Source organism: Xanthomonas prunicola (assembly GCF_002846205.1).
Lineage (GTDB): Bacteria > Pseudomonadota > Gammaproteobacteria > Xanthomonadales > Xanthomonadaceae > Xanthomonas > Xanthomonas prunicola.
The window spans coordinates 114098-228746 of sequence record NZ_PHKV01000001.1 but is presented as its reverse complement, the minus strand read 5'-3'; the positions used below and the strand labels follow the sequence as shown (position 1 = coordinate 228746).

Genomic DNA, 114649 nt, shown 5'->3' with positions numbered 1-114649 from the left:
GGGTGCGGTGGGCTGGTCGTTGACCGACGACCAGCGCGCCCGCCTGGATCAGGTCAGCGCAGTAGAACCGCCGTATCCCTATTACCCCTATTGGCGCGGGCAGTTTGCAGAGCGCAGCCCGCTGCCGCTGTAAGGCGGGCTGCGCCAACCTGCCGCGCTGCAACCCAATGCAGCGTGGCAAGCATGACTGCCGAGGTTCTAGCGCAGTCGCGTCACAGCGGTCGTGCCGCCGGAACGATCACTTCCGGCTTGATCGTTCCCACACCGTTGCTGCCTTGCAGCTGTCGGCAATTGTCCAATGCCGTCATCGCCGAGGCGTAGCCGATCATCGCGCTGCCGTCGATGGCGGATGCATAGAGCACCCTGCCGCCTGTACGCGTGGCCAGTGCACGCGCGATGGCGGGAGTGGTATCGAACAATTTGATCGACGCACCCAGCAATGCCAGCTGGCCGCTACGCGTTTCCAGCGCGGCTACGACGGTCGCCGATGGTTCGCTGCGCGTGGTGCGCGCAACCACGTCCACGGCGCTGGTGTTGTCGAGATAGATCGCGTAGTGATCGACGCGGCCAACGGGCGCGTTCGCGCTGGTCTGTGTGCTTCTTAGCGATTGCGTGGCGGCAGTGCTGCGCGTGGCGTCGGCCAGCCGCACCACTGCTCCTGGAATCAGCCGGAACTTGGCACGGCCCACCACAACGGTTTGCCCGGTTGCGGCGGCATGCACACGTGCGCGATCGAACACCTGTGCCGAGGCGGGCGCGGAAAGGCTGGCGGCAACGACGCACAGCAGTGTGATCAGAGCGGTCTTCATGTCAGTGGCCCACCACGCGCATTTCGAATTCCTGCAGTTGTTCCTTGCCGTTGTCGGCGAGCATGTCGTCCACCTCCAATGTCCAGCGACCGGCTGACGGTTCGTCCAGGAAAGCATTGCTGGAGGTCAGGAACACCACGAAGCCATCACCCGGATCGAGCGTGGAAAACGGCGTCATCACGGTGCTACGGGTGCCGCTGGGCGATACCAGCACCGCGCGCAGGTCACGAGGATTCTTGTGTGTCCCCGCGAAGTACAGCTGTACGCCTTCCACCTTGAAGGACTGCTTGATGTCGATCGCCAAGTGCGCTGGCGACCCGATACCGCCGATGGTGCTGCTGGTTCCGTCATAGACGGTCCACCCGGTGTCCTGCATTGCAGGCAGCGGAGTGAAATGCACGGCGCGTTCCACCGCCGCGGCTGCATCCACCAGGCCGAAGCCGTACCAGTTGCTGAAACGGTGGCCCGCCGCGTTGGTGATCCAGGCGGGCTCGATCACGGCGTCCTTGTAGAACACCTTGGCCTGATTGGGATCGACCTGCACCGCCGTCGCGGCCAGGATGTATTTCACGTCGCGCAGTGTCAGTTGCGGGTTGGCGCTCAGCATCAGCGCGGCGACGCCTGCCACCGTTGGTGCGGAGGCAGAGGTGCCGTTCATGCGTGCGCTGTAGTTGCACGATGCGTCAATTTTCGAGTGGCTGGTATCCAGCGCATTCTGTGGCGCGCGCGTGCGATCGCGATTGTTGCCTGCAGCGCATCCGCTCAGATCGGTCGTGACGATCGCCGGCGAGAAGAATCGCTGCGGGCCCTGCGCGGCGAGCAGTGTATAGAGCGCCTTGAATGTCTCCGGATGCGGGTCGAAGCGACGTTGGAAGCCATACTCGCCAGACAGCCCCGAGACCCATAATGCTGATCCGGGCGATGAGTAACTCGCGCGCACCCCATCGGCATTGACTGCACCCACCACAATCATGGTGGTCAGGCTATTGAGATTGTCGATATTTGCACTGCTGCAGGCGACGCCAAGCTGCCGGGTCTGGTCGCTGCAGCGATCGATCAGCCTGCCCTGTGCATCCACATCGATCAGCGTATTGAAATCATTGCCAGCTGACTTGACGTAGATGCCGCCCTTGCCGCCGCGCTGAGCACGCATCAGTTTTTCCAGAGAGCGCTGCTCGTCGAGATCGCTGAATGGATAGACCGTTGTCGAGATGCCGAAGCTATTATTGAACACGTCCATCGCACGGGCTTGTGGACCATCGCCCCAGGAGTAACGGATGTCGACGTACTGCTTGCTTCCATCGCTCACGGAAAGTGCGTTGAAGCCAGCCAGATTTGCCTCCGGTGCAACACCGCGTCCACCCAAGCCATTCCATCCACGCGCCGCGATGATGCCGGCGACCGCGGTGCCGTGGTCGGTATCGATGTCATCCGCAGGCGGTGTCGGATCGTTGGAGCCATTCAAAAAGTTATGCGAGCCGCCGGCAACGATGTTGTCGACAAGATCCTCATGCGCAATCTCAAGCCCATCATCGATGACCGCCACCTTGACTCCGGCGCCGCGGATGCCGAGCGTGTGCAGGATGTCCACATCCAGATCGACGCCGGGCCGTGGACGTTGGTCGCCGAACACCGGCTGGCCTTGATTGAGCAGATGCCATTGGTAGCGAAACAACGGATCGGTGCCGGTGGCTTTCGCGGTGGCGCTGTGTGTGGCGTCGATGTGTGCAAGGGTGGCAGCATCGGCCAGCGGTGTTGCAGCCAGCACCGAATGCAGCGCGCTTGCGATCAGCAGTGCGCCGATCAACGACGCGAGCGGGCGCCTGCGAAAAGAGTTCATGAATGCGAAAGAGCGAGCAGCAGGCGTCATGTCCGTTTATCCCGGGACGGCTAAAGAAGCGCATTTCCATGAATGGAGTAAATGCGGTCAGGTCGTGCCTCGGCTCCCCTGAGCGTGTCGACGCAGCCGATGTTGGCGGTGCGTGTGCACCGGCAGCCGTCAGAGTAAAGAGCGGGAACGCACGGACCTGCAATGCCTGCGATCGACGATGCCTGCGTGATACATTGCACAATTTGTGACGTGTTTGACCAGTTACGTCTTGCGCGCGAAGTTTTCTATCGAAAATTCTCTGCGAAATTCGGCAAGACAGGTCGTATCGATTGAAATAACCCATCACGATGCGCCGCGCGTCTTCGCATGTGGTCTTGCTTTCAGCCCGGGCGTCTGGCGATGTCCATCGCATGCCGCGCATGGGGAAGGCGCCTGCGCCGTTGTCAGGCAGCGTTCTGCAATGGCGGTCGCCAATCAGGGCATGCGCCGGCGCCGCGATGCGGTGAAACGGTGCGCGCTGTCCGCAAGGGTCCGCGCAGCAGTCTCCGCTGCTGCGCGGACCCTTGCGGCGCCGATCTACCAGCGGTACGCCACCGACATCTGGTACTGCCGCCCGGCAATCGGCCGGCCCATGAAGACACCCCCGGTGGCCACACCAGGCACGCGCACGTTGCCTTCGGTCAGCCCCAGCGTGTCGGTGACGTTGCTGCCGCTGGCGGTCACTTCCCAGTGTTCGCCCACATGCAGGTTGGCGCCGATATCCAGCATGTCGTACGAGGGCAGGCGCTGGCTGTTGGCCAGATCCGCAAAGCGCTCGCCGATGTACGAATAGGTGGCAAACACCTTGAGGTCGCCGAACGGTAGCATCCAGTAATAGCTGGGCGTGATGCGGAACTGGCGCTTGGGTTGGCGCATCACCTGGTTGCCGGTGAACTCGCGATAGTTGCGGTATTTCGCATCCAGCCACACCCCGGTACCAGCCAGTTCAAACCCGCCGAACGGCCGGATCGCACCTTCCACTTCCAGACCGCGTGCGCGCGAATCGCCCACCGCAGTGAAATTCTGGCCATTGGCCAGAAAAGCCTGGAACGGCGAGTTCTTGAAAGTGTTGTAGATCGCGGTGAGATACAGGTCGTACGCGCTGGTGCCGGACTTCAAGCCCAACTCGTATTGATCCACATCCTGCACGCGGTTCTGGCCATCGCGCAGATTGTCGAAACCGGGAAACTTCACTCCGGAGTTGACCCGTGCAAACAGGCTGTTGTTCTGATCGAGCGTGAAGTTCAAGCCGGCCGTCCACGAGAACGCTTCATCGTCTTGATCGATGCGCCGCGTGGTGGCCAGTGCCAGCGAAGTGGCGTTGTCGTACAGCGTGGCCGGGTTGCCATCCAGATCCACGGTGGCGGTGTCGTGCACATCGCCGGTGACGCTCTGGCGCTCGTAGCGCGCCCCCAGGTCCAGGCGCAGGCGCTGACTCAGCTCCCATTCGTCGGCGACGAAGGCGGCGATGTTTTCGCCGTTGTACTTGGCGCGCAGGTTGAGGAAGGCGGTGCTGGTAAAACCCTGGCGCGTGGGCTGGCGGCCATCGTCCAATGCCACATCGATGCGGCGCGCGTTGTTTTGCGCGGTGAGCAGCATGGTGTTGCCCAGGTACCAGGTGTCGGCAGAGGAATACTTGGCGTAATACGCGCCGACGGTCAGCGTGTTGCCGGCAAACAACGCGCGACTCAGACGCAGGTCGTTGGTGAATGAATTCAGGCGCTTGTCCACCGACCACCAGCCGGCTTCGAGCACCTGCTGGTTCGGATCCACCGCGCCGCCGCCGTTGGTGTAACTGGCGCTACCGCTGTTGCCGTAACCGGCAATGAAATCGCCTAGACGTTGCGGCGCATCGCCGGTGAACAGGGCGTAGGTCGGCGCGCTGCCGCTCATCACGTTGAAGCGGTCGGCCACGGTCCAGCCGCCGCGCTCCCAGTTCCATTCGCCGCCGAACACATCGATGTTGACGCCGCGCCCGTCGGCCAGATCGCGTCGTAGCGTCTGGCCATTCGGGCCGACCAGCAGATCCACGTTGCGGAAATCGCGTCCGAGCAGGGTGCCGGTTTGCGCGTTCAGGCCGGGAAAGCTGGAAAGATCGTTGCCGTTGTTGCGCGAGAGCAACGGAATCGGGGTGTAGAACGCGTTGTTATCGTCGGTGTGGCGCGCATAGAGCGACAGCTCGCCGCTGTCCCAGCGCTTGCTCAAGGTGGCGCTGAATTGACCGCCCTTGTCGGCGGAGAACTGCGGGTCGCGCACGCCATCGGTGTCGCGAAAGAATCCACCCACGCTGTAGTACCAGCCATTGCCCATCGGCCCGCTGTTGAACACATCGATGCGGCGCAATGCGTTGTTGCCACCGGTCAGGCGCACACTGCCTTCGGGTTCGTCCTGGCCTTTTTTCTGGATGAAATTGACGGTCAATCCGGGCTGGCCGTTGGAGAAGATGGGACTGGAGCCACCGCGCAGCACTTCCATGCGCTCGACCGTATCGTCGACGCGGAACAGCGTGGAATTTTCCAGGAACGACAAGGTCGGTGGTGGGAACAGCGGTGAGCCATCGAGTTGCATGGTGACGAACGGTGCATCGCCTTCAGAAGGCATGCCGCGCACGAAGATATTGGCGCCGGTCCCACCGCCGCTCGGCTCGGCCCAGACCCCGGGCACGATTTTGAGCAAGTCGGCAGTGCTCTGCGGGACCGCTTGTTGGATCTGTTCCGGGCTGGCCGTGGTGATCGAAAAACTGGCGTCGCGCTTGGCCAGGCCCTTGAAGCGCGCGGTACCGCTGACGATGACGGCATCCAGCGTGGTGGCGTCCTGATTGCCCGCTGCAGGCGTGACGGTCTGCGTGCGGCCGTCCGGTGCCAGCAGCACGGCAGCGACGGCGAGCGAGAGGGTGTAGCGGGGTGATGAAAAACGCATGCGCAAGGCTCCTTGTCTCAAGTGCAAGAACGCTGTCGAGCCATGCAGTGGGTGTGCATGCATCGGCAGCTAGTGCACGCGCGCGCCCGCGCTATCGCGTCGCTTGCGCCCCCTGTCAGCGCAGTGCTAATGAAGTTTTAACCCTAGATGCACCACAGCCTGTTGTGCGACGCAGCAGTTGCGGTCTGCACTTCTACGTGAACGGTGCGGCCGTGTTTGCCTGTGGTGTGGCGGCGATCACATCGTGTGCGCCGGGCTGACGCACACGGCGACGCATGCGGCTGCAGACCGCATGCAGCGGCGATGCTGCACACACTGCAACGTCCGCAACGCGCATAAAAAGGCCGCCCGAAGGCGGCCTCGCTTCCAGTCAGCGGAGGAGAGAGTCCGCTGTCAGAAGAACAAGCGCACGCCGAACGACGCGCTGCGGCCAGGAAGCATCACGTCATCCTTGAGGAAGGAGGTGTGCACGCGTGCGTCCTGATTGGTCAGGTTATTGCCGTCCAGGAACACTTCCCAGGCAGTGCTGCCGCGATCCACGTGATACGCCAGATGCGCATCGACGAAGGTATAGCCGTCTGTCGGGGTTTCGTTCACCGCCACCTTGTCCTGCGTCATGGTGCGGGTGGCGCCGAGCGAGGCGCGCCACTGCTCCGCATTCCAACGCAGCTGCGCGCCGAAACGTCCCGGTGCGATACGCGGTAGGTTGCCGCCATCCTTCAGGCGCGCACGCACGGTGTCGCCGAACACGCGCAGATCCCACGCGCCGGTGTCGTTGTCGGCCAGATGGAAGGTGGCCTCGCCCTCGAAACCGTGGAACACCGCATCGTTCTGCGTCCACTGGCGGATCGGCAGGAAGTCGTTGTCTTCTTCGTTGAACCATTGGCCGCCGGTATCGACGATGTAGACGAAGTCGTTGTAGCGGTTGTAGTACGCGGCGATCTTGGCATCCACCCATGCGTTCTGGAAGTTCAAGCCCAGTTCGGCCTGGTTGGCCTTTTCGGTCTTCAGATCCGCATCGCCGATCTCATAGGCGAGGGTGGCGATATGCGGGCCGTTGGCGAACAGCTCTTCCTCGGCCGGCGCGCGCTCGGCGTGGTCGAGATTTGCGGTCAGACGCCATTGCTCGTTGAAGCGGAAACCGCCGCTGGCCGAGAAGCTGGTCGGGGTGAAATCGCGGTCCACGCCGATGTCGGTGCGGTACTTGACCTTGTCCACGCGCGCGCCGACTTCCGCGCTGATGCGCTCCCAGTTGTTGCGCGCCACGGCGAATGCGCCGAGCGAGCGCGTATCGGTCTTGGGCACGAAGGATTCTTCGCCCACCGCCTGGAATGTTGTATCGCTGCCCTGCAGGCCGAACGCGGTCTGCCAACCGCCGCCGAAGGTGAACGATGCTTCCACGCGACCTTCGTTGGCGCGCTTGGTGAACACCGTGCCGACTTCTTCACCTTCGAACTCGGTGTGTGCGTAATCGGTGTGGCCGAAGCTGTAACGCAGCGCGCTGCCTTCGCCCCACGGATCGGTCAGCCCGCCCTTGAGGTCGTAGCGGTCCTGCTGCAGCTTCAACGACACGCCGCGCTCGCCGATGGACGGGTCACCTGGCTCGCCGGGGTTGCCGTAGTTGTCGCGGAAGCGCGATGCCGACAGGCCGACAAAACCCCAGTCGCCAGACAGCGACGCGCCGATCGAGCCCACCTTGGAATCGACCCAGCTGTTGAGCTGACGACCCTGCGGCGTGTCGTAGTCGTTCTGGTTGCGGTACACGCCATCGGCATGGATCGACAGCCCGCTGCCGTTGCCGGCATCGACGCGGAACATGTCGGTGTTGCCGTCCTTGTCGCCGCCGTCGAAGCGCACTTCGGCGCGGCCGCTGAAACCGTCCACCGGGGTTTCGGCGATGCGCCCGTCGACCACGTTGACCACGCCGCCGATCGCACCGGAGCCGTACAGCAGCGTGGACGGGCCCTTCAGCACTTCGATCTGGTTGGCCAGAAACGGCTCGATGGCCGGCGAATGGTCCTGGCTGACGGTGGACACGTCTTGTGTAGAGAGGCCATCGCGCAACACTGCCACGCGCGGACCGTCCAGGCCGCGGATGATCGGCCGGCCGACGCCGGGGCCGAAGTTGGAACTCTGCACGCCGGGCAGGCTTGCCACGGTTTCGCCCAGGCTCGAACTGCGCACCTCGTCCAGACGCTCGCCGGCCAGCACCTCGACCGGGCGGCTCAACTCGCCTGCCGCGTCGCGCAGCGGGCTGGCGGTGACCACGACCTTGTCCAGGTCCTTGATATGCCGGCCGCTGGAACGGCTGGCATCGTGGCGCGTGTCCGAGCTGGGCGGGGTCTGTCCGTCGGCAATGACAGGTACGTCCTCGGCCATGGCCAGGGCGGGGGTCAGCAGACTGGTCAGGGCCAGCGAGAGCGCGGAGCGGCGGAACGAGGGAGCGGAACGTGCAGGCATGGTGGGCAGGACTCTGTAGTTGTTACTGTGTATCAGTGGTAAGGCGCAGCTTGCCTGCTACGCCGGCGGCAATGACCTGCACCGCTGCGCGATGCAGTGATGCGGGGCTGGAACAGTAAGATGTTATATTATTCCACATCGCCGCGAGCACCTGTTGGACCTCATGCCCCTACCGACCCTTCGTCATCTTCTCGACCGCTTCGGCGCAACCGGGTCGCTGCTATGCGCCGTGCACTGCGCGGTATTGCCGCTGGTGCTGGCCCTGGCGCCTTCGCTGGGCCTGTCGTTCTGGCTGGGCGATGGGGTGGAACTGGCCATCGTGGTGTTCGTGACCCTGCTGGGCCTTTTCAGCCTGGTGCTCGGGTATCGCCGGCACAAAGCGCTGCACGCGCTGGCACTGCTGCTGCCGGGCCTGGTGCTGTTATGGGTGGGCCTGTTGTACGACCCGCTGCATCATTCGGTGGTGCCGCATGCGGTGGTGATGACGCTGGGCGGCGCCCTGGTCGGCATCGCGCACTTGGTCAATCTGCGCCTGAATCACGGGCACGGCCATGTCCACGACGCCAGCTGCGCGCACTAGGAATCTGGAGCAAGGCGGTTGCGTGGCCGCCGGGCCGACGCGGAAGGCGGGCGGAATGGACATCAGCCACTCGCACCTTCAGATTGCTCGGCGGCGTCCACGCTCACCCGATGGCGGCTCGCCACCGCGCGCACTGCGTCCCAGTCAGATAGCTCCGTGAGGCGGCCGGCGCTGCCCGGCTACGCTGGCCGGGACCGCCGTGGTAGGCTTGTCGGCCTTGCGCGAGGGCGCCGCCGGTGAAACCTCGCCAGACCCGTGCCAGCACGGGAATTTGTATTCACATTCAGGAGTTGACGAAATGGGTAAGGGTGACCGTAAAACCGCCAAGGGCAAGCGCTACAACGCCAGCTACGGCAATTCGCGTTCGCACGCGGTGAGCAAGGTTGTCGTGGGTGCAGCTGCCCCGGTTGCCAAGAAGGGCGTGGTCAAGGCCCCGGCCAAGAAGGCCGTCGCCAAGAAGACCGTCGCCAAAGCCGGCTGATCCCAGCCGCTTGGCGACACCAAAACGCGGCGCTTGCGCCGCGTTTTTTTATGTCTAGGCCCGATGTTGCCTGGACCGCACGGGCAAGACGTTGGGCAAGAAGGAGATGGCCTGGAAGGCCGCTTTTTCCTCACCGCCTTGGCAAGGGCAGAGCCTGGCTTGCATCGCGTTGCTGTCAGGCGCCGGGCGACAAACGTTGGTGCGCGCGGCCGATCAATGAACAACCCCGCATCGGATCGGCCCTGTCGCAGCGCCTGACGCTCAGCACTGCGGGCCGGCCATACCCATCATCAATGCGGCGGCGTGGCAGTCGTCGGCTTCGCCACGGCGCCAGGTGGCGACAGCAACTGCTCGGCCAGTCCGCGGTAGATCGGCGTCTTGCACACCAGCCCGGACACCGCCCGCGCAATCAGCACAGTGGCCAGGATCGGCAGCAGCATCTGGCCGGTGTCGGTGAGCTCCAGCGAGATGACCGCCGAGGTCAGCGGCGCCTGGGTTACGCCGGTGAGATAGGCGCACATGCCCAGCAGCACGAAGGTGCGCGGGTCCACGCTGGGCATCAGTACCGACAGGTTGTGGCCGATGCCGGCTCCCACTGCCAGCGCCGGTGAAAACAGACCGCCCGGGATGCCGGCCAAATACGACACCAGATTGGCGATGAGCTTCATCATGCCGAACTCGTGGCCGACGACCGCGTGGCCCTGCACCAGGCTGCGCGCCTGCTCGTAGCCGGTGCCGAAGGCGCCTTGCCCGAACACCACCGCAAGCCCGACCAGGGCGAGGCCGCACGACGCAGCCAGCAGCACCGGATGCCGTTGGCGCAGCGCGCCTAACCAACGCGGTTTACCGCTGACGCTAGCCAGCACCAACCGCGCAAATACCCCGCCCAGCAATCCGGCCACGCTGCCGCATAGCGCAATCGCCAGCCACGCCTGACCCAATGGCAAGGCCACTGCCACTTTGCCGAAATAGGTGTAGCTGCCCAGCAGGCCCAGCGACACCACGCCACCGACGATCACGGCGGTGAGCAAGGTGCCGGAGAAGCGGTGCTCGAAGCGACCGCTCAGTTCTTCGATCGCAAACACCACGCCTGCGAGCGGCGTATTGAACGCCGCTGCAATGCCTGCAGCGCCACCGGCGAGCAGAAAATGCGAAAGCTCGCGCGGTTCGCGAAAACCGAACCAGCGCCCGAACACATGCATCAGGCTGGCACCGACATGCACGGTGGGTCCTTCGCGCCCCACCGATGCGCCACCGAGCAGCGACAAGGTGGTTAGCGCGAGCTTGCCGACCGAGACACGCAACGAGAGGTTGCTGTCGCGAAACGCGGGGTCGGGGTGCTCCAGCGCGGCAATCACTTGCGGGATGCCGCTGCCGCGCGTTGGCCGCAGCGCACCGGAGGTGAGCCAGGCGAGCAAAGCAAAGATGCCCGGCGTCAGCAGCAATGCCCACCAGATCGAATGTGCGGTAATGCGCTGGAACAGGTGGAAGGCTGCGTCGCTGGCCTTGGCGAACACGATCGCCACCAGCGCCACCGCAATTGCGCCACCCCACAGAGCAGCGCGACGACGCCAGCCTTCGCTGGACAACAGTGGCCGCAAGCGACGCGGCGGGGGATTGGAACCAGACATTTGGCTATTGTCGCACTGCCTGGCGGTAGCCGTGTCTTCAAGGCTCGCATTCCTGTGCGGTTGCCAGGATTTGGTACCTGGGGACGCCATGGGGTGGCGTCTTCTTACGTCTACATTGCCGTTGACGCTGCACGCGCCTGCAAGTTCGTCAGCGCTACCGCAGATGCCTGACGCGTCTACAGCGGGCTGGCTGCCAGCGGCACGCGCAAGGCCGGCAGCAAGGTCGCCGGATTGCCGTCGTTGGGCGCGGCCGGGATGCCCAGCAGCCGGGTCATCAGCGCGTAGACATCCACGTTGTCGAAGCCCGGCAGTGTCTTGCCCCGCGCCAGGTCCGGACCTTGCGCCAGGAACACCGCGCGCATCGATGGCAACCCCGGATCGAAGCCATGCGAGCCCCGCGTGTCTTGCTGCGCGCGTTTGGCGAGCCTGTCCGGAAACAGCGCATCCCAGCCTTCCTGCATCTGGCACACGATCGGCGGAATCCGTGGGTGGCTGCCGTAATGCCAACGCGCTGGCAGTTCCGTCTTGCGCCAGCAATCGTAGTGCGTGTGCGTGCCAAGCACGCTGGCCTCGGCTGCGGCCTGCTGGCCGGGCATTGGCTCGAAACCGATCACCTGGCCGTCGGTGACAGCCGTGGCGATCTGCGGCGGCGCGATGTCTTCCACGCTGATCGCATGTCCCGGCGCAACCTCGGCCATGCCGTGATCGGAGACAACGATGATGTTGGTGCGCGCACGGGTACCGTCGCGCTGCATGCCTGCCAGTAGCTTGCCGATGGCCGCATCCACCGCGCGCACGGCGGATGCGTATTCGCGCGATTCCGGGCCATGGTCGTGGCCTGCTTCGTCCACCTGTTCGAAGTACAACGTGACCAGGCGGTTGCGTTGGGCACCGTCCGTTTTCAACCAGTTCCGCACCGCGTCCACGCGCGTGTCCAGGCTCACGCCTTCTTCGTAATGGCGCCATTGCGCTGGGCGCACGCCCTTGATCGCCGCTTCGCTTCCTGGCCACGACCAGGTCGCCGCATGCTGGCCCGATTTTTCTACGCCCACCCACACCGGTTCGCCGCCCCACCAACGCGCATCGCCCACCGCATCGGGTTTGCTCAACCAGAAACTCCCCAGTGCCGGATCGCGCATGCTGTTGTGCACGATGCCGTGGTGATCCGGGCGCAGCCCGGTGACCACGGTGTAGTGATTGGGAAACGTCAGCGACGGATACGACGGCGTCATCCAGCGCGCACGCACGCCTGCGCGTGCCAGTTGCGACAGGTTAGGCGTGATGCCGCGATCGAGCATGTCGGCGCGCAGGCCGTCGATGGAGATCAACAACAAGGTATGCGGCGCGCTGGCGGATGCGGTGTTCGCCGCTGCAGCTGGCACGCGGGGCGCGCTGCGCGAGGATGGTTGGCTGCTACAAGCCGCAAGCAGGGAAAACGCCGCTACGGCAACTACAAAACGTCGGTCGATCATTGCGTTAGTTTACGTGGCAGCGATGGCGCCGCGAAGTCAGCCAGTGCGTAGTGCGGATGCAGGTGCGAACAGATCGTCGGCGCGCGCGGCGCGACGCGGCGACCAGCCTTCCAGCTGCAACAACGCCTGCTTGGTCGGCAGCCCGCCGCCGAAGCCGGTCAACGCGCCATTGGCGCCGATCACACGATGGCAGGGCAGCACGATCGGCAGCGGATTGCGTCCGTTAGCGGCACCCACTGCGCGGCTCGCGGCCGGCTTGCCGACCGCCTGCGCAAGTTGCGCATAGCTCCAGGTCTGCCCGAACGGAATCTGCGCCAACGTGCGCCAGACCGTCAGCTGAAACGGCGTGCCGGTCGGCGCCAGCGGCAGATCGAAACTGCGTCGCCCGCCATGCAGGTAATCGAGCAGTTGTTCGCGTGCTTCGCGCACCAGCGGCGCATCGGGGGCGTGCAGCCAGCGCGCGCGGCCGACGGCGTCGTAGCGGTTCTGCGCGAACAGGATGTGGTGTACGCCGCTGTCGTCGGCGGCCACGCTGAGTGCGCCGATCGGCGAGGGGAAGGTGTCGTAGTGCAGTGTGCTCATGCGCGGGTGTCCTTACGGTCGTTGGCCAGATGCCACAGGTGCAGCACGGCGTAGGCGCGCCACGGTCGCCACGCCTGCGAACGGGCATCGGTCGCGCGTTCGCTCAGACGCTCGGGGGCGCCGAGCACCTGCTGTAGGATCAAATCGCCAGCCGGAAACGCATCTGGATGCGACAACGCGCGCATGGCGACGTAATGCGCGGTCCACGGGCCGATCCCGGGTAGCGTGGTGCAGGCGGTGATGAAGTCGGGCAGGCGCTGCCCCGCACCGAAATGCAGCTGACCTTGCGCGCAGGCAGATGCCAGCGCACGTAGCGTCGCTGCACGGGCACGCGGTAGCCCAATCTGTTCCAGCGGCGCCTCGGCCAGTTGTTCGGGCGTAGGAAAGCTGCGATCCAGTCCGGGCGGCATGTCGGCATGATGGCCGCCGTGACGGTCGACCAGTCGCGCCGCCAGTGTCGCTGCGCCAGCCACGCTGATCTGTTGACCCAGCACCGCACGCACCGCCACTTCGAAGCCGTCCCAACCCCCCGGCACGCGCAGACCTGGCCGACGCGCGATTGCTTCGGCCAGCAGCGGTTCGGGCGCAAGCGTCGCGTGTACGGCGTGCAGGTCCGCATCCAGATCGAACAGCCGGCGCACGCGCCGCACGATCTGCGGAATCTGGCGCGGGTCGGTGGTGCCGATGCGCAGCAGCAGTTCCGCACGCTGCGGTGCCGCGCTGACTTCGATCACGCTGGCCTTGCCCGGCGGGCCGATCACGCGACGATAGCCGTCCGCATCGACCTGCTCGATCCCCGCAATCGCGCGGCGCTGCAAAAATGCCAGCATCGCCGGCAGATCCAGCGGCGGGCGATAACCCAGCCGCAGAGTCAGCGCGCCCCCAGGGACCTCGGTACGCTGCTTGCGCAGTGCCGACGGCGGCATGCCGCAGCCGTCCAGAAACGCAGCATTGAACCGCCGCAAGCTGTTGAAGCCGGCGGCGAGTGCGACCTCGGTGACTGGAAGGACGGTTTCGGTCAGCAGCTGCTTGGCCAGCAGCAAGCGATGCGTGCCGTGCACCTGGATCGGCGTAGCACCCAACTGCTGCACGAATTGCCGCTGCAGTTGGCGCGCACTCAAGCCCACCGCAGCGGCCAGCGTCTGCACCGGCTGCTCCTGCAGCGCGCCGTCGGCAATCATCGCCAGTGCGCGCTGCACACTTTCTTCGCCCAGATGCTGCTGCGCCTGCGGCGACAGCTCCGGCCGGCAGCGCAGACACGGTCGGTAGCCGGCCGCGCTGGCTGCCGCGGCCGTGGGGTAATAACTGACATTGGCCGGCTTCGGCGGCGGCGCCGGACACACCGGACGGCAATAGATTCCGGTGCTGCGCACGGCGGTGAAAAACAGCCCGTCGAAGCGTGCATCGCGCGCCAGGCGGGCGCGGTCGCATTGGGTTCGGTCGGGCGTTGCGGTCTGCATGGCGCCAGTCTAAGCGCTCCACACAGCACTGACTGGCCGTTTTCGGACAGGGTTGCGGCGGGCCAGCGCGTTCATGGCTGGGTCAACCCACCGGGCCATTCAGCCATAGACTGCGATTGATCTCCGCCGCGGTCCGTGCCCTGCATCATGTTGAAATCGGTTGGTCTGTCACTTGCCTGTTTGCTCCTGCTGGCTGCCTGCGATCGTTCGGCGACCTCTGCCGATGCAGCGGTTGCGCAGCAGAATGGTGCAGGGCAGGCGGGCGATGGCGACCATATGGTGTCGGTAGATACGCCCGACCCGATACCGCCGCCGCGCCCGCGTGCGCAGGCCGGAGAGGCGGGGTGGCCACAGGCGGCGCTGGAATCGGGCCAGGCCTGGATCAGCTGTGCGACCGATTACAGCCGCGAGGCCGGCGACGGGACGCTGCTGCCGGCACTGGACCGGGCCAGCGTGGAAGCGGCGCTGGCGCCATGTCGCGAGACCGGGCTGGTGCGGGTGCGTTACGTCGGCAAGATCAACGCCGGATTTGCGGCGCTAGTGTGGCGGCTTGCCTCGGTGGCCGAGCAGTGGCAGCTGCCGCATCGCATCCTGGATCTGGATTCGAGCGGTGGGCAGGTGGAGGCGGCGATCCGCGCCGGCGACACCATTGGCGAATCCAACTGGACCATCTGGGTGCGCGAAGGCTCGATCTGCCATAGCGCCTGTGTGTTCGTGCTGGCAGCGGGCGACAACCGGCTGGTCGCCGGCAAGGTCGGCATTCACCGCATGATGCGGATCAGCTCCAAGGCCACCTCGCGCGCCGAGCTCAATCGTGAACTGCGCGAGGTCTATGGCAACGTCAAGGATTATCTGGAGCGCAACGGCGTCGCAGTGGCGGTGGCCGATCTGATGATGACCGTGCCCAACCGCAGCCTGCGCCTGCTGACGATGGAGGAGTTGCGCGAATACGGCCTGGATGGCACCAATGCTGTGCAGGACGATCTGGAACGCATCCGCCAGATGCGCAAGTGTGGCGATGCCTTCGTGCGGCGCAAGGACGCGTTTCTGGTGGCCTTCGATCAGAAGTGCAAGGGCGAGGGTGCGGACCTGGATGCGGTCAATACCTGCGGGTTGGCGTTGAAACAGCGTTTCGGCTTTCCGGATGTGGCCTGCCCGGAAGAAAGCCCGCTGGCCGAAACCGATGCGGCTGCCCTGCCACCGGGCAGCCCGACGGTCGAGACGCAGACCGGTGAGGCGGCGAATGGCCAGGCGCAAACCGGCCAGGCGCCGACCAGCCAGGCCCAGACCAGCCAGGCCCAGCATGGTGCCGCAGGCGCCGGTGCGCCAACGACCGAGCCAGACGCCGCGCCAGCGCAGGATGCCGCCCAGGCCGACCCGCAGTCGGCGACGCACCCCGAAGGCTGAATGCAGTGACGGGCTTCACGCGTATCGCACTGCGCGCTGCCTATCGTCGCTGCATCACAACCGAGCCGGGGGGCGTATGCGAGGCAAGACCAAGGGTGTGTTACTGGCATATCTCCCGTCGGCGCTGTTGGTGCTGGTCGGCTTCGGGGTGGCCGAGTTGCTGCGTCTGGCCGCTGCCGCCATGCACGAACAATGGCCGGCGACAGTGGCGACTTGGCTGAGTCTGGTGGCGCTGATTGCCGCGATTGCGCGGGCCTTCTGGGTCAGTTGGCGGCTGTGGCGGCCGCGTGGCGTGGCGGCCGTGCCACCGGCTCCTGGTGGCGAGGTCTAAGGTCAATCAGGACGTGGCTATGTGGTTGACCACGGCAGCGTGGCCTTGCCCGGGAGTCGCGCGTGGCACGTCCACGACAGTGCCGGGTGCGCGTCCGCATCCAGTCGACGCTGCTGTCCGCAGCCTATGGGCGACTCCACACAAAGGACGACGCGCCGCTGCCAGACCTGATGACCTCCAGTACGTGCCGCTGTCGCCACGGTTCCATGGTCGCCGCTTGCACTGTCGATGCGCACATGTTCATACGCGCCTGCTCACCGCTCGCCATGTTTTGCCTTGCGCGCCATCCCGCACTGCACTGCACTCGGGACTTGTGTTGCGCGGGGCGCACCCTAGACTGCGCTACGCAAGGTGTGCGGTGCTTCTCCTTTCCACCCGATCCATACAAGGTCCTCGTCCCATGCTTCGTTCTCGTCTGGTGATCGCGTTGGCACTGGCTCCAGCGCTGGCGTTCGCTCAACAACCGCAGGCCGCCAGTCGCGCCGCCAGCCCGGCTGCGGCGCAGTCGGCACCTGCAGCGCCGGCAGGCCAGCCGGCACTCAGCGCTGCGCAGCAAGCGCAACTGACCAAGCAGAACACCGAAATGACCCAGGCGGCCCTGCGCGTGACGCAGATGGTGGACGGCAATCAGGTCGCTTCCTTGTGGGATGGCGCGTCCAAAGTGGCCAAGACCGCCGTCAAGCGCGATGTCTTCGTCAGCCAGATCGGTACCGAACGCGCGCGACTGGGTGCGGTGGTCGGGCGCGGGCAGGGCTCGGTGACGCGGGTCAAGTACGGCCCCGGCGCGCAGGTGCCCGAGGGCTTGTATGTCAACGTCAGCTTCCCGACCCGCTTCGCCAAGGCGCAGCAGCCGGTCCGCGAGCTGGTGTCGTTCCGTCTGGACGAAGACAAGACCTGGCGTCTGGCCGGTTACAGCCTGCGCACGGCGGTGAAGTGATGTTTCCATCGGCCGGGAGAAACGTATGCAACTGACGATCGAACTGCAGATGCTGGGCTGGGCGACGGTGCTCGGATTGGTGCAATTGCTGGCTGCCTCGGCCAGCATGACCGCCCAACGCGGCACCAAGTGGAATGCCAGCGCACGTGATGGGGAGGCCAAGCCGCTCACCGGCGTGGCCGCACGGCTGGACCGTGCGTTCCGCAACTACCTGGAAACCTTTCCGATCTTCGCGGCTGCCGTGCTGGCGGTGAGCGTCGCCGGGCGCACCAGTGCGGAAACAGCACTCGCCGTGCAGCTCTACCTGTGGGCGCGCGTGGCCTATGTGCCGGTGTATGCCGCGGGGATCCCGTACCTGCGTAGCGCCATCTGGGTGGTGTCGTTCTGGGGCATCGTCAAACTGGTGCGCGCACTGCTAGGCGTCTGAGGCAGCATCGCCGGCAGGGGCGAGGCTCAACCTGGCCCTTGCGCCCGCGCCAAGATCGTGTCGATTGCTGCCTGCGTATCGTTGGTACGCAGGGCTTCTTCCAGGAGCGGAATCACCCACGCGCAACCGGCCTTGGTCACATCCGCACGCCAGTCGCCTGGCCAGGCGTCCAGTTCATGCAAGGCCAGCATGGTGCAGCCGCCTCGCTCTGCATGGCCGCCGCGGATGGATTGCTCCAGCCAGAACGGCTTGTCCGAATCGACGGCAATCGAAAAAACAGAGACGTCGTGCGTTGGATCGTTGGCCGAAGGTGCGTTGTTGCGTTGACTGATCTCCACCACCTTCATGCGTCGGACTCGGCATCCGGATCCAGTGCCAGCACGCGAATTTCCACATCGTCCAGCTGCACCAGCTGACCAGGACGGATCTTGGCGGTCTTGCGTAGCTCCTGCACGCCGTCGACGCTGACCGCGCCGCTGGCCACAATCGCCTTGCCCTGGCCGCCGCTGTCGGCAATGCCGGCCAGCTTGAGCAACTGGTTGAGTTCGATGTAGTCGCCGTCCAGGTCGAATTCCAGGTATTGCATGGTGTGCTCGGTCGCGGGGAGGCGGCGATTATCCGCCTACTCGCGCTGGAAACGCGCGATCTGTTCGAGCAGGGTTTCGGTGCGGGCGACGCTGCGGCCGGCATGCGCGGCGTCGAGGCGTTCCAGCCAGGGGTGGCCGCTGCGCTGCAGCCGCCGATAGCCCAACCAGGTGCCGAGGCCGCCGAGCACGCCGACCAACACGTTGCACAGCAGCCAGGCGTTCGGCAGAGACAGGCCGGTGAGGGCGCGCCACGCCGCGTCTGCCGCCGCAACCCACAGCACCCAGAACGCGACGCCCAGCCACGGCGCCACGCGTGTGCGCCAGCCCCGCAACTGTGCGAGCGCGCGCTGCGTCTGTAGCAGGGGTCTGGCGAAATCCAGTTGCGACAACAGCCATAGTTGACGGACCGCCGAGGCTGCCAGCGCAACGCACCACACGTGCAGCAGCACCCCGCCGATCACGGCGGCCGCCTGATCGGCAAACGGGAGCCAGCTGTGGGCGATGACGCCGTTCAGTGCGATGGCGCACAGCAATTGCGCCGATTGGCTCAGCCACAACGGTCGCAGTTGCCCACGTGCTGCGTGGCTGCGCATGTCACCCAGCAGCTGGCTGGTGAGCGCGCTCTGTTGGTCCAGCCGTTGTTCCAGCGACCGCCAGGCGAGGGCGATGTCATCCAGTTCCATGTCTTGCTCCGGTTGCGGATCGGTGGGGGTCAAAGTTCGGCGCGAATGCGGGTTTTCAGGCGGCTGAGTTTCGTGGCGACGTTGGTTTCGCTGATGCCGAGTACCTCGCCGATCTCGCGGTAGCTGTGCTCGTCCAGATAGAGCAGCAACAGGGCGCGTTCCAGCGGCGGTTGTTGCGCGATGAAGGCGTATAGCGCGGCGACCTGCTGCTCGCGCATCGGGTCGTGGGCCAGTGGATCGGCGATGCGCTCGACCACCGCGTCGAGCGCGATTGGTTCGCCGGGCGTGCGGCGGCGGCCGCGCAAGTCGCTGATCGCCACGTTCAAGGCGATGCGGTACATCCAGGTGGAAAACCGCCGGCGCGGGTCGTAACGGGGAAATGCCCGCCACAGGTGCGTGGCGATTTCCTGCGCCAGTTCGTCGCGGTCGTCGCGGTCGTGGCAATAGCTGGCCGCCACCTTCAGCACGATGCCGCGGTGTTGCAGCAGCAGGGCGCTGAAGCGGGCTTGCAGGTCTGTGTCCAGGGGCATGGCTCCAGTCGGGAGGGTGAGCGGGTTTGCACGCCAGGATGATTCGCACGAACGCGCAATTCCTCACAACCTGAATGGACTGTCATGAACATTTCGACATCAGGGGGGCTGAACAGGCACACTATGCTGCTTTGCGCCTGCCGGCTCCGTGCGGCGCCTCCGGAGTTACCCATGACCCAAGAATCTTCCGCGCCGCTGCTGTTTGCAGACCTCGGCCTCTCGGACGCTGTGATGAAAGCCGTTGCCGCTGTCGGCTACGAGTCGCCGTCGCCGATCCAGGCTGCCACCATCCCCGCGCTGCTGTCCGGCCGCGACGTCCTCGGCCAGGCGCAGACCGGTACCGGCAAGACCGCCGCGTTCGCGCTGCCGGTGCTGTCCAACGCCGACCTGAACCAGCTCAAGCCGCAGGCGCTGGTGCTGGCGCCGACCCGCGAGCTGGCCATCCAGGTCGCCGAGGCCTTCCAGAAATATGCCGAAGCCATTCCCGGCTTCCGCGTGCTGCCCGTGTACGGCGGCCAGCCCTATGCCCAGCAGCTGAGCGCGCTCAAGCGCGGCGTGCATGTGGTGGTCGGTACCCCGGGCCGGGTGATCGATCACCTGGATCGCGGCACGCTGGACCTGTCCCAGCTCAAGACGCTGGTGCTGGACGAAGCCGACGAAATGCTGCGCATGGGCTTTATCGACGATGTCGAAGCCGTGCTCAAGAAACTGCCGGAAAAGCGCCAGGTGGCCTTGTTCTCGGCGACCATGCCGCCGGCCATCCGCCGCATCGCGCAGACCTATCTGAAGGATCCGGCCGAAGTCACCATCGCGGCCAAGACCACCACCTCGGCCAATATCCGCCAGCGCTACTGGTGGGTGAGCGGCCTGCACAAGCTGGACGCACTGACCCGCATTCTCGAGGTCGAGCCGTTCGACGGCATGATCATCTTCGCGCGCACCAAGGCGGCCACCGAAGAGCTGGCGCAGAAGCTGCAGGCACGCGGCATGGCCGCGGCGGCCATCAACGGCGACATGCAGCAGGCCGCCCGCGAGAAGACCATCGCCCAGCTCAAGGACGGCAAGCTCGACATCCTGGTCGCCACCGACGTGGCCGCGCGCGGCCTGGACGTGGAGCGCGTCAGCCATGTGCTCAATTACGACATCCCGTACGACACCGAAAGCTATGTGCACCGCATCGGCCGTACCGGTCGTGCCGGCCGCAATGGCGATGCGATCCTGTTCGTCACCCCGCGCGAGAAGGGCATGCTGCGCTCGATCGAGCGCGCCACCCGCCAGCCGATCGAAGAAATGCAGCTGCCGAGCGTGGATGCGGTCAACGACACCCGCGTGGCGCGTTTCATGACCCGCATCACCGAGACCCTGGCCGGCGGCCAGATCGAGATGTACCGCGATCTGCTGCAGCGCTATGAGGCCGAAAACAACGTGCCGGCGATCGATATCGCCGCCGCCATGGCCAAGTTGCTGCAAGGCGATGCGCCGTTCCTGCTGACCCCGCCGGTGCGTGGTGCACGCGAGGAATTCGCCCCGCGCGAGCGCAGCGAGCGTGCCGACCGCGGTGATCGCAATGATCGTGGTGACCGTCCGCGTTTCGAGCCCAAGTTCGAGCGTGGCCCGCGTGCCGACGGCGAGCGCGCTGCGCGTCCGCCGCGTGGCGACGATGCCGGTGGCGAGCGTCCGCGTCGCGATCCGGTTGCCCCGCGCGGCGAGCCGGAGTTCGGCATGGAGAGCTACCGCATCGAAGTGGGCCACAGCCATGGCGTGAAGCCGGCCAACATCGTCGGTGCGATCGCTAATGAAGCCGGGCTGGAAAGCCGCTATATCGGCCGTATCGATATCCAGGACGATTATTCGATCCTGGATCTGCCGGCCGACATGCCGCGCGAACTGCTCACCCACCTGAAGAAAGTCTGGGTATCCGGTCAGCAACTGAACATGCGCAAGCTGGAAGAGGGCGAGGCAGCCGCGTCGCCGTCCAAGCCGCGCTTCCCGCGTGGCGGCAAGCCGTCCGGTCGTCCGAACGGCCCAGGCCGTCCGATGGACCGCGCGGGCGCACCACACCGTAAGGGCCCGCCCAAGCCGCGCGGCGAGTAAGCATGGCCGACACCGCCTGCCGGGCCACCCGCAGGCGGCGTGATTGCCTAGTATTGCTATGCGTAAATGAGCATAGCGAGCCACTGAGGCGTTCCGGCGCCTCACTGCGCCGGCGATCAGGCTGACCTAGTCAGCGCCGCTAACCCGAGGTGCATCAGGCTGAGCGGGTATTGCCATACAGACTGAGCCGTTGCGGCCGTTACTGCCTACAGGCGCCCGCTGGGCGCCTGAGTCGCACTGGGGCGGCGAAGGACGGACGGCGATGGCGCAGGCAGCACGCGGCAAGGGCGGTGGACAGACCATGCACCTGGTGCGTGGCTGGCTGACGCTTCCTCTGGCGCTCTTGATCGGAATTGCCGTCTGCATGGCGGTGGTCTCGGCGCTGGTGATCGAAATCCAATCCGGCGCCACCGCCTGGATCGTGGGCCAAAGCCATTGGTCTAACGCCCAGCAGGAATCGGTGTACTGGATGGAGCGCTACCTGGGCAGCGGCGATACAGCCGATCTGCAGGCCGCGTGCCGCGCGCTGGAAGTACCGCTGGGCGACCGTGCGGCGCGCGTGGCGATCGAACAACCGGTCATCGATTGGGGCGCGGTCTACGCCGGTCTTGGCGCTGGCCGCAATGCCCGTGAAGACATGCCGCAAATGGTGCGGCTGTATCGCTATGGGCGCCAGTTTCCGTATCTCGGCGACGCCATTGCGCTGTGGAAGCGCACCGATGGCGGCATCCTGCAACTGAGCGCCTTGGCCGACCGTGCCGCCTCGGTGCAGGCCGCCACCCGGCCCGATCCGCGCGCGCTGCAGGCACTGCGCGATGAGCTGCATCTGCTGGACGGCCGCATGCGCCGCGATGCGTCCGAATTCCTGGGCTACCTGACCCGCTGCGCGCGGCTGCTGCACGATGTGATGGTGGCCTGCAGCCTGGCCACCTTGCTGCTGGTGCTGATCACCTGCGTGCTGGCGATGCGGCGTATCCGCGATTACCTGCTGTCGCACGAAGGCCGCTTCCGCACCGCGTTCCAGCAGGCGGCGCTGGGCATGGTCAAGTTCGATCTGCGTGGCAATGTGCTCGATGCGAACGCATCGATGGCCAACGTCCTGCTCTACCGGCCGGAAGAGCTGCAGGCCTGTACGCTGGCCGAGGTGATGCATCCGGAAGACATCAAGCTGGACAGCCGCGGCATGCTGGATTGGCCCAAGCTGCTGCAGTCCGGCGAGCTGCGTTTTTTGCGTGCCGACGGCGGGGTGATGTGGGGCCGCTGGAGCGCCTCGCTGGTGGAGCCGGGTCCCGAAGAGCCGACGCTGGTGCTGGCGGTAATCGAAGATGTGTCGCACGCGCACGAGCTGGCCGACGAAGTGGCCTTCCATGCACGCCACGATGCGCTCACGGGGCTGATCAATCGGCATGAAATCGAACGCCGGCTGGAGCGCCTGATCGAACTGCCGCGATCGCCGCAGATGTGTCACGCGCTGTGCTTTGTCGACCTGGATCATTTCAAGCTGGTCAACGACACCTTCGGGCATGCAGTCGGCGACAAGTTCCTGTGCCACTTTGCCGATGTGATCACCATGCAGTTGCGTCCCGGCGACTGGCTGGGACGTTTGGGCGGCGATGAATTCGCCATCCTGTTGGCCAATACCGACTTGCTGCAGGCGCGCGCCTTACTGGAACGCATGCATGGCGTGCTCGGGCAACCGTGGAGCCATCAGGGCGGGCGACCGCTGACGCCGAGTTGCAGTTTTGGCGTTGTGGAGATTGGTCAGGGCGTCAGCGACGTCAATACCTTGATGACCGCCGCCGATCTGGCCTGTCATGCGGCCAAGGAAGAAGGGCGCAACCGCATTCGCTGCTTCAATGAAAACGATCTGGCGCTGGCACAGCGCCGCCACGACGGCGGCTGGATCAGTGCGGTGCAACAGGCGATCGCCGAAGAACGCCTGCTGTTGTACGCGCAGAAAATCCAGGTGTTGAGCGACCCGGGGCGGTTGCAGTACGAGGTGCTGGTGCGCATGCGCGCCAGCGACGGACGGGTGCTGAGCCCGGGCGAATTCCTGCCGGCAGTGGAGCGTTACGGCTTGGGGCGCATGGTCGATACCTATGTGCTGGAATCGTTGTGCGCGCAGTTGTCGGCCAACCCGATGCATCTGGCGATGCTTGAGCTGTGCCATGTCAATTTGTCTGCGCAATCGATCGCGCAACCGGATTTTCTCGACATCGTCTGTGCCTTGTTCGAACGCTACCCGGCGCTGGTGCCGAAGCTATGCATGGAGATCACCGAGACCGCGGTCATTGGCGACCTGGAACATGCGCAGCGTTTCGTGCAGAGCGTGCGTGCGCGTGGCTGCCACGTGGCGCTGGACGATTTCGGCAGCGGCATGGCCTCGTTCGGCTATCTCAAGCAATTCACCGTAGACGTGCTGAAGATCGATTGCGGCTTCGTCCGCAACTACGCGCACGATGCGGTGGATCGTGCGGCGGTGCACTCGATCGCCCAGGTCGGGCTGGCGCTGGGCATTGAAGTGGTGGCCGAAGGTGTGGAATCGGAGGCCGACATTCCCGGGCTGCGCGAAGCCGGTGTGGGCCAGGTGCAGGGCTTCAGCCTGCATCGTCCATGCCCGCTGGAAGAGCTGCTGCACACGCCGCAGCTGGTGGCCGTGTCTGGATAAGGGCGGCCGATCATACGGCTGCACTCGGCATCGGACGGGCGCTGCGTGTACGCGCCTGGCGTCCGCCTGCTGTCGATCGCTGGTCTGGGCAACTGGCATGGCGCACGGCCCGCGCTAAATCGCCGATAATCGGCAGATGACGACTCGACTCAACAAATACATCGCCGAAACCGGCTTCTGCTCACGCCGCGAGGCCGATCGTTTGATCGGCGAACGGCGGGTGACCGTCAATGGCGTGCCAGCCGGCACCGGTGCGGTGGTGGGCGAGGAAGACACCGTGCTGGTGGATGGCCAGCCGCTGCGCGTGCGCGAGGCCAAGAAGCTCGGCGGACGCAAGCATGTCTACATTGCGCTCAACAAGCCGGTGGGCATCACCTGTACCACCGAGAGTTCGGTCAAGGGCAATATCGTCGAATTCGTCGGCCACGAGCAGCGCATTTTCCCGATCGGCCGGCTCGACAAGGAGTCCGAAGGGCTGATCCTGATGACCAGCAACGGCAACATCGTCAACGAGATCCTGCGCGCGGAAAATCGCCACCAGAAGGAATATCTGGTGGCGGTCAACAAGCCGGTCACCGACGAATTTCTGCGTGGCATGGCGCGCGGGGTGCGCATCCACAACGAGACCACGCTGCCGTGCCGGACTGCGCGCATCGCCAAATTCGGCTTCCGCATCGTGCTGGAGCAGGGCTTGAATCGGCAGATCCGCCTGATGGCCGCCGAGTTTGGCTATCGGGTCACGCAGCTGCGTCGGGTGCGCATCGACAACATCAAGCTGGCCGCGCTCAAGCCAGGGCAGTGGCGCAACCTCAGCGATGCGGAGTTGCGCGGTCTGCTGCCGCAACGCACCGACTGGTAAATCCTGCCGACGCGCCGATTGCGCTGCCGCGGGGCCAGCGCAGCCTGTGTCCGCAATCGCCACGGACTCCCTTCGTCGTGCGGTTCTGACGCGCCCGTTTTGCAGCGCTTTGCTGGGCGTTTGCGCTCAGCTTTATTGATCACTCCAGGACGGCCGATGGCGGCCTGGACGGCACGCGCGGCGCTGCGGAGTGGGGTGCGTCCCGATGGCTGGGGTTGCTGGGCTCCGGCATACTTCTCCCGCTAACAGCCAGGGGGGCGGCAGTGATTAAACCGGAATTGCCGAGCAACGAGGCCGAGCGGCTGGCCGCGCTGCGCCAGTACGACGTGCTGGATTCGCCGGCAGAAAGTGCGTTCGACGATCTGACCATGATCGCCTCCACGCTGTGCGAGACGCAGATGGCGGCCGTGGTGCTGGTGGACGAAGACCGTCAGTGGTTCAAGGCTGCGCATGGCGCACCACGCAGCGAGGCACCGCGCGATATTTCGTTCTGTGCGCACGCGATCCTGCGCCCGGACGAAGTGCTGATGGTGGACGACACCTTGCTGGACCCACGCTTCCACGACAACCCGATGGTGGTCGGCAGTGGCGGGGTGCGCTTCTACGCAGGTGCGCCGCTGGTGAGCAGCCAGGGCATGGCGCTGGGGTCGCTGTGCGTGTTCGACCAGACCCCGGCGCATCTGCGCAAGGACCAGCGCGAGGCTCTGCAGGCGCTGTCACGGCAGGCCTCGTACTTGCTTGACCTGCGGCTGGCCGGCAAACAGCTGCGTCAGCAATTGAACGAGCGCGATTGGTACGAGCAGCAGATGGCCGGCTATTACGCGGCGATGGATGCCTTGAATGCCGATCTGGTCGAGCAGACGCGTACCGACCCGCTGACCGGCTTGCCGAACCGGCGCGCCTTTGCGGTGGCATTGCAGTCGGCCACCGAGCAGACTCGCGCAGCGGGCCAGCCGCTGGTGGTGGCGCTGCTGGACGTGGACCACTTCAAGACCGTCAACGATGTGCATGGGCACGATCAGGGCGATGTGGTGCTGCGCGAACTCTCCACGTTGTTGCGCGCGCATGTAGGCGGCGCCGGCACCATCGCCCGCTACGGCGGCGAAGAATTCGTGCTGCTGCTCCCCAATGCGGATCTGCTGCAGGCGCGCGTGCAATGCGAATACCTGCGCCAGAGCGTGGCCGCGATGACGATCGCGCTGCCGGTGACGGTGAGCATCGGCGTGGCGGCCTTGCGTCCGCAGGAGAGCGTGGAGGCAGTGATCAAGCGCGCCGACCAGGCCTTGTATGCAGCCAAGCGTGGCGGGCGCGATCAGGTGGTGGCGCTGGAGTAGGTTGATGCGTGTTGTGCATATCGTGCGCCTGCTGACGACGCCGGCCTGACAACTGCGCAAGACGCTCGCCGCCAAGCGCTGCAACGCGCACGCGGCGTGGTAGAGCATCAGTCGCAGCGCGGCTTTCGATACGACGGTGGTTGCGCGTGAAGTGCGCTGTCGCACCGCTGCGTACACCTCAGTCGACGATGTTCTTCGCTTCGGCCGTGCCCAGCAATTCCGGATGCACCACCTTGCGTCGACGCTCCAGCACCGGATGCAGGAATACCGCGCCGAGAATGATCGCCACGCCGAGGTAGAACTGCAGGGTGAGTTCGCGTTGTTCGCCCAGCAGCGCGATCGCCAGCACGATGGCGTAGACCGGTTCGAGATTGGTCACCAGCTGCACCGAATAGGCGCTGAGATGGCGCAGCGCCACCAGCGCCAGCGCGAACGGCAGCAGGGTGCAGGCCAGTGACAGTGCCAGCAGCAACACGCCATCGTGCAGGCTGGGCACGACCAGCAAATCGCCGTGCAATGCCGGCAGCAGCAGCGGCATCGCCGGTGCAAGCAGGGTCAAGGTCAGCGTGCCGGCGCCCAGTTCCAGCGCGGTGACGGTGAGCGGGTCGGCATGCGCCACCATGCGTTTGTTGAGCGAGCCGAATAACCCGACGAACACCGCCGAGATCGCGCCTACCACCACGCCGGCCCGCATGCCATCCGGTACACCGCCAACGACGAGCGCTACGCCGGGCAGCACGGCCAGCCCGAACAGCAGTTCGCGCGGGCGGAACGGGCGTTTGGTCACCCACGGCTCGATCACCGCCGTGAACACCGGCGCCAGTGCGATACAGGTTGCCGCCACCGATGCATTGGCCAGCTTGATCGCGCCGTAGAAGGTGAGCCAGTGCAGGGCTACCAGCGCGCCGATGCCGCAATAGCCCAGCACCACGCGCCCGGATAAGCCGCGTAGCCCGCGCCATACGCGCGGCCACAAGGCCAGCGCCACGACCACGATCAGCATGCGCCACCACACCAGTGGCAACGCCTGCAGCGTGATCAGTTTGCCAAGGATCGCGGTGATGCCCCAAAGCAGCACGCAGAAATGGATTTGCAGTTGCGCCTTGCGCAGGTCGGTCGTGGGCATGCGCCATTGTCGCCGAAAACGGGTTGATCGGCGCTGCGAAGGACGCGGCGTCGGGGCGCAGAGGCGCTTTAAGGAGATGGCTGACGTGACTGCCGAGCAGCCATCGCGCGACCGGTCCGCCAGCCATCGACTAACCCGCATCACTGCAAGAGATTCAACGAGCGACTTGGCACATCGTGCCGCGATCGATGACTCCACCTCAGCGATCGACACTGCACCCAAACACAGCTGCATCACTTATCGCCGATTGCACCTCATGCGCGGCCTGAGAGCGGCCAAGCGAACGTGGCGAGCAGGCCGCAGGAGCATGGGCGGTGCACTCAGAACCGCCGTCTGCGAGCGGTACATGCCGCATCGAGCATCGAGCACCGGTCGAGCCGCCTGCGCGGTCTTTTGCCAGCTGCTCTAACGCGCCGACAGCTCCTTCAACAACGCCATCGCTGCCGCAGGGTTGCGCTCCTTGGCCGCGCTGATGAAAAACACGAAGACCTCGCGTGGCTGACGTGCCGGCGCCATCGATGCATCCACATGCGGTAGATCGGCCGGATCTTCGCCGCGCCGCCAGGCCTGGATGCGCTCAGCCCAGCGCGCCAATGCCGGCGCCGGATAACCCGCGTGCAAGCGCGCCTGGCTGCGCATCAGGCGCGCGTAGACGAAATCGGTAGACAGATCGGCGAAGGACGGATGCGCGTCCGAATCGGTGAACACCGTGGCCACGCCGTGGCCACGCACCAAGGCCAGTAGCGACGCGTCCACCGCATCGTGGTCGCGAATCTCCAGCACATGGTGCAGCGCACGCGTGCCCGCACGCTTGGGCAGCAACGACAGAAACGCGTCCAGGTCGTCGGCCTGCAGCCGATGCCCTTGTTCGAACTGCCACACCAGTGGCCCCAGGGTGTCGCCGAGCTCGACAATGCCGTCGATGAAGTCTTCCACCTGCGCCTTGGTGCCGGCCAGCTTGCGCGACTGGGTGATGCGACGCGGGGCCTTGGCCGAGAATACGAAGCCCGGCGGCACTTCATCGCGCCACTTTGCGTAGGTGGCCGGCTTCTGCGTGCCGTAGTAGGTGCCGTTGATCTCGATGGCGGTGACGTGGCGGCTTGCGTATTCCAGCTCGCGGCGCTGCGCCAGCCCTTCAGGGTAGAACATCCCCGCGCGCCACGGCGCATACACCCATCCACCGATGCCGATATGGATGCTGTCGAGGGCGGGTGGGGCGGAAGCGAACAGATCGGTCATTGCGTGGATACTCGCTGGCGGGGGCGTGCGCCATTGCAGGTTCTGCAGCAAATGCAACGCGCGTCGGCCGATCATAGCCGCGGCGCGGATGGTGCAATGAGACGCTGGTGTTGCCAATGGGGTGCCGGTACGCGGTGCAATGGCTGAGATTGCATGCGCATCGTTGTGGCGGCGTTGCAGTGGTTGTGCGAAGGCGCATGACGACAGCGCCGACATGGCGCGTGGGCATTACAGCCTTTGGAGGCGACCTGGCCAAGACGCCAACAGCACAGTTAGCGGCAATCGCGTCGCGGCATCGATGCGCCAGACCTGCTCACTCGCAGTGCTCGTTTCGGGCTGTCGCGCTGGACGCTGCGGCACAAGCGCGCGTCAAGACGACGAGCACGCAGCAAGCAACACATGGCAAACCCACTGCAGCGGCAACCCTGAAACGGCAGAGCGAAGTGCTGCCTATATGCGCGCACCGCCGCCGCCCGCGTGCCTACGCGGGGCCTCACCAATCACCCGCGCGCTGCCGCAGCCGGCTACCATGCCAGCTCTGCCGCGCGAGATTCCCCGATGACCTGGACCACGCCTGATCTATGTGACCGCTACCCCGAGGTGACAATTGCCGAGCCGCTGTTCCACCATTTCGGCGGGCGCACGGCATTCGCCGGGCCGATGGTCACGGTGCGTTGTTTCGAAGACAACTCGCGGGTGCGCGAGCTGGCTGCCACGCCGGGCGATGGCCGGGTGCTGGTGGTGGACGGGCAGGGCTCGCTGAAGCATGCGCTGCTGGGCGACCAGATCGCGGTCAACGCGGTGGCTAACGGCTGGGCCGGCGTGCTGATCCATGGCTGCGTGCGCGATGTGGAGATTCTTGCCACGCTGCCGTTGGGGGTGCTGGCGCTGGCCGCCTGCCCGCGCCGCACCGAGCGACGCGATCTGGGCGATGTGGATGTGCCGGTGAATTTTGCCGGCGTGCCCTTCGTTCCAGGCCATTGGCTGTATGCCGATGCCAACGGCGTGCTGGTGGCGCCGCAACCGTTGTCGCTGGATAGCGCCGGCGCATCGATCTGACCGAAACCTGAGGGCGACGCAGTGACCTTGAACCGATGGCTGAGTGGGGGCGTGCTGATGGTGGCAAGCTTGGTGACGACAACGCACGCGGCCGAACTTCCCGCCGGCATGCGGCAGTTCGACGCGCAGATGGAACGCGTGCGCAAACAGTTCGACGTACCCGGCATTGCGGTGGCTATCGTCAAGGACGGCCAGGTGGTGCTGGAGCGTGGCTACGGCGTGCGCGAAACCGGCAAGCCCGCGCCGGTGCAGGCCGACACGTTGTTTGCCATTGCATCCAACACCAAGGCCTTCACTGCCGCATCGCTGTCGATCCTGGCCGACGAAGGCAAGCTTTCGTTCGACGACAAGGTCATCGACCATCTGCCGTGGTTTCGCATGTCCGACCCGTATGTGAGCGGCGAAATGCGCATCCGTGATCTGCTGGCGCACCGCAGCGGGCTGAGTCTGGGGGCGGGCGACCTTTTGTTCTGGCCCACCACCAGCTACACCACCGAAGAAGTCGTGCAACGCCTGGCCAAGGTGCCATTGAAAGGCGGTTTTCGCGACCGCTATGCGTACGACAACATCCTGTACGCGGTTGCTCAGAAGGTGATCGAGCAGGTCTCCGGGCAGAGTTACGCGGCGTTTTTGCAGCAACGCATCTTCGCCCCGGTGGGCATGCGTGGTACGCGCTTCAACGCCGACCATCTGCAGCCCGGCGATAACGCTGCGGTGGGGCATGCCAAGTACGACTTCACCGAGCTGCGCACGGTGGCGCCGTTGACCTGGTCCAACAACTCCGGTGCTGGCGGTATCTATTCCAGTGCGCACGACATGGCGCTGTGGATGAACGTGCAACTGGCCGGCGGAAGCCTGCCCGATGGCAAACCGCTGTTTAGCGCCAAGCGTCAGCACGACATGTGGTCGATGATCACGCCGATTCCGATCGGCGAGGTGCAGGTGCCCGAGCTTGCTGCGGCACGGCCGAACTTCGCCGGTTACGGCGAGGGTTGGAGCCTGAGCGATTACCGCGGCCGTCGCATGGTTTGGCACACCGGCGGCTGGCCCGGCATGGTGTCGCGCCTGACGCTGCTGCCGGATCAGAAACTGGGTGTGGTGGTGTTGACCAACCAGGAAGTGGGCGCCGCGTTCAACGCAGTGACCTTCCAGGTGCTGGATGCGTTCTTGCAGGTGCCGCCGACCGATTGGACCGGCGCCTACGCCAAACTGGTGGAGAAGGCCGATAGCGACGCGGACGCCAGCTGGAAGAAGCACCAGGACGCTCGCGCGGCGCGCTCGACGCCGTCGTTGCCGCTGCGCAGTTACGCGACCACCTATCGCGACCCTTGGTATGGCGATGTGGTGATTCGCCAGGATGGCAAGCGGCTGCGCCTGCAGTTTGCCAAGACCGCCCAATTGGTCGGTACGCTGGAGCATTGGCAGCACGATAGCTTCATCGTGCGCTGGGACGATCGCTCCTTGAATGCCGATGCCTTCGTCAATTTTTCGCTGACGCCGGATGGCGCGGTGCGCGAAATGCGCATGGAGCCGATTTCGCCGCTGACCGATTTCAGCTTCGATTTTCAGGATCTGGTGCTGACGCCGGTGCCGACGGAGACCTCTGCGGGCAAGTGATGCAGGCAAGCGCGGACGGCCGCCGGATTGCGCCTGGCGGGCGCAAGCGCGCAGATGGGCTAAGAGAGCACCGGCAGCCGCAGGCTATCGAAGCGCGGTATGTCCGGTTACGATCTGCGCACTTTTCAGGGATGTTGCCGCACGCATGACCACTTCGCAGATGTCGGTGTATTTCTTTTTGCAGGCTGCCGCGATCTTGCTGGTGTGCCGGCTGGTCGGCATGCTGGCCAAGCGGCTCGGGCAACCGCAGGTGGTGGGCGAAATGATTGCCGGCGTGATGCTGGGGCCCTCGTTGTTCGGCTTGTTGGCACCAGCCGCGCAGGCGGCCTTGTTCCCCAAGCAGACCATGGACGTGCTGTACGTGTTCGCGCAGTTCGGCGTGGGCTTGTACATGTTCCTGGTCGGTACCGATTTCCGCAGCGATCATTTTCGCGCGCGCTATCGCAGCGCGATGAGCGTGTCGCTGGCGGGCATCACGGTGCCGTTCCTGTTGGCGTTTGCCATGTGCCCGTGGTTGATCAACGTGGAAGGTCTGTTCTCGGAAAAGGCCAAGCTGATGGAAGCGTCGCTGTTCCTGGGCGCGGCGATTGCGATCACTGCCTTCCCGATGCTGGCGCGCATCATCCACGAGCGCGGTCTGACCAATAGCCCGTTGGGGACATTGGCGTTGACCGCTGGTGCGTTCGACGATGCGGCTGCGTGGTGCATTTTGGCCGTGGTGCTGGCCAGCTTCGGCGGTAGTTGGGGCAGTGCCTACCTGGCCATCGGCGGCGGCATCGGCTATGCGGTGTTCATGATTTTCGTTGGACGGCATCTGCTCAAGCGGCTGGCCGATCATGTGGTGCCCAGCCAGCCGCTGAGCAACAGTGTGTTGGCAGTTGTGCTGATCTTGTTCTGCGTCAGCGCCTGGGCAATGGATGCGATCGGTATCCATGCGGTATTCGGCGGTTTCCTGCTCGGTGTCTGCCTGCCCAGGGGCGCCTTGACCGAGAAGCTGCGCGAGATGCTGCAGCCATTCGTTGTGGTGTTGCTGCTGCCGATGTTCTTCACCTATTCGGGCTTGAAAACCCAGCTCAGTGTGTTGCTGCAGCCGCAGATCATGCTAGCCGGTGTGGCGATCCTGGCCGCATCGTTCATCGGCAAGGGCGTGGCCTGCTGGGCAGCGGCGCGTGCCACGGGCGAGAACAATCGCGACGCGATGGCGATTGGCTCGCTGATGAATGCACGCGGGTTGATGGAGCTGATCATCATCAATATCGGGTTGCAGGCCGGGGTGATCGAACAAGGCCTGTTCTCGGTGCTGGTGCTGATGGCGATCCTGTCCACGCTGATGGCCACGCCCTTGTTCAACTGGATCATGCGCCGCCACGCCAACGTGACCGACGCAGTGCCGAGCCTGCAATCGCGGTGATGGCGTGCAGTTGTCTGTTGTCGCAGGCAACTGCAGCGGTGTGGGCGCTGGATGGCGCGTCAACGCCTCAGCGGCAACTGCACGCTGGACAGCAGGCCACCGCCGGGGCGATTGCTGACGAGAAGGCGGCCATCGTGCGCCTGGCAGATGGCCGAGGCGATCGCCAGGCCCAGGCCGCTGCCGCCGGAATGCCGTGCGCGCGAGCTGTCGGCGCGCCAGAAGCGGTCCAATAGATGTGGTAATTGCGCAGGCTCCACGCCGGGGCCACGGTCGCTCAAAGTGAGCAGCGCGCTGGTGCCCTCGCGGCGTAGCTCGATTTCCAGCACCTTGCCGGCTGCTGCATAGCGCACCGCGTTATCGATCAGGATCGACAACACCTGGCCCAGCCGATGCCGGTCGGCACGTAGGCGGAGCGGGGGATGCGTGGGGTAGTGGACGGCCATCTGCGCCTCGCGCAGCGCGGGCCCCGCCCACGCGATGCGCTCGGCGACCAGCTCGTGCAGGTCGACGCTTTCCGGCTCCAGCACCAGTTGGCCGGCGCGCGCCAGCGACACCAGGTGCAGGTCGCCGATCAGGCGATTGATCTGCTCCAGCTGGCGATGCACCAGCCGCAGCTGCTCAGGCTCGAGCGGGAAGACCTCGTCCAGCATGCCCTGCACGCGCCCCATTGCGGCGTTGAGCGGGGTGCGCAGTTCGTGCGCGAGCATCGCGCTTGAGTCGCGTAATTCGCGCTCGTACTGCTGTAGCCTGCCGCTCATGGTGTTGAAGTCGTCGGCCAGGGCGGTGAGCTCGTCCGGTGCGCCAGTCACCACCTGCGCGCGCGCGCCGAAGTCGCCTTCGCTGACCCGGTGCGCCGCAGACGCCACCTGCGAAAATTGCCGCGACAGCGGCCGTGACGCGAGCAGGCCGCAGAACAGGATCACCGGGACCGAGATGGTCATCATGGCGCCCAGCATCCACCAGTCTGGATTGGCCAGCCCGGGCAGGAAATTTTCGATGTCGTAATAGCGCTGAAATAGCTCCCACAGGCGCGCCTGGTTGGCCCTGGGCTGCTCGACCAGCTGGGAGATCTCCGCACGCGGCTCGGCCGGCACGTTGCTCAGGATCAGGCTGTAGCGCAGATTGAGATAGCACCACATGCCGAAGGCGATGACCATCATGGTCACCACAGCCAGCGCGCTCATGCGCAGTCCCACCCACCACCACAGCGGCGCCTGGCTACGCCACGCATGAAATCGCCGCAGGGCCTTCATTGAAAGCGGTACCCCACTGCGCGCACGGTGACCAGTACGCCGGTGATGCCATGCACTTCCAGTTTGCGGCGCAGGTTGTGGATGTGCGAATCCACCACCCGTTCCAAGGCATCGCTGTCGGGCAGGCAGGCGTCGAGTAATTCGCTGCGCGTAAATGCCTTGAATGGGGTCTTGAGCAACAGCGCGAGCAGGTTGAATTCGGTCGGTGTCAGATCCAGCGCCACGCGGTCGCCGTTCTCGCCTTGCACGCTGGCGACCACAGCGGCCGGATCCACGTTCAGCCGACCGTGCTGCAAGGGCTCGCCCGGCGCGCGCACCGCCACACTCCGGCGCAGTACGGCATGCACGCGCGCGATCACTTCCTTGGGGCTGTACGGCTTGACCACATAATCGTCGGCGCCGTAGCGCAGTGCGCCGAGCTTCTCCGGTTCGTCGCCAATGGCAGTGACCATGATCACCGGCGTGTCGCCGGCGCGGCGGATCGCCGACAGCACCTCGATGCCGCTGAGCTTGGGCAGCATCACGTCCAACAGCACCAGGTCCGGTGCCCATTGCCGATGCAGCTGGATGGCGCGTTCGCCGTCGCCGGCCACGGCCACATCGAAGCCGTCGCGGCGTAGATAGGCCTCCAGAATGCTGGCGCTATCGGCATCGTCTTCCACAAGCAGAATCTTTTTGCCTGTCATGGCGTGTTGCCCTGTCGTCTCGATCAAATCTGGATAATTCCCGAAAACAACCTGGACGCTGCAGGTCGAGGATGTCGGTCGAGATTGGCTCTGTGCTCCGACATCATGATTCCACAAATTATTCCGCGCCGTTGGTCTTGCGTTTGCCTGGTTGCCGCCACTGCAGTGCTGTCGGCTGGCTGCTCGCTGACGCCGGCCTATCAGCGGCCTGCGGTGAGCGTACCGGCCACGTTCGCTAGCCCGCAGGCTGCATCCACGCCCGATCAGCCCGACGCCAAGGCGATGACGGCCGTGACTTTGAACGCGCAGGAGCGCGCGTTCCTGCAGGCCTTTGCCCCAGACCGCGACCTGCAGCCACTGGTTGAACGTGCGTTGGCGCACAACGGCGATTTCCGCCGCGCTGCGTTGCAAGTAGAGCAGGCGCGCGCGCAGTACGGCATCGCCCAGGCGTCGCGTCTGCCCACGATCGCTGTTGGCGCACAGCAGCTACGGCAACATTTCGACAATCCGGCACTGGATACGCGTTACCAGCAGGATCTGGTGATTGCCAATGCGGGAATCGGCAATTTCGAAGTGGATTTTTTCGGCAAGCTGCAGGCGATGTCAGAGGCCGCACGGCAGCGTTACCTGGCCAGCACCTACGGCCGCGATGCAGCGCGTGGCGCTCTGATTGCCGAGGTGCTGCGTGCCTACACCGCCGAGCGCACGGCCGCGCAGGCGCTGCAACAACTACAAGCGCTGGATGCCGACAGCGCTGCGCTCCTGGCCATTGCCGAGCGGCAATATCAGGTGGGACTGATTGCGCGCGATGAGCGCGATGCGCAGCGCCGTCAGGCCGATCAGGCCCATATGGCGGCCTTGCAGGGCAGCGATAATCACGCTGCGGCAGTGCGTGCGCTGCAGTTGCTGGCCGGCTACGACAGCACACCCGTGCCCGGCGATCTGCAGGGTTTGATCGCCGCAGATACGCCTGCGACTGCATGGCGCGCACTCGACTCGTCGCTGTTGCTGCAACGCCCAGATATCCAGCAAGCAGAGCTGGAACTGCGCGCGGCCAATGCCGATATCGGCGCTGCCCGCGCGGCGTTTTTTCCGTCGATCACTTTGAGCACCAGCGTGGGGACCGCCAGCGACGGATTGCGCGGCCTGTTTTCCGCAGGCCAAGGGCTGTGGAGCTTCATGCCGCAACTGAATCTGCCGTTGTTCGACGGCGGCCGTAATCGCGCCAATCTGGATTTGGCGCAGGTGCGCAGACGCGCCGATGTCCTGGCCTACGAGCAGGCAATCGAGTCTGCATTTCGCGAGGTCGCCAATGCGCTCGACGCCCACGCCACCTTGTCGCAAGCCGAGCCGCGCTCGCGCGAGCAGGTCGAACGCGAGCAACTGCGTCTTGCGCGCTTGCGCGAGCGCGTGGATGCCGGTCTGGAAGACCGCAGCGCGCTGCTGGCCGAGCGGACGCGCATCGCCCGAACCGAACTCGATTACCTCGACACCGCACGTCAACGCGTGCTGGGCCGTATTGCGCTGTTTCAGGCGTTCTACGGCGTGCACCTGCCCACCTCTTCCTGACTTCCGCCGGAGACTTTCGATGAATGTATCGTCCTTCAATCGCCTGCGTGGCAACCATGCCGTCCGCGCCAGCGTCCTTGCGTGCATAAGCGCCATTCCGTGCATCGCGCATGCACAAACCGACCTGACCGGGAGCTCGCGCCTGCTGGGAGACCGGACTGAAATCACTGCCGGCGCCGCAGTGGTTGCTGCGCCAGAATATGCCGGTGCCGAGCGCGCTCGCGTGCAATTCAATCCGGTACTGATGGTGCAACGTGGCGTGCTGTTCTTCGATACGGCGCGCGGTGCTGGCCTGCAATTCCAGAGCAAGTCTGGCTTCTATGTCTCGCAATCGCTGTATTACGACCTGGGCCGGCTGCAACGCGATAGCGATTGGCGGCCGGGCTCGCGCCTGCTGGCCGGCATGGGGGATGTGCCTGGGTCGGTGACAGCACGCACGCTGGTGATGCAGCAAGTGACGCCCTACATGAACGTCAATGCGGAGGCGGAGTTCGCGCTCAAGGATGCGGCGCGCCGCAATCGCTATCGCGCCGGGGTGGAGTTCACCCTGCTGCATCGCGCCAGCGACACCGTCACGCTGGATCTGGACGTGCATGGCGGCGACCGCCGATTCAATCAGGCTTACTTTGGCGTCACCGATGCGCAAGCGGCGCGTACGCGTTTGCAGGCGTTCAATGCCGGATCCGGCGTCTACGCCGCCGCGGTAGGTGGCAGTTGGACGCATTCGTTGGGCGACCACTGGGCCACCACGCTGGGCGCCACCGGCACGCGCTACCTGGACAACGCCGACCACAGCCCGCTGGTGGCACGCCGGGCTGTGGTCGGCGGCACCTTTGCACTGACCTACAGCCGCTGAGCGGCACAGACCGGGGGATCGAATGATGACGATGTTGTATCGCGGCCTGGTGTGCGGCACGTTGCTGCTGGGATTGGCCGCCTGCAGTGGGCCGGACGCGCCCGCCACAGAGACGCCGCGCGCGGTGAAGCTGGAGCGCTTTGGCGCCGGCAGCGATAACCCACTGCAGGTGCCGGCGTTGGTGCGCCAGGAACAACGCGCCGAACTGGCGTTCGAAGGGGCGGGGCGTCTTGCTGCGGTGTTGGTGGATGTGGGCGACCGAGTGACCGGCGGGCAAGTGCTGGCGCGCCTGGACGATGAACCGCAGCGCCTGCGCGAACAGCAGGCCGATGCAAACGTGCGCGCGGCACAGGCGCAGTTGGGCGAACGGCAACTGCAATTGCGCCAGCAACAGGCGATGTTCGATGACGGTGCCAGTTCCACTGCGACCTTGACGGCCGCGCGCGCGGCGGCTGATGCGGCCGCCGCGCAGCTGCAGGTGGCCAGCGCCGACCTGGCCATGGCGCGCCGTGGCACGCGTCTGGGCCAGTTGCGCGCGCCCTTCGATGGCAGTGTGGTTGCACGCCTGCAACAGCCGCAGGCCGATGTGGCAGCGGGGCAGACGGTGCTGCAGGTGGAAGGGCAGGGGCATCTGCAACTGGTCGCCACGCTGCCGGCATCTGCCGGTGCCGACCTGGTGCCCGGACAAACAGTGTATGCCCGCTTGGCCGATCCAGCCGCCGCACCGATCGCGCTACGGCTGCGCAGCCTGTCCACTCGTCTGGACAATGCTGCGACCGTGCAGGCGTTGCTCGAGCCGGTCGCCGTAGCGCCGGCGCTGCGCAGCGGCGACAGCGTGCTGCTGACACTGCCAACGCATGCTGCTTCCACGCCGAGCGTGCCGTTGTCGGCGGTCGTGCCGCGGCTCAATCGGCAACAGGCCAGCGTGTTCGTTTACCAGCCGGCAAAGCGGGCCGTGATCGAACGTGCAGTCGATCTGGGGACGATTGTCGGCGAGCGCGTCCAGATTCTGCGCGGGCTGCGTGCCGGTGAGCAGGTGGTCAGCGCCGGGGTGGGCTTTCTGGTCAGCGGCCAGCCGGTGACCCCGCTGCAGGCACAGACCCAGCTGAGCGGAGGTCGCGCGCCATGACGCTGACCCAGATGGCGATGCGCTCGAGCCGGCTGACGTTGTTTGCGGCAGCGATGATTCTGATTGGCGGCATCGTGGCGTTTCTCGGTTTCCCCTCGCAGGAAGAACCGTCGGTGACCGTGCGCGATACGCTGGTGTCGGTGGCCTTTCCCGGCATGCCCAGCGAGCAGGTGGAGAACCTGCTGGCGCGCCCCGTTGAAGAACGGTTGCGCGAGCTGGCCGGCATCAAGCGCATCGTCACCACGGTGCGCCCGGGCAGCGCGATCGTGCAGCTGACCGCCTACGACGATGTGCAGGATTTGCCGGCGCTCTGGCAGCGTGTGCGCGCCAAGACCGCAGAGGCCGGTGCGCAATTGCCTGCCGGTACGCTTGGGCCGTTCGTCGACGACGACTTCGGGCGCGTATCGGTGGCCTCCATTGCAGTCACCGCGCCAGGCTTTTCGATGAGCGAAATGCGTGGCCCGCTGCGACGCATGCGCGAGCAGCTGTATAGCTTGCCCGGCGTGGAGCAGGTGAAGGTGTTCGGCCTGCAGGACGAGCGCGTGTACGTGTCGTTTGATCGCGCACGCCTGTTGGCGAGCGGCCTGACCCCGTCCAGCGTGATGGCGCAGTTGCGCGCGCAGAATGTGGTGGGCTCCGGTGGGCAGGTGGCGGTGTCCGGATTGGCGCTGACCGTGGCCACGTCCGGCGAAATCCGCACGCCCCAACAGTTGCGCGGCGTTCTGCTGAGTGTGCCGGGCGCGTCTGCCGGCGGCGCACGTGAAGTCACCCTGGGCGGGCTGGCGCAGGTGCAGGTCATGCCGGCCGACCCGCCGCAAGGCGCGGCCGTTTACCAAGGCCAGCCGGCGGTGGTGGTTTCGGTGTCGATGCAGCCTGGCAGCAATATCGCCGATTTCGGCAAGGCGCTGCGCGCCAAGCTCGACGACACCGCACGCCAGCTGCCTGTCGGCTTCACCCAGCACGTGGTGAGCTTCCAGGCCGATGTGGTCGAGCGCGAGATGGGCAAGATGCATCACGTCATGGGCGAAACCATTGTCATCGTCATGGCGGTGGTGATGCTGTTCCTGGGGTGGCGCACCGGCTTGATCGTCGGCGCGATTGTGCCGCTGACCATCTTCGCCTCGCTGATCGTCATGCGCGTGCTGAACGTGGAGCTGCAGACGGTCTCGATTGCCGCCATTATTCTTGCGTTGGGCTTGTTGGTGGACAACGGCATCGTCATTGCCGAAGACATCGAGCGCCGTCTGGTGGCCGGCGAGGAGCGCCGCCAGGCCTGTATCGATGCGGGCCGGACCTTGGCAACCCCCTTGCTGACCTCCTCATTGGTCATCGTGCTGGCGTTCTCGCCATTCTTCTTCGGCCAGACCAGCACCAACGAATATCTGCGCTCGCTGGCCACCGTGCTCGGCGTGACGCTGCTGGGGTCGTGGCTGCTGAGCATCACGGTGACACCGCTGCTGTGCATGTATTTCGCCAAGGTGCATGCCACCAGGAGCAGCGACGCAGCGGAATCGCGGTTCTATCGCGGCTACCGTCGTGTCATCGAACGTGTGCTGCAGCACAAGGCGCTGTTCATCGGTGCCATGGCGGCGATGCTGGCGGTGGCGATCACCGTGCTGGTATCGATTCCGTACGATTTCCTGCCCAAGTCCGATCGTCTGCAGTTCCAGATGCCGGTGACCTTGCAAGCAGGCAGCGACGCACGCGACACCCTGCGCACGGTGAGCGACCTCAGCCGCTGGCTGGGCGACCGCCGCGCCAACCCCGAGGTGGTGGACAGCATCGGTTATGTCTCCGATGGCGGGCCGCGCATCGTGCTAGGCCTGAACCCGCCGCTTCCGGCCGCCAACCAGGCGTACTTCACGGTCAGCGTGCGGCCGGGCACCGACATCGATGCGGTGATCGCACGGGTGCGCGCGCATGTGCGCAGCCATTTCCCCGCGCTGCGTGCCGAGCCCAAACGTTTTTCACTCGGTGCGACCGAAGCCGGCATGGCGGTGTATCGCGTGCTGGGTCCGGACGAAGCCGTGTTGCGCAGCAGCGCCGCTGCCATTGCCAAGGCCTTGCGGGCAGTGCCGGGCACGGTGGATGTGCAAGACGATTGGCAAGCGCGCATTCCGCGCTATGTGGTGCAGGTCGACCAGCTCAAGGCGCGCCGTGCGGGTGTGAGCAGCGGAGACGTCGCGCAAGCATTGCAGGCGCGCTACAGCGGTGTGGATGCCACGGTGATCCGCGACGATGGCGCCGATGTGCCGGTGGTCGTGCGCGGCAGCGCACAGGAGCGCGCCGCCAACAGCAATCCGGCCGATACGCTGGTGTATCCGCAAGCCGGCGCCGCGCCGGTGCCGCTCGCGGCGATCGCCACGGTGTTGCGCGACAGCGAGCCGTCGGCGATCCAGCGGCGCAACCTCAGCCGTGCCATCACCGTGACTGCGCGCAATCCGCAACTGACCGCGACCGAGATCGTCGAACGGCTGGCGACACCAATCGCTGCGCTCAAGTTGCCGCCCGGTTACCGCGTGGAGATTGGCGGTGAGCTGGAGGATTCGGCCGAAGCCAATCAAGCCCTGCTGCACTACATGCCGCATGCGCTGGGCGCGATCCTGTTGCTGTTCGTGTGGCAGTTCAATTCGTTCCGCAAATTGTTCATCGTGCTGTCGGCGGTGCCGTTCGTATTGATCGGCGCGGCGCTGGCGTTGGTGCTCACCGGCTACCCGTTTGGCTTCATGGCGACGTTCGGCTTGTTGGCACTGGCCGGCATCATCGTCAACAACGCGGTGTTGCTGCTGGAACGCATCGAGGCCGAGCTTGCCGATGGCCTGCCACGCCGCGAGGCGGTGGTTGCTGCCGCGGTCAAACGTCTGCGTCCGATCGTCATGACCAAGCTCACCTGCATCGTCGGCCTGGTACCGCTGATGCTGTTTGCCGGCCCGCTGTGGACCGGGATGGCGATCACCATGATCGGTGGGTTGGCGTTGGGCACGCTGGTGACGCTTGGCCTGATTCCGATCCTGTACGACCTGCTGTTCGGTCTGCGCATGCGCCGCGTTGCCTAACTGCGCCTGCATTCGTCGGCCCGGCACGCCATACTTGGGGCAGACAGCAGCAAACACGACACGATGACCAAGGCAAAGAAGAAAGCCACACAGCAGCCGGTGCAGGCACCTGCACCGGTGTATCAACTGCATGTGGCATTGACCGGCAGTGCGCCGCTGATCTGGCGGCGCCTGCTGGTGTCGGGCGCGGTGCGCCTGGCCACGCTGCATCGCGTGTTGCAACCGGTGATGGGCTGGAATGGTGTGCACCCCTACGAGTTCGACCTCGGCGGCGGGCGTTATGGCGAATCCGGGCTGGATGTGCCGGAGCGTCCACGGCTCAAGCATGCCGGCCGCGGCACGCTGGAAAGCGCAGTCGGTGAACTGGAAAGCTTCGATTATTTCTACGGCACCGGCCATGGTTGGCAGCATCGCCTGCAGGTGGAAGCGCTGTTGCCGCCGAATGCCGGCCTGCGTGTGGCGCGCTGCGTGGACGGTGCCAATGCCTGCCCGCCAGAGAGCAGTGGCGGCATTGACGATTATCGGACGTGGGTGCAGATCATCGCCGACCCGGACCACCCGCAGCATGTGCAGGAGCTGGCGACCTTGGGCGGGCGCTTCGAGCCCGGTCATTTCGACGTGTCAGAGGTCAACCGCTTGCTGGCGCGCGTGCGCGAGTGAGGCGTGTGCGGCGCACCTGAGGCGGCGCTGACAACTCCGGTTTTCGGGCGTCACGGCGGCAGTCACGCGTTGCGCAGGCTGATCGCGCAGCGCGTGCCGACCAGCGCCACTGCGGCTTGACGCCCGATGGGCTAGCCTGAGCCCCCGGTTTTTCCGAAGTTTGCGCAATGTTCCGCTGGTTCGAGTCCCTGATCGATATTTTCCCGCCCATCGAGCGGGAGATGCCGCCACGCAGCGTGTGGCGCTTTTATCTGCATTATCTGCGGCCGTTGTGGCCAATCCTGCTGGCCACGTTGATCGCCGGGCTGCTGCTGGCGCTGGTGGAAGTGGCGATGTTCGACTTCCTCGGCCGTATTGTCGACATGCTGTCCGACAAACCGGGGCCGGACTTCTTCCACCGCCATGCAGGCGAACTGATCTGGATGGCGGTGATCACGCTGGTCGCGCGGCCGTTTTTGACTGGGCTGCACAATCTGCTGGTCAATCAGGCGATCGTGCCAGGCCTGAGCAACCGTTCGCGCTGGCTGATGCACAACTACGTGGTGCGCCAGAGCCTGGGCTTTTTCAACAACGATTTTGCCGGGCGCATCGCCAACCGGGTGATGCAGACCGGCACCTCGCTGCGCGAATCGGCCGTGCAGATGGTGGATGCGCTCTGGTACATCGTGGTCTACACCGGCAGCGCACTGTGGTTGTTCGCGCAGGCCGATCCCTGGCTGATGGCGCCGCTGCTGATCTGGCTGGTGGTCTACGTCGCACTGATGGCGTTCTTCGTGCCGCGCATGAAGGCGCGTGCATGGATTGCATCGGATGCCCGCTCCAAGGCGACCGGGCGCATCGTCGATGGCTATACCAATATCTCCACGCTCAAGCTGTTCGCCCATGCCGGCCGCGAACAAGCCTATGTACGCGACGCGATCGACGAACTGGCGGTGAAGCATCGCGGTCAGACCCGGGTGACCACCGCGATGGACACTGCCATCGCGGTGGCGAACGGGTTTTTGATCGTGGGTACCTGCGCGCTGGCGCTGTGGTTGTGGAGCCGCGGGCAGATCAGCGTGGGCGCGATCACGCTGGCCACCGGTCTGGTGATCCGCATCCACAACATGTCCGGCTGGATCATGTGGACGGTCAACGGCATCTTCGAAGATATCGGCACCGTGCAGGACGGCATGCAGACCATCTCGCAACCGGTGCAGGTGCAGGACGCACCGGATGCGGTGCCGCTGCAGGTGACGCAGGGCCAGGTGCAGTTCGAGCACATCCATTTCCACTACGGCAAACGCGGCGGCGTGATTGCGGGGCTGGATCTGCAGGTGCGCGCCGGCGAGAAGATCGGTCTGGTCGGGCCCTCCGGCGCCGGTAAATCCACCTTGGTCAACGTGTTGCTGCGGCTGTACGACCTGGAGCAGGGCCGCATCCTCATCGACGGGCAGGACATCGCGACAGTCACGCAGGAAAGCCTGCGTGGGCAGATCGGCCTGGTGACGCAGGACACCTCGTTATTGCATCGTTCGATCCGCGACAACGTGCTCTACGGCCGGCCGCAAGCCAGCCAGGCGCAGATTCTCGACGCCGTGCGCAAGGCGCGCGCCGACAGTTTCATCGACACGTTGATCGACGGCGAAGGCCGCAGCGGGTTCGATGCGCATGTGGGCGAGCGCGGCGTCAAACTCTCCGGCGGTCAACGCCAACGCATCGCGATTGCGCGGGTGCTGCTGAAAGACGCGCCGATCCTGATTTTGGACGAAGCAACGTCGGCGCTGGATTCGGAAGTGGAGGCGGCCATCCAGGACAGCCTGGACGCATTGATGGGCAACAAGACCGTGATCGCAATTGCGCACCGTCTTTCCACCATCGCGCGGATGGATCGATTGGTGGTGATGGACGGCGGGCGCATCGTCGAGACAGGCACGCATGCGGAACTGATCGCGCATGGCGGCTTGTACGCACGCCTATGGATGCGGCAGACCGGTGGGTTTGTTGCGGCGGATGGATGAGGGAAGGGTGCTTGAGTGCTTGAGTGCTTGAGTGCTTGAGTGTGCGATGCGAGAGACGAGAGGTCGCAGGCGGGCGTAGCAACGTCGAGATCTAGCCCCTCTCCCGCGTGCGGGAGAGGGGTTGGGGTGAGGGTAGGGGGCGAAGCCAGTCGCTGGTCGGCCATACGAGGCTTCGCCCGTACCTTCATCCGCCCCTACGGGGCACCTTCTCCCGCATGCGGGAGAAGGGGGGATGGATCGAATCCGCGGAAGCTTGGCAGGAGCTTTGCAGGAGATTGTCTTGCGCGTGCGCGAGACGGATCAATCACTCGATCGGCTGGTCCAGCATCAGCTCGCGCGCGAAGCGCACCGGCGGCGCGCCATAGGACAGCATCTTGTCGTGGTAGGCCTTCAGGTTGAAGTCCTTGCCCAGCTTGTCCTGCACCGCCTTGCGCGTATCCAGATGTTCCTGCACGCCGACGAAGTAGGTCGGCAGCTGCGCGGACGACAGCTGTGCACGCACCCATTTGCCGGAGGCCTCGCTTTCCTGCTGGAAGGTGTCGTGGGTCATCAGGTGCATCGCCTTGTCGCGATCCCAGCCGTCCACGTGCACGCCCTGGTCGAGAATGGCATTGGCGATGGTGCGCAGGTAGAACTTCAACTGCACCAGATGGAACAGCGGGTCGTTCTCCAGATAGCCCTGCTCCTGCATCATGCGCTCGGTGTACACCGCCCAGCCTTCGGCGAACATGCCCGAGCGCAGCACCGCGCGCAGCGTGGAGGGGAACTTGGCCGAATGCCAGCCTTCCAGGTAATGGCCTGGCGTGCCCTCATGAATGCTGAGCAGCTGGATCATGCGGGTGTTGTATTCGCGCAGGAACGAATCCACCTGCTTGTCGTTCCAGTCGTCGGGGATCGGCGACACCGCGTAGAAGGTCTTGAGATTCTTGTCGAGCGGGCCGGGCGAATCGCAATACGCCACCGCCACGCCACGCTGGAATTCAGGCATCAGGATGATGTCCACCGGCGAATCCGGCAGCGTCATCAAATCCTTCTGGCGCACGAATTCGGTCGATTGCGCCAGCGCTGCCTTGGCAGCGTCGACCACCTTGTCGCGCGCTGGCTTGTCGGCATAGGCCAGTTCCAATGCCGCTTCGATCGCGGCCTGCTGCTGGTCGTCGTTGGGTGAGGCCGGCAGCTTCGGCGCACCCGGCCTGTCCTTGAGCACGGTCCGCGCGATGTCGTACATCTGGCTGCGCACGCGTTTGAGTTCGGACTCCGCCCGCTGTTTGATGTCGGCGCGCGACAGCGACGACAGCAGCGCGAATTTCAGCTTCTGGTCGTACTTGTCCGCACCGACGCGGAAGTCGCCCTTGGCATTGGGCACCAGCACGGTGTCCAGCCAGGTCTGCTGCTCGGCCACGGCCTTGCGCAGGTTGTCGATGGCCGCCTGCGCGCGCGCCGCGTCGATCGGGCCCAGCTGGCCGATGTTGGGCGCGATGAAGCTATCGACGATGCTCAGGATGCCTTTGTTCTGCTTGGCCACCGTTTCGGCGTGGATCTTCGGCACCCGCGCCGGGTCCAGGTTCTCGCGCGCCTGGGCGAAGATGCTCGGGATCTTTTCCATGCGCTGGGTGGCCGACGCCAGCCGCTCGGGCAGCGGCGCGAACTCGCGCGCCATCAGGCCGTACAACGCGCTGCCGGCCAGGCCGTTGTAGACCTGCGGGTCCCAGGCCCAGCTTTGCAGGACTTCAGCATTCCAGATTTCCGACTGCAGCTGATTGCGCAGAATCGCCGCATCCACCTGGTTCTCGCGCGACAGCTTGGCCACGTCGATCGCATCCAGTGTGGCCAGCAGCTTCTTGCCTGCATCCAGGCTGCGCTGGCGGCCGCTCGCGCTCAGGTCGTCGATCTGCGCATCGAAGCGGTGGTCGCCGGTCTGGGTGGCGGTGACTGGTGATAGCTGCATCCAGGTGTCCAGCGCCTGTTTGGACAACGCAGCAAAGCGCGCATCCGGGGTCTGGGCCTGCTGAGTGGGTGTCGCGGCTGTATCGGCACGCGGCGATTCGGGCTGTTGCTGGCAGGCACTGAGGCCAGTGAGCAGGGCGAGCACAAGCAGGCGTTGACGCATGAGGGATCCTGGTGGAGTCAATCGGCCAGCATAGGCAACTGCGCGGTTGTCCGCATCCGCCATTGGTTTAGAGTGGCGGTCGACTCGGTGCGTCGCGCGCCAAGCGGGTGCGGCCGGCATGCTGAATCGGCCGGTCTGCGGCATGGGCCTGGCTGGCGCCTGGCTCGCCGTCGTGCCGCCACCGTATGCCTGTTGCACGCCACAGCGAGGTGGCGCATTCCAAGGAGGAACACCATGTTGTATGCCGGTAGCTGTCATTGCGGACGCATCGCCTTCGAGCTGGAGACCGATGCCCCGATCACCGAGGTCTACGACTGCAACTGCTCGCTGTGCCGCCGTCGTGGGGGCCTGCTCTGGTTCGGCACGCGTACCCAGCTGCGCCTGCAGGCGGACCCGGACGCGGTCGGCACCTATCGCTTCAATCGCCACCATATCGATCATCATCATTGCCCGCAGTGCGGCATTGCGCCCTTCAGCGAGGGGGCCAACCCCAAGACCGGCGAAGCCAGCTTGGCGGTCAACGTACGCTGCCTGACCGCGCTGGATCTGGCCACCTTGAACGTGCAACAGGTCGACGGAGCCAGCTTATGAGGCGCGGCATGCGCTGGCCCGGCATCGCGCTGCTGCTCGGCTGGGCCCTGTGCGGGTGTGCGCGGCCTCAGGGTGAGATGGCCGCAGATGGCGGCGCCCCGGCGCCGCCCGCGCCGCCAGCCGCACAAGGCGACGCCCTGGCGTACGAACACGACGTGCGGATCGAGTTGCCTGCCGATCAGATCGGCCAGCGCATCGCGGCCGTGCGCGCTGCCTGCCAGAGCGCGCAGTTCGGCACTTGCGCGCTGTTGGCGGTGGAACAGGATGGCGGACGCGAGCCCAGCGGCAGCGTTCGCGTGCGCACGGTGCCCGATGGCGTCGAGCCATTGGTGCAACTGGCCGGCCAGCACGGAGAGGTTGCGGCACGCAGCACGCGCGCCGAGGATCTGGCCCAGCAGATTGCCGATACCGGCCTGGCCCAGGCACGTCTTCAAAAGGAGCACGCGCGTCTGCTGGAGTTGCAGCAGCGCCGCGATCTGGCGGTGAGCGATCTGCTTGCATTGTCCAAGCGTCTGGCCGAGATCGAAGTCCAGGCGCAGCAGACCCAGCAGGAGTCCGCGCAACAGCAACGCCGTGTCCGCACCCAGTTACTGACGCTCAACTTCCGCAGTACGGGCGGGGAACAGGGCAGAAGCGAGATCGCGCAGGCCACTGCCGAGTTCGGGCAGGTGTTTTCTTCCAGCGTGGCCTTCGTGATCCGCGCGGTCGCGGCACTGCTGCCAGTGGCGCTGGTGGCGGCGATCGCCGGCTGGTTGCTGTTGCAGGCGTGGCGCTGGCGCTCGCGGCGACGCAGGACCTCCTGACCTGCATGCGGCTGGGCGGCATTGCCGCACCAGCCAGGTGCCGTGGCCGGCAGCGTGCGCGCTTGAAAGCCGCGCTTGCCGCGTCGTGCAGGGCGCAGCATGCATGCGATCCGACGTGGAAGACGTCAGGCATCGATCGATGCTGCAGTCGCGCCCAACGCAGGCTCAGCCTTCGTCGAACTCGTATTCGACAAACACATCCAGCTGCAATGCCAGTTCCTGTACGGCGTCGCGCACCTTCTGCGCGGTCGCCTCGTTGCCGGCTTCCACTTCGAACTCGTGGCTGCCCGGACCTTCGTCGTCGGACAGGCCGGCCGAGCTGGAATCGTCGTCGTCCAGATGCGGCATCAGGTCGTCCACCTCTTCGACGTGCTCGATGCCGTCGATGCTCTGCAACAGGTTCGCGATGGCGCGCGCGTCGTCGTCGGTGCCGGTGATACGCATGCGAAGAGTCGGCATGGGAGAGCTTCCTTGGATTGGGGACCCAAAGCCTAGGCAGCCGTCAGGCAAGATCGGGTGATGGCTACGTGCGCTTGCCGCTCACGAGCGCCGCGCGGTGGCCTGTGTTGCGGTGGTACCCAGCACCGGCACCAGCAGGGCCTGAGCGGCAGTGCGCAGCAGCGCCGGTGCGATGTAGCGATGGTGCACGCCGTCCACCAGGGCCATGTACACGCGGCCAAACCTGTTGCGGCAGGCCACCCGCGTCTCCAGGCTGAGCTCCACGCTGCCATCCTCCAGAACTTCCACGCCCACGCTGCTACGGAAGACCAGGTGGCGGTCGTCGGCGCCCAGCAACACCTGCACGCGTCGATCCAGTGGCGCGTTGTCCTGCGCAAGTACCGGGAATCGCCCTGCGAACAGGCAGTCGCGCTGTGCCGACAGCAACGAAGACACCGGGCAGCCCAGCGGAGAGGTCCGCAACTGCAGCGGCGCCACCAGCGCATTGCGCAGCCGCATCAACCAGGTCACCCCGCGCGGCGCGCGCTCTGTGAACCCCTCCAGCAGCAACGCCATCAAGGTGTGCGCACCGCGTTGACGCAACTGATGCGGCTGCAGGCGCAGACGCACGCTGTCCTGATGATCGAAGCCTTGCAGGTGCCGGGTCAGCAGCGAGCCGGGCTTGGGCTCGGCATGCACGCTGACCTGCGCCAGCTGCGGTGCCAGCGCAACAAACCCCATCGGCCGACGCAGTCGGCTCGCTGCCTGGCGCAGCCTGCCGCTGAGCGAGCGCAGCCGGCCGCACCATGCAAACCTGCTGCTGCCTGGCGATGCGGCCAGCGACAGGCGCACGGTGGGGATCTGCAGCACGCGCGCCTGCGCCGAGGCCAGTAACCCGATCACCGCCTCGGGCAGCGTTTCGGTGAGCGTGGCGATATCGGCGGTGCCGGACAGCACGCGTGCGCGCACCGCATCGCTCAACGCGCCGCCGGCCTCATCGCTGTGGCAGGACAGTGCGAAAAACGCCGGGTGTGCGGCTTGCGCCTTCAGCGGTGCGAACTGATGCCAGGTGCCGCCGCCAAAGCGCACGGTGAATAGGCAATCGGCCGGTAGATCGATATGCCGCAACGCCGCCAGAAAGTGCTGCGGATCCTGTTCGATCTGCTCCATCGAGGCGGTGCAGAAGCGCAGTTGCGCGCCGCTGCTGCCGGTGATGGCGGTGAACATGCGATGGCCGGCGTGGCGATGGAATGGGTGGCCGTTGGCGCCCACCGCAAACGAGAACAACGCAGTCGATTCGCCGTGCGCGAAGTCGGTGCCGGCCAGGCGTGCCGAGGGCTCGTCCAGCGCATCGTGAAAACTGGGATGCGCGCGCTGGCGGCGGCAGGCCTGTTCGATCAACGGGTTGCCTGCGCCCACGCCCAGCTGTGCGATCAGCGTGACCTCCACCGGCAGACCGCCGCTGTAGGACTCCAGACGGACTGACGGAAAACCTGCCTGTGCGTCGGCAGGGCATTGCTGGGGCGTGTTGAACATCGGCATGAGTCCTTTGCGGCCGGAGGAGGGTCAGGAGGTCTTCTTGGTCAAGGCACGCGCCTTGCGCTTGAGTGGCGCAGAGGCCGGGCAGACTTCGAAGGCAAAGCTGCTGAGCGTGTTGACCATGTTGTCCGGGGTGAGCCGGTAGACCACGAACTGGCCGCGCCGTTCGCTGGACACCAGCCCGGCGCTTTCCAGCACCGACAGATGCCGCGAGATGGCCGGCGCGCTCATTTCGAACAGCTGCCCGATCTGGCCGGCGGTGAGTTCCTGGTCAGCCAGGCACGCCAGCATCTTGCGGCGGGGCTGGGAGGCGAGGGCTTCGAAGATGCGGTCGATGGACATAAGGGCTTAAGTAATTAACGAATTAGCTAATTAATTGATTGTATGGCGGCCGATGTCAAGCGTTTTTCCGGGGCAGCGCCGCCCGGCGGTGGTCTGGCGCGGTGGGCGCCTGTCGCCAGCGTTGCCGTGATGGGGGATGCCAGGCGTCTGGCGCGCGCGGGATCCGCCAGCGGGGCAGGTCGCAGCCGGTGGGTGCTGAAGATTTCTGCGGTCGGCGGCCCGCAGCTCAGGCATGCCAGATCAGTCCGGCAGCACCGGCTCATGTACCGCGCTCAAGTCATCCAGGCATGCAGCGCCCGGCAAGCAGGATCGCAGTGATTCATCAACCCGCCGCCTCAGGCCGCAGGCAGCGCCCGCAGCTCTGCCGGCAAGGCGGGCATCGGGGTACGCTCGTCCAGCGCTTCGCGCTTGAGCCAGTCGATGAAGAACGCCGCCGCTGGACTGAGCGCGCGGTGGCTGGGGTGCACGATGTAGTACGCATAACGCGCCTTGAGCGTGGGGCCAGGCAGGCGCACCAGTTCGTAGCGTTGCAGGTAGGGTTGCGCGATGTGGTTGCGCGCCAGCACCGCGCCCAGGCCGTACACGGCAGCGCGCATTGCGTCGGTGCTGTCGTTGAAGGTGTGCATCGGCGGCAGGTGGGTGCCGCGCACCTGGGCCGCGCGGAACCAGTCGCGCCAACCCTGCGGAGACATGTCGGTTAGCAGCGGCAATTGCGCGATCTGCGCCGGCGTGCGCAGTGCAGCCACTTCCGGCAACGACGGCGAGGCCACGGGGAATAATTCATCGTCCATCAGGTGATGCGAGGTCAATCCAGGCCACGCACCCTGTCCGTAGCGAATGCCCAGGTCCGGGCCGCCTTCTTCGAAACGCGAAAAGGCCGCGTCCGATTGCAGATCCATACGGATGTGCGGGTAAGCGCGGCAAAAACGCGGCAGCCGTGGCAACAGCCAGCAGTACGACAGCGAGCGCAGCGTGGTCACGCGCAGCGGGATGGCGTCTTCGCGCGGGTGCAGGTTGCCGGCGACCGCAGCAATGTCGGCGAGCGCGGTGGTGGCGGCATCGGCCAGCTGGCGGCCTTCGGCGGTGAGCTTGACCCCACGCGGCAGCCGCTGAAACAAGGTCGCGCCCAATAGCGCTTCGAGCTTGCGCACATGGTGGCTGACCGCGCTGGCGGTGAGATGCAGTTCTTCGGCGGCATGCGCGAAATTCTGGTGGCGCGCAGCGGCGGCGAACACGCCCAGCGCAGGTAACAGGGTAGGGCGCAGGTTCATCGAGGCATGAGTGAGATTTGTGGCTCGCCCCGATACTACGCGCTTGTCGCGCCCGTGGTAGCAGCCGATGCTGCATCATCCCGTCGCGATGATCGTGCCATGTCCCTTTGCCTGTCCGCTGCTGTGGTCTGCCGTTTCATCGCACAGCACGGTGCGGGAGAACGGCCATGAGCGCGCAATCGTCGGTGCAGCCTGCGCTGGCAACACGCGAATGGCGCACGCCGCTTGAGCTTGGTTTTCTTGGCATTGTGTGGGGCTGCTCCTTCTTGTTCATGCGCGTGGCCGCGCCGAAGTTCGGCACCGTGGTGCTGGTGGAAATTCGCCTGGCGCTGGGTGCGTTGGTGCTGCTGCCATTCCTGTGGCTGGCACGCGATCGTTTCCCGTTGCATCGCTGGCCGATGTTGGCGGCGATCGGCGTACTCAACTCGGCGTTGCCGTTCCTGCTGTTCGCTTGGGGCGCGCAACACGCGCCGGCGGCAGTGGGGGCGATCTGCAATGCGATGACGGTGTTGTTCACCGCCCTGATCGCATTTCTGTTTTTCGGCGAACGTATCGGCACGCGTCGTGCGTTGGCCTTGCTGGTGGGGTTTATCGGCGTGCTGGTGCTGGCGACCGGCAAATCGGCCGGCTTGAGCGTGGGCCCGGCGGCATTGGCAGGCGCCACCGCCTCGCTGCTGTACGGCATCGGCTACAACTTGGTGAAGCGCCACATGGGCGATTTGCCGCCCGCCGCATCGGCGGCATCCACACTGGGCTGCAGCGCAGTGCTGTTGGCACCGTTGGCCTGGTGGCAGTGGCCGACGACGCCGGTACCGGCGGTGGCGTGGGCCTGCGCCACCGCGCTGGGTGTGGTGTGCACCGGGCTGGCGTTTTTGATGTATTACCGGCTGATCCAGCGCATCGGCCCGGCGCGTGCGTCCACGGTGACCTATCTGGTGCCAGTGTTCGGCGCGCTGCTGGCGTGGTCGCTGCTGGGCGAGCCGCTGACCTGGACCATGCTAGTGGCTGCCGTGTTGATTCTCGGCAGTGTCGCCTTCAGCCAGCGCGCGCGCTAAGTTGCGCGCGCTTTTACGAATCCCCAATTCCGAATCCCCAATCCCCGATTTCAATTCAGCCCGCTGGCGGGGTGCGCACCGGCAGCGGCACATTGCATAGATCGATATGCCCGGCCGGGCGCTTGTAGAAATCGTCCTTGCGGTTGCGGCGCGCCTCGACCACATCGCGGAAGGTCTGGCTGTCGGTGCGCAGCAATTGCAGCGGCGTGCGCTCGGGCGCAGGCACTTCGCTGGCCAGCCGAATCGCGCGGATCGGTGCGCGTTGCGCGGGATCTTCGTAAAAGCCCATCGGGTCGGGACCGCGTGGCGTCACGCTGAGCAATTCCATGCCTTTGACCACGCGCCCGACCACGGTGATGTTGCGATCCAACTGGCGCGGCGATTGCCCGGTGACCACATACAGTTCGGCGCCGATGCTGCTGTCTTCGTCGTTGTTGCGGCCTGCGCCCAGGGTGCCGTAGCAATGCGCCAGCCAGGTCTTGCCGGTGGCCGTGTCGCGGCCGACCGGGAAGCCGTCGACAAAGCCCACCTGCGGCGCCCAGCCGTCGCTATCGGGCAGGCGTTGGAAATCCAGGCCCTGCGATGCGCGTTCGAATTCGGCCGGCAGATGCGTCTTGGCCGAGCCAAGCGATTTGGCCTTGGCCGGCGTCTCGCCATCGGGGTCGCCGAACTGCACCACGAAATTGTCCTGCGAGCGATAGATGCTCAGCCCGTCCCAGAACCGCTCATGCGCCAGCGTGCGGATGTTGCCGACGTGCTCTGGTGCAAATTGCGGCGCTAGCTCGATGATCACCCGCCCGGCATCCAGTTCCAGGTACAGCGTGCGCTCCGGGTCGAGCACGCGCCACGCACTGGCCGGCGCGCTGTCGAGAATCTGTTGCGGGCTACGGTAGGCTGCGTTGGCGGCTGCGGGTAACAGCAGGGCGAGCAGGCAGGCGGAAGCAACAGTGCGCAGGAGCATGAAGGCAACCAGCAGGGAGGTGTCTGCGATTCTTGCCGACCGCGCGCCTGGACGCAAAGCATGCGTGGTGGACAGCATGACGCCGACGACTTGCGCAGGCGTCATGTCGAGATGCGAAGACTTGCCGTAAGCGGGTGCTTACGGGGTGTTGCGCACGTGCGGGCTGGTGTGATGCTCGGCAACACCATGGTTGTTGCGGAACAGCGGCACCAGCTGCCACAGCGCCAAGATGCCCACCAGCGTGTAAATACACGCGACAGCAGCGCGTCCTGCCCGCCGAACAGTGCGGCGACAAGATCGAACTGGAACAGGCCGACCAGCCCCCAGTTCAATCCACCGACGATGAAAAGCACCAGGGCAATGACGTTGATTGCTTTCATGAAAGCATTCCATGTGGGTTGGCAAACCCCAGACTCCGCATGCCCCGGCGAGCAGGCCGTGAGCGTCGCCCGCCGGCGGCCCACTTTGCACGCATTCGCTCACATCCGCCTGCCATGCGTGCAGTGCCTGCGCATCCAGGCAGCGGTCGCCAGCTGCGCGATTGCCGATGATCGATGCCTTGGCAGACCTGCGGCGATCCGACGTTAGATAGGTGCGATATCGCTTCGTTCACCGTCCAGGCGAACGGTGCAACGACGTGCATCTTCCGCCTGATGCTGCCCCTGATCCGGCACTGAGTCCGTTCGGCATCCTCCCGCCAGCGCGGCCGCCGAGGAAGCAGCACACCCTCGTCATCGATATCGGCAACGGACATGGCCGCGTCCGGTGCGGCTGGCTTTGCACGCTTCCGACATCGTTCCGGCGAGCGAAACAGCGTGAGCGACACTCCGACCGGTCTGAATTGGCTATCGCATCCATCGACTGCGAGGCTTGGTGAAGCATATCGTCGAACGGCCTTCACACACAGCGGTAAGGTGCGCACCTGCGCTGCGACGAACGGTCGGGCGACCCCACCATCTCGGCATCTTTGGAACACAGCCCGCATCGGGACCACGCTGTGTGCATGTCGGCAGTGCGTGTGGTTTGGGCTTGCTGATCAATGGCTTCGTCCCCGCTCGGGGCACGTCATCCGGCATGTTGCAGGGAGGCAACGCCCTGCAACATGCCGGATGATCACCTCACACCAAGTCCTTGGAGTGTTTGCCGGCCATGCGGGCGAACTCATGGAGTTCCATCCCCAAGTCCCTAGCACTCTTGGACCGCGTTATCTCGTTGTTGGTCTGTCCCAGCCTCGATCGGTTCGGGCTACTCGGAGCCGAAGCATGTTCCCGGCGCGGTCGTGCCGCCCTGGATGTCGATGGCGCATCCTGTGGCTGGCTGGAAGAGGTGCCTGCCTCCTGCACAGACGACGCTCTTGCCGCTGCTAGCAGCGCTTCAACATCATTGCCCTCCAACAACGCGTTAATGGCCTTGCTGGCCTTGGTCGCACGGCGCTGGGAGAGCGTTTCATGCATGGCGCCCATGATTCCACGGCTTACCTGCTCCCACAGCCCGATGTCGGTGCTTCCCTCGCGACGGTTGTTCTTGATGGTGATGGCGGTGTGCTGGTTCAGGGCGCCAACGGCGGCCATGCCCCCGGATATGGCCGAGACCGCCAGGCTTTGCCCGATCGGAACATTGCGGGTCCCTCCCTGGGAGGCCGAAACGAGTTTGCTGATCACCGAAGATGCGGCGCTGCCCAAAAAGACCAGATGGAACATCTGGCCGATGCGCTGTGCGGTTTGCGCGGTGAATTCGAGGTAGTTGTACTTCTTGGCGATATCGTTGAACAACTGCTGCGACAGCACGGATTTTTCGGCACCGACAAGCAGCTTGGATGCGGTGCCGTTCGGGTCGATTTCGTCGAGCCTGCCTTCACGCAATGCCTCGAGGTCGTTGCGCAGCAAGCGCAGTTCCTGCATCGCCTTGCTGGCGTCGCCGGCCTCGATGTCGCGGTCGTCTGCCGTCATTGCGCCTTGCTGCGCATCCTCTGCTGTCGCTGCATCCGCCAGCAGCTTCTCCAACTCGGCGACCCCGGCGGTGACGCGCTTGACCAGCGCTTGGGTGGGCGACTGGATCAGGCTGCGTAGTTTGTCGGTCTTGATGTCCTCTCCGCTGACCACCGCGCCGCTGGCCAGCTTCTGCTTGCCTGCGTCGGTCAGTACATCGGCGTACAAAAGGTTGAGCTTGTTGTTGGCTTCCTGCTTGGCTTGCTCGTCGAAGCCGGCGGCCACATGTTGCGCAGCCGTCATCAACATCGCGCCAACTGTCTGCGCCGTCGGCGACAGCGCACGCATCGCGCCTGTCTTGCTGAGCAGCCCCAGCGTGCTGGCAACCGGCGAACGCAAGATGCGTGGAATGGCCTGCCAGCGGTTGCCCTGCCACTGGCGATCGTGCGCGCCCTGGGTCATGACGAAATCATGCTGGGCCTGGTGCAGCTCCTTCTCTGCTGCCAGCAAGACGTCGGCTGCCGCCGCGCGTGCGTCACGTGGGGAATGTGGATCACTCTGAATCTCGCGAAACATGTCGCAGGCTTTGGCGAACGTTTCGATCTTTTCCTTGAGGGCGTGTGCCAGTTCGGGGAGCCAGTGCTTGTCATTGATCTGCTTCTTGTCCGGCACGATGACGTGAGCGCCGTGTTCGCGAATCGACTCGCACAGGCTGACAACCGCCGATTGCTGGCCGGCATTCACAGGTGCGGCGACCAGCATGGTCGCCAGGCCGAACCCAGCGCCGGCCCAGGGTTGGCGTGTCGCATAGTTGATCCACGGCGAGACGATGTATTGCATGGCATTGGTGAGGAAGCTGCCGCTGGGGTTGGGCATGCCGGAGAGCAGCGCGGTGCGCCGCAGGGTGGCCACTTCGTTTTCGTTCAGCCCCTGCGCCTTGTACCAATCGATCACATCGTGTTCGGTGATGCGGCTGACCAGGTCCGCATGCGTGGCCGCGCGTGCCTGCGCACTCGCGGGACCAGGCGATTGCATCGGCCTGAGCCTGCTGATCAGATCGGCCGCCAAATCCGGTGCGATTGTGCGGGCATTGTCCGAGGCCAACTGCCGACGAAGCCGTGCCAGCGTCGCCTTCGTTGCATTCGATGAGGTTGCCGGTTGCGGGACGATGGCCTGGGCGTCTTGCTCGTCCCTGGCTAGGAGCGCCCCGAGCGTGGTTGTGCTACTGCGTCTGACGGGCGCACGCCCAAGTGTGCTGAGTGCGGGATCCGGCGCGGATTGGTGTGTGACCGCCGCAGAGGTGGAGGCAATGGCGAGCTGTGTTTCCTGGATCTCAGGCAAGTGCGTCCCCGCACTGCGGCTGGCCGGATCGACGGATGCGGATGACTTCATCGGGACATCTCCTGACGTGTATACGGCAGATAGAGTGCTTGCGTACCAGACGATTGGTGCGCATCGCATGGGATTGCATCGCAGATGCCGTGGAACCTCCCTCCCTTGGCGAAGTTCCTGGTGCAATCCTGAGCCTGCCGGTATTGATGGAGGCGAAGTGGTGAATGCACTGCGCGAAAATTGAACTACCAGACCCGTATGCCCCCTGTCTGTACAGCAGATTTTCTATCGCCGTACGCGAACCAAATCAGGTTCCGAAACGGCGCTTTGTACGTAATCGATGTGGAGCGTGACAGAGGGCAGTCTTTTCAAATGCACTGGCGTTCGGCAGCCGGCCGGTCTCTGTCTCGTCAGCAACCTCCAAAAATGCGCGTCCATGGCGAGCAGGTCGTTGTGGGTGCATACCAGTGATGCTGCGCGTCAGGAATGCCGCAGCGGACTGCGCGCTGGGCGATGGTCATTGGCGACGGGTGCGCCCTGAGATGCCGAACAATCTGTGGCCACCCCAGCCTTGATAGCTGACTTGAGTAAACAGGCAAGCGTGCGGATCGAACGATTTCCATGAGGCTTTTGCGCTTCGTGCGTTGCGCCGGTGATTCGCGCTTTTTTCCCGGTGATTGGGCGCTGACAGTGACACTGCATGGGCAGAGCCCCGCGATGAAGTTCGCACTTTTATTGTGAGATATCTCAAATGACAGCCGATCAGATCAATGTTGATTCCATGGTGACTTCGTTCTTTTCCGGTCTTGGTATTCGCCTGGGCCTGACCGATGCACTGGTGCAGCGCCTGCGTGAAGGCGAGACCGTTCTCGGGCCTGCGGGCATGCTGTGTCGCGTGCATGTGCAGCCCCAGGACGATGGCGTGTCGGGATTTCCGGAAGTCATCCTGCCGTTGGCTGCACGCGAACTCGGTGGCGACGAGGTCGTCACACTGCTTGCGTTGCAGGAGCAACTTCTGACCGAGTACGGGTGGCGGCTGACGATGTCCAATCTGGGCCTGCTGTGCATCTGCCCATTGTTGCTCGCGCAGACGCCCGAAGACGTGGCAGCCACTCTTGAGCGGGGACAGATCGTCGCACGCGTCGTGTTGGATGCGCTGGTGACGCAGGCGGGCAACGCGAGGGAGGCCGTTGTATGAAGCTCCAACGCCAGAACAGCGCTCCACCGTCCATCCCAAGTGGATCGTCCGGAAATCCCGATGCAGCGCACGCAAGCGAACCGTTCGTGCCAGAGGCGCAGACGCCGCGTTCAACCATGCTAAAGGGGCTGACGGCGCCAAGCCCGCGCTTGCGCGCGCGTGCAGGCAAGACCACCACGCTGCCGTCGGGCGAATTATCCCCCGCCAAGACCAGTCAGTGGCGTCCGGAGGCGGGCGAATCCTCCCGCGCTGCATCTGAGCGCGCGGAGAGCCAGCATCGCGCTGGGCGGCATCCAGGCAACCAGCAGGCGGCTTCTTCTTCGGCGACGCAGGGGGCTTACGTGGAGCGCTGTGTCGCCGCTTGCGAACGCCTGAAGGCGCAACTGCGTGAAGGTCTGAAGGGTCGCTCGTTTGCAGAGTCGTCGGACGAGCAGCTCGCATTGCAGGCGGAATACTTGCAATGGGCGGATGCCCGTTTGCAGGAGCGTATTGAAGCGTTCGGTCCGGACGCCGCCTACGAAGTTGCCGGGGATATGCAAGCGGTCGGCAGGAAAGCGTCGCTGCCCATTGCCTATGAAAGTCTCAGATCGTTTTTCGTTGGCGCGTTGCGGACGCCGCTCGGCATTTCTGCGGCCACTGCCTACCAGAGCAGCCGCCCGCCCGCTTCCGAGCCCTTGAGTACGGCGACCTTGGCTGGGGTGATCTCGGGAATGGGATCGCATGCCTGCGACACGCTGTTGATTCCATCGATGGACAGGCGTGCGCGCGTCGCCAATCTGCCGCGTTTCCAGGCGATCGATCCCAAGATCCTGGTGCCAGACCCGCCGCCGGTCCTATTGGACGTCACCCCTGAGGGAGACAAGCGCTTCGTGCGTCCTGGAGAAAACGGTACGCCGACCCGTGCCGAGCTCACGGCACAGGCCTATGACCGTCGGGCAGGAATCGCTCAGCATCAGTCCGTACTGGATGATACGGCGCTGGACACCATGCTGCTCAGGCCGATCATCAGCGGCGGCTTTAACGCCGCGCGGCGCACCTCAGGGGACCCCGCCACCCGTACGGCGGTTGCCGAAGTTGGCCTGGCCGGGCTGGCGGTTGGTGGTGCAGGCGCTCTGCATAAGGCGTTGCTGGACACAGGCAAGGCAATGGGGCGCACTGGCCAGATGATGGTTCCCGATTTGCTCGGCGGGCATCAGCGCTTGAATCTGTTCGCTCTTGCATTGCCGGACAAGACACGACCTCCTGCCAAGTGGTCCGATGCGGTGCATTTTCCCAGCTATCTGTTGCAGACGGGTCAGGAAGCGATGGCGCTGGCTAGACAGGCGTTCAGCACGGCGAACGCGGCAACGACGGCGCTGCGCGATGTGCTGGGACGCCATATGGTCGGCAATGTGTTGGCCAACATGGCATCGTTGGGGGCCACCAGATTGATCGCTTCCCCGCTGAGAGGAGGGTATGGGGGCGGCAGCTTGCCCGGAGAGGCCGACAATTCTCCAGCATGGGTGTTGCAGCAAGGAGCGCAGATGTTCTTCAACGATGTGGTTTGGAATGCGCTGAAAGCCAAGAATGGCACAAATACCACTCAGGCCACGCGATTGGATCAGGAGCGCGCCATTGCGGCTGCCGAGCAGGATAGAACGATTTCACGCACCTTGCAGGCGCTCGCCGAGCCCTTGGACACAGCGCTCGGCTTGCTTTCGCCATTAGCCCAGGGTGAGGTGGCGCGCGCCATGGAGGAAGGCACAGGCGTGCCTATGCCGCTCAGCCCGAATGTCGACCGATTGCGCAATGCGTTGCAGCAGTTAAGAGGCCAGGTGGCTGCGCAAGCGGTCTCGATTGCGACCATCGACGATGCGCTTGGTCGACTGGCTGATCTCCCCGTGGGGGGGGAAAGCGAAGGCCGCGCGGTGATCGCAGAATTGTCTGCGCAATTGCACGCGCTTGGCGCGGCTTTGCGTCAGAAGGAGGCGCTGCAGCAGTGGCAACAGGGTAGATCTTGAGCGTCGCCCACACGCGGGCGCGCATGATCAGGACGACAACTGAATGCAAGCGCTATGAGTTGCAGCTAGGCTGAGGCCCGTAGCGCTTGCGTCAGCTCGGCGTTATCCGCAAGCCAGCATGCAAGGCTTGTCTCTATCGGGCAACGGGTTCCCAACGACTGCCACCTGTTGCCTTATGCGAAGCCGGCGCGCCCTGCGCGACACCTCCTGCAACCGGCCATCACGCCTTCGGCTGCCGGGCGCATCTGCTGTCGCTGCGCCCGTAGCAAAGGTGCTGCGCGATTCCTGCTGCGTCAATAGACACCTAGTCCATGGGGGCTGGTAGGTGTTTCTTTGCTCTGGCATCGATCATCCGTTACGTGAGCGGCGGGAACAGCCGATGCATGCATCGCCGTATCAGATGGCGCTGCAGCGATCACCGCCGTAACCCTCAACGTGCCGGCTTGCGTTTGACGTAGAGTTGCTTGCGGACGTGCGCGACCACGTCGCCGTCGCGGTTGCATACCGTGTTTTCGAACCAATGCAGGTATTTCTCCCCGCCAGCAGTGGCGGCACGCATGGTCGCCACGACCGCATCGTCGAGCGCGAAGTCTGCACTCACCGTCCCTCGGCCCGGTTTGACGAAGTCGATGCTGCCGGCCTTGTCCCACACGTAGTAGTCGCGCCCCAGCGTGTGCATCGTCAGCAACATCCAGAAGGGGTCGGTCATGGCGAACAGGCTGCCGCCGAAGTGCGTGCCCACGTAATTGCGATTCCACGGCCGTAGCCGCAGTTCGACCCGCGCATGGCGATAGTCGTCTGCCAGCGCGACGACGTGAATACCGGTGAACAGGAATGGCGGCCACAGGTTGAGGCCGGCTTTGAACAGAGAGGCGCGCATACGCAGACCAGGGCGAAACCGTGCCGAGAATACCATTCGTATGCGTATGGATGGGCGGGCGGGAGCGCTGCGCGCAGAAACCTGTCGATGGCGACGGCGGACGCGCGCGACACGCGTCCGCCGGGCGACTCAAAACAGCAGGGCGGACATCTTGCGACGGTAACGGCCGACCAGGTCCTCGTCCTCGATGACGCGGAAGGCATCGATCAGGCTGCGACGCGGCAGGTTGTCGTCGAACGCGCGGTCCTGCCGCAGCATTTCCAGGAACTGCTCCAGCGCGGCTTCGTCGTTGCCATCGAGCAGATGGCGGACCCCGAGCAGGTGACGCGCGCGCAGGTCGGCGCCATTGGCATCCACGGTAGCCTGCAACGCGGCGGCGTCCGGGGCGTCCTTGAGCACGTTGGCAAAGCTCAGCCGGGCCTTGGCGCGCACTGCGCGGTCATCGGTGGCCAGGTTGGCGGGCAGGGCATCGATGAGCTGTTCGGCTTCGGCGGTATCGCCGGTCTTGAGCAACGCCAATGCCAAGTCCAGCTTGAGTTCGTCCTTGTCCGGCTCGGCGGCGATCGCCTCACGCAACGCCGCGGCCTGCGCCTGCGGATCGAGCGGCGCCAGCGGCACGTCTTCGGCCACCTGCGGCTCGGCCGGCAGCACACCGTGCTGGGTCAGGAACTCGCGCACCTGGCCTTCCGGCATCGCGCCAGGGAAGCCGTCGACGATCTCGCCGCCCTTGACCAGGAACACCGTCGGCACCGAGCGGATCTGGAACGCTGCGGCGATCTGCTGCTCCTTGTCCACATCGACCTTGCCCAGCTCGAAGGCGCCGTTGTACTCGCCTGCCAGCTTTTCCAGGATCGGCGTCAGCGACTTGCAGGGGCCGCACCAAGTGGCCCAAAAGTCCACCAGTACCGGTGTCGTCAACGATTTCTGCAGGACCTCGGTCTCGAAGGTGTCGGTGGTGGCATCGAATACATGCGGCTTGTCGGACATGGGCTTCCAGAAGTGAGTGCGGCAACAGTGGGAGGTAATGGTGGCAAACGTGGCCGACACAAGCCTAGCGGCAATGAGGCATCTCGGCGTGCGGCGTGGCCGTCTCCGGCACGGTCGTGGCACTGTCAGGGGTTCACGGCGCGCCCGCCCGGTACGACAATGCCGCGCTCTGGCGGCGCATCGCGCCCCGTGCTGGAGCAAGACAATGCCAACCACTGACAGCGCGCAGCGCTATATCGGCCTGATCGCCGCAACGGTCTTCGTGCTGGCGCTCGCCGGGTTCGGCGCCACGCTGCCGGGTTATCTGCAGGCCAGCCACCCGGTTGCGCTGTTGGGGGCGCAAGGCGTGCCGCATGCGCTGGGCTTCAATCTGCTGGCGTTCGTGCTGGTGGGCGCGCTGGGCATGGCCACCGGCGTCAGCCTGCTGGCGCGTATGCCGCCCAAGGCCAGCTGGAGTCTGCGCGTGGGTGGGCAGTTGATCGTGCTGGCCGGCCTGGCCTTCCTCGGCATGGGCATGCTGCCGCTGGATCCCACCGATCTGGATGGCCGCGCCAGCCAGGCCCATGCCACCGCCTGGTTGTTGTGGGCCGTGGCGTTCGTGCCAGGCATGTTGTTGATTGCCGCCGCGCTGCTCAACGCTGCCACGACCCGCAGGCTGGCCTGGTTGAGCCTGGCGGCAGGGCTGCTGGTGGCGGTGCTGGCATTCGGCCCGCAGGGCCTGCTGCGCCAGGCCGTTGCCCAGCGGCTGGCGTTCCTGGCCTGGGTGGGCTGGCTGGCGGTGGCGGCCTGGGCATGGCCGGCAAGGTCCACGGTCTAAGACAGCGGTTTGGTGCACCTGCTGCACTGCGGTACCCTGTACCGCTTTGCACCGCCCGAGCATCTGCTCCCAATGTCCACCGTCGAACCGAACGTCTATGACCCGCAGCAGGTCGAAACCTCCGCCCAGCAGTTTTGGGATGCCTCCCGCGCCTTCCAGGTCGACGAAACTTCGGACAAGCCGAAGTTCTATTGCCTGTCGATGCTGCCGTACCCGTCCGGTGCGTTGCACATGGGCCATGTGCGCAACTACACCATCTCCGATGTGGTCAGCCGCTACAAGCGCATGACCGGCCACAACGTGCTGCAGCCGATGGGCTGGGACGCGTTCGGATTGCCGGCGGAAAATGCGGCGATCAAGAACAAGACCGCGCCGGCCAAGTGGACCTACGCCAACATCGAGCACATGCGCGCGCAGCTGAAGTCGCTGGGCTACGCCATCGATTGGTCGCGTGAGTTCGCCACCTGCACGCCGGAGTATTACGTGCATGAGCAGCGCATGTTCACCCGGCTGATGCGCAAGGGCCTGGCCTACCGCCGCAACGCGGTGGTGAACTGGGACCCGATCGACCAGACCGTGCTGGCCAACGAGCAGGTCATCGACGGCCGCGGCTGGCGCTCCGGCGCGGTAGTGGAAAAACGCGAGATCCCGCAGTGGTTCCTGCGCATCACCGACTACGCGCAGGAATTGCTCGACGGCCTGGACCAACTGGACGGCTGGCCGGACTCGGTCAAGACCATGCAGCGCAACTGGATCGGCCGCTCGGAAGGGCTGGAAATCCAGTTCGACGTGCGCGATCCCAATGGCGCCGCACTGGACCCGCTGCGTGTGTTCACCACCCGCCCGGACACGCTGATGGGCGTGACCTTCGTGTCGATCGCCGCCGAGCATCCGCTGGCGCTGCACGCGGCCAAATCCAATCCGGAACTGGCCGCGCTGCTGGAAACGCTCAAGCACGGCGGCGTGTCCGAAGCCGAGCTGGAAACCCAGGAAAAACGTGGCATGGCCACCGGCCTGACCGCGATCCACCCGATCAGCGGCGAGCAGGTGCCGGTGTGGGTGGCCAACTTCGTGCTGATGGGCTACGGCACCGGCGCGGTGATGGCTGTTCCCGGGCACGACCAGCGCGATTTCGAATTCGCCAACAAGTACGGCCTGCCCATCGTGCAGGTAGTCAAGCTGCGCGAGCCGCGCAACGAAGAAGAGCAGACCTGGGACGCCACCCAGTGGCGCGATTGGTACACCGACAAGAGCCGCGAGCTGGAACTGATCAATTCGGCCGAGTTCGACGGGCTGGATTTCGGTGGCGCCTTCGAAGCATTGGCCGAGCGCTTCGAGCGCAAGGGCCAGGGCCAGCGCCGGGTCAATTACCGCCTGCGCGACTGGGGCGTGAGCCGCCAGCGTTACTGGGGCTGCCCGATTCCGGTGATCTATTGCCCCAAGTGCGGTGCGGTGCCGGTGCCGGAAGACCAGTTGCCGGTGGTGCTGCCGGAGAACGTGGAATTCGCCGGCACCGGTTCGCCGATCAAGACGGACCCGACCTGGCGCCAGACCACCTGCCCGGACTGCGGCGGTCCGGCCGAGCGCGAAACCGACACCTTCGATACCTTCATGGAATCGAGCTGGTACGTGGCGCGCTATACCAGCCCGAACGCACGCGACATGGTCGATCGCCGCGCAAATTACTGGATGCCGGCCGATCTGTACGTGGGCGGCATCGAGCACGCGATCCTGCACCTGATGTATTTCCGCTTCTATCACAAGCTCATGCGCGACGCGCGGCTGGTGGATAGCGACGAGCCGGTGACCAATCTGCTCACCCAGGGCATGGTCATCGCCGACACCTTCTATCGCGATGCCGATAACGGCGGCAAGGACTGGATCAATCCGGCCGACGTGGAGATCCAGCGCGACGAACGCGGCCGCGTCACCGGCGCGGTGCTGATCGCCGACGGCCAGCCGGTGCATATCGGCGGCACCGAAAAGATGTCCAAGTCCAAGAACAACGGCGTGGACCCGCAGTCGATGGTGGCCAAGTACGGCGCCGATACCGTGCGGCTGTTTTCGATGTTCGCCGCACCGCCGGAGCAATCGCTGGAGTGGAACGAGGCCGGCGTCGACGGCATGGCGCGCTTCATGCGCCGGTTGTGGGTGCAGGTGCACAAGCATGTGGGCGAGGGCATCGACGACGAGTTGACCAAGATCGCCGCACTAGCCGGCCCCTTGAGTGCCGAACAGAAAGCGATCCGCCGCAAGACCCACGAAACCATCGGCAAGGTCAGCGACGACTATGGCCGCCGGCACAGCTTCAACACCGCCATTGCCGCAGTGATGGAATTGTCCAACGCGCTGGCCAAGTTCGACGACGCCAGCGACCAGGGCCGTGCGGTGCGCCAGGAAGCGCTGGAAGCGATGGTGCTGCTGCTCAACCCGATCACCCCGCACGCCAGCCACGCGTTGTGGCAGGTGCTGGGCCGTGGCGAGACGCTGCTGGAAAACGAGGCGTTTCCGCAGGCCGATGCCAGCGCCTTGGTGCGTGATGCGCTGACGCTGGCGGTGCAAATCAACGGCAAATTGCGCGGCACGATCGACGTCGCCGCCGATGCGACCCGCGAACAGATCGAAGCACTGGCGCAGGCCGAGCCGAACGCTGCCAAGTTCCTTGAAGGCCTGAGCGTGCGCAAGATCATCATCGTGCCGGGCAAGATCGTGAATATCGTCGCGGGGTAAGCGTTGCTGATGCGGCGGGTTGCCATCGCCGGTCCGGGCCATTCGCCGGATCGGTACGGTGACACGGGTATAGGGTGGCTAGCGCGCCTCTTCGCCATCGATGGTGGTGGCGCGTGGCGAAGCATCAGGACGTTGCCGGAGGACACCGCACCGGCGGGTCGATGCGTGGGTGTGTCGCTGCGATGTCCTGGCGATGCAGTGCGCTGGTGAGCAGCAACACAGAGGCGAGGAGGCTTGGTGTTTCATTTCACCGCTGCGTGGCGACGCGCTGGTGGGTTTTTGGCGACGGTTCCCTACACGTTATTTCACCGGCGCGTGGCGACGCGTTTTTCACTCCTGGGGCACTGCGGTTTTTCGCGGCGCCCTCTCAAGCCCCGTTCACGCGGTGTCGGGCAGGCTATCCGCCTGTTGCCGCCGCCGGGGCGCTCATCCAGACTGTGCCCATGATTCGATTCCCTACTGCCTTCGCCGCGTCCCTCGTGCTGGTCTCGAGCCTCACCGCCTGCGGTTTCCATCTGCGTAATTCGCTGGCGTTGCCGCCCGACACGCCGGCAGTGAAGGTGCAGTCGGCCACGCAGTACAGCGAGCTGGCCAAGCTGTTGCGGCGTGGTCTCAAGGCTTCCGGCGCAACGCTGGCCGATGAAGACGCCAAGACCGGCTTCGCGCAGGTGCAGGTGTTGTCCGAGCGCTGGGGCGATCTGCCGATCGCCATCGACAGCCAGGGCCGTGCCCAGGAATACAGTCTGCGCTACGCGGCCATTTTCACCGTCACCACCGCCAATGGCTCGGTGCTGGTGCCGCAGCAGGTGATCGAGCTGTCGCGCGATTACGTGTCGCCGCCGGTGGACGCCACTGGTACCGCGACCGAGCGCGAGATCCTTGCCGACGAACTGCGCAAAGACATGTCGGCCTCGATCCTGCGTCGTATCGACAGTGTGGTGCGGGCACGTTTGAAGCGTGGCGAAAGCCTGGAAAGCACCCCGACTGCGCCGTTGCCGCCGGCCCCAGCACAGCCCACCACGACGCCCGAATCCAGCGTGCCGGCCTCGTTGCCGCCTGCGCCGACCTCGGGCAACTAAGCCGCTCCCGCTTTTTCGGTTATGGAACTTCGCCCCGAGCAGCTGGCCGGCCAGTCCAACCAGCCGTTGCAGCCGGTCTATCTGATCGCCGGCCCCGAGACCTTGCGTGTGCTTGAGGCCGCCGACGCGGTGCGTGCACGCGCGCGCGCCGAAGGCATCGGCGAACGCGAGGTCTTCGATGCCGACGGCCGCGAGTTCGACTGGAATCAACTCGACGCCAGCTTCAATGCGCCCAGCCTGTTCAGCCCGCGCCGCCTGGTCGAGGTGCGCCTGCCCAGCGGCAAGCCGGGCAAGGACGGCGCCGAGGTCATCACCCGCTTCTGCGCCAACCCGCCGCCGGACGTGGTGCTGCTGATCACCGCCAACGACTGGAGCAAGGCGCACCAGGGCAAGTGGGCGGAGGCGGTCGGCCGGATCGGCACTATTGCCGTGGCCTGGGCGATCAAACCGCATGAACTGTCCGACTGGATCGAGCGTCGCCTGCGTGCGCACGGCCTGCGCGCCGATGCCGCGGCCGTGCAGCGCCTGAGCGAGCGGGTCGAAGGCAACCTGCTCGCCGCCGCGCAGGAAATCGACAAGCTTGCCCTGCTGGCCGACGGCAAGACGCTGGATCTGGAGGCGATGGAATCGTTGGTGGCCGACGCCGCGCGTTACGACGTCTTCCGGTTGGCCGAAACCACCTTTTCCGGGCAGCCGGCTGCGGTGATCCGCATGCTCGCCGGCCTGCGCGCCGAAGGTGAGGCGGTCGCCGCGCTGATGCCGATCCTGATCAAAGAATTACTGCGCACTGCATCGCTGGCGAAGGTGCAGGCCAACGGCGGCAACCTCGCTGCCGAAATGAAGGCGCAGGGGCTGTGGGAATCGCGCCAGGCGCCATTCAAGCGCGCGCTGCAACGTCACCCCGAACCGCGGCGTTGGGAACGCTTCGTCGCCGAAGCCGGGCTGGTCGATCGCATGGCCAAAGGTCGCGCCGACGGCGATGCCTGGGTTGGTCTGGAACGCCTGCTGGTGGCCGTGGCCGAAGCCCGCGCGGTGAGATTGTTGGCGTGACCGCGCGGCAGGCCGGGACCGCTGAGCAGGGCGCCCGCGCCGGAGAGCGGGAGCCTCCAACCAGCGCAACCGCAGACCAAAACGCACAGCCGGCATGTCCCACCGGTGTCGCTGCAACGTCACCAGCCACCAACGCTCAGGCCGCCGCGTCAGCCCCGCTTCTTTCCGACTCCCAAATCCCAAATCCGCAATCCCGGTCCCACACCGCGTCCCGCGTCCCGCTTCCCGCGTCCGGGCTCCATCTCTACTACGGCGGCACCTTCGACCCGATCCATGTAGGCCATCTAGCCATCGCCTGCGCGGCGCGCGACGAACTGGATGCAGGTGTGCACCTAGTGCCGGCGGCCGACCCGCCGCATCGCCCTGCGCCCGGCGCCACTGCCACGCAGCGCGCGCAGATGCTGCAACTGGCGCTCGCCGACTATCCAGGGCTGCAACTGGATACCCGCGAGTTGCGCCGCGCCGCGCAGAGCGATGCGCCCTCCTACACCGTCGATACCTTGCGCGAGCTGCGTGCCGAACTCGGCCCGAGCGCCCCGATCGCCTGGCTGCTCGGCGCCGATGCTTTTGTCGGATTGCACCATTGGCATGCGTGGGAGGCGTTGTTCGGGCTAGCGCATTTCGTGGTTGCCGCCAGACCGGGCACCACATTGGAGTTGGCCGACGTACCGGAGCTGGCCGCAGTGGTGCAGGGCCGCTGGGTCTCCAGTGCGGGCGAGCTGGTCAGCGCGCCGGCCGGCCGCCTCTATCTGCTGCATCAGCCCTTGCGCGGCGAATCGGCTAGCGCAGTGCGTTCACGTATCGCGGCTGGTGGCCAATGGCAGGCCCTTGTGCCGCCGTCGGTGGCCGCAATGATTCAGCGCGACGGCCTGTACCGCAGCGCCCGCCCGGCTTGCTGAACACGCGTCCGGCCGGACCGGCCTATAATTTACGCCAATTCCATCGAGTTGCCGCTTTGACCAGCCAAGCCCAAGTCATCAAGACCTCCCTTCCGAACCCGCCGCCGTCCGTGCCGGCCCTGTTGGCCACCGTGCGCGAGGCTGTCGAAGAACTGAAAGCCAAGGACGTGGTCGAGATCGATGTGCGCGGCAAGTCCAGTGTCTGTGACTACATGGTGGTGGTGTCGGGTACCTCGACCCGCCACGTCAAATCGATCGCCGACGAAGTGGTCAAGTTCGCCAAGCGTCTGGACGTGATGCCGCTGGGCGTGGAAGGCGAGCGCGAAGCCGAATGGGTGCTGGTCGACCTGGGCGATGTGGTGGTGCACGTGATGCTGCCGCGCGTGCGCGAGTTCTATGCGCTGGAGCGCTTGTGGACGGTGGGCGATCAGCGCCCGTCCGACGAAGACGAGTCCGACGAACTGCGCTGAATCTGCGCTACATGCGTGCACGATCAACAACGGCGCCCTTGGGCGCCGTTGTTGTCTGCGTCGTTCGTTGCGCAAGTGATCGTCTTCGTGCATTCCCTGGCAATCGCTGTTCGGGACATGTGCATCACCAGCGCGCAGCGCACCGCCTTCCAGTTACAGCGGTCCGCGCTCCCACGGGCCGGTAATCGCCAGCGTAATACCCGGCGTCTGGATGTTGACGAACAAGGTGCGCGCCAACGGGTCCCAACACGCACCGCAGAACTCCGTATCGCGGTAATCGCCTTCGGCAATCGTCTTGCCGGCATCGGCAATCTGCTGCGAGGTCAGCTGCACATTGTTCTTGGCCAGGTAGAACGATTCGCCGTTACGGGTCAGCCCGAGCAGACGCGCGCCCGGGCCGTATGCGTCCGGGCTCTCGCCGCCGTCTTCGCACAACACCACGCCGCCGCGCGCGCTCACCGTCACGTTGTCCGGATTGTGCGCCGCCAACTGATTGCCGCTGACGAACAGCGCACTCAGACGTTGGGTAAACAGGTCCAGCACCCACACCGCGCCATTGCCGTAACCGCGGCGGCCCTGCGCATCCACGCCGGTGCTGGTGTCGACGATGAACATCTTGCCGTAGCTGTACCAGATGCCTTCGCCGCGACTCATGCGCAACGCGCCATCGGCCCAGGCCTGCGCGAACGGGCCGCTCAAGGTGTCGTTGGCGCCGATATCGGCAAAGCCGTCCGGTGCGGCGATGCTGTCCAGATCGGGCTCTTCGATGTCCACCCATTCCAGTTGGAATTGCTGGCCGATGCCGGCCACGGTGAGGTCGGCGTTGCGGCGGCCACGCGCGCGCGCGGCCTGCAGGCGGCCGCCGTTTTCCAGTGAGCCATGACGGCCGCGGCGGTCGTTGGGAATGAAGCGGTACAGGCCGGCCTTGTTGCGGTCGTCTTCGGTGAGATAGACGATGCCGGTACGCGGGTCGATTGCCACCGCTTCGTGGCTGAAACGGCCCAGGCCCACCAGCGGGCGGCCGGTGGTGCGGTGGCTGTCCGGGTCCACCTCGAACACGTAGCCATGCTTGCGGCCGGTGCTGGACACCGCATTGGTCTTGATCTCTTCGCAACTCAGCCAGGTGCCCCACGGGGTCGGGCCGCCGGCGCAGTTGACCAGGGTGCCGCCGAGGCTCGGCTCCAGGCTGCCCCAGCCGCGCCGGCCGTAACTCAGCGTGGTGGTACCGCCGCCGGCCTGCTGGGTGCCACTGACGATGCCGGTGTCGTACATCGCCGGTGCGCGGAACGAACTGCCTGCGCCGCGTTCGTGGTTGCGGATCAGCACATATTCCAGGCCGCGCAGCGGGTCGCTGCCCGGGCGCCAGTCGGGCCGGCGCAGGCCGACCACGGCCATGCCGTCATGCCGGTCGGGGCAGGGCTGACCATCGTCCATGCGGTCGCCGCTCCAGCCGAACGAGCGATAGCTGAAGCCCTGTGGCAGCTGCAGCAGGGGCAGGCCGGTGCTCTGGTCGGCAACCGGCGCAAGGGGACCGTAACGGCTAGGGACCGGTGCAAGTCGCGTGGAGGGTGAGGTGGCGGCCTGGGCCTGGCGCGACTGCAACGCGCTCAAACTGCCAAGGGCGCCGGCAGCCATGACGGCGGCACTGCCCTTGAGAACCTGGCGGCGAGCGGGATCGAAAATCGGCATCGAACGACTCCTGCGTGGCTGGGTGGTCGAGCGACACTAATTGCCAGCTGTAACCACACCATGACACGCGATGACAAATCGCAGCGGACTGCCCGGGCTGTGACGCGGATATCATGTGTGGATGAAATGCCGATTGATCGCCACTGGCGAACGTGCGCCGTCGTGGGTAGCGCAAGGGTTTGCCGAATATCAGAAACGTCTTTCGCACTGGATGCCGCTGGAGCTCGTCGAGATCGAGCCCGGCCTGCGCGGCAAAGGTCGCGACGCACAGCGCGCGACCGACGACGAAGGGCGCCGTGTGCTCGCCGCACTTCCGAAAAATGCCTACGTGGTGGCGCTCGATGTGCCGGGGCGCCCGCTCAGTTCCGAACAGCTCGCCCAGCGCATGGAGTATTGGCGTGGGCAGGGACGCGATCTGGCGTTTTTGATCGGCGGGCCGGAAGGCCATTCGGCCGAGGTGCTGAAAAGCGCCAGCGAAAGTTGGTCGATCGGCCCACTCACCCTGCCGCACATGCTGGTACGCCTGATCGTCGCCGAGCAGTTGTATCGCGCCGCGGCGATGCTGGCTAATCACCCGTATCACCGCGCATAGCAACGCGCGCAGGTGGTCCAGATCCAGCAGCAAGCGAAGGTCGTCGCCTCCCGTCACCACCGACGAACCGAGCGGCTAACAAGACGTCGCGAAAAGTCGCTGGGCCGGTATGGATGGCGCGGAAGAACCGCAGTGCTCAAGCAGCGCATGCCGATTCCGACCACTGGCCGCATCTGTCCGATGGCTGCGCGGTTGTTTTGTTCGCCGATCCAAGCTGCAAGCGCGCTGCTGCGTGGCCGCAGCTCCGTAACGAGGTGGGCGGTTACTGGCGATCGATGGCGGGTGCGTCATTCAGACGGACGCTTTGGCGATGTTGCTTATTGCGGATAACCCGAGCGCACGCGTTGGTCGTGGCTGGATGGCAGTCGTCGGTCGTCTGAGCAGGGGCGTATCGATGCGGCGGCTGCAGTTGCAAGCCGCCGCATCGGGTTCCCATTCAATTCAACGCGAAGCTCACCGGCACCAGACCATAGGCTTGTACAGCCTGACCGTTCTGCATCGCCGGCTGGAAGCGCCAGCTGCGCAGCACTTGGCTACGTGCGGCCAGGTCGAGCACGCGATGACCACTGCTGGTCTGCACACTCACTTCGGTCGGGCGCCCATCGGTGCCGACCAACACGCGCAGCAGCACCGTGCCTTGCTGACCTGCGCGCAGTGCGGCCGCCGGATAGCTCGGTGCTGGCGAACTCAGATACTGCAATTGACCTGCTTCGATCGGGCCGCTGGGTGCGGTGGTCGTCGGAGCGCTGTCTGCAACGACGTCGGAGACGGTTGCGGCAACGGCAGGCGGTGCGCTGTCGACAACGGGCGCCTCACTGACCACCGGGGTCTGTACCGGCACCGGCAGCGTCTTGGTCGGTGAATGCGTTTTCGGCGTGAACTTTACTTCGACTGGAAACAGGATCGGTGGCGGCGGCGTCGGGATGCTGACCGGCATGAGCCAGCGCTCTTTGGGCGCGGTCTGCTGGGGAATGGCCCGGTGCGAGAGCGGAATCAACAACAACCCGCCCGCCAATAGGTGCAATGCCACGGCCGTGCTCATCGCCAGAACGCGTGAGGTGTCGATGCCAAGGGGACGGGAAGAAACCTGCGAGTGCGTGCGAACCATCATCCACCTCCAGAACGGAACTGCGGAAAGGACCAGCGCGACCCGGACGTACATCACCATCCGGTAGCCTAGGTTTACCGCAGCGATGGCGGCCGCACAAGCGTCACACGCGATTGCGTGGTTGCATCGCACCGTCAACGCGGCACGCGTCATGCTCATGGTGCTCGGCGATGCAGTGCGCTCGCGAGTTTCCAGACGCGTCCGTCAGTGGCAATCATCCGCGCAAACAAAACGCCCAGCCGAAGCTGGGCGTGGATGCAAGAAAAGCCCAGCCCTTTGCAGGGCTGGGGAAACGATGCTGACGGGAGAGACGTCAGTAATCGTACGACACGGACAACACGGCGTAGCGCGGCTGGGTGAAATAGACACCCATGCCGTATGTGTTGGAGAGGGTGTACGGGCTGTCTTCCCAAGTGGAGTCCACTTGCAGCGGCTTACGTTCGTTGAAGATGTTGAAGCCCTGCAGGGTGAAGGCCAACTTTTTGTCGGCAAATTGCGGGCGGTAGGTCAGGCCCAGGTCGACGATCTTCGTCCATGGCATGCGACCGGCGTCGCCAGGCCGCGATGGTTGGCCGTCGCAGATGTGATAGGCCGAGAAATAGCCGACTGGGTCGCCCGCATCAGAGTCCTCGCGGATGCCATTGATGCTGACATACCCCAGGCACGACTTCGGAGTACCAGAAAGAATGCGGATATTTCCCGCGATCAACCATTCCGGTGCGATTTGATAAGAGCCATAGAGCTTGATCTGGTGGCGACGATCGTTCGCCAGGTAGCCGCCGGAGTACCACATCAGCGCAGCCGCATCCCAGTCCTGTGTCTTGGACACGTCGGTCTGGCCGATGTCCGACTTCACCTGGCCCTCGGTATTACCGAAGTTGCGGGACAAGGTGTAATCGATGCGGCCTTCCCACTTGCCGTCGAACGGATGCTGCAGGAACAGATCCAGTGCCAGGTACTTGCGCTTGGCCTTCTTGTCGAAGCCCCAATCGGCCGACGACATCGAAACCGCGGTGCGGCCGGAACCATCCAGGTTAGCCAGGCTGAAGGAATTGGTTTCGCCCGGGTTGAAGATGACGCAGCCGGGAACATTGACCGTGCTGGGGTCAACGCCAATCGCGGTCAGCTTGGTGCGCATCTTGTCCGAATCGCAGACATCGTCGATGGTGGTGCCCAAGTTGCGGTAGGTAAACTTGGCGCCGGTGACCCAGTCGCTGCCCAGCGTCTTGTCGAAGCCGACCATGAACTCATCCTGGTACATCGACTTGAGATCTCGGGCGGCAACGCTGGCCGAGTCGGTCGGCTGGCCGCATTCCTGATTGGACGAGACCACATTGCCGCCGCAGGAGAAGCCTACGCTCGGATCGACCGCGATCGGGGTCAGGCCGGTGGGATTGCCTTGCGCGTCGACGCCGGTGTAGTTGAAGTACTCGCGGGTGAACGTAGACGGCGATGCCCCGCGAATGGCGACGCTGTTGGGTAGCGCCAGATAGTAGCGGCCGGCATTACCGTAGACCTTGAACGACGAATCGCCAAAGACATCCCAGCTCAGGCCCAGGCGCGGCGCCCATTGGTCACCGCTCTCCACATACGGCTTGCCGGCGTCGTTGAAGTTGGTGAACTTGTCATTGCGCACGCCCAATGTCAGCAACAGGTTGTCAGTCACCTGCCACTTGTCTTCCAGGAAGTAGGCCTTCTGCCGGACCGACATGCTGGTGGAGGTGTTGAAGACGCCTCGATACACGTAGTAGCCATCGCCGCCTGCGGGGCCGACGCCCAACGAACCGCTGATCGGCAAATCTGGGCGCCGCGATCGGCCGTAGGTCCAGGTATAGCCCGGGCCGGTGGTGACCACGCCTTCCTTGTCGGCGTTGAAATACATATTGTCGACGCCCGCCGCCAGCGTGTGGTTGCCCAACACGTATTCCAGGTCGAGGCGCAGACCATGCGTGCGGTTTTCGCCGTCTCGTCCTTGAGACGAGGTCTGGTTGTTGCGAATCTGGGCGCCGCCGGTAACGGAGGGGTCCTGCAGATTGGCGCTATTCAGGAACGGATTCGTGCTGGGGTTATTGCGATAGTCGCTCTGCTGGCTCTTGCCGTAGGTCGCGCTGAACGTCAGTGCGTCAGTGATATAGCTGGTGTATTTGCCGATGTAGTAGCGGTCGTTGACCTTGACCGTGTCGGCAAACGCACCGTCGGCATTTGAGGTGACTCCCTCGTAGCCATTGAAGTCGCTATATGTGCCGCCTTCGCGGTAATTGTTCTTGACGCCGGTGAATTCGAGGATGTTGCTGTCGTTGATATTCCAGTCGATCTTGGCGTACACCTTGGGCTCATCCTGGCGATAACGATTGCGACCGATGACGGCCGAATCGACCGCGGGCGTGGAAACGCCTTGAGTACGCTCCTGCTCGGCGGCGACGAACACGAACAATCTGTCCTCGATCAATGGGCCGCCCGCGTAGGCGCTGTACACCGTATTCCACGCCCCGTCGTCCTTGCGGCTACGGTACAGCGTGCCTGGCAACGTCGAGTCGGTGTAGTTGTAGTTGCTGGGCGGTGCGGTGTCCGGATAAAAGACATTCTTGTAATCGCTGGACAGGCTCTTTGGCCGCCACAGCATCTGTCCGCCGAAGTGCCACTCGTTGGTGCCACGCTTGCCGATCTGGCTGAGCACGCCGCCGGCCGAGCGGCCGTAGCGGGCGCTGTAGCCGCCGGTATAGGTCTCCTGCTGGTCGATGGCGCCGTAGGGCAGGGTCACGCCGCCGATGTTGTTCAGCGGATTGGAGCTGAGATAACCGTTGAGGTAGTAAGCGTTCTCGGTGACGCCGGCGCCGCCGAAGGAAATGGCGTTACCGAAGTAGCCGCTGCCTTGCACGGCGCCAGGCGACAACAGCGCGATCGCTTCTCCCGAGCGTGCCAGCGGCAGCCGCTGCAATTGTTCGGCGGTGATCACCGTGCGTGAGGCGGTGGCAGACACATCCACCGGCGAGATGTTCTTGCCGGTGACCGTGATGGTGCCCAGGGTGGCAGTGTCGTCGGACGCATTGCTGCTGCCGAAGGACACATCGGTGCCGGCGCCAACGCGCAACGCGATGTTCTTGCGCGTTTCGGCGGCCTGGCCTTCGCGTTGCAGAGTGACGGTGTACGTCCCTACCGGAAGATTGCCGATGGCATAGCGGCCGTTGGCATCGACCGTTGCAGTGCGCGTAAAACCGCTATCACTCTGCGCAGTGACCGTTGCACCCGCACTGGCCGGCGCGCTTCCGTAGATGCCGGCCGTGGTGCTTTGCGCGGCCGCAGTGCCGGTGGCGAGCATGCCGACGGCGCCGCTCAGCGCAAGGGCAAGCATGCTGATGCGGCCATAGCGCACAGGCGACGTGGAGCAGAACGGGCGGCGGTGCCGCGCGGAATGGCTGGTCATCTCTATCGCTCTCCAGATGGGCGCCGTCACGAAGATGACGGTGCGCTGACAACTGATGCTAGAGAGCGGTTGCGCCCGCTTAAAGAACGATTTCTCTGGATTTCATGTTTTTTTTAGCACAAAGACCAAAAAAGGCCTATTCAGACTGAACTGGTGTGACTCTGGGTACTTGTAAGTAAGCAGATTTTAGGTTGACGAGCGCGCGGTAACGTCCAGTCGCCGGGAGAGCGGCGCGGAGTCGACTGGCCGCGTCAACGACACTGCCCTCCGAAGAGGGCAGTGCAAACGCAATACGTAGGTCCTGATCGAGTTCCCGCTCCTCAACGTCCCAGCTCGAACGTGACATCCAGATTGATCGACAGCGTGCTTTCGCCCGGGGCCACCGGGGTGTCCATCTCGGCCTTGGCCGAGCGCATCGAGGCGGCCATCATCATCGGGCGCACCGCACCGCCGCTGTGGCCTTCGGAGATGCTGACAATGCGGCGCACCTTCAGGCCCAACGACTTGGCATAGGTTTCGGCACGCGCCTGGGCTTTTTTCAGTGCGGCAACGCGTGCTTCGTCGTAGACCGGTTCGGGTTGGTCGATCGAGAAGCTCGGGCCGTTGATGTCGTTGGCGCCCTGCGCGACCAGGGCGTCGAGCACCTTGCCCAGGCGGGTGATGTCGCGGACCTTGAGACTGACGGTGTTGCTGGCCTGGTAGCCGTTGATCTTGGGCGCTTCGTTTTCTTTATAGGTGTATTGCGGGCTCAGATTGATGCCGCTGGTCTGCACATCCTTGTCGGCGATGCCGGCCGCCTTCACTGCGGCCATGACCTTGCTCATCTGTTCGGCGTTCTGGCGCATGGCGGCATTGCCGTCGGCGGCCTGGGTGACGACGCCCGCAGACAGCGTGGCGATGTCCGGCACGCGCTTGGCCTCGGCCTCGGCCGACACATTGAGCAGGGTGCCGTCGCTGGGGATGGTGTAGCTCGACGCAGGTTGGGCGTGGGCGGTCATGGCGGTTCCGGCAGCGATGGACAGGGCCAGCAACAACGGCTTGAGGTGGGTACGCATGAGATCTCCTTGTCTGTGTGGCGAGCGTGTTGGCAGGTCGATGAATATGTTGTGAGTCGAACGCAACAAGGCTTCCGGCAGCGGTGCGTGCGTTCACCAGGCGAGCGGGCGAGTGCGGGCAACAGGTATGCTGGACGGATGCTCTATCTCGCCTCCCGTTCGCCGCGCCGACACGAACTCCTGCAACGCCTGGATGTGCCGTTCCAGACATTGCAACTGGATGTGCCCGAGCTGCGCGCAGCCAATGAATCGCCCGAACACTACGTGCAGCGCGTCGCGCTGGACAAGGCGCACGCCGGGCTGGCGCTGGTACAGGCCGCTGACCCCGACGCCATTGTGCTGGGCTCGGATACCGAAGTGGTGCTGGGCGAGCGGGTGTTCGGCAAACCGGTCGATGTGGACGATGCCAGCGCGATGCTGCGCGTGTTGTCCGGGCGCACCCACCAGGTGCTCACGGCGGTGGTTCTAGTCTGCACGCAGCGCGCGCCGGCGCAGGCATTGGTTGTGTCGGAGGTCACTTTCGACACGCTCGATGCTGCGCAGATCGCCGCCTACGCGGCGTGTGGCGAGCCGATGGGCAAGGCCGGCGCCTACGCGATCCAGGGCCGCGCCGAACGCTTCATCCGCCATCTGTCCGGAAGCTATTCCGGCGTGATGGGATTGCCGCTTTATCACACCTCGCAGTTGCTCACAGCCTTCGGAGCGCATTGATGTCGGAAGAGATTTTGGTCAACGTCACCCCGCGCGAAACCCGTGTGGCGGTGATCGAGAACGGCATGCTGCAGGAGCTACATATCGAGCGCGGTTGGCGCCGGGGCGTGGTGGGCAATATTTACAAGGGCAAGGTGCAGCGGGTGATGCCCGGCATGCAGGCCGCGTTCGTCGAAGTCGGACTGGAGCGTGCTGCGTTTCTGCACGCCAACGATGTGATCCGCCTGGCGCCAGTGCCGGCCAGTGTGGTCGATACCGAAGAAACCCCGATCCCGCCGCCGCCGCCGGCCTCGGTGCCGATCGTGGAGCTGCTGCGCGACGGTCAGGACATCGTGGTGCAGGTGGTCAAGGACCCGATCGGCACCAAGGGCGCGCGGTTGACCACCCAGATCAGCATTCCGTCGCGCTATCTGGTGCTGCTGCCGCAGTCCAAGGTCGTCGGGGTGTCGGCGCGCATCGAAGACGAGGCCGAGCGCCTGCGCCTGAAGACCATCGTCAGCGAGGTCTCGGCCCAGCATGGCGGCTTCGGCTACATCATCCGCACCAATGCCGAAGGCCAGCCGGCCGAGGCATTGGCCGAGGACATCGCGTATCTCTCGCGGGTCTGGACCGTGGTCGAGCGCCGCGGCCGTGAAGCGCCGCCGTGCAGCATCATCTACGAAGACCTGAGCTTGCCGCTGCGTGCGGTGCGCGACCTGATCCGCCGTGACGTGGAGAAGGTGAAGGTCGATTCCAACGAGACCTTCGTGCAGTTGCAGGCCTTCGTGGCCAAGTACATGCCGGTGCTGGCCGAGCGGCTGGAGCTGTACACCGGCGACCGGCCGATCTTCGACCTGTACGGGGTCGAGGACGAGATCGGGCGTGCGTTGAACAAGCAAGTGCCGCTCAAATCGGGCGGCTATCTGGTGATCGACCAGACCGAGGCGATGACCACCATCGACGTCAACACCGGCTCGTTCGTGGGGCAGCGCAACCTCGAAGAAACCGTGTTCCGCACCAATCTGGAGGCTGCACAGGCGGTGGCGCGGCAACTGCGGCTACGCAATCTGGGCGGCATCATCATCATCGACTTCATCGACATGGACGACCCGGAGCATCGCCGCCAGGTGCTGCGCACGCTGGAGAAGGCGCTTGCACGCGATCACGCCAAGACCACCGTGTACGAGTTCTCGCCGTTGGGCCTGGTGGAGATGACCCGCAAGCGCACCGTGGAAAGCCTGGAGCGCCAGCTCTCGGAAACCTGCGGCCAATGCGGCGGGCGCGGCACCATCAAGACCGCAGAAACGGTGACCTACGAGATCTTCCGCGAGATCACCCGCGCTGTGCGCCAGTTCGATGCCGCCCGTCTGCTGGTGATCGCCTCGTCCAAGGTGGTCGCGCGCATCACCGAGGAAGAGTCGGCAGCCGTGGCCGAACTGGAAGAGTTCCTCGGCAAAAGCATCCGCTTCCAGTCCGACGACCAGTATCTGCAGGAGCAGTTCGATGTGGTGCTGCTATGAGGCAGGAATGGAGAGTCGGGAACCGGGAATGGGGGTGGAGCGAAAGGCGCTCTGCGGGGTGCCGGTGACATCTTTAGAATGGCGGCGCGCGCGGATGGATGATCGTGCGCGCGGCGCGGTTTGTGCTCCTGCGATTCCCTATTCCCTATTCACCATTCCCCGCCGTTAATGCCCACCCCGCTGCGCCGCCGTCTGCGCCTGTTTCGCCGCTATGCGATCACTGCCTGCGCGCTTGCGCTGGTAGCGGTCGCGTTGCTGGTGGGCGCGGCGAGCCAGGCATTGCCGTTGGCCGAGGAGCACCCACAGCAGATTGCGCAGTGGCTGAGCCAGCGTGCCGGTCAGCCGATCGCGTTCGATCGGCTGCAAGCCCAGTGGACGCGACGCGGTCCGCTGTTGCGGCTGGATGGGTTGCGCATCGGCCCGCACGGAGAGGTGCGCGTCGGCCAGGCCGAGGTGTTGCTGGCGATGTACGCCGGGCTGTTGCCGGGGCATTCGTTGACCGAGATACGCCTGCGTGGCCTGGCGCTGACCTTGGAGCGCAGCGACGACGGTGCGTGGTCGGTGCAGGGCATGCCCAGCGGCGGGGATTCCGATCCGCTGGATGCGCTGCGCCGGCTCGGCGAGATCCAGCTGGCCGAAGCGCGCCTGCATGTGGCCGCGCCATCGATCGGCCTGGACACCACGCTGCCGCGCATCGATCTACGCCTGCGCGTCAGCGGCTCCACCGTGAAGGTGGGCAGCCGTAGCTGGATCGATCTCAAGCGCGCGCCGCTGACGGCGGTGCTGGAATTCGACCGCGACAGTGGCGACGGTCGTGCTTACGCGCAAGCCGACCCGGCTGACCTGTCCGCGTGGGCGTCGTTGCTGCAGTTCGGCGGCATGCGCGTGGATGGTGGTGGCGGGCGGCTGCAGGCTTGGGCACAGCTGCGCGCACGAAAGATCGCCGCGGTGAGCGTGGATGCCGATCTGCAGCAGCTGCGCCTGTCCGGGGAAGCGCTGCCGGACGAGACCGCGCGGCGCACATTGACCTGGGAGCGGCTGCAGGCCCACGCGCGCTGGCAGACCATCGATGGCGGCTGGCGGGTCGACGCCCCGCTGCTGCGCATGGGGCAGGCAACGCATCTGCAGCACCTGGACGGGCTGAGCATTGCCGGCGGGCGCCGCTATGCGGTGGTAGGCAAGCATGTCGATGTCTCGGGCTTGATCGCGGCGGCGGCGCTGAGCGAGCAGTTGTCGCCTGCCTTGCGACGCTGGCTGAGCCTGTCCAAACCGCAGCTGCGGGTGGCCGACCTGCAGATCGCCGGCGAGCAGGGCGGCGCAATGCGGGCGCAGGGCCAGATCGAAGAACTCGGGTTTCTGCCGGTGGGCAATGCGCCGGGCATCAGCGGCCTGCGCGGCAGCATCGATGGCGATGCGCAGGGCGTGGAGCTGGATCCCGTGCCCGACACCACGCTGCGCTTCGATTGGCCAACCGGCTTTGGCGTGGTGCATGAGATTCAGCTGGCCGGCAAGATCGTCGGTTGGCGCGAAGGCGCCGGCTGGCAGGTCGCCACTCCGGCGCTGCGTGTGCAGGGCAAGGATTACGGCGCCAACGTGCGCGGCGGGCTGTGGTTCCAGGGCGATGGCCGCCGCCCGCGCATGCAGCTGGCGGCCCAGTTGGACGATGTGGCGCTGCCGGTGGCGCGCAAGTTCTGGATCCGCTCCAAGATGAGCGAGGCTGCCATCGACTGGCTCGATATGGCCGTGGCTGGCGGCACCGTCACCGGGGGCACTGGCCTGGTCAGCGGCGATCTGGACGATTGGCCGTTCGACAATAACGACGGGCGCTTCGAAGCATTCGGGCAGATTCGCGATGGCGTGATCCGCTTCCAGCCGGACTGGCCGGCGATGGAACAGGTCCAGGCGCACCTGCGTTTTATCGGCAACGGTTTCTCGCTGCAGGGGCAGGGCGACCTTGCGGGTACGCCGATTGCGCAGCTGGAAGCGGGCATCCCCAGTTTCGCCACCTCTGAACTCTACGTCCGCGCCTCCACCCAGGCCGATGCAGCGCAGCTACTGGGCATGCTGCGCAAGAGCCCGCTGGAGCGCCGCTATGGCGACACCTTGCGCAATCTCACCGTGTCCGGTCCGGCCGCCGTGACCTTCGATCTACTGCGTCCATTGCGCACCCATGGCGTTGGCGGCCATCTGCAGGGCACGGTGGCGTTACAGGGTGCCAAGCTGGCCGATGCGCGCTGGGATCTGGCCTTCGACCAGGTCAGCGGGCAGGCCGAGTACCGAGACACCGGCTTTGCCGCCGACCATCTGAGCGTGCAGCACGAGGGGCGCAGCGGCGACTTGTCGTTGCGCGCCGGCGGGTTGGTGCAGGACCCCAAGCAGGCCTTCGAAGCACGTCTTGGCGCCACCCTGGATGCCAGGGAATTATTCGACCGCGCACCGCAGATGGAGTGGCTGCGTCCGTACGTGCACGGCAGTGCACCCTGGCAGGTCGGTGTGGATGTGCCGCTGCCGCCGCCGGGGCAAACCGATGCAAATGCGATGCTGACGCTCCGGTCTAGCTTGGTTGGCACCACGCTGGATCTTCCTGCGCCGCTGGACAAGGCCGCCAGCCAGCCGTTGGACACCCAGGTCAAGGTGGCGCTGCCGGTGGGCGATGGCGATATTGATGTGGCGTTCGGCAAGCTGGTGGCGCTCAAGGCCAGCAGCCATGGCGAGCAGACCGGCGTGCGCGTGGTGATGGGCACCGACACCGTCACCGAACGGCCGCCGGCCAACGGGTTGGTGGTCACTGGTCGCGCCGCGTCGCTGGATGCGATCGACTGGATCAGCCTGGCGCGCGGCACCAGCAGCGATGCAGACATGCCGCCGCTGCCCGGCCAGCCTGCCATTCCCAAGAAAGACGCGGTGCCGTTGCAGGAGGTGGACGTGCAGGCAGACCGCTTGCTGATGATCGGCGGGGTATTCCCGCAAACGCGCCTGCGTCTGCACCCCACCCGCGATGCGGTGGCGGTGACGCTGGACGGCCCCTCGCTGGCTGGCCAGCTCACCGTTCCCACAGCCGATGGTGCAACCGTGCAGGGCAAGTTGAAGACCGTGCACTGGCAGCCGGTGGCGGCGCCTGCCGAGCCGGCCGCACCCGAACCTGGCGACCCGCTGGCCGGCGCGTTGCCGGAACCTGCGCGTCGTGCCGTGGCCGAATTCGACCCGGTCTCTATTCCGCCGCTGGCGTTGGATATCGACGATCTGCAGATCGGCAAGATGACCTTCGGCGCGGCCACCCTGCGCAGCAGCCGGCTCACCGATGGCATGCAGGTGGATCAGTTGCAGTTGCGCTCGGACGACCAGAACATCGGCCTCACCGGTGCCTGGCGCGGCAAGGGCGACGCGGCCAGCACGCGCCTGTCAGCGCGTGTGGACAGCCGCAACCTGGGCAATCTGCTGCAGAACCTCACCCTGGGCGGCCAGCTGCGTGGCGGCGAAGGAGCGCTGGAACTCAATGCTGGCTGGGAAGGCTCGCCCACTGGCTTTGCGCTCGGCTCGCTGGACGGCAACCTCAAGGTGGACGTGCGTAATGGCCAGTTGCTGGAAGTGGACCCAGGCGCCGGCCGCGTACTCGGCCTGCTCAGCGTGGCGCAGCTGCCGCGTCGGTTGATGTTCGACTTCCGCGATTTCTTCTCCAAGGGCCTGGCCTTCAACAAGTTAGCCGGCGAAGTGCGCTTCGGTGAGGGCTTCGCGCGCACCGATGCCATCCGCATCGAAGGCCCCGCTGCCGACATCGCCATCCGCGGTCAGACCGACCTGCGTGCACAGACCTTCGACCAAACCGTGGACGTGAACCCCAAGGCCGGCAACCTGCTGACCGTGGTCGGCGCAGTTGCCGGTGGCCCGGTGGGTGCGGCAGTCGGCGCGGCGGCCAACGCGGTGCTCGGTAAGCCGCTGGGTGCGATCGGTGCCAAGACCTACCACGTCACCGGGCCGTGGAAAGATCCGCAGGTGGACGTCGTGGAGCGCGAGGCGCGCGAGCGGGCGCCGCGCAAACCGGCCGCTCCATCGGGTAAGTCCGGCAAGACAGATCCGACGCTGCGCTGACGCACTCAGACGGCCGGGGTTTCGTCGCTGCCGGCACGCGTAAACATTGGCAAACGCAGGCGCGAACGATGCCCCGGCGCTGGCGGCTGCCCCGGTGCGGCCACGCCAAGAAAGTAGCCACGCTGCCATTTTTCGCGCGCTGCCGCCGAGTGCGCATCGGGCAATTCATCGAGAAAGCGCGTGCGGCTGTGGGTCCAGTCGGCATGCTGCTGCGCCAGTTGCGGCGCCTCGGAGAGCGGCTTCCACTGCGGCTGCACCTGCTCGATCAATTGTCGCTGTAGCGGGAACAGGTGACAGAACGGCTCGCCCGCCTCGAAGCGCACCCGCCCGGGCCGGGTGAAACGCCAGTTCATGGTGAAGGTGTGCGGACTCCAGTCGGTTTCCACCATGCCGCTCAGCGCGCCGATGCCGTCCTTGGGCCGGTTCAAGGGCCCGGTGACGAACAGGTCGATACCGCTGTCGGTGCGGAACAGGCAGGGCACATGGAAGGTCAGCACGCCATAGCCGAAGTGGCTGATCGCCGGTGCCACCGTGTCTGCATCGGCCGTGATGGTGATCGCCGTCAGCGCGTCGCTGCCGTCCCAGCGGGCTTCGAAACCGGACTGGCACAGCAGTTCCCAGCCATGCGCATTGGCAATCGCCAGCGGCAGGCAGCGGTAGGCGTAGCGTTGGTCGGTGGCGTCCATCCACGCGCGCTCATGCGGGGCAGGGCGGATGTCCAGCGTGTGGCCGTCCAGAACGTGGGCGATGAGCTTCATGCGGGCGATCGGTGAAGAGCTGGCTGGCGATAATAGCTGCGCGCATGTTCAGCGGAACGACTTGTCTCCCCGGCGCGCGGGCCCCATCCTGACCACATGACCGATAACGCTCTCACCCTGGCCGAAACCCGGCTGCTGCTTCCTTCCGGCCTGGATGCCGGCCATCTGGACCGCACCTTCGGTGCCCTGCTGGGCCCGGGCATCGACTTCGGCGACCTGTATTTTCAGCATTCGCGGCGCGAGAGCTGGAGCGTGGAAGACGGCATTGTCAAGGACGGTGCGCACTCCATCGAACAAGGCGTCGGCGTGCGCGCGATCGCTGGCGAGAAAACCGGCTTTGCCTATTCCGACGACATCCATCGCGATGCGCTGCTCGAAGCGGCGCAGTCCGCGCGCGCGATCTCGCGTGAAGGTGGAGCGCAATCCACGCGCTCGCTGGTGCGCGGCACTGGCCGCGCGCTGTACCCGGCCACCGACCCGATCGACGACATGGACAGCGCCACCAAGGTCGACCTGTTGCGACGGATCGACCAGTTTCTGCGTGCTGCCGACCCGCGCGTCAAACAGGTGATGGTGAGTCTGTCCGGCGGCGTGGATACGGTATTGATCGCCCGCAGCGACGGCGTGCTGGCAGCGGATGTGCGCCCGCTGGTGCGCTTGAACGTGCAGGTGATCGTCGAACACGGCGGCCGTCGTGAATCCGGTTATTCTGGCGGCGGCGGGCGTTACGGCTATGCCGAACTGTTTGCCGACGGCCGCCCGGAAGGTTTTGCGCGCGAAGCGCTGCGCCAGGCGCTGGTGAATCTGGATGCGATCCCGGCACCGGCCGGCGTGATGCCGGTGGTGCTCGGCCCGGGCTGGCCCGGCGTGCTGCTGCACGAGGCGGTGGGCCACGGTCTGGAAGGCGACTTCAATCGCAAGGGCACTAGCGTCTACGCCGGCCGCATGGGCGAGCGCGTGGCATCGCCGGGCGTGACCATCGTCGATGACGGCACCCTGGACGGCCGTCGCGGCTCGCTCAACATCGACGACGAAGGCACGCCCAGCCAGTGCACCACGCTGATCGAAGACGGCGTGCTGGTGGGCTACATGCAGGACACCCACAACGCGCGCCTGATGGGCGTGGCGCCCACCGGCAATGGCCGCCGCGAATCATTTGCGCACCTGACCATGCCGCGCATGACCAACACTTACATGCGCGCCGGTCAGCACGACCCGGAAGAGATGATCCGCTCAGTGAAAAAGGGCATCTACGCGGTGAACTTCGGCGGCGGCCAAGTCGACATCACCAGCGGCAAGTACGTGTTCTCGGCGACCGAGGCCTACCTGATCGAAGACGGCAAGGTCACCGCGCCAGTGAAGGGCGCTACGTTGATCGGCAACGGCCCGGAGACCATGCAGAAAGTGCGCATGATCGGTAACGACCTGGCGTTGGATGAAGGCGTGGGCGTGTGCGGCAAGGACGGGCAGAGCGTGCCGGTCGGCGTCGGCCAGCCGTCGCTGTTGATCGACGGCATTACGGTTGGCGGAACGCAGGCCTGAGATGCCGGGAATCGGGAATCGGGATTGGGGAATCGCAACAGCGGGATGCGCGAGGCGTGGTGGGTTCCGCTTGGGTGGATCCCGGAGCCGGGATTTGGGATTGGCAACGGCCGGGATGGCCGTTGCGGGGCTCGATGGATCGGGCAGATCCCTATTCGTCGCCTTCCGACGCAGATTCGTCGTCTTCCAATCCCGCATCCCCACTCTCCGATCCCTGCGCTTGAGACAGCTCGCGCAGCACCTGGAACAGCTCGCGGTAGGCACGCGGGGGCTTGTTTTTGGCGCGTTCGTGGATCGCGTTGCGGACCAGTTGACGCAGTTGCTGGCGGTCGGCCACCGGGTAGGCTTCCAGCAGCTCGGCCAGCGCCACGTCGCCGTCGGCGAGCAGGCGTTCGCGCCAGCGCTCGACCCGGTGGATCGCCGCCACTTCGCGGCGCGCCGTGTCGCTGTTGGCGTCCAGCGCATCGCGGATCGCTGCCAGGGTCTGCTCGTCCTCGCGGCGCATGTGCTTGGCCAGAAACGCCAGCTGCCGCTTGTGGGCGATATGCGAGGTGATGCGCTTGCTCTCTTCGATATGCGGGATCAGCGATTCGGGCACCGGCAACTTGGCCAGCTGCGCCGGGGTCAGCGCGACCAGCTTCTCGCCCAGGTCGAAAATCTCAAGCGCTTCGCGCCGCTGCTGGCTACGGCTGGCGCCGCGAAATTCACCGGTGTCTTCATCGCGTCCGCGCATTGCCACTACATCCCGAAACTTGGTTGATAAACATCTCCTGCCTCGAACGGCCGGGCGTCGGCGGAACACTCCGCACTGAATTCAAACACTCCGGTCATGGATGGCCGGGCTTTGGCGGACGGATCCGCGTTTCCAAGGATAAAGCATTGAACGCACTCTCTTCCGAAATCCGTGTCATCGACGACAGCCTGCAGCGCCTCGACGCGCTCACTGACATCTCGCAGCGCCTGCTCGAGCGCGCGCGCGCGGCCGGCGCCACCCAGGCCGAAGTGAGCTGCAGCGAAGAGCGTGGTCTGGACGTCAATGTGCGGCTGGGCGATGTGGAGACGGTCGAATCCACCCGCGACCGCGGCATTGCGGTCACGGTCTACTTCGGCAAGCGCAAGGGCAGTGCCAGCACGGCCGACCTGCAGGATTCCAGCCTGGAATCCACCGTGGCGCAGGCCTGCGCGATCGCCCGTTTCACCGAAGACGACGTCGCCAGCGGCCTGGCCGACCCGGAGTTGATGGCGCGCGAATTCCCAGAACTGGATAGCTGGCACCCGTGGGCACTGGATGCCGATACCGCCGTGGATCTGGCGCTGGCCTGCGAAACCGCTGGCCGCGATGCCGACGCGCGCATCAGCAATTCCGATGGCGCCTCGGCCAGCACCGGGCTCAGCCTGTCGGTGTACGCCAATTCGCACGGTTTCATCGGCCGCGAGCGCGGCACCCACCATTCGATCAGCTGCGCGCTGATTGCCGGGCAGGGCGACGGTATGCAGCGCGATGGCTGGTACAGCAGCGCACTGGCGCGCGAAGACTTGGAAGCACCGGATGCGATCGGCCGTCATGCTGCCGAGCGCACCCTGGCACGCCTGCAGCCGCGTTCGCTGCCCACCGGTCAATTGCCGGTGCTGTTCGCGCCGGAAGTGGCGCGCTCGCTGGTCGGTCACTTACTCGGCGCAGTCTCCGGCGGCGCGCTGTATCGCCGCGCCAGCTTCCTGCTCGACAGCGTGGGTACCACGCTGTTTCCAGACTGGTTCAACATCGAAGAGCTGCCGCACCTGCGCCGCGGTCTGCGCTCGGCGGCGTTCGATGGCGAAGGCGTGGCGACGCGGCGCTCGGCATTGATCACCGACGGCGTGCTGCAGCGTTATGTGCTGGGCAGCTATTCGGCACGCAAGCTGGGTCTGCAGACCACCGCCAATGCGGGTGGCGTGCATAACCTGCAGGTCACTGCCAACGCAGGCGATCTGGCATCGATGATTGCCGGCATGTCGCGCGGCCTGCTGGTCACCGAACTGATGGGCAACGGCGTCAACCCCGTCACGGGCGATTATTCGCGCGGCGCCGGCGGTTTCTGGATCGAGAACGGCGTGATCGCCTATCCGGTCGATGGCCTGACCATCGCCGGAAATTTGCGCGACATGTTCGCCGGCATCGAAGCGGTGGGCAGCGATGTCGACCCGCGTTCGCACGTCAAGATCGGCTCGGTGCTGATCAACCGCATGACGGTGGCCGGCGATAGCTGAGCGCGGCTGAGCAGGGCTACTGCGCCAACTGCACAGCGCCCGGCGCGCGCGCGTCTTGCCGCTCAGCCTGGCGGTAGCCGCCGCGCACCGCCGAGACCATGTCTTCCCGCACTGGTGGCCGGCTGAATCGTTGCTATAGTCCGCCGCACCACAACCATGCATGGGGAGACATGATGAGCGAATTCGAATCGCACGCCGTACCGCCACCGCCGCCGGTCGGCGCCAGCACGCCGTCGGAGGAGCGCACCCTGGCGCTGGCCGCACATCTGCTGGGCATCGTGACCTACTTCGTCGGCGCGCTGGTGATCTGGCTCATCAGCAAGGACGCCAGCCCGTCCAAACCCTTTGCCACCGATCAGGCCAAGGAAGCATTGAATTTTCAGATCACGGTGGTCCTGGCCATGATCGTGGCGGTGATCCTGACCATGGTGTCGTTCGGCATCCTGTTCTTCCTGCCTACCCTGGTCTGGATCGGCAGTCTGGTGTTCTGCATCCTGGCCGCGGTCAAGGCCAACAACGGCGAGCATTACCGTTACCCGTTCACGCTGCGCCTGATCAAGTAATAGGTGCGGTGCGAAACAAAAGGCCCGGCAGCGATGCCGGGCCTTTGTCGTTTCAGACGATGGAGCGATCAGTTCTGCGCCGGGGTGTTTTCGGCGAAGTACTCGTGGCTGTCGGCGTTGGTGATGGCCTGGGCCGGATTGCTTTGGGCCAGGCTGCGCGCGCCGGACTGACCATAGACGCGGTCCTGCGTGCCGGCCACCACGGTGAAGTGGCTGGTCTCGTGCACCAGGGTGCCGGCCTTGGAGTCGGTGCCGGTGGTCGACGCACTCCAGAACGCGTTGCAGACATGGATCTCGTACGGCTGGTTGGGATAGACATAGGCGAAGGCGTCCGCCAGATCCGCTTCGCAGCTGCAGTTGATCGTCAGCTGGCCATTGTTCTGGTCCAGCGCGTTGTCGATGCTGACGAAGTTGGAGCTGACCCGGCTGTAGCGCGAGGCGTTATAGGTGCCAAACCAGGTGGTGTAGCGCGCGCCGGTGCTGCCGGCGTTGAGGTAGTTGCGCGCGTTCTGCGAATAGTTGCGCGCGGCAGTGACCGCACTGCCGGCCTGGCTGGTGCGGGTGGTGCTGCAGTTGAGGTAGTTGATGCCGTTGACCACGGCCGTCGGGCCGACCGCGAGCTGGCGCTGCACGCCACGGCGTGCGCCGTCCAGCCACACGGTGAGCGGGGTACTGGTGGCCACCGCCGGCTCGCCGTTGGCCGCCTTCATCAGGCTGCCGTCGGAAAAGGAGGCGTACTGCAGCGCCGAGCGCACCTGGATGGTGTAGTTGCCGCTGGTGGACAGATCGTAGGCGCCGGCCAGATCGACCTCACCCTTCACGCTCTGGCCGGGCTGCAGGATGGTGAAGTCGGCCGCCTTGGGCAGGCCACGCTTGACCAGGCGCCCGGTGTAGTCCACTGGCTTGCCGTCGCGGCTCACTTCCAGAATGCCGTTATCCAGCGACTTCAGCGGCAGCTGATAGGTCGGCACGCGTGCGGTCTGGCTGCTGTGATTGGTAACGGTGACGGCGATCTTGCCTTGATGGCGGCCAGCCTGGTCGGCCACTGGCGACAGTTCGATGGTCAACGGAACCGGGCCGCGCACGGACTGCGCCTGCGCCGATCCGAGTACGCCAACAACGGCCAGCGTGCCTGCTGCAAACGATGCGAGAAAAACGTTCTTCACCAGTGACTCTCCGTGTGATCGGGGGATGTCCGCGGATGCGGGCACCCCAAACCTAGGCAGGACGAGCGGACGCGACAAGTTGTTTCATTGCGCGTATTTTTGCCCGTAGCACAGCCCTGAACGGCGCTGAAATAGCATGGATGTTGATAATTCAGCATAAAAATGTGCGTTTAGTCATTATTTGCGGGTTCGCGCGTGTCGGTCGCTGACACAAACGCTAGCAAGAAAAGTTTCGATGTGTGATCAAGTTCTCTGGTTTGAAGATCGCACTGCAGCCGCTGACCGTGCGCTGGCACACGGAGTGCGCAAATCGTGTCCTGCGGGTCCGGTTTTATGTCACGCACGGCGGATATATGGCCATCCATGCGACGACATGACGTGGCGTCTGGTCGGATGCCGACGATCGATTCGGCCTCTGCCGCATCCCCTCACTGCGATGTGCAGAGGTGTTGCCAGCTGCGTCTAGTGCGCGCGGTCCACCGCAAATCGGCCCAAGCTGACCAATGTCTCGCCTGGTTGCCCGTAGGGTTGCAGCACGTCATGCATGCGCGTGGCCAGCTCGGTCAGCTTCGCCTTGGCGCCGTCCATCCCGAGCAGGGCGGGGTAGGTGGATTTGGATTGCGCTGCGTCCTTGCCGGCGGTCTTGCCCAACTGCGCTGAGCTCGATTCCACATCCAAAATGTCGTCGCGCACTTGGAAGGCCAGGCCCAGCGCGTCGGCAAATTCGTCCAGGCGCTGCTGGTCGGCCGTCGCCGCGCCGCCGGTGAGCGCGCCCATCCGCACTGCCGCGCGGATCAACGCGCCGGTCTTGAGCGCATGCATACGTTGCAGGTCCTGCAACGACTGCAGTTGCCCAGTCGCATCGATATCCAGTGCCTGGCCGCCGCACATGCCGGCCGCACCCGCGGCGGTGGCCAAGCTCTGCATCCAGCCCACGCGCAGTTCGGCGCTGGCCGATGCAGTGGCCAATAATTCGAAAGCGCGCGTCTGCAAGGCATCGCCGGCCAGAATGGCGGTGGCTTCGTCGAAGGCGATATGCACGGTGGGCTGGCCGCGTCGCAGCGCGTCGTCGTCCATTGCCGGCAAGTCGTCATGCACCAGCGAATAGGCGTGAATCAGCTCCACCGCCACTGCGGGCGTGTCGAGCTGATCCTCGGCGGCATCGAACAATGCGCCGCTTGCATAGACCAGCAGCGGCCGCATGCGCTTGCCACCGCCCAGCACCGCGTGACGCATCGCTGCATGCAGGCGCTGCGGCGCCTGTGTGGCGCTCGGCAAGCCGGCCTCCAGGCTGCGTTCGGTGCGGGCGATCCAGTGGTCGAACAGCGCCGAATTCACCTCAGCCGTCCAGCGACGGCGGTTCGAAGGCTTCGGCAAGCTCGGGGCGCGCAGGGTCGGTCAACAGGCGCACGCGCAGTTCGGCCTGTTCCAGCGCCTGCTGGCAATCGCGGTACAACCCGATGCCGCGCTCATAGGCCGTGAGCGATTGCTCCAGGCTCAGATCGCCGACTTCCATCTTTTGCACCAGTTGCTCGAGTTCTTCCAGCGACTGTTCGAAGCGGGCAACCGGGGACGTTTCGTTCAAGGACTTCTTGGCCATCGCTAAAGTGTGCGGCGCGCGCGCAGGCGGGTCAATTCGGATCGGCAATTGCGCACCATTGCAGCGATGCGGCGTTCGCCTGCAACCATGCGTCCAAGTTGCCGGAAATGATGCAATCGCCGGCAGCAAGCACCTGCGTGCCTTGCCACAGGATCGGCAGGCGCTCGCGTTCCCACGGCGGTAGATCGAGTGCCTGCAGCAAATGTTTGAGGCGATGCGAATGCGAGCGCCGTGGCAACACGATGCGCTCGCCGCCCTGGCGCGCGCGCACCAGCAGCGGTTGCGCAAAACGCAGACCCGGCGCGCCATGCAACCGTAACTGTGCACCATCGGGCAATTGCAGCGGTGCTGTGCCATCCCACGACGCTTGCCAGTTCGACGGCCAGGCCGCAACGGGGCAATGCAGAAACAGGCACTGGCGCCAACGGCGGACTTCTACCTGCTGCCATGCGAAGCACGCCTGCCGATCTGCGTCGAAATTGTCGATTTCGCGTTCCAGTGCGGCCACGCCTTGCGCAGGCAGTGGCGGCGCGTGCGCCGCGCTCACCCAGGCGCGTAATAGCCGTGTCCTTCGTTCGCTAGGTTGCGCACGCAACGCGTGCAGATCCAGCGCGCCGCTTGCGGTACGCACGCTTGGCAACAACGCCATGTCCTGCAGCAGCAATAATGCGCTGGCATCGGCGCTCAGTTGCGCGCTACGCGCCAGCGCATCGGCTGCTTGCGGCCAGCGTTGCTGCAGCAACGGCAACACCTGGCTGCGCAGGAAATTGCGGTCGTGGCGTGGGTCGGCGTTGCTGGGATCTTCGATCCAGCGCAACTCTTGCGCGAGCGCATAGGCGAGCAGATCGGCGCGGGTGTACGCCAGCAGTGGGCGCCACAGCGTGCCGTTGGCGAACGGACGCTGCGGGCGCATCGCCGCCAGCCCTTCCGGGCCGGAAGCGCGCAGCGCACGCAGCAGGAACGTTTCGGCCTGATCGTCGCGATGGTGCGCCAGCGCCAGCCACTCGCCAGCGGCAAGTGCGCGCGCGCATGCGGTGTGGCGCGCGTTGCGCGCTGCTGCTTCCAGACCAAGGCCGCTATCGCGCTCGACGTGCACCTGCACGATCTGCAACGGCACCTGCAGCGCAGCGCAGGTGCGTTGGCAATGCGTGGCCCAGGCGTCGGCACCGGCATGCAGCCCGTGATGCACATGCAGCGCGCGCAATCCTGCTTGGCGATAACGCGGCATGGCCGCCAGCAAATGCAGCAGCACGCTGGAATCCATCCCTCCGCTGTAGGCCAGCAGTACTGGGCCGGGCGGGATGGCGGGCAGCAGTAGCGGGGTGTCGGTCAGCACAGGCGCAATCCTGCGGCCCATCCTGCGCGGCGGGCGAGCGGCGGCTGCACGCGCTGCGCGATTGCCGAGCGGTCGCCTGCCTGCCACGCTTGTTGCTGCTGTGCCATCGATAATCCCGTCGTTCCCTGCGCGATGCAGTTCGAACATCGGTGCGCAGCTTCCGCGACTCGGACATCGCGTTGCTGTCTGCGGTCACCGCACCGATGCCCTGCTGCCACTCCCGCCGCAAAGCACCCAACCCGCTGCTGCGGGCTGTCCCAGGCCTTACCGCCCATCGCTCCTGCAACGCAAGCCAGGTGGGTTGACCGTCGATGCGGCGACCGCATCATGCGCCGGCTTGTCGACCATCGCCGCAGCGCCGCCCGCGCATCAGCGTTTGGCCGCCGCCTTGAAGGTGGTCGGCTTGGGCAACTCGACCGGCACGCCGGCGGCATCGCAGGTGCCGGCCTTGCACAGGCGCTCGCGCAGACGCGGAGTGGCCTGGACGATGACGTGGTAGATCACGTTCTCTTCCAGCGTGCCGCGGAAGGCCGCGCTACCGGGCCCGGTGGCCCAGATGCCGACGTCTTCGCCGCCATGGCTTTCGGACTTGGTCGGTACCAGCGCTTCCTGCATGTAGCTGGGCGCTTCGGTGTCGACATGGGTGAGGTCGGGCCGGCCGTGGGTCGGCTCGCTGCTGCTGGGTTCGTGCGGGTACTTTTTCGGTCCGGCCGGCTGTGCATTGGTCGCGCCGGTGTGGCCGGGGCCATTGGCATAGCTGAGGGTGGTGTAGGGCTGGCCTGCCAGGTCGGTGGCCAGCTGGCTGCGGTCGCCTTCTTCGCCGCCGGTGCCGCGGACCTTGCCCAGGATCGGATTACCGCGCACCGGGTAGCCGACGAAGTTGAGCGTGTGCGAATGGTCGGCGGTGACGATGATCAACGTGTCGGCCGGTGCGGTTTGCACGGCGGTGCGCACCGCATCCGACAGCGACACCGTTTCATCGAGGGCGCGGTAGGCATTGCCGGCGTGGTTGGCGTGATCGATACGGCCGCCTTCGACCATCAGCACGAAGCCGTTGGGATCGCGCGACAGCGACTGGATCGCGGTGCGGGTCATTTCGGTCAGGCTGGGCTCGCCCTGCGGGGAGCGGTTGCGGTCGTGGTCGAACTGCATATGGTCCGGCTCGAACAGGCCCAGCAGCGCGGGTGCGCCGGTGGCGGCCTGCAGTTGCTGCTCGTTCCAGACATACGCGCCCTGCGGATGCGCCTGTTTCCATTCGGCAACCAGGTCACGGCCGTCCAGGCGCAGGCCCACCTTGTCGTCGTACTCCGGGTCGCGCTCCTGCACGGTCTGGAACTGGCTGCGGCCGCCGCCCAGCACCACCTGCGGGCCGCGGCCGTAGCGCGCGGTCGACAACAGCTGCTGGGCGATGTCCTGGCAGCCTGCGGTACGCGCGGACTCGGGCAGGTCGGTGTCGTTTTCCCAGTTGCGATCCGGCGAATGCGCGTAGGTCGCCGCCGGGGTGGCGTGGGTCAGGCGGGTCGTGGTGACCACACCGGTGGCCATGCCGGCGCTGTCGGCCAGCTGCAACCAGCTCAGCAGCCCCTTGTTCAAACTGTCGGCGCAGTCGCTGCGGTTGCCGCTGCTGACGCCGATCGCGCCCATGTGCGACTTCACACCAGTGGTGATCGCGGTCATGGTGCCGGCCGAATCCGGCGTCTGCGAATCGGTGTTGTAGGTCTTGCTGAAGGCGGTAGCGGGGAATTGCTCCCAGGACAGCAGGTTCTCTTCGCCGGGGCCGCCCTTGCGCTGGCCATCCAGGATGCGCGCGGCCGCCACCGTGGTCAGGCTCATGCCGTCGCCCAGGAACAGGATGACGTTGCGCGCCTTGCCGGCCATGGCGCCATTGCCGGCCGCACGTGCGGCGCCGGAGCGGTACCACCACTGCGGGGTCTCGCCGGCCGGATGCGTCACCGGCGGCACCTCGACGCGGACCGACGCAGGTGCGGAGGCGCTGCTCCCGGCGGTGGAGGCGCAGGCAGCGACGCACAGCGTGGTCAGGGCGGCGAGGGCAGGCAGACGGTAACGCATCGGGTTCGAACTCGTGACTGAATCAGCCCCCATTATGCCGGCCCGGGTCCGTCGCACGGATGACACGCTGCTGTTCCAGTCGTGGTCTCGCGGGCAAAGCAGGCCTGCGCTAAGGTGCATGCACTCTCCCCCGGATGATTCGACGACATGAAACTGGTTGCGGCCTGGTTGCGCATTCCGTTCTGGCAGCGCGTGGTGGCCGGCTTCGTTCTCGGCGCGATTGCCGGGGCGTTGATGGGCCCGGCGGCCGATGTGTGGTTCGGCCCCCTCGGCGACCTGTACGTCACGCTGATCAAGATGATCGCGATCCCGCTGGTGTTCTTTGCGGTGATCAATGCGATCTCGTCGTTGCACGGGCAGAAGTCGGTCGCCGCGCTCGGCGGCCGCACCTTCCTGTGGTTCGTGATCACCGCCGCGCTGGCGGTCGGCATCGGCCTTGCGGTGGGCACGATCATGCAGCCGGGCGCCGGGCATTTCAGCCTGAGCGTGGACTCGGCGTGGAAGCCGCGCGATGTGCCCAGCCCGATCAAGGTGTTGCTGGACGTGGTGCCGTCCAACCCGTTCTATGCATTGACCGGCATCGGCACCAAGACCAATGCGGCCGGCGAGACCGTGCTGGCTGCCGGGCGCGGGTCGATCCTGCCGGTGATCTTCTTTGCCGCGTTGCTCGGCTTTGCGATGGTCAAGCTCGGCGAGCGGGTGGCCGAGGCGCGCAAGCTCACCGGGCAGCTGAGCGACATCATGATCCAGGTGACGCGCTTCGTGCTGGAGATGACCCCGCTGGGCACCTTCGGCCTGATTGCCGGCCTGGTGGGCAGCTACGGTTTTTCGAAACTGCTGCCGTTCGGCAGTTTCGTGCTCGCGCTGTATGTGGCCTGCGGCCTGCATATCCTGGTGGTCTACAGCAGCCTGTTACTGGCGCACGGGCTCAATCCGTGGAAGTTCTTCCGCGGTGCGGCGCCTGGCATGCAGGTGGCCTTCGTCAGTTCGTCGAGCTTTGCCGCGATGCCGGTGGCGATGCGTTCGATTACCCACAATCTGGGGGTCAGCAAGGACTACGCCGCGTTTGCGGTGCCGCTGGGCGCCAGCATCAAGATGGACGGTTGTGGGGCGATCTACCCGGCGCTGTGCGCGGTGTTCATCGCCCAATACACCGGCGTGCCATTGACGGCCAACCAATACTTCGTGGTGTTGATCGCCTCGGTGCTGGGCAGCTTCGGCACCGCCGGTGTGCCGGGAACCGCGGTGATCATGGCCACGGTGGTGCTGAGTGCGGCCAATCTGCCGCTGGAAGTGATCGGCTATCTGTATGCAATCGATCGCATCCTCGACATGATGCGCACCATGACCAACGTCACCGGGCAAATGCTGGTGCCGGTGCTGGTGGCCAAGGAAACCGGCTTGCTCGACAAGAGCATCTACGACGCGGCGTCGACCAATGTCGGGCTGGAAGATCCGCCTGCAGACAGTGCCAGGCCACTGCGCTGAGGCTGTTGCATGCGTGCCGGATTTCCCATGCTGCGCGAACGGCTGCAGCAACTGCCCGAGCTAGAGAGCGTCGATGGCGTGTTCGTGCAGCGCGGTTTGCCCGACCACCCGTTCGAGCAGCAATACCTGGAGATCCGGCGCAAGGAAGGTCGGCTCTACACCGATGCGCAGGTGCGCAGCCTGCCGCGTCCCAGCGGCAAGCTCGGTGCCAGCCTGGAATGGCAGGTGCGCGCGCTGTCCAGCAGATTGCTGATGCAGCACCTGCAGGCGCGTGGCAGCGTAGGCGCCATCCTTGAACTCGGTTGCGGCAATGGCTGGCTATCGCGTTTGCTGGCGCAGTCGCTGCAGCGCGACGTCTGCGGCATCGACGTCAATCGCACCGAACTCACCCAAGCCGCACGCGTGTTCGGCCACGAGGAACGCCTGAGTTTCGTCGCTGCCGACATCCAGACCGTGGCGCTGCCGCACGATGTCTTCGACGTCATCGTGGTGCCGGCGTGCATCCAGTATTTCCCGCATCCTGCCGCTTTGGTGCGCCACCTGCTTGCGCAGCTGCGCGACGGTGGCGAGTTGCACATCCTCGACAGCCCGCTGTATCCAGACCGGCAACGTGCCGACCAAAGCGCTGCACGCAGCCTGCGCTATTTCACCGGCCTGGGCGTGCCGGCACTGGCCGAGCAGTATCACCAGCACACCTACGCCGTCTTCGACCCGTTCGCGGTGCAGTGGCTGTTCGATCCGCGCCAGCTGCGCGCGCGCCTGCGCCGCATGCTCAAGCTGCGGCAACCGCATTTCCCATGGTTGTGTCTTCGCAAGCAGGACAACCAGGGGCGGTAACTCGGCGCCGTCATCGCGCCTGTACGGCTTCCAGCAATGTCGTTGCGTGCGGCGCGGTGTGCTGCGCGACTGCGCCGACCACGATGAAGAACGTCAGCACGCCGAGCAGCGGCCACAGCGTGTGGCGAACGCATAACCACCACCAGCCTTGCACCTGCACGCCGCGCATGCGGTGATACAGCCCGCCTGCCAGTGCCGCGTCCACCAGAAGCTCGGCCATCAATACCGGCGCCGACCACACCACCCAGGCGGCAGCAACGATGGCGACTGCGGCCGCGGCCAGCACTGCCAATAGCGCCAAGATCGGCAGACCGGCCTCGCCATTGATGAAGTCCGGGAGTGCGCCGTCGCCCGAAGCATCCAAGACGGATCCGGATGGCGCGCTCCACGTGCCCGAATGACCTGCGCCGCTGGAGTTGCCGCCGTTGCCGGCCCATCCCGAGGTGTCTTGCGCCGCGCTGCTGCCGAGATCGACGCAGTCGCTCACCAACTCGCCATCCACGTCGTTGCGCCATCGCACCCATGCCCACATCAGCAGCAGGAACAGGCCATAGGCAACCAGCGTCGCCATCGGGTAGCGCACCACCATCGCGTCCACGCCGGCATTGCGCAGCAGGAACGAGGCCAGCAGCCCGCCTGTCGCGGTGATCGACACGATGGCGCTCATCTGCAGGCGCGGCCAACCGTCGCGTTCCAGATGCCGCCGTGCATGCTCGATGGTGAATCGTCTTCGGTCCGACATGACGCGATGCCTCCTGCTGCCGGCAGCCTTGCCCGGATGCCGAGGGTAAGTGACTTTCGATGACGCGTGCACGCGCTTGGCTGCAGAGGTGCCACATGTCCAGGAACCGGTGGTCGATGAGGAGCTTGCCGGTGCCGAGCGCGCAAGCGATCGCTCAAAGGCCTGCGGCGCGCGCGCTTTTGCTGTGTGGAGGCTTCGTAACAACATGTTGCGGGCGCGGGAGACCTGCAAGGCAGGCGCAGGGGCGCGTTGTGCGTTGGCGCATCCGAGTGCGCGGGGGCGAATCCTTTCAACGCGCGCGCATGGCACACTTTCGGCTCATCCCTTGACCAGAGCGTGCAGTGATTGGCCAACAGCGTGATCTGACATTTCGTTTTCTGGCCGAGCCCAGCGACGTCAACTTCGGCGGCAAGGTGCATGGCGGCGTGGTGATGAAGTGGATCGACCAGGTGGGTTTTGCGGCGGCCAGCGGCTGGAGCGGGCATTATTGCGTCACCGTGGCGGTGGGGGGCATCCGTTTCGTGGCGCCGGTACGCATCGGCGATCTGGTGGCGGTGTCGGCCAAGCTGGTCTACACCGGCCGCAGCAGCATGCATTTCGCCATCGATGTACGCGCGCGCAGCCCGATGGGGGGCGACTCGCGCCTGTGCACCCATTGCATCATCGTGTTTGTGGCGATGGACCCGGACGGCGTCACCCCGGTGGAAGTGCCGTCCTGGCGGCCCGACACGCCGGAAGATCAGCGCCTGGCCGAATACGCGCTCAAGGTGATGGAGTTGAGCAAGGGGATCGAGGACACCATGGCGCATTACAGGGCCGATACCTCGCAATAACCGGCATTGTGCGCGCCGGGACATCAGCTGCCCGATGGCAGGCGCTGTGGCAGATGCAGCCTGCAGCTGGCTTGCCTGGCACGTGTGCCTGTATGCGCTGGGACATGCCACGCGGCGGGCGCATGAAGGAGCGGCCCAGCCCTCGCAACAAACGCAACAAAAAGGCCGCGAGATCGTCGCGGCCTTTCATGACTGAGCCGAAGCAAGCGGGCGTTACAGCACCCGGCGCGCCTGGATGAACTTCTCGCTCCAGTAGCCGCTCGCCAGCGAGTCAACCCGCACGTCCTTGCCGCGGCTGGGTGCGTGCAGGAACTTGCCGTCGCCGACCACCAGACCGACATGGTCGATACGGCCGCGCTTGCCGAAGAACACCAGGTCTCCGGCCTTCAGCGCGCTCGGGTCCTTGATCAGTTCGGCCGATTCATCGCGGGCGATGTCGCGCGAGACGCGCGGCAGGTCGATGCCGAGCGCGGTCTTGAACACGTAGCCGACCAGGCCGCTGCAGTCGAATCCTTCGGTGGACTCGCCGCCCCAGACGTACGGGGTGCCGAGCAGCGCCATGGCGCGCTGCAGGATCACCTGCACGCGGCTATCGGCCACGGCATTCTGGGCAGCATTGGCCGCGCTCTGCGAAACGTCATAATTGGCGAGCAGGCGGCTGAGGTCCCCAGCGAACATCGCCGAGCGGTCCATCAGAGGAATAGCGTCATTGGCGGCCAGGTGCGGAAGCAGGGCGGCCAGTGTTGCGGTAGCAGCGGCGTCTGCGCGGCTACGGGTTGCGGCTTTCTCGGCGGCGACGGCGCTGTCTGGCGTGGTCGTCTGCGGAGCGGACGGGGTGCTGTTGGCGGTCTGAGCCAACGCGGGAAGTGCTGCAAGCCAGAGAGCGGTGGCGCATAGCAGGCGGAGCGGTTTCCGGGGCGGAAGCGGTGCGGCGCCAGTTTTGGTCTGTTCGTCGTTCGTCACGCGGGAATCACAGTTCTGCTGTCGATGCGAGATGATGCCCTGGTGAACGAATCGTTACGTTCAAAAAAAGTTAAATTTCCGTTTTATGACTTGTGATGCACATCACATTTCAGTGCAAAACCCGCTTTGAACCTGAATAATGGTCGCGCCAGTAGGCGCCATCAAGAAAATCCAGGCGGACCGTACCGCCGGTGGTGGGAGCATGCACGAAGCGGCCTTCACCAACATAAATGCCGACGTGGGTCACGCTGCCGCCGGAGCCGAAAAACACCAGATCGCCGGTGGCAAGCCGCTCGGGCGGGATGCGTGGGCCCTGGATCGCGGCCAGTTCGCGCGAGGTGCGTGGCAGCGCGAGTGCCAGCACGTCTTTGTAGACATAGGTCACCAGCCCGCTGCAGTCGAAGCCGGTCTCCGGCGTGTTGCCGCCGAACCGGTACGGCGTGCCCACCAGCCCCAAGGCGCGCATCAAGATGTTGTTGGCAGCGGCCGGGTCGGCTGGGGGGACCTGCGGCCATACGCGCGATGCCGGCGGCGGTGTGGCTGGGCGCCGGACCGGCGCTTGCGACGAACAACCGCCCAAGAGCAGCAGGCCCAGCAACAGGCTGGCCGCGACGCGCCGGCGGCGGGCGGCGAAAACTGGCGTGATATGCATGGAGCCGGGATAATGGGCGGTTCGAAAGGTCGCCATGATGGCGGCGCACCCGGCGGCCGACAAGCCGTCTTCCACCGTCTGCCACCGGGCAGCCCATTCAGAGCCAGGCATGAAGATCGAAAAAGACAGCGTCGTCCGCTTCCACTACACCGTTTCCGAGATTGGCCAGGAGCCGATCGAGAGCTCCAAGGAGCGTGACCCGTTGGCGATCATGATCGGCCACGGCAACATCATCCCGGGCCTGGAAGCGGCCATGATGGACAAGCAAGCCGGCGAGAGCTTCGGCGTGGACGTCAAGGCGACCGACGCCTATGGCGAATACCGCGAAGGCCTGAGCCAGCGCGTGCCCAAGAAGCATTTCGGCGCCACCAAGCTGGTGCCCGGCACCCAGGTCGTGCTGCAGACCAACTTCGGCCCGCGTGCGGTCACCGTGCAGAAGGTCGGCATGAGCGTGGTCGATGTGGACCTCAATCACCCGATGGCCGGCAAGGATCTGCATTTCGACGTGGAAATCATCGAAGTGCGTGAAGCCACCGCCGAAGAGCGCGACCATGGTCATGTGCACGGTGACGGCGGTCATCACCACTGAGATCGAGCAGGCATGTGGTTGCGCGCGAGTTGGGTCGATAGCGCACGAGTGCCCAGCTGTCGTATGCCAGGCGTTGGGCGCTGCGACGTTGCATAAGATCCACGCACAGCTCGTCCCTACGCATCGGTCTGTCGCCGAGCTGGCGTGATTGCTGTTGCTGACGGCTCGCCCCATCGGCGGGCCGTTTGCATTCTGCGGCGCGCGCCGCCGCACCTGGTTGCCTGAGCCGTGATGACATCCCGCAACGTCTTGTTTCCCATTGCTGCGACCGAGCGCATCGTCGTGCTGGACGTCCTGCGCGGCGTGGCGCTGCTGGGCATCCTGTTGATGAACATGGAAGCCTTCGTCGGGCCGCTCGATCTGGCCATGACCGGCGTCGACCCGCATTGGCATGGTGCCGACCGAGTTGCCGACGCGCTGGTTTACGTGTTTGTGCAAGGCAAGTTCTACACGCTGTTTTCGTTGTTGTTCGGGATGGGCTTTGCGGCGATGGCGCAGCGCGCCGCGCAGGCCGGGCGCGCATTCTTCGGCCTGTATCTACGTCGCACCCTGGCGCTGTTGGCAATCGGGCTTGCCCATGCCTTGCTGGTGTGGTCCGGCGACATCCTGGTGACCTATGCGCTGCTGGCGTTGCTGCTACTGAGCGCGCGCAACGTGCCAATGATCACGCTGCCGTGGTTGGCCGCGTTGGTGTACCTGTGCGCACCTGGGGTGACCTTGCTGTATGGCGTGGCCAGCGAACTGGCGCAGGCCGATCCTGTCGCAGCGGTACAGTGGAAAGCGGCGATGGCCGATGCCGCGCAGCAGGCACTGGCGAATGTGCAGGCGCAGCGCGCGGCATTCGGCAGCGGCACCTATCTGCAGGCAACGGTGCAGCGATGGCATGACGTTCAGGAGGCCATGACCGGCCTCAGCATCAACGGTCCGGTCATGCTTGGCATGTTCCTGCTCGGGACTTGGTTCGTACGCAGCGGCGCGATCGCCGCGCCCGAGCGCTTCCCGCGCTTGTTTGCAACGCTGCGCTATGCCGTGTTGCCACTCGGGCTGGGCGTGATGCTGACAAGTTATGCATTGGAACCGTGGATCGATCCGGCGCGGCTGGACATGCGCCTGTCCGGTGCGTTCGCGCTGTCGCTGATCGCCGGGCCGTTGATGTGCCTGGGCTATGCCGCCTGGGTGGTGCGTTTAGCACCGCGTCTGGCGTGGCTTGCGCCAGCGGGGCGGATGGCATTGAGCAACTACCTGCTGCAATCGCTGGTCTGCACCGGGATCTTCTACGGCTACGGGCTGGGTTATTTCGAGCAGCTGCCGCGTGTGTGGCAATTGCCGTTCGCGCTGGCGTTCTTTGCGCTCCAGGTGCTGCTGAGTCGGTGTTGGTTGCATTGGTTCCTCTTCGGGCCGATGGAATGGCTGTGGCGCAGCGTGACCTATCTGCATATTCCGCCGATGTGGCGCGACGCCAAGCGCGCCGGGTAGCGCCTGCATGCGTACCGATCGCGATGATGTACTGGTGATTGGCGCGGGCGCGATTGGCCTGGCCACCGCGCTGGCACTTGTCGAAGCAGGTCGGCAAGTACGTGTGCTCGATGCCGGTGCGCCCGGGGCGGCGACCTCTTACGGCAATTGCGGCACCATCACGCCGAGCCATGCGCCCCCACTGGCGGCGCCCGGCATGCTCGCGCAGGCAGTAAAATGGATGTTCACCCCGGATGCGCCGCTGTATATCCCGCCACGTCTGGATCCCGGGTTATGGCGCTGGCTGCTGCGCTTCGCACAGCGTTGCAATGCACGCGATTGGCAGTCCAGCGCGCATGCGCGCGCGGCGTTGCTGCACGATGCGCGGCAGCGCTTCGACGAGTGGGTGGTACGGTATGCGCTGGACTGCGAATTTCGCAGCGACGGGCTGGATTATGTGTTCGGCGACGCGCGTCGCTTTGCGCAGTATCGCGACGAATGCGCACTGTTGGCGCAGTGGGGCATCCGGGCAGAGGTGATCGATGGTGCGGACTATGTGCGCCAGGATCCCGCATTTTGCGATGGTATTGCAGGCGCGATCCATTTCCCTGGCGATGCGCATCTGCGCCCGGAGCGTTACACCGCTGAGCTGGCGAGAGTGCTGCGCGCGCGTGGCGTGGCGATCGATGCGCACTGCCGTGTGCAGGCCCTCGTGCCGGATACAGCTGGAACCTGCGTGCAGACCGAGCATGGCAAGCGCCATGCGCGCGAGGTGGTCATCGCGACCGGACCGTGGTCACCGGTGTTGGCGGCGCAACTTGGCCTGCGCTTGCCGGTGCAGGCTGGCAAAGGCTATTCGATCACCTACAGTGCGCCGCCGCTGATGCCGCGTCGCCCGGTCGTGTTGAAGGACCGCTGGGTGTTCGTGGTGCCGTGGCGTGACCGCCTGCGCATCGGCAGCACGATGGAATTTTCCGGGCGCAATACGCAGCTCAACGCCACACGCCTGGCAGCATTGGAACGCGCGGCGGCCGAGTACCTGCATGCGCCGTGCGGTCCTGCCGTGATCGAACGCTGGTACGGATGGCGGCCGATGACCTGGGACGATGTGCCGGTATTGGGCGCAGTGCCGGGCTATCCTCACGTCTGGCTCGCAGCCGGGCATGGCATGCTCGGCATCAGCATGAGCACTGCAAGCGGACAATTGATGGCCGACCTGATCACGGGCCGCGCACCTGCGCTGGACCCGCATCCTTACCGGGCGGAACGTTTCGCATGAGTGCGCGTTACGACTACGACGTGGTGATTCTGGGCGGCGGCTCTGGCGGCCTTGCCGCAGGATTTCGTGCAGCAAAACATGGCGTGCGCGTTGCGATCATGGAACCCGGTGACTTGGGCGGCACCTGTGTCAATCTCGGCTGCGTGCCGAAAAAGGCGATGTGGCTGGCGGCCGATCTGGCCGGCAAGATCGAGTTGGCAGGGGCGTTGGGATTTACTGTGTCGCGCCCGACGCTGGCCTGGCAGGAGCTGGTCACGCATCGGCAGGGATATATCGCCAATATCCACGCCAGCTATCGACGCCGCCTCAATCAAGATGGTGTGGTGTTGATCCCGCAGCGCGGTGTGCTGCAGGACCGCCACACCATCATGGGCAGCGACGGCGTGCCAGTGACCGCCGAGTACATCGTGATCGCCACTGGTGCACACCCGCTGCGCCCGGACGTGGAAGGTGCAGAACACGGCGAAGTCTCCGACGATTTCTTCAATCTCTGTCATGCGCCTGAGCAGGTCGCGATTATCGGCGGCGGTTATATCGCGGTGGAAATCGCCGGGTTGCTGCAGGCCTTGGGGAGTCGCGTGCATCTGTTTGTGCAAGGCGAACGCTTGCTGGAGCGCTTCGATGCGGAACTGACCTTGCAGTTGGCCGACAACCTGCGGCATCTGGGTGTGCGGCTGCATTTCGGTTTCACCACGACGGCGCTGGAGCGCGATGCGCAGGGGGCGCTGCGTGTGCGTGGTCATTCCGTGCATCCGCGCGAGCAGGGCAACGATGTTTTCGACAAGGTGTTCTTTGCGGCAGGCCGCCGCGCCAATACCGCCGGGCTGGGCCTGGACACGGTAGGTGTGGTACTCGGCGATAAGGGCGAAGTGATAGTGGACGACGGGCAGACCACCAACGTGCCGAATATTCACGCGATCGGCGATGTCGGCGGCAAGGTCGGGCTGACGCCAGTGGCGATCGCTGCGGGTCGCAAGTTGATGGACCGCCTGTTCGGCAATCAACCGGACGCGCGGATGGACTACGAAGGCGTGCCCAGTGTGGTGTTTTCGCACCCGCCGCTTGGCACTGTCGGGCTGACCGAGGAACAGGCGCGCGCGCGTTACAACGGCGAGGTACGCGTCTATCGCAGCAACTTCCGTCCGATGCTGCACGCGCTGGCCGATGCGCCGCAGCGCAGTCTGTTCAAGCTGGTGTGCGTGGGCGAAGCAGAGCGTGTGGTCGGCCTGCATCTGCTGGGCGAGAGCGCCGACGAAATGCTGCAAGGCTTTGCGGTGGCGGTGAAGATGGGCGCGACCAAGCGCGACTTCGACGAGACCGTGGCGATTCATCCCACTTCGTCTGAAGAGATTGTGTTGATGCATTGAGGGGCGGTGGCGTCGCTGTCGTGAATCGATGTTGGTCGCCACGTGGCGCTGCATCAGGCGATACCGCGATCAATGCCAGACTGCGCTATCCAGCTGCAGCCGTACCCTCATCCGGCGCTGCGCGCTACCTTCTTCCGATGGGAGAGGGGCTTGTAACCTTCCCTTCGCATGAAGGGTTCGATGCGCACACGCACACCATCAGCTGGCATGCTTGTGCGATGTTCAAATCTCGCCATCGAACGCCGAGCCCATCTGCCAGCCTTGCTGCGCGCGCCGGCTCCAAGGAGCAGGCGCTGTCCGGCGAGCAGGCGCGGCTGCGGATTCTTGAGGTGATCCGTGCGATTCCCGTGGGCGAGGTCGCCGGTTACGGGGAAGTTGCTCGGCGCGCCGGCTTGCCGGGCCGTGCGCGGCTGGTGGCGCGCGTGCTCAGTGGTCACGATGATCCGCAGCTGCCCTGGCACCGCGTCTTGCGCAGCGATGGCCGAATCGCCTTGCCCGACGGCTCGGCGGGCTATCGCGAGCAATGCCAGCGCCTGCGCGCCGAAGGTGTCCAGGTGGAACGGGGCCGTGTGCGCCGTGCCAGTGCCGCGCAGCGCCTGGATGCGGCCATGTGGGGGCCTTCATAAGCTTGCCGTTATCATCGGCAGTACTCCGAAGGATGCCGCCATGCCTCAACTGCCGCCCATCACCAAAGCATTATTGATCGCCAACATCGGCTTGTTCCTGCTGCAGTGGGCGGTGGGCGACCTGGGTGCCGGCGTGCTGCCATCGGACAGCGTGTTGTCGTGGCTGATGTTGTGGCCGCTGTCCAACGGCTTCGATGCGTTTTCGCCGGGCGCCAGCTTCATGCCCTGGCAGTTGCTGACCTACGCGTTCCTGCATGGCGGCTTCAACCACCTGTTCTTCAACATGCTGGCACTTTTCATGTTCGGCGCGCCGTTGGAGCAGACCTGGGGTCAGAAGCGCTTTCTGACCTACTACCTGGTCTGTGTGGCCGGTGCCGGCGTGTGTCAGCTGTTGATGGCCTGGTTCACGCAAAGCGGTGCGCCGGTGGTGGGCGCGTCGGGCGGTGTGTTCGGCTTGCTGCTGGCCTACGGCATGCTGTTCCCGAATCAGCGCGTGATGCTGCTGTTCCCGCCGATTCCGATGAAGGCGCGCACATTCGTGATCGTGTTCGGTGCGATCGAACTGTTCCTCGGCGCAACCGGCTGGCAGCCCGGTGTTGCCCACTTCGCGCATCTGGGCGGCATGCTGTTCGGCTGGCTGATGATCCGCTATTGGCGTGGCCAGTCGCCATTTGGTGGCAGCGGTGGAAAGAAGGGCGGTGGCAAGGGACGCAAGCCGCCGTTGCGCGTGGTGCGTTGAGGCAGGCAATGCGGCGTTGTTCCGCGTGATCAGCAGGAGCGGCCTTGGCCGCGATGGGGGATTTATCGGGAATACCTCTTCGAGGCCGAGGCCGCTCCTAGAAGAATGGCAGACGCCGAAGCCAGCACGGATCACGGACGACACGCCTTCCAATGAAGGCCACAAACAAAAAAAGAGCGCGGAATCCGCGCTCTTTTTATTGCCTAACCTTTGCGAGGATCAGCGCCAGAGTTTGATCTGGTCTGCATCCACGCGCTGCATCGGTTGGCCGGCCTTGCAGCTGAACACTGCACCGAATTCCGGCAGGTTCGACAGCGGACCGTTGGTGCGCCACTGGCCTGGTGCGCGGATGTCGGCGCTTGCGCGCTGCACCGCTTCGTTGGGTGACAACTGCTGCGCCCACAGCCCGGCCCAGGCAGTGAAGAAGGCTTGCTTGTCGGCGTCGGTGGCTGCCGGCTGTGCCTTGTTGAACGCCTGCCAGGCCAATTCGACGCCGGCCAGATCGGCCAGGTTCTCTTCGGCGGTCTGCTTGCCGTTGACCTTGGCATTGGGCACGCCCGGGTACGGGTAGGCCGAGAACTGCGTGGCGACCTTGTCGGTCAGCATCGTCCAACTGGCCTTTTCGGCCGGCGTCCACCAGTTGCGCAGTTCGCCCTTGGCATCGACCAGCGCGCCCTTGGCATCGATCGCACGGGTGATTTCGTGCGCGACCAGCGCACCGTAGGCGCCGTACCGCGCGGCCTGGGTACCGCCGATGGTCAGCACCGGCGCTTGCAACACCGCGGCAGTGACGATCAGGCGGTTCTGCGCGATGTCGTAGGCCACGGCCGGCTGCTGCGGCAGCACGTCCCAGCGACGGTCGGCGTTGCCCTTGCCGATGCGCTTCATCTCTTCGCGGTGACGCCAGGTCGAGGCGATCAGCATGTTGCCGCCGAAGCTACCGCGGCCCATCGGCTGCACGGTGTAATCCAGGTCGCGACGCGGCGCGCCGACTTCGATCTTCATCGCGGCCAGCTTGGCCTTGGCTTCGGCGATCACTTCGCCGTTGCCCCAGCCGCTGCGCTCCAGCGCGGCCAACTGCGCGTCGCGGAGCTGGTCGGCGATGGCTTCGGCCTGACGGCGGGTGTCGTTGCTCAGGTAACGCGCCACGTATTCGCGGCCGAGCATCGGGCCGGCAGCGACGTTGATCGCGTCCAGCACCTGCTGCCAGCGCTGCGGCGGCACCGCATCGCCGCGCAGCAGACGGCCGCGGAACTGGTATTCGGCATCGTGGAAGCTCTTGGACAGGTACGGGGCCATGGCATCGCCCACGCGCCAGCGCAGGTAGGCCTTCCACTGTTCCGGCTTGATGCTGACGATCATGCTGTCGAGCTGCTTGAACATGGCCGGGTCGGCCATCGACACCAGATCGTCCTTGACGCCCTGCGCTTCCAGGAAGTCGCCAAGACGCAGGTTCTTGTACTGCTTGGTCAGTTCCTTGGTGGCGATCGGGGCGTAATTGTTGAACGGGTTGTTGATGCCTTGCACCGACTGCGCGCTACGCGCCAATGCGGTTTCGATCTGCAGCACCGAGGCGGCATCGGCGTCGAGCTTGTCGGCCGGGGTGCCGGTCAGCGCCAGGATCTGCTTGACGTAGGCGCGGTAGCGGCCCATCAGCGCCTGGGTGTCGGCATCGGTGCGGGTGTAGAACGCCGGATCCGGCAGGCCCATGCCGCCCTGCATGAAGTAGCCAATGTGGCGGTCCAGCGCTTTCAGGTCCACGTCCGGGCCGAAGTTGAAACCGACCGGAATACCGACCTGATGCAACGCCGCGATGGAAGCGGGCACATCCTTGGCCTTCTTGATCGCGTCGATGCGCGAGAGCAGGGGAGCGATCGGGTTGGAGCCGTCCTTTTCGACAGCTGCTTCGTCCAGGCCGCTGGCCCAGAAATCGCCAAGCAACTTCTGCACGTTGCCCTGCGGGGAATTCATCGATGCATCGAGCAACTCGCGCTGCTGCTGCAGGGCGCGCTCGGACAACTGGCCCAGCGCAGTGACGGCGCCGGCCTGCGGCACCGGGTTGGCCTTGAGCCAGCTGGCGTTGGCGTAGTCGTAGAAATTGGTGCAGGCCGCCGAGACGGCCGGAGCCTTGGGCGCTGCGGCCTTCTTCTTGCGAGCGGCGTCGGCGTCGGGGGCGGACAGCAGCGAGATCAGGCTGAAGCCAAGAGCGAGGGCAAGCGGACGAATGGTGGGCATCGAGAAGAAGGGTGGCCAGAGTAAAGTCGCCGGAGTTTAGCAAGGCTGCGCGCCATGCAGGCGGGCGGACGCTGTGGTTCGTGCTCGGTGCTGGCCGCTTGCATGAATGCGACAGGCCCGCGCATGCGGGCCTGTGCCTGGTGTCATCGTGCTGAAAGCGCTTGCAGCCGCCGGCGCGTCGGCTTACCAGATCACGACGCGGTCTTTCTCGGGCCGCACCATCGCATCGCCGGCCTTGCAGGAAAACGCGGTGGCGAAGGAGGGCATGTTCGAGGGCGGGGCAATGGCGCGCAGGTTGTCGGGCGCATGGGGGTCGCTCGCCAGGTAGACCAGTTGCTGCTGTTCGCGTGTGTGCCCACGCCAACTGCGCGCGAAGCTCAGGAAGAAGCGTTGATCCGGACTGTAGCCATCGATCGCGACAGCGCGCTCCGGGTGCGCGCGCAGATCTGCTTGCAACGCATCGTAGGCGACGTTGAGACCGCCCAGGTCGGCAATGTTCTCGCCCAAGCTGAGCTTGCCATTGACGTGCACCGTGGGGTGGCTGGGCAGCGGTGTGTAGGCATCGAACTGTTTGACCAGTCGCTCGGCGCGTTGCTCGAACGCGTTGCGATCCTGCGGCGTCCACCAGTCCACGTTGTTGCCGGCACCGTCGAATTGTCTTCCCTCGTCGTCGAAGCCGTGCGTGGCTTCGTGCCCGATCACCGCGCCGATGCCGCCGTAGTTCAAGGCATCGTCTGCAGTGGCAGCGAAGAACGGCGACTGCAGAATTCCTGCCGGGAAATTGATGGAATTGGTGCTGGGGTCGTAATACGCATTGACGGTCTGCGGCGTCATCGACCAGCGCGCGCGATCGGTGGGTTTGCCGATCTGGGCGATGTCGTAGTGGTAATTAAACTTCGCTGCTGCCTGCAGGTTGCGGTAATACGCGCCAGGCACGATCTCCAGCCCCGACCAGTCGCGCCAGGTGTCCGGATAGCCGATTTTTGGCAGGAACGTTTGCCACTTGGCGATAGCCTTGGCTTTGGTTTCCGGGCTCATCCAATCGACGTTTTCGATACGCGCCTTGAGCGCAACACGCACGTTGTCCACCAAGTCGCTCGCACGCTGTTTGGCTTCAGGCGTGAACACCTTGGCCACGTAGAGCTGCCCCAGCCCTTCGCCCATTGCGCCGTTGACCGCGCGCAACACGCGCTTCCAGCGTGGCTGCTGCTCGGGCTGCCCTGACAGGGTCTTGCCGTAGAACGCGAAGTTGTTGTCGACGAAGGCCTTGCTGAGCTGCTTGGAAGCGTCATCGATGGTGTGGAAGCGTAGATAGGCCTGCCATTGTGCGATCGGCGCGTGTGCCAGCTGGCGATCGAATTCACCGAAGAAGCGCGGCTGCGACAGGGAAAAGCCAGCACCACTGCGGATGCCTTGCGCAGCGAAGAAACCGGTCCATGAAAAGTGCGGAGTGAGTTTGTCGGCCTCTGCCGTGCTGACGAAGTGATACTGGTTTTTGGGGTCGCGCGCCTCGACACGTGTGAGTGAGGCGGCAGCCAGCCGCGTTTCGAGGGCGAGCACCTCGCTTGCCTGTGCCCTGGCAGCGTCGGCGGTGCTGCCGGTGAGCTCGAAGGACCTGGCGATATAGGCCAGATAGGCCTCGCGAATGGCCGCGTATTCGGGCGCGGTGTAGTACTCCTTGGTCGGCAGGCCGAGTCCATCTTCTTGCGCGAAGCCGATTTGCCTGTCGGCATATTTGAAGTCGGCATGCGCGCCGAAGGTGAACACCAGCGCATCGCCTTCGGCAAAACGGCGGGTGATGTAGTCGGCAACGTCCTTGCTTGAGCTCAGCGCGGCAATTGCGTCGAGCTGTGGCCGGATCGGCTGGTCGCCGGATGCTTCGATGGCCGCTTCATCCATGCCGGAGGCATACAGCACGCCGATCTTGTGGGCGACAGGATTGGCTTGCTTGTCCGGCTGTTTCGCTGCGTCTTCGGCAATCTGGCGTTGGGTGGTCAGGCTGTTCTCCACGAGCACATCAGAGACGCCCCAGCTGGTACGGTCGGCCGGAATGGGATTGGCTTTTTTCCAACGGCCATTGACGAAATCGTCCAGGTTCTGGCATGCGCTGGTGGCTGCACCCAGTTCACTGATATCGAACCCAGGTTTCGCCGCCGCTGGCGTCGCTGCAGGAGCCGACGTGGCGGTGTTGTCCTGCGTGCTGCTGGTATCCGCTCCGCGTTGGCAGCCCGTCAGGGCGACCATCAGGGCAAGGGCAAGCGTGGAGGTCTTGGTGGGTGACATGGGCGCCAGTCGCTGGGATGAACGCCGAGCATAAGCGGACCCATCCACAGGGGCGCATGCGTTGAGTTTTGTTGAGGCTTGCATGCAGGCGGGATTGCAGATCGCGGCGCGTCGCAGCCGGTAGTGCGGGTCTTGAGTCCGGTGCGCGATTGGGGGCACGCGTCGCGATGGCTTCGTAGACGCATCCGCGCCACATGCAACGGCGTGGTACGCAGCTGTCGACGGGTGCGTGGAGCCATCGTTGGCCGGTGCCAAGAGAGTCTGCCTCAGTCGTTGGTGCAGGCTGTCGCCGTATGGACGCAGAGCGCGCCTGGAAAAGCGAGTGCCCAAAAAAAAGGGCGGCAATCTTTCGATCGCCGCCCGTTGTTCTACAGCGACTGCGCAATTACCAGATCACAACCTGCTTGTCGCCCTGACGCACCATCGCATCGCCCGCCTTGCACGAGAACGCGGCGGCGAATGCCGGCATGTTCGACGGTGCACCGATGGCGCGGAAGTTGGCCGGCGCGTGCGGGTCGGTTTTCAGGCGCACCACCAGTTCTTCCGGGGTGAAGTTGCGACGCCACACCGTGGCCCAGTTGAGGAAGAAGCGCTGGTCACGGGTGATGCCGTCGGTCTTGGGGTCGTCCTTGCCGGCGGTGGCGGTCTTCATCGCGTCGTAGGCGGTGTTGAGGCCACCCAGGTCGGCGATGTTCTCGCCCAGGGTCAGGTCGCCTTTGACCTTGTCGCCAGCTGGCGTGCGGTAGCCGTCGAACTGCGCCACCAGCTTGCCGGTGCGGGCCTTGAACGCGGCCAGATCCTTCTGCGTCCACCAACCCGGATCGGGGATGAAGTTGCCATCGGCACCGAAGCGGCTGCCCTGATCATCGTAACCGTGGGTCATTTCGTGGCCGATCACTGCACCGATGCCGCCGTAGTTCATTTCCTCCGGCGCATTCGGGTCGAAGAACGGCGGCTGCAGGATCGCCGCCGGGAACACGATCTCGTTCTGCAACGGGTTGTAGTACGCGTTGACCGTCTGCGGGCTCATGCCCCATTCGGTCTTGTCCACCGGCTTGCCGATCTTGGACAGGTTCCACTTGTAGTTGAACTCCTGCGCGGCCATCACGTTGCCCAGGTAGCTGTCGCGGCCCGTGCTCAGACCGTTCCACTCACGCCATTTTTCCGGATAACCGATCTTGGGCGTGAAGCTTTCCCACTTGGCAATGGCCTTGGTCTTGGTCTCCGGGCTCATCCAGTCCAGCTTTTCGATGCGGGCCTTGAGCGCGGTACGCAGGTTGGTCACCAAGGTCTCCATTTTGGCCTTGGAATCGGCCGGGAAGGCGACCTTGACGTACATCTGGCCCAGCGCTTCGCCGGCCTGACCGTTGATGGTGGCCAGCACGCGCTTCCAACGCGGCTTGATTTCCTTCTGGCCGCGCATGGTCTTGTTGTAGAACGCGAAGCTTTCATCGACAAACGGCTGGCTCAGGAACGGCGAAGCGCCATCGACGGTGTGGAAGCGCAGGTAGGCGCGCCAGATCGCCGGGTCGGTGTCGGCGATCATCTTGCTCACTTCCTGGTGGAAGGCCGGGATCGCCAGCGAGAACATCTCCGGCGTGGCCACGCCTTGCGACTTGAAGAACTCGGTCCATGACCAGTTCGGGGTGAGCTTGTCGGCATCGGCCGGCGAGATCGGGTTATAGGCCAGCGACGCATCGCGCGACATCTGGGTGCTGGTCTTGGAGACCTTGGCCAGACGGGTTTCGAAGTCCACGACTTGCTTGGCCTGCGCGGCGGCATCGGCCGTGGCCACGCCGGACAGTTCCAGCACCTTGGCGACGTGCGCCTGGTATGCCTCCAGCTTGGCCTTGTTGGCGGCGCTGGTGTAGTACTCCGGGTCCGGCAGGCCCAGTCCGCCCTGCATGGCGTAGGCGATGTTCTGGCTGGACTTCTTGAAGTCCGCTTCAGCGCCGAAGCTGAAAAGCACGTTATTGCCCTTGGCGGCGCTGGTGCGCAGATAGTCGACCAGCTTGGCCTGGTCGCTGATGGCGTCGATGGCGGCCAGCTCCGGCTTCAGCGGCGCGATGCCCTGCGCGTTGATCTTGGCTTCGTCCATGCCGGTCGACCACAGGTCGCCGACGATTTTCTCCACGCCCGTGGCCTTGCTGTCGGCTGCGGCTTGTTCCACCAACTGCCGCTGGATCGCATTGGAGCGCTCGTCAAGCATCTCGAATGCGCCCCAGCTGGTGCGGTCGCTCGGCACCGGGTTGGCGGCCAGGAACTTGGCATTGGCGTAGGCGTTCAGATCGGTACAGGCGTTGCTGTTGGGGTCCAGGTCGGCGGCGGTGAACTGGTTCACTGCCGGCAGCTTGCTCTGGTCAAGGGTCAGCGTCTTGGGGGCCGCCGGGGTGGTGGCCGCAGTGTCGCCCGCAGGGGCGGCCGGCGCGGTGTCTTCGGATTTCTTGCAACCGCTCAGGGCAGTGGCCACGGCCAGGGTCAGCGTCAATAAATGGGGTGTACGAATCACAAAGGACTCCAGAAGCATCAATGGGAAGCCCCGTCGCCGGGGCCGTGGCCGGCACTCTACGCCTCGCCAGACCGATGGCACGGTGTCGAAGGTCATGGGTGCGGCGTGTGCGGGGTCGGGCGGGAGGGTCTGGCTTTTGGCTCAGGGGATGCCGGAACTTCATTTGGGACAGCCTTGAAGATCGCCAGCAGGGTGTCGGTGGCGGCTTGGATGCACATCACGGCAAGCCGTCAGCGGGGGTGTGTCGGCGCGCTCGACCCCACCTCACGTCAATAAGAGGGGCATTTGCCGCACTGGGCATCGGCTGCGACTTTTGCGGCGGCTGGCCTTCGTCCCATCAGCTGCACTGGCGGCGTCGTGTTTAGCTCGGCACTGGCGGCCGACTGCGCAGACCGGCTGTTGTTGCCGGATAGTCGGCACGGGCCAGCGGTGCTATACACACGGGCATGCCCATGGCCTCTGACCCCTTGGATACACTGATCATTGGCGCCGGCCACAACGGCTTGGTGTGCGCTGCGTATCTGGCCAAGGCCGGCAAACGGGTGCTGGTGTTGGAAGCGCGCGATGTGGTCGGCGGCGCAGCGGTGACCGAGGAATTTCATCCGGGCTTCCGCAATTCGGTGGCGGCGTACACCGTGTCGCTGCTGCAGCCCAAGGTCATCGCCGATCTGGCGCTCGAGCGCCACGGCCTGCGTGTGGTGCCGCGACGGATCAACAATTTTCTGCCGCTGCCCAATGGCGACTATTTGTTGGCTGGCGCAGGCCGCACGGTGCAGGAGGTCGCCAGGTTTTCCGCACGGGATGCGGCGGCATTGCCCGCTTACGAAGCGCGGTTGGAGCAACTGGCCGATGTCTTGCGCGCGCTGGCCTTGCAGCCACCGCCTGAGGTCACCGATGGCGGCTGGTTGCGGGCATTGCCGCAGCTATGGCGGGCGGGCAAGGTCGGCCTGCAGTTGCAGGGCTTGTCGCTGAGCTTGCGCCAGGAGCTGTTGGACCTGTTTACGATTTCAGCAGCGGAGTATCTGGATCGCTGGTTCGAAAGCGCCCCGATCAAGGCCTTGTTCGGTTTCGATGGCATCGTCGGCAACTACGCCAGCCCTTACACGCCCGGCACCGCGTACGTGTTGTTGCATCATGTGTTCGGGCAGAGCAACGGGGTCAAGGGTGCCTGGGGCCACGCCATCGGTGGTATGGGTGCGATCACTCAGGCCATGGCCGCCAGTGCGCGCGAACACGGGGTGCAGATCCGTACCGGCTGCGCGGTGGAACACGTGTTGGTGGATCAGGGGCGTGCGGTCGGCGTTGTTACTGCGGACGGAGAGATAGTCCACGCCCGCGCGGTCGTGGCCAACGTCAATCCGAAACTGTTGTATCAGCGCCTCATGCGGCCAGATGACGTGCCTGCGGCAACGCGCGAGCGGATTGCGCATTATCGCTGCGGATCGGGTACGTTCCGCATGAATGTCGCACTCTCGCGCCTGCCGGATTTCACTGCATTCCCAGGCAATGGCGATCATCTGACTGCCGGCATCATCCTGGCGCCGAGCCTTGACTATATGGACCGCGCCTGGCACGACGCGCGCGCTTTCGGATGGTCGCGTGAGCCGGTGGTCGAATTGCTGATCCCCAGCACCCTGGACGACACCCTTGCGCCGCCCGGTCAGCATGTCGCCAGCCTGTTCTGCCAGCACGTGGCACCGCAACTGCCCGACGGCAGGCAGTGGGACGATCACCGCGACGAGGTGGCCGATCTGATGATCGCCACGGTCGAGCGCTACGCGCCTGGATTTGCAGCATCGGTGCTGGGCCGGCAGCTTCTGAGTCCGCTCGATCTCGAACGCATCTTCGGCCTGGTCGGCGGCGACATCTTCCACGGCGCCCTCAGCCTCAATCAACTCTTCAGCGCCCGCCCGCTGCTGGGGCAGGGTGCCTATCGCGGCGTGCTGCCTGGGCTGTATTTGTGCGGGTCGGGGACACATCCAGGCGGTGGAGTGACTGGTGCGCCTGGACATAATGCGGCGCGGGTGATTTTGGCTGGGTGACCGGCTTACCTCTCCGATCGTTTCGTAAGCGAACTGATAAAAAGGCCCTGGAAACCAGGGCCTTGGGTAACACGTGTTCTAAAACCGGATACGCCTTTCAGCGCTACGGTGCCGTACCTGTTTAGAAATCGTAGGCTGCGGTCAGACGAACAAAGCGCGGAGTGTTGTAGTTGTACGGGTCCGTGCCAATGCCATAGGTGTTACGAACGGTGTAGGGCGCGGTGTTGTAGCGGCTTTCAACACGGTTCACCGAGCGATCGTTCAAGACGTTGAAGACCTGAAGGCCTAGCGCCAACTTG

At 65.2% G+C, this 114649-nt stretch carries 91 protein-coding genes, 1 other RNA gene and 2 pseudogenes (2 of these 94 cut by a window edge); 49 read left to right on the top strand and 45 right to left on the bottom strand.

Annotated elements, in window-relative coordinates; translation table 11 throughout:
* Window positions 1–133, top strand: the end of a protein-coding gene (locus XpruCFBP8353_RS01070) for an aldo/keto reductase (protein WP_101361546.1). 899 nt of this gene lie to the left of the window's left edge; only the last 133 of its 1032 coding nucleotides appear in the window; its start codon lies beyond the left edge, outside the window; it ends in the stop codon at window positions 131–133.
* A gap of 79 nt (window positions 134–212) precedes the next feature.
* Here the strand turns inward: XpruCFBP8353_RS01070 and XpruCFBP8353_RS01065 are convergent, their stop codons facing one another.
* The 4 genes from XpruCFBP8353_RS01065 to XpruCFBP8353_RS01050 all read right to left on the bottom strand — a co-directional run bounded on the left by XpruCFBP8353_RS01065 (window position 213) and on the right by XpruCFBP8353_RS01050 (window position 8058).
* A complete protein-coding gene (locus tag XpruCFBP8353_RS01065; RefSeq protein WP_101361545.1) occupies window positions 213–809 on the bottom strand; it encodes a hypothetical protein in 597 nt (198 codons plus the stop codon).
* A gap of 1 nt (window position 810) precedes the next feature.
* A complete protein-coding gene (locus tag XpruCFBP8353_RS01060; RefSeq protein WP_101361544.1) occupies window positions 811–2649 on the bottom strand; it encodes a S8 family serine peptidase in 1839 nt (612 codons plus the stop codon).
* A gap of 567 nt (window positions 2650–3216) precedes the next feature.
* Entirely contained in the window at window positions 3217–5598 is a 2382-nt protein-coding gene (locus XpruCFBP8353_RS01055; RefSeq protein WP_101361543.1) for a TonB-dependent receptor, read from the bottom strand.
* Window positions 5599–5991: 393 nt separating this feature from the next.
* Entirely contained in the window at window positions 5992–8058 is a 2067-nt protein-coding gene (locus XpruCFBP8353_RS01050; RefSeq protein ID WP_101361542.1) for a TonB-dependent receptor, read from the bottom strand.
* A 163-nt stretch (window positions 8059–8221) separates the two neighbouring features.
* On the opposite strand from XpruCFBP8353_RS01050, the gene XpruCFBP8353_RS01045 reads away from it, so the two are divergent.
* Complete coding sequence (locus XpruCFBP8353_RS01045) at window positions 8222–8638, top strand: MerC domain-containing protein (RefSeq protein WP_101361541.1); 417 nt, start codon at window positions 8222–8224, stop codon at window positions 8636–8638.
* Window positions 8639–8936: 298 nt separating this feature from the next.
* Complete coding sequence (locus XpruCFBP8353_RS01040) at window positions 8937–9119, top strand: 30S ribosomal protein THX (RefSeq protein WP_008571876.1); 183 nt, start codon at window positions 8937–8939, stop codon at window positions 9117–9119.
* Window positions 9120–9409: 290 nt separating this feature from the next.
* On the opposite strand, the gene XpruCFBP8353_RS01035 is transcribed toward XpruCFBP8353_RS01040, so the two are convergent.
* The 4 genes from XpruCFBP8353_RS01035 to XpruCFBP8353_RS01020 all read right to left on the bottom strand — a co-directional run bounded on the left by XpruCFBP8353_RS01035 (window position 9410) and on the right by XpruCFBP8353_RS01020 (window position 14264).
* Entirely contained in the window at window positions 9410–10750 is a 1341-nt protein-coding gene (locus XpruCFBP8353_RS01035; protein ID WP_101361540.1) for a chloride channel protein, read from the bottom strand.
* A 176-nt stretch (window positions 10751–10926) separates the two neighbouring features.
* Complete coding sequence (locus tag XpruCFBP8353_RS01030) at window positions 10927–12222, bottom strand: alkaline phosphatase family protein (RefSeq protein ID WP_101361539.1); 1296 nt, start codon at window positions 12220–12222, stop codon at window positions 10927–10929.
* Window positions 12223–12258: 36 nt separating this feature from the next.
* Entirely contained in the window at window positions 12259–12804 is a 546-nt protein-coding gene (locus XpruCFBP8353_RS01025) for a methylated-DNA--[protein]-cysteine S-methyltransferase (protein ID WP_101361538.1), read from the bottom strand.
* Window positions 12801–14264: an AlkA N-terminal domain-containing protein gene (locus XpruCFBP8353_RS01020; protein WP_101361537.1), complete on the bottom strand. Its 1464-nt coding sequence runs from the start codon at window positions 14262–14264 to the stop codon at window positions 12801–12803. The genes XpruCFBP8353_RS01025 and XpruCFBP8353_RS01020 overlap by 4 nt, the downstream gene beginning before the upstream one ends.
* A 147-nt stretch (window positions 14265–14411) precedes the next feature.
* Between XpruCFBP8353_RS01020 and XpruCFBP8353_RS01015 the strand changes: the two genes are divergently transcribed.
* From XpruCFBP8353_RS01015 to XpruCFBP8353_RS01000, 4 genes are all read left to right on the top strand, one after another.
* Window positions 14412–15671, top strand: a complete 1260-nt coding sequence (locus XpruCFBP8353_RS01015; protein WP_101361536.1) for a COG3904 family protein — start codon at window positions 14412–14414, stop codon at window positions 15669–15671.
* A gap of 76 nt (window positions 15672–15747) precedes the next feature.
* Entirely contained in the window at window positions 15748–16002 is a 255-nt protein-coding gene (locus XpruCFBP8353_RS01010; RefSeq protein ID WP_101361535.1) for a hypothetical protein, read from the top strand.
* A 400-nt stretch (window positions 16003–16402) separates the two neighbouring features.
* Window positions 16403–16939, top strand: coding sequence for a DUF4019 domain-containing protein (locus XpruCFBP8353_RS01005; RefSeq protein ID WP_101361534.1), 537 nt, complete (start codon window positions 16403–16405; stop codon window positions 16937–16939).
* Window positions 16940–16964: 25 nt separating this feature from the next.
* Entirely contained in the window at window positions 16965–17366 is a 402-nt protein-coding gene (locus tag XpruCFBP8353_RS01000; protein ID WP_101361533.1) for an MAPEG family protein, read from the top strand.
* Between the two features lie 26 nt (window positions 17367–17392).
* Here XpruCFBP8353_RS01000 and XpruCFBP8353_RS00995 read toward each other — a convergent pair whose 3' ends face one another.
* Genes XpruCFBP8353_RS00995 through XpruCFBP8353_RS00980 form a run of 4 tightly spaced genes read right to left on the bottom strand, consistent with a single transcriptional unit; the run spans window position 17393 to window position 19166 of the window.
* Window positions 17393–17713, bottom strand: a complete 321-nt coding sequence (locus XpruCFBP8353_RS00995; RefSeq protein WP_101361532.1) for a hypothetical protein — start codon at window positions 17711–17713, stop codon at window positions 17393–17395.
* Window positions 17710–17952, bottom strand: coding sequence for an RNA-binding S4 domain-containing protein (locus XpruCFBP8353_RS00990; RefSeq protein WP_101361531.1), 243 nt, complete (start codon window positions 17950–17952; stop codon window positions 17710–17712). Before XpruCFBP8353_RS00990 ends, XpruCFBP8353_RS00995 begins: the two co-directional genes overlap by 4 nt.
* Before the next feature lie 36 nt (window positions 17953–17988).
* Complete coding sequence (locus XpruCFBP8353_RS00985; RefSeq protein ID WP_101362415.1) at window positions 17989–18636, bottom strand: hypothetical protein; 648 nt, start codon at window positions 18634–18636, stop codon at window positions 17989–17991.
* A gap of 29 nt (window positions 18637–18665) precedes the next feature.
* A complete protein-coding gene (locus tag XpruCFBP8353_RS00980) occupies window positions 18666–19166 on the bottom strand; it encodes an RNA polymerase sigma factor (RefSeq protein WP_101361530.1) in 501 nt (166 codons plus the stop codon).
* Between the two features lie 171 nt (window positions 19167–19337).
* Between XpruCFBP8353_RS00980 and XpruCFBP8353_RS00975 the strand changes: the two genes are divergently transcribed.
* From XpruCFBP8353_RS00975 to XpruCFBP8353_RS00960, 4 genes are all read left to right on the top strand, one after another.
* The gene (locus XpruCFBP8353_RS00975) at window positions 19338–21260 is read left to right on the top strand and encodes a DEAD/DEAH box helicase (protein ID WP_101361529.1); all 1923 of its coding nucleotides are present in this window, start codon (window positions 19338–19340) and stop codon (window positions 21258–21260) included.
* Between the two features lie 262 nt (window positions 21261–21522).
* Window positions 21523–23928, top strand: coding sequence for a putative bifunctional diguanylate cyclase/phosphodiesterase (locus XpruCFBP8353_RS00970; RefSeq protein ID WP_101361528.1), 2406 nt, complete (start codon window positions 21523–21525; stop codon window positions 23926–23928).
* Between the two features lie 136 nt (window positions 23929–24064).
* Complete coding sequence (locus tag XpruCFBP8353_RS00965; protein ID WP_065468032.1) at window positions 24065–24787, top strand: pseudouridine synthase; 723 nt, start codon at window positions 24065–24067, stop codon at window positions 24785–24787.
* 263 nt (window positions 24788–25050) lie between these two features.
* On the top strand, window positions 25051–26121 hold the full coding sequence (locus XpruCFBP8353_RS00960; RefSeq protein ID WP_101361527.1) for a GGDEF domain-containing protein: 1071 nt from the start codon (window positions 25051–25053) through the stop codon (window positions 26119–26121).
* A gap of 178 nt (window positions 26122–26299) precedes the next feature.
* Here the strand turns inward: XpruCFBP8353_RS00960 and XpruCFBP8353_RS00955 are convergent, their stop codons facing one another.
* Together XpruCFBP8353_RS00955 and XpruCFBP8353_RS00950 are read right to left on the bottom strand one after the other, a co-directional pair.
* The gene (locus XpruCFBP8353_RS00955) at window positions 26300–27247 is read right to left on the bottom strand and encodes a DMT family transporter (RefSeq protein ID WP_101361526.1); all 948 of its coding nucleotides are present in this window, start codon (window positions 27245–27247) and stop codon (window positions 26300–26302) included.
* A 405-nt stretch (window positions 27248–27652) separates the two neighbouring features.
* On the bottom strand, window positions 27653–28486 hold the full coding sequence (locus XpruCFBP8353_RS00950) for a DUF72 domain-containing protein (RefSeq protein ID WP_101362414.1): 834 nt from the start codon (window positions 28484–28486) through the stop codon (window positions 27653–27655).
* Between the two features lie 558 nt (window positions 28487–29044).
* Here XpruCFBP8353_RS00950 and rraA point away from each other — a divergent pair.
* The 3 genes from rraA to XpruCFBP8353_RS00930 all read left to right on the top strand — a co-directional run bounded on the left by rraA (window position 29045) and on the right by XpruCFBP8353_RS00930 (window position 32573).
* Complete coding sequence (gene rraA, locus XpruCFBP8353_RS00940) at window positions 29045–29545, top strand: ribonuclease E activity regulator RraA (protein WP_101361525.1); 501 nt, start codon at window positions 29045–29047, stop codon at window positions 29543–29545.
* A 21-nt stretch (window positions 29546–29566) separates the two neighbouring features.
* Window positions 29567–31162 (top strand): serine hydrolase, encoded by a 1596-nt coding sequence (locus XpruCFBP8353_RS00935; protein WP_207759559.1) that lies wholly within the window; start codon window positions 29567–29569, stop codon window positions 31160–31162.
* Window positions 31163–31307: 145 nt separating this feature from the next.
* Window positions 31308–32573: a cation:proton antiporter gene (locus XpruCFBP8353_RS00930; RefSeq protein WP_101361524.1), complete on the top strand. Its 1266-nt coding sequence runs from the start codon at window positions 31308–31310 to the stop codon at window positions 32571–32573.
* A gap of 59 nt (window positions 32574–32632) precedes the next feature.
* Here the strand turns inward: XpruCFBP8353_RS00930 and XpruCFBP8353_RS00925 are convergent, their stop codons facing one another.
* Both XpruCFBP8353_RS00925 and XpruCFBP8353_RS00920 read right to left on the bottom strand, forming a co-directional pair.
* The gene (locus XpruCFBP8353_RS00925; RefSeq protein WP_101361523.1) at window positions 32633–33826 is read right to left on the bottom strand and encodes a sensor histidine kinase; all 1194 of its coding nucleotides are present in this window, start codon (window positions 33824–33826) and stop codon (window positions 32633–32635) included.
* Entirely contained in the window at window positions 33823–34512 is a 690-nt protein-coding gene (locus tag XpruCFBP8353_RS00920) for a response regulator (RefSeq protein ID WP_101361522.1), read from the bottom strand. The genes XpruCFBP8353_RS00925 and XpruCFBP8353_RS00920 overlap by 4 nt, the downstream gene beginning before the upstream one ends.
* A gap of 105 nt (window positions 34513–34617) precedes the next feature.
* Between XpruCFBP8353_RS00920 and XpruCFBP8353_RS00915 the strand changes: the two genes are divergently transcribed.
* The 6 genes from XpruCFBP8353_RS00915 to XpruCFBP8353_RS00890 all read left to right on the top strand — a co-directional run bounded on the left by XpruCFBP8353_RS00915 (window position 34618) and on the right by XpruCFBP8353_RS00890 (window position 43782).
* A complete protein-coding gene (locus tag XpruCFBP8353_RS00915) occupies window positions 34618–36081 on the top strand; it encodes an efflux transporter outer membrane subunit (protein ID WP_101361521.1) in 1464 nt (487 codons plus the stop codon).
* Window positions 36082–36100: 19 nt separating this feature from the next.
* Entirely contained in the window at window positions 36101–36937 is an 837-nt protein-coding gene (locus XpruCFBP8353_RS00910) for a MipA/OmpV family protein (protein ID WP_101361520.1), read from the top strand.
* Between the two features lie 22 nt (window positions 36938–36959).
* Entirely contained in the window at window positions 36960–38066 is a 1107-nt protein-coding gene (locus tag XpruCFBP8353_RS00905) for an efflux RND transporter periplasmic adaptor subunit (RefSeq protein WP_101361519.1), read from the top strand.
* The gene (locus XpruCFBP8353_RS00900) at window positions 38063–41122 is read left to right on the top strand and encodes an efflux RND transporter permease subunit (RefSeq protein WP_101361518.1); all 3060 of its coding nucleotides are present in this window, start codon (window positions 38063–38065) and stop codon (window positions 41120–41122) included. Before XpruCFBP8353_RS00905 ends, XpruCFBP8353_RS00900 begins: the two co-directional genes overlap by 4 nt.
* A 63-nt stretch (window positions 41123–41185) precedes the next feature.
* Window positions 41186–41782: a plasmid pRiA4b ORF-3 family protein gene (locus XpruCFBP8353_RS00895; protein ID WP_101361517.1), complete on the top strand. Its 597-nt coding sequence runs from the start codon at window positions 41186–41188 to the stop codon at window positions 41780–41782.
* A gap of 167 nt (window positions 41783–41949) precedes the next feature.
* Complete coding sequence (locus XpruCFBP8353_RS00890; protein WP_101361516.1) at window positions 41950–43782, top strand: ABC transporter ATP-binding protein; 1833 nt, start codon at window positions 41950–41952, stop codon at window positions 43780–43782.
* Window positions 43783–44086: 304 nt separating this feature from the next.
* Here XpruCFBP8353_RS00890 and XpruCFBP8353_RS00885 read toward each other — a convergent pair whose 3' ends face one another.
* The gene (locus tag XpruCFBP8353_RS00885; RefSeq protein ID WP_101361515.1) at window positions 44087–45892 is read right to left on the bottom strand and encodes a DUF885 domain-containing protein; all 1806 of its coding nucleotides are present in this window, start codon (window positions 45890–45892) and stop codon (window positions 44087–44089) included.
* A gap of 234 nt (window positions 45893–46126) precedes the next feature.
* On the opposite strand from XpruCFBP8353_RS00885, the gene XpruCFBP8353_RS00880 reads away from it, so the two are divergent.
* Window positions 46127–46483: a GFA family protein gene (locus tag XpruCFBP8353_RS00880; protein ID WP_101361514.1), complete on the top strand. Its 357-nt coding sequence runs from the start codon at window positions 46127–46129 to the stop codon at window positions 46481–46483.
* Window positions 46480–47286, top strand: coding sequence for a DUF4349 domain-containing protein (locus XpruCFBP8353_RS00875; RefSeq protein WP_101361513.1), 807 nt, complete (start codon window positions 46480–46482; stop codon window positions 47284–47286). The genes XpruCFBP8353_RS00880 and XpruCFBP8353_RS00875 overlap by 4 nt, the downstream gene beginning before the upstream one ends.
* Before the next feature lie 165 nt (window positions 47287–47451).
* Here XpruCFBP8353_RS00875 and XpruCFBP8353_RS00870 read toward each other — a convergent pair whose 3' ends face one another.
* The 4 genes from XpruCFBP8353_RS00870 to XpruCFBP8353_RS00855 all read right to left on the bottom strand — a co-directional run bounded on the left by XpruCFBP8353_RS00870 (window position 47452) and on the right by XpruCFBP8353_RS00855 (window position 50876).
* Complete coding sequence (locus tag XpruCFBP8353_RS00870) at window positions 47452–47745, bottom strand: hypothetical protein (RefSeq protein WP_101361512.1); 294 nt, start codon at window positions 47743–47745, stop codon at window positions 47452–47454.
* Between the two features lie 81 nt (window positions 47746–47826).
* The gene (locus tag XpruCFBP8353_RS00865; protein WP_407071297.1) at window positions 47827–49266 is read right to left on the bottom strand and encodes a DUF2867 domain-containing protein; all 1440 of its coding nucleotides are present in this window, start codon (window positions 49264–49266) and stop codon (window positions 47827–47829) included.
* Window positions 49267–49290: 24 nt separating this feature from the next.
* A complete protein-coding gene (locus XpruCFBP8353_RS00860) occupies window positions 49291–49605 on the bottom strand; it encodes a metalloregulator ArsR/SmtB family transcription factor (protein WP_024939743.1) in 315 nt (104 codons plus the stop codon).
* Window positions 49606–49940: 335 nt separating this feature from the next.
* Window positions 49941–50876, bottom strand: a complete 936-nt coding sequence (locus XpruCFBP8353_RS00855; RefSeq protein WP_101361510.1) for a LysR substrate-binding domain-containing protein — start codon at window positions 50874–50876, stop codon at window positions 49941–49943.
* Window positions 50877–51043: 167 nt separating this feature from the next.
* Here XpruCFBP8353_RS00855 and XpruCFBP8353_RS00850 point away from each other — a divergent pair, with 167 nt between their 5' ends.
* A complete protein-coding gene (locus XpruCFBP8353_RS00850) occupies window positions 51044–51931 on the top strand; it encodes a DMT family transporter (RefSeq protein WP_101361509.1) in 888 nt (295 codons plus the stop codon).
* A gap of 55 nt (window positions 51932–51986) precedes the next feature.
* On the opposite strand, the gene XpruCFBP8353_RS00845 is transcribed toward XpruCFBP8353_RS00850, so the two are convergent.
* Together XpruCFBP8353_RS00845 and XpruCFBP8353_RS00840 are read right to left on the bottom strand one after the other, a co-directional pair.
* The gene (locus tag XpruCFBP8353_RS00845) at window positions 51987–52997 is read right to left on the bottom strand and encodes a peptidylprolyl isomerase (RefSeq protein WP_101361508.1); all 1011 of its coding nucleotides are present in this window, start codon (window positions 52995–52997) and stop codon (window positions 51987–51989) included.
* Between the two features lie 33 nt (window positions 52998–53030).
* Window positions 53031–53272: pseudogene (locus tag XpruCFBP8353_RS00840) on the bottom strand (DUF378 domain-containing protein).
* Window positions 53273–53728: 456 nt separating this feature from the next.
* Here XpruCFBP8353_RS00840 and XpruCFBP8353_RS23895 point away from each other — a divergent pair.
* Window positions 53729–53928: pseudogene (locus XpruCFBP8353_RS23895) on the top strand (DUF1328 domain-containing protein); the annotation flags it as partial.
* Window positions 53929–54010: 82 nt separating this feature from the next.
* Here XpruCFBP8353_RS23895 and xopN read toward each other — a convergent pair.
* Window positions 54011–56212, bottom strand: a complete 2202-nt coding sequence (xopN, locus tag XpruCFBP8353_RS00830) for a type III secretion system effector XopN (RefSeq protein WP_101361507.1) — start codon at window positions 56210–56212, stop codon at window positions 54011–54013.
* Between the two features lie 691 nt (window positions 56213–56903).
* Here xopN and hap3 point away from each other — a divergent pair.
* Together hap3 and xopF1 are read left to right on the top strand one after the other, a co-directional pair.
* Window positions 56904–57350, top strand: coding sequence for an Hpa3 family type III secretion system protein (gene hap3 / locus XpruCFBP8353_RS00825; RefSeq protein WP_101361506.1), 447 nt, complete (start codon window positions 56904–56906; stop codon window positions 57348–57350).
* Window positions 57347–59350 (top strand): type III secretion system effector XopF1, encoded by a 2004-nt coding sequence (gene xopF1, locus XpruCFBP8353_RS00815; protein WP_243391024.1) that lies wholly within the window; start codon window positions 57347–57349, stop codon window positions 59348–59350. Before hap3 ends, xopF1 begins: the two co-directional genes overlap by 4 nt.
* A gap of 430 nt (window positions 59351–59780) precedes the next feature.
* Here the strand turns inward: xopF1 and XpruCFBP8353_RS00810 are convergent, their stop codons facing one another.
* The gene (locus XpruCFBP8353_RS00810) at window positions 59781–60230 is read right to left on the bottom strand and encodes a DUF4442 domain-containing protein (protein ID WP_022973972.1); all 450 of its coding nucleotides are present in this window, start codon (window positions 60228–60230) and stop codon (window positions 59781–59783) included.
* A 129-nt stretch (window positions 60231–60359) separates the two neighbouring features.
* Window positions 60360–61217, bottom strand: a complete 858-nt coding sequence (gene trxA / locus XpruCFBP8353_RS00805; protein WP_101361504.1) for a thioredoxin — start codon at window positions 61215–61217, stop codon at window positions 60360–60362.
* Between the two features lie 205 nt (window positions 61218–61422).
* On the opposite strand from trxA, the gene XpruCFBP8353_RS00800 reads away from it, so the two are divergent.
* From XpruCFBP8353_RS00800 to rsfS, 6 genes are all read left to right on the top strand, one after another.
* Window positions 61423–62034: a DUF998 domain-containing protein gene (locus XpruCFBP8353_RS00800; protein ID WP_101361503.1), complete on the top strand. Its 612-nt coding sequence runs from the start codon at window positions 61423–61425 to the stop codon at window positions 62032–62034.
* A gap of 72 nt (window positions 62035–62106) precedes the next feature.
* Complete coding sequence (leuS, locus tag XpruCFBP8353_RS00795; protein ID WP_101362412.1) at window positions 62107–64764, top strand: leucine--tRNA ligase; 2658 nt, start codon at window positions 62107–62109, stop codon at window positions 64762–64764.
* Between the two features lie 443 nt (window positions 64765–65207).
* Entirely contained in the window at window positions 65208–65843 is a 636-nt protein-coding gene (locus XpruCFBP8353_RS00785; RefSeq protein ID WP_101361502.1) for an LPS-assembly lipoprotein LptE, read from the top strand.
* A gap of 21 nt (window positions 65844–65864) precedes the next feature.
* Window positions 65865–66893 carry a DNA polymerase III subunit delta gene (gene holA / locus XpruCFBP8353_RS00780; protein WP_101361501.1) on the top strand — a complete coding sequence of 343 codons (1029 nt, stop codon included), beginning with the start codon at window positions 65865–65867 and terminating at the stop codon, window positions 66891–66893.
* Window positions 66890–67792, top strand: coding sequence for a nicotinate-nucleotide adenylyltransferase (nadD, locus tag XpruCFBP8353_RS00775; RefSeq protein ID WP_101361500.1), 903 nt, complete (start codon window positions 66890–66892; stop codon window positions 67790–67792). Before holA ends, nadD begins: the two co-directional genes overlap by 4 nt.
* A gap of 56 nt (window positions 67793–67848) precedes the next feature.
* Complete coding sequence (gene rsfS / locus XpruCFBP8353_RS00770) at window positions 67849–68262, top strand: ribosome silencing factor (protein ID WP_005912943.1); 414 nt, start codon at window positions 67849–67851, stop codon at window positions 68260–68262.
* Between the two features lie 153 nt (window positions 68263–68415).
* Here rsfS and XpruCFBP8353_RS00765 read toward each other — a convergent pair whose 3' ends face one another.
* The gene (locus XpruCFBP8353_RS00765; RefSeq protein ID WP_101361499.1) at window positions 68416–69951 is read right to left on the bottom strand and encodes an alkaline phosphatase PhoX; all 1536 of its coding nucleotides are present in this window, start codon (window positions 69949–69951) and stop codon (window positions 68416–68418) included.
* Window positions 69952–70072: 121 nt separating this feature from the next.
* Between XpruCFBP8353_RS00765 and rlmH the strand changes: the two genes are divergently transcribed.
* Window positions 70073–70543, top strand: a complete 471-nt coding sequence (rlmH, locus tag XpruCFBP8353_RS00760) for a 23S rRNA (pseudouridine(1915)-N(3))-methyltransferase RlmH (RefSeq protein WP_101361498.1) — start codon at window positions 70073–70075, stop codon at window positions 70541–70543.
* A 73-nt stretch (window positions 70544–70616) separates the two neighbouring features.
* Here rlmH and XpruCFBP8353_RS00755 read toward each other — a convergent pair.
* The 4 genes from XpruCFBP8353_RS00755 to XpruCFBP8353_RS00740 all read right to left on the bottom strand — a co-directional run bounded on the left by XpruCFBP8353_RS00755 (window position 70617) and on the right by XpruCFBP8353_RS00740 (window position 76130).
* A non-coding RNA gene (locus tag XpruCFBP8353_RS00755) (sX9 sRNA) lies at window positions 70617–70692 on the bottom strand.
* Between the two features lie 287 nt (window positions 70693–70979).
* On the bottom strand, window positions 70980–71654 hold the full coding sequence (locus XpruCFBP8353_RS00750) for an energy transducer TonB (protein WP_101361497.1): 675 nt from the start codon (window positions 71652–71654) through the stop codon (window positions 70980–70982).
* A gap of 310 nt (window positions 71655–71964) precedes the next feature.
* Window positions 71965–75075 carry a TonB-dependent receptor gene (locus XpruCFBP8353_RS00745; protein ID WP_101361496.1) on the bottom strand — a complete coding sequence of 1037 codons (3111 nt, stop codon included), beginning with the start codon at window positions 75073–75075 and terminating at the stop codon, window positions 71965–71967.
* A gap of 320 nt (window positions 75076–75395) precedes the next feature.
* Entirely contained in the window at window positions 75396–76130 is a 735-nt protein-coding gene (locus XpruCFBP8353_RS00740; RefSeq protein WP_101361495.1) for an SIMPL domain-containing protein, read from the bottom strand.
* 138 nt (window positions 76131–76268) lie between these two features.
* Between XpruCFBP8353_RS00740 and XpruCFBP8353_RS00735 the strand changes: the two genes are divergently transcribed.
* The 3 genes from XpruCFBP8353_RS00735 to XpruCFBP8353_RS00725 all read left to right on the top strand — a co-directional run bounded on the left by XpruCFBP8353_RS00735 (window position 76269) and on the right by XpruCFBP8353_RS00725 (window position 82429).
* Window positions 76269–76841, top strand: a complete 573-nt coding sequence (locus XpruCFBP8353_RS00735; RefSeq protein ID WP_101361494.1) for a Maf-like protein — start codon at window positions 76269–76271, stop codon at window positions 76839–76841.
* Entirely contained in the window at window positions 76841–78340 is a 1500-nt protein-coding gene (gene rng, locus XpruCFBP8353_RS00730) for a ribonuclease G (RefSeq protein ID WP_101361493.1), read from the top strand. Before XpruCFBP8353_RS00735 ends, rng begins: the two co-directional genes overlap by 1 nt.
* 168 nt (window positions 78341–78508) lie before the next feature.
* Entirely contained in the window at window positions 78509–82429 is a 3921-nt protein-coding gene (locus XpruCFBP8353_RS00725) for a YhdP family protein (RefSeq protein ID WP_101361492.1), read from the top strand.
* A gap of 5 nt (window positions 82430–82434) precedes the next feature.
* On the opposite strand, the gene XpruCFBP8353_RS00720 is transcribed toward XpruCFBP8353_RS00725, so the two are convergent.
* Window positions 82435–83187: a DUF6065 family protein gene (locus XpruCFBP8353_RS00720; RefSeq protein ID WP_101361491.1), complete on the bottom strand. Its 753-nt coding sequence runs from the start codon at window positions 83185–83187 to the stop codon at window positions 82435–82437.
* A gap of 96 nt (window positions 83188–83283) precedes the next feature.
* Here XpruCFBP8353_RS00720 and tldD point away from each other — a divergent pair, with 96 nt between their 5' ends.
* Complete coding sequence (gene tldD / locus XpruCFBP8353_RS00715; protein ID WP_101361490.1) at window positions 83284–84729, top strand: metalloprotease TldD; 1446 nt, start codon at window positions 83284–83286, stop codon at window positions 84727–84729.
* 151 nt (window positions 84730–84880) lie between these two features.
* Here the strand turns inward: tldD and yjgA are convergent, their stop codons facing one another.
* Window positions 84881–85462: a ribosome biogenesis factor YjgA gene (yjgA, locus tag XpruCFBP8353_RS00710; RefSeq protein ID WP_101361489.1), complete on the bottom strand. Its 582-nt coding sequence runs from the start codon at window positions 85460–85462 to the stop codon at window positions 84881–84883.
* A 146-nt stretch (window positions 85463–85608) separates the two neighbouring features.
* Between yjgA and pmbA the strand changes: the two genes are divergently transcribed.
* Complete coding sequence (gene pmbA / locus XpruCFBP8353_RS00705; RefSeq protein WP_101361488.1) at window positions 85609–86976, top strand: metalloprotease PmbA; 1368 nt, start codon at window positions 85609–85611, stop codon at window positions 86974–86976.
* Between the two features lie 98 nt (window positions 86977–87074).
* Complete coding sequence (locus XpruCFBP8353_RS00700) at window positions 87075–87539, top strand: DUF4870 domain-containing protein (RefSeq protein ID WP_101361487.1); 465 nt, start codon at window positions 87075–87077, stop codon at window positions 87537–87539.
* A 68-nt stretch (window positions 87540–87607) separates the two neighbouring features.
* On the opposite strand, the gene XpruCFBP8353_RS00695 is transcribed toward XpruCFBP8353_RS00700, so the two are convergent.
* The 5 genes from XpruCFBP8353_RS00695 to XpruCFBP8353_RS00670 all read right to left on the bottom strand — a co-directional run bounded on the left by XpruCFBP8353_RS00695 (window position 87608) and on the right by XpruCFBP8353_RS00670 (window position 93744).
* On the bottom strand, window positions 87608–88705 hold the full coding sequence (locus XpruCFBP8353_RS00695) for a M35 family metallo-endopeptidase (RefSeq protein ID WP_101361486.1): 1098 nt from the start codon (window positions 88703–88705) through the stop codon (window positions 87608–87610).
* A gap of 462 nt (window positions 88706–89167) precedes the next feature.
* Window positions 89168–90043 carry a polyprenyl synthetase family protein gene (locus tag XpruCFBP8353_RS00685; protein ID WP_101361484.1) on the bottom strand — a complete coding sequence of 292 codons (876 nt, stop codon included), beginning with the start codon at window positions 90041–90043 and terminating at the stop codon, window positions 89168–89170.
* Window position 90044: 1 nt separating this feature from the next.
* Entirely contained in the window at window positions 90045–90305 is a 261-nt protein-coding gene (locus tag XpruCFBP8353_RS00680; protein WP_003486852.1) for an exodeoxyribonuclease VII small subunit, read from the bottom strand.
* A gap of 31 nt (window positions 90306–90336) precedes the next feature.
* On the bottom strand, window positions 90337–91641 hold the full coding sequence (gene tilS / locus XpruCFBP8353_RS00675; RefSeq protein WP_101361483.1) for a tRNA lysidine(34) synthetase TilS: 1305 nt from the start codon (window positions 91639–91641) through the stop codon (window positions 90337–90339).
* A gap of 369 nt (window positions 91642–92010) precedes the next feature.
* Window positions 92011–93744, bottom strand: coding sequence for an alkaline phosphatase (locus XpruCFBP8353_RS00670; protein ID WP_101361482.1), 1734 nt, complete (start codon window positions 93742–93744; stop codon window positions 92011–92013).
* A gap of 114 nt (window positions 93745–93858) precedes the next feature.
* On the opposite strand from XpruCFBP8353_RS00670, the gene XpruCFBP8353_RS00665 reads away from it, so the two are divergent.
* Both XpruCFBP8353_RS00665 and XpruCFBP8353_RS00660 read left to right on the top strand, forming a co-directional pair.
* Entirely contained in the window at window positions 93859–95199 is a 1341-nt protein-coding gene (locus XpruCFBP8353_RS00665; protein ID WP_101361481.1) for a dicarboxylate/amino acid:cation symporter, read from the top strand.
* A gap of 9 nt (window positions 95200–95208) precedes the next feature.
* Window positions 95209–96036 (top strand): class I SAM-dependent methyltransferase, encoded by an 828-nt coding sequence (locus XpruCFBP8353_RS00660; RefSeq protein ID WP_101361480.1) that lies wholly within the window; start codon window positions 95209–95211, stop codon window positions 96034–96036.
* Between the two features lie 10 nt (window positions 96037–96046).
* On the opposite strand, the gene XpruCFBP8353_RS00655 is transcribed toward XpruCFBP8353_RS00660, so the two are convergent.
* On the bottom strand, window positions 96047–96778 hold the full coding sequence (locus tag XpruCFBP8353_RS00655; RefSeq protein WP_101361479.1) for a hypothetical protein: 732 nt from the start codon (window positions 96776–96778) through the stop codon (window positions 96047–96049).
* A gap of 341 nt (window positions 96779–97119) precedes the next feature.
* Between XpruCFBP8353_RS00655 and XpruCFBP8353_RS00650 the strand changes: the two genes are divergently transcribed.
* Window positions 97120–97611 carry an acyl-CoA thioesterase gene (locus XpruCFBP8353_RS00650; RefSeq protein WP_101361478.1) on the top strand — a complete coding sequence of 164 codons (492 nt, stop codon included), beginning with the start codon at window positions 97120–97122 and terminating at the stop codon, window positions 97609–97611.
* Between the two features lie 213 nt (window positions 97612–97824).
* Here XpruCFBP8353_RS00650 and XpruCFBP8353_RS00645 read toward each other — a convergent pair whose 3' ends face one another.
* Together XpruCFBP8353_RS00645 and XpruCFBP8353_RS00640 are read right to left on the bottom strand one after the other, a co-directional pair.
* On the bottom strand, window positions 97825–98574 hold the full coding sequence (locus tag XpruCFBP8353_RS00645) for a C40 family peptidase (RefSeq protein ID WP_101361477.1): 750 nt from the start codon (window positions 98572–98574) through the stop codon (window positions 97825–97827).
* Between the two features lie 109 nt (window positions 98575–98683).
* On the bottom strand, window positions 98684–99226 hold the full coding sequence (locus XpruCFBP8353_RS00640) for a C40 family peptidase (protein WP_101362411.1): 543 nt from the start codon (window positions 99224–99226) through the stop codon (window positions 98684–98686).
* Window positions 99227–99335: 109 nt separating this feature from the next.
* Between XpruCFBP8353_RS00640 and XpruCFBP8353_RS00635 the strand changes: the two genes are divergently transcribed.
* From XpruCFBP8353_RS00635 to XpruCFBP8353_RS00610, 6 genes are all read left to right on the top strand, one after another.
* Entirely contained in the window at window positions 99336–99815 is a 480-nt protein-coding gene (locus XpruCFBP8353_RS00635) for an FKBP-type peptidyl-prolyl cis-trans isomerase (RefSeq protein ID WP_101361476.1), read from the top strand.
* Window positions 99816–100046: 231 nt separating this feature from the next.
* Window positions 100047–101291 (top strand): DUF418 domain-containing protein, encoded by a 1245-nt coding sequence (locus XpruCFBP8353_RS00630; protein WP_101361475.1) that lies wholly within the window; start codon window positions 100047–100049, stop codon window positions 101289–101291.
* A 7-nt stretch (window positions 101292–101298) separates the two neighbouring features.
* Window positions 101299–102549 (top strand): NAD(P)/FAD-dependent oxidoreductase, encoded by a 1251-nt coding sequence (locus XpruCFBP8353_RS00625; RefSeq protein WP_101361474.1) that lies wholly within the window; start codon window positions 101299–101301, stop codon window positions 102547–102549.
* Window positions 102546–103916 carry a glutathione-disulfide reductase gene (gene gorA / locus XpruCFBP8353_RS00620; RefSeq protein WP_101361473.1) on the top strand — a complete coding sequence of 457 codons (1371 nt, stop codon included), beginning with the start codon at window positions 102546–102548 and terminating at the stop codon, window positions 103914–103916. The genes XpruCFBP8353_RS00625 and gorA overlap by 4 nt, the downstream gene beginning before the upstream one ends.
* A gap of 218 nt (window positions 103917–104134) precedes the next feature.
* Window positions 104135–104542, top strand: a complete 408-nt coding sequence (locus XpruCFBP8353_RS00615; protein ID WP_101361472.1) for an MGMT family protein — start codon at window positions 104135–104137, stop codon at window positions 104540–104542.
* 40 nt (window positions 104543–104582) lie between these two features.
* Complete coding sequence (locus tag XpruCFBP8353_RS00610; RefSeq protein ID WP_101361471.1) at window positions 104583–105281, top strand: rhomboid family intramembrane serine protease; 699 nt, start codon at window positions 104583–104585, stop codon at window positions 105279–105281.
* Between the two features lie 219 nt (window positions 105282–105500).
* Here XpruCFBP8353_RS00610 and XpruCFBP8353_RS00605 read toward each other — a convergent pair whose 3' ends face one another.
* From XpruCFBP8353_RS00605 to XpruCFBP8353_RS00595, 3 genes are all read right to left on the bottom strand, one after another.
* Window positions 105501–107516, bottom strand: coding sequence for a M13 family metallopeptidase (locus tag XpruCFBP8353_RS00605; protein ID WP_101361470.1), 2016 nt, complete (start codon window positions 107514–107516; stop codon window positions 105501–105503).
* A gap of 183 nt (window positions 107517–107699) precedes the next feature.
* Window positions 107700–109799: a M13 family metallopeptidase gene (locus XpruCFBP8353_RS00600; RefSeq protein WP_101362410.1), complete on the bottom strand. Its 2100-nt coding sequence runs from the start codon at window positions 109797–109799 to the stop codon at window positions 107700–107702.
* A gap of 385 nt (window positions 109800–110184) precedes the next feature.
* Window positions 110185–112326 (bottom strand): M13 family metallopeptidase, encoded by a 2142-nt coding sequence (locus XpruCFBP8353_RS00595; protein WP_101361469.1) that lies wholly within the window; start codon window positions 112324–112326, stop codon window positions 110185–110187.
* Window positions 112327–112754: 428 nt separating this feature from the next.
* Between XpruCFBP8353_RS00595 and XpruCFBP8353_RS00590 the strand changes: the two genes are divergently transcribed.
* Window positions 112755–114350 carry a phytoene desaturase family protein gene (locus XpruCFBP8353_RS00590; protein WP_101361468.1) on the top strand — a complete coding sequence of 532 codons (1596 nt, stop codon included), beginning with the start codon at window positions 112755–112757 and terminating at the stop codon, window positions 114348–114350.
* Window positions 114351–114471: 121 nt separating this feature from the next.
* Here the strand turns inward: XpruCFBP8353_RS00590 and XpruCFBP8353_RS00585 are convergent, their stop codons facing one another.
* A protein-coding gene (locus tag XpruCFBP8353_RS00585; protein ID WP_101361467.1) for a TonB-dependent receptor crosses the window boundary here: on the bottom strand, window positions 114472–114649 show its end. It continues 2882 nt past the right edge of the window; 178 of the gene's 3060 nt are visible here — the last part of the coding sequence; the start codon falls outside the window, past its right edge — the gene reads right to left on this strand; the stop codon is at window positions 114472–114474.

Coding starts and splice junctions, on each gene's coding strand:
- XpruCFBP8353_RS01065 (WP_101361545.1), bottom strand. CDS start 809: ATGAAGACCGCTCTGATCACACTGCTGTGCGTCGTTGCCGCCAGCCTT.
- XpruCFBP8353_RS01060 (WP_101361544.1), bottom strand. CDS start 2,649: ATGAACTCTTTTCGCAGGCGCCCGCTCGCGTCGTTGATCGGCGCACTG.
- XpruCFBP8353_RS01055 (WP_101361543.1), bottom strand. CDS start 5,598: ATGCGTTTTTCATCACCCCGCTACACCCTCTCGCTCGCCGTCGCTGCC.
- XpruCFBP8353_RS01050 (WP_101361542.1), bottom strand. CDS start 8,058: ATGCCTGCACGTTCCGCTCCCTCGTTCCGCCGCTCCGCGCTCTCGCTG.
- XpruCFBP8353_RS01045 (WP_101361541.1), top strand. CDS start 8,222: ATGCCCCTACCGACCCTTCGTCATCTTCTCGACCGCTTCGGCGCAACC.
- XpruCFBP8353_RS01040 (WP_008571876.1), top strand. CDS start 8,937: ATGGGTAAGGGTGACCGTAAAACCGCCAAGGGCAAGCGCTACAACGCC.
- XpruCFBP8353_RS01035 (WP_101361540.1), bottom strand. CDS start 10,750: ATGTCTGGTTCCAATCCCCCGCCGCGTCGCTTGCGGCCACTGTTGTCC.
- XpruCFBP8353_RS01030 (WP_101361539.1), bottom strand. CDS start 12,222: ATGATCGACCGACGTTTTGTAGTTGCCGTAGCGGCGTTTTCCCTGCTT.
- XpruCFBP8353_RS01025 (WP_101361538.1), bottom strand. CDS start 12,804: ATGAGCACACTGCACTACGACACCTTCCCCTCGCCGATCGGCGCACTC.
- XpruCFBP8353_RS01020 (WP_101361537.1), bottom strand. CDS start 14,264: ATGCAGACCGCAACGCCCGACCGAACCCAATGCGACCGCGCCCGCCTG.
- XpruCFBP8353_RS01015 (WP_101361536.1), top strand. CDS start 14,412: ATGTTGAAATCGGTTGGTCTGTCACTTGCCTGTTTGCTCCTGCTGGCT.
- XpruCFBP8353_RS01010 (WP_101361535.1), top strand. CDS start 15,748: ATGCGAGGCAAGACCAAGGGTGTGTTACTGGCATATCTCCCGTCGGCG.
- XpruCFBP8353_RS01005 (WP_101361534.1), top strand. CDS start 16,403: ATGCTTCGTTCTCGTCTGGTGATCGCGTTGGCACTGGCTCCAGCGCTG.
- XpruCFBP8353_RS01000 (WP_101361533.1), top strand. CDS start 16,965: ATGCAACTGACGATCGAACTGCAGATGCTGGGCTGGGCGACGGTGCTC.
- XpruCFBP8353_RS00995 (WP_101361532.1), bottom strand. CDS start 17,713: ATGAAGGTGGTGGAGATCAGTCAACGCAACAACGCACCTTCGGCCAAC.
- XpruCFBP8353_RS00990 (WP_101361531.1), bottom strand. CDS start 17,952: ATGCAATACCTGGAATTCGACCTGGACGGCGACTACATCGAACTCAAC.
- XpruCFBP8353_RS00985 (WP_101362415.1), bottom strand. CDS start 18,636: ATGGAACTGGATGACATCGCCCTCGCCTGGCGGTCGCTGGAACAACGG.
- XpruCFBP8353_RS00980 (WP_101361530.1), bottom strand. CDS start 19,166: ATGCCCCTGGACACAGACCTGCAAGCCCGCTTCAGCGCCCTGCTGCTG.
- XpruCFBP8353_RS00975 (WP_101361529.1), top strand. CDS start 19,338: ATGACCCAAGAATCTTCCGCGCCGCTGCTGTTTGCAGACCTCGGCCTC.
- XpruCFBP8353_RS00970 (WP_101361528.1), top strand. CDS start 21,523: ATGGCGCAGGCAGCACGCGGCAAGGGCGGTGGACAGACCATGCACCTG.
- XpruCFBP8353_RS00965 (WP_065468032.1), top strand. CDS start 24,065: ATGACGACTCGACTCAACAAATACATCGCCGAAACCGGCTTCTGCTCA.
- XpruCFBP8353_RS00955 (WP_101361526.1), bottom strand. CDS start 27,247: ATGCCCACGACCGACCTGCGCAAGGCGCAACTGCAAATCCATTTCTGC.
- XpruCFBP8353_RS00950 (WP_101362414.1), bottom strand. CDS start 28,486: ATGACCGATCTGTTCGCTTCCGCCCCACCCGCCCTCGACAGCATCCAT.
- rraA (WP_101361525.1), top strand. CDS start 29,045: ATGACCTGGACCACGCCTGATCTATGTGACCGCTACCCCGAGGTGACA.
- XpruCFBP8353_RS00930 (WP_101361524.1), top strand. CDS start 31,308: ATGACCACTTCGCAGATGTCGGTGTATTTCTTTTTGCAGGCTGCCGCG.
- XpruCFBP8353_RS00925 (WP_101361523.1), bottom strand. CDS start 33,826: ATGAAGGCCCTGCGGCGATTTCATGCGTGGCGTAGCCAGGCGCCGCTG.
- XpruCFBP8353_RS00920 (WP_101361522.1), bottom strand. CDS start 34,512: ATGACAGGCAAAAAGATTCTGCTTGTGGAAGACGATGCCGATAGCGCC.
- XpruCFBP8353_RS00915 (WP_101361521.1), top strand. CDS start 34,618: ATGATTCCACAAATTATTCCGCGCCGTTGGTCTTGCGTTTGCCTGGTT.
- XpruCFBP8353_RS00910 (WP_101361520.1), top strand. CDS start 36,101: ATGAATGTATCGTCCTTCAATCGCCTGCGTGGCAACCATGCCGTCCGC.
- XpruCFBP8353_RS00905 (WP_101361519.1), top strand. CDS start 36,960: ATGATGACGATGTTGTATCGCGGCCTGGTGTGCGGCACGTTGCTGCTG.
- XpruCFBP8353_RS00900 (WP_101361518.1), top strand. CDS start 38,063: ATGACGCTGACCCAGATGGCGATGCGCTCGAGCCGGCTGACGTTGTTT.
- XpruCFBP8353_RS00895 (WP_101361517.1), top strand. CDS start 41,186: ATGACCAAGGCAAAGAAGAAAGCCACACAGCAGCCGGTGCAGGCACCT.
- XpruCFBP8353_RS00890 (WP_101361516.1), top strand. CDS start 41,950: ATGTTCCGCTGGTTCGAGTCCCTGATCGATATTTTCCCGCCCATCGAG.
- XpruCFBP8353_RS00885 (WP_101361515.1), bottom strand. CDS start 45,892: ATGCGTCAACGCCTGCTTGTGCTCGCCCTGCTCACTGGCCTCAGTGCC.
- XpruCFBP8353_RS00880 (WP_101361514.1), top strand. CDS start 46,127: ATGTTGTATGCCGGTAGCTGTCATTGCGGACGCATCGCCTTCGAGCTG.
- XpruCFBP8353_RS00875 (WP_101361513.1), top strand. CDS start 46,480: ATGAGGCGCGGCATGCGCTGGCCCGGCATCGCGCTGCTGCTCGGCTGG.
- XpruCFBP8353_RS00870 (WP_101361512.1), bottom strand. CDS start 47,745: ATGCCGACTCTTCGCATGCGTATCACCGGCACCGACGACGACGCGCGC.
- XpruCFBP8353_RS00865 (WP_407071297.1), bottom strand. CDS start 49,266: ATGCCGATGTTCAACACGCCCCAGCAATGCCCTGCCGACGCACAGGCA.
- XpruCFBP8353_RS00860 (WP_024939743.1), bottom strand. CDS start 49,605: ATGTCCATCGACCGCATCTTCGAAGCCCTCGCCTCCCAGCCCCGCCGC.
- XpruCFBP8353_RS00855 (WP_101361510.1), bottom strand. CDS start 50,876: ATGAACCTGCGCCCTACCCTGTTACCTGCGCTGGGCGTGTTCGCCGCC.
- XpruCFBP8353_RS00850 (WP_101361509.1), top strand. CDS start 51,044: ATGAGCGCGCAATCGTCGGTGCAGCCTGCGCTGGCAACACGCGAATGG.
- XpruCFBP8353_RS00845 (WP_101361508.1), bottom strand. CDS start 52,997: ATGACGCCTGCGCAAGTCGTCGGCGTCATGCTGTCCACCACGCATGCT.
- xopN (WP_101361507.1), bottom strand. CDS start 56,212: ATGAAGTCATCCGCATCCGTCGATCCGGCCAGCCGCAGTGCGGGGACG.
- hap3 (WP_101361506.1), top strand. CDS start 56,904: ATGACAGCCGATCAGATCAATGTTGATTCCATGGTGACTTCGTTCTTT.
- xopF1 (WP_243391024.1), top strand. CDS start 57,347: ATGAAGCTCCAACGCCAGAACAGCGCTCCACCGTCCATCCCAAGTGGA.
- XpruCFBP8353_RS00810 (WP_022973972.1), bottom strand. CDS start 60,230: ATGCGCGCCTCTCTGTTCAAAGCCGGCCTCAACCTGTGGCCGCCATTC.
- trxA (WP_101361504.1), bottom strand. CDS start 61,217: ATGTCCGACAAGCCGCATGTATTCGATGCCACCACCGACACCTTCGAG.
- XpruCFBP8353_RS00800 (WP_101361503.1), top strand. CDS start 61,423: ATGCCAACCACTGACAGCGCGCAGCGCTATATCGGCCTGATCGCCGCA.
- leuS (WP_101362412.1), top strand. CDS start 62,107: ATGTCCACCGTCGAACCGAACGTCTATGACCCGCAGCAGGTCGAAACC.
- XpruCFBP8353_RS00785 (WP_101361502.1), top strand. CDS start 65,208: ATGATTCGATTCCCTACTGCCTTCGCCGCGTCCCTCGTGCTGGTCTCG.
- holA (WP_101361501.1), top strand. CDS start 65,865: ATGGAACTTCGCCCCGAGCAGCTGGCCGGCCAGTCCAACCAGCCGTTG.
- XpruCFBP8353_RS00765 (WP_101361499.1), bottom strand. CDS start 69,951: ATGCCGATTTTCGATCCCGCTCGCCGCCAGGTTCTCAAGGGCAGTGCC.
- rlmH (WP_101361498.1), top strand. CDS start 70,073: ATGAAATGCCGATTGATCGCCACTGGCGAACGTGCGCCGTCGTGGGTA.
- XpruCFBP8353_RS00750 (WP_101361497.1), bottom strand. CDS start 71,654: ATGATGGTTCGCACGCACTCGCAGGTTTCTTCCCGTCCCCTTGGCATC.
- XpruCFBP8353_RS00745 (WP_101361496.1), bottom strand. CDS start 75,075: ATGACCAGCCATTCCGCGCGGCACCGCCGCCCGTTCTGCTCCACGTCG.
- XpruCFBP8353_RS00740 (WP_101361495.1), bottom strand. CDS start 76,130: ATGCGTACCCACCTCAAGCCGTTGTTGCTGGCCCTGTCCATCGCTGCC.
- XpruCFBP8353_RS00735 (WP_101361494.1), top strand. CDS start 76,269: ATGCTCTATCTCGCCTCCCGTTCGCCGCGCCGACACGAACTCCTGCAA.
- rng (WP_101361493.1), top strand. CDS start 76,841: ATGTCGGAAGAGATTTTGGTCAACGTCACCCCGCGCGAAACCCGTGTG.
- XpruCFBP8353_RS00725 (WP_101361492.1), top strand. CDS start 78,509: ATGCCCACCCCGCTGCGCCGCCGTCTGCGCCTGTTTCGCCGCTATGCG.
- XpruCFBP8353_RS00720 (WP_101361491.1), bottom strand. CDS start 83,187: ATGAAGCTCATCGCCCACGTTCTGGACGGCCACACGCTGGACATCCGC.
- tldD (WP_101361490.1), top strand. CDS start 83,284: ATGACCGATAACGCTCTCACCCTGGCCGAAACCCGGCTGCTGCTTCCT.
- yjgA (WP_101361489.1), bottom strand. CDS start 85,462: ATGCGCGGACGCGATGAAGACACCGGTGAATTTCGCGGCGCCAGCCGT.
- XpruCFBP8353_RS00700 (WP_101361487.1), top strand. CDS start 87,075: ATGTCTTCCCGCACTGGTGGCCGGCTGAATCGTTGCTATAGTCCGCCG.
- XpruCFBP8353_RS00680 (WP_003486852.1), bottom strand. CDS start 90,305: ATGGCCAAGAAGTCCTTGAACGAAACGTCCCCGGTTGCCCGCTTCGAA.
- XpruCFBP8353_RS00670 (WP_101361482.1), bottom strand. CDS start 93,744: ATGGGGGCTGATTCAGTCACGAGTTCGAACCCGATGCGTTACCGTCTG.
- XpruCFBP8353_RS00665 (WP_101361481.1), top strand. CDS start 93,859: ATGAAACTGGTTGCGGCCTGGTTGCGCATTCCGTTCTGGCAGCGCGTG.
- XpruCFBP8353_RS00660 (WP_101361480.1), top strand. CDS start 95,209: ATGCGTGCCGGATTTCCCATGCTGCGCGAACGGCTGCAGCAACTGCCC.
- XpruCFBP8353_RS00655 (WP_101361479.1), bottom strand. CDS start 96,778: ATGTCGGACCGAAGACGATTCACCATCGAGCATGCACGGCGGCATCTG.
- XpruCFBP8353_RS00640 (WP_101362411.1), bottom strand. CDS start 99,226: ATGCATATCACGCCAGTTTTCGCCGCCCGCCGCCGGCGCGTCGCGGCC.
- XpruCFBP8353_RS00635 (WP_101361476.1), top strand. CDS start 99,336: ATGAAGATCGAAAAAGACAGCGTCGTCCGCTTCCACTACACCGTTTCC.
- XpruCFBP8353_RS00630 (WP_101361475.1), top strand. CDS start 100,047: ATGACATCCCGCAACGTCTTGTTTCCCATTGCTGCGACCGAGCGCATC.
- XpruCFBP8353_RS00625 (WP_101361474.1), top strand. CDS start 101,299: ATGCGTACCGATCGCGATGATGTACTGGTGATTGGCGCGGGCGCGATT.
- gorA (WP_101361473.1), top strand. CDS start 102,546: ATGAGTGCGCGTTACGACTACGACGTGGTGATTCTGGGCGGCGGCTCT.
- XpruCFBP8353_RS00615 (WP_101361472.1), top strand. CDS start 104,135: ATGTTCAAATCTCGCCATCGAACGCCGAGCCCATCTGCCAGCCTTGCT.
- XpruCFBP8353_RS00610 (WP_101361471.1), top strand. CDS start 104,583: ATGCCTCAACTGCCGCCCATCACCAAAGCATTATTGATCGCCAACATC.
- XpruCFBP8353_RS00605 (WP_101361470.1), bottom strand. CDS start 107,516: ATGCCCACCATTCGTCCGCTTGCCCTCGCTCTTGGCTTCAGCCTGATC.
- XpruCFBP8353_RS00600 (WP_101362410.1), bottom strand. CDS start 109,799: ATGTCACCCACCAAGACCTCCACGCTTGCCCTTGCCCTGATGGTCGCC.
- XpruCFBP8353_RS00595 (WP_101361469.1), bottom strand. CDS start 112,326: ATGCTTCTGGAGTCCTTTGTGATTCGTACACCCCATTTATTGACGCTG.
- XpruCFBP8353_RS00590 (WP_101361468.1), top strand. CDS start 112,755: ATGCCCATGGCCTCTGACCCCTTGGATACACTGATCATTGGCGCCGGC.